Consider the following 115,343-nt stretch of genomic DNA (forward strand, 5'->3'; position numbering starts at 1 on the left):
CGCCAGTCCAGATTACTGATGACGCATCATACCGGGTTACTCCGATGCTTTGGCGGGCACTTGGTATCACACCAAACCTGTAGGTTCGAGGTGGGGCGATCGTAACCCTCCACACAAACCAAATATGCCTGCTGATTTTCGTGGGTCGTTTTGTGGGGTTGATCGGCTACCCAAGCCTAAGCCACTAAAAAAACAAGCATAATATCTGATAAATGGCGGAGAGGGTGGGATTTGAACCCACGATACCCTTGCAGGTATGCCGCATTTCGAGTGCGGTGCATTCGACCACTCTGCCACCTCTCCGCGGGCACGATTTTTTAGGGTCGTGCGCAAAGAGCGAGATGGTTGAGCACATATTAGAGCTGTTGCCTGATCCAGGGTGCCGCAAGTGTGGCTTTCCGTGGCGTTGTTTCGTTAGCTGGCATCAATCGAAGAAAGAATTCAGTAAAGGTATCCTGAAAGATCGCTAGATTCACATCACGGCGCACGCGCGCATATACCATCAAGACATCACCGAAATCGTTCTCGGCCCACCCATAGGTCCACCCTACAATCTTTGCATCTAATTCACTGGCGCATTGCAGAAGCTCGGAATGCATTCGGCTTCTACGCTCAGGGAGCAAGCATGCTTGATGGTCGAAGAAAATTGAAAGAACATGGACGAGTGTCCCTTCAACCTCTGAAAAATCCTCAATAATATTTAAGTGAGAAGCAATATGTGAGCATGAGGCGCAGATCGCCACTCCTGGTCCGGCAATGATATTGCCGACGCCGTCCTGCCGGGATTTTCCGCAGAAACTACATATTACAGCGTTGTCGCCTTGGCCGAAGAGCACGCGGCGGGCAGCCTGAACCCTAGCTTTGAACGAAACTTTCATTTGATTTTCCATAATTTATGGATCCTCCAAACGCCTCAGTATCAACTAGGGGGCGTCTATCGATGGCAGAGAGCCGCGCTTACTCGCCCAGCCGGACCCTCAGCGTTCATAGTATGTTATCCAACGAACTCAACCCAATGATGTGTCTTCAGTAAGATGGTGTAATGCCTTAGTGTCAAATCGAATCGTCGAAACATGCAGAAGAGAACACATGCTCACAGGTGAAATTCGCTCGAAGGTCGATCAGGTCTGGAATGCCTTCTGGGCGGGCGGGATTGCCAATCCGCTGGAGGTAATCGAGCAGATCACTTATCTGCTGTTCATGCGCGGGCTGGATGACATCCAGACGCGGGAAGAGAACAAGGCCAATATGCTGGGCCGCCCCATGGAGCGGGTGATCTTTCCTGATGGCGTTTATCGCACGGTGCGTGACGAAGAGACCGGCGAGGTGAAGGAAGAGATCACCTACGCCATGCTTCGCTGGTCGCGGCTGCGCAATGATGATCCGGCGCGGATGTTCTTCATCATTTCGGACAATGTTTTCCCCTTCCTGCGAGACATGGGTGACAAGGGCACGGCGCATGCCGAGCACATGAAGGGTGCGCGCTTTACCATCCCGACACCGGGCCTCTTGGCCAAGGTGGTGGATATGCTGGCAGAAATTCCGCTGGAGGATCGCGATACCAAGGGCGATCTCTATGAATACATGCTGGGCAAGATTGCCAGTGCAGGCCAGAACGGCCAGTTCCGCACACCGCGCCACATCATCAAGCTGATGGTGGAGCTGACGGCACCGACGGAGAAGGATGTGATCTGCGATCCGGCCAGCGGCACCTGCGGCTTTCTGGTCGCGGCTGGCGAATATCTGCGGGACAACCATCCGAAGCTTTTTCAGGATAAGGCGAGCCGCGAGCATTTCCATAACGGCATGTTTCATGGCTATGATTTCGACCAGACCATGCTGCGCATCGGCTCCATGAATATGCAGCTGCATGGGGTCGAGGGTGCCGATATCCGCTACCGGGACTCGCTTGCGTCGTCGCATGGGGACGATGCCGACAAATATTCGCTGATCCTTGCCAATCCGCCCTTTGCCGGTTCGCTGGATGAGGAAACGGCGTCCGCCGATTTGCGCGCCATCGTCAAGACGAAGAAGACCGAGCTTCTGTTCATGGCGCTGTTCCTGAAGCTGTTGAAGCCGGGCGGACGCGCTGCCGTCATCGTGCCGGATGGCGTGCTGTTCGGCTCCTCCACAGCGCACAAGGCCATTCGCAAGATGCTGGTGGATGACCACAAGCTGGATGCCATCGTTAAACTGCCGTCGGGCGTGTTCAAGCCCTATGCCGGTGTCTCCACCGCCATCATCTTCTTCACCAAAACCAATTCCGGCGGCACTGAGAACGTCTGGTTCTATGATGTGCAGGCCGATGGCATGAGCCTGGATGACAAGCGCCAGATGCTGGTGAGCGAGGATAAATTCGGCCCCGTGCCGAAGGCAGCACTTTCCGCAGAAGAGCACGGCAAGAACAACCTGCCGGATGTGGTGGCGCGCTGGAAGGAGCGAGACGGCGAAGAACTGGCTAACCCGCGCACCGGCCAGAGCTTTACTGTCAGTCGAGATGACATTGCAGCAGCAGATTACGACCTCTCGCTCAACCGCTACAAGGAACTGGTGCACGAAGCCGCAGAGCACCGCCCGCCGAAGGAGATTATTGCAGAACTGCTGGTCCTAGAGGACGAGATTGCCGCCGGGCTGAAAGAGTTGGAGGCGATGCTGTGAGCTGGCAGAATGTCCTGGTCGGTGAGGCTTTTGAATTCGTCCGCAATGGCAAAAACGTAAAGCAAACTAAGGAGCGAGATGGTTTGCCGATCACTCGTATCGAGACAATTGCGGAGCGGCATATCGATCCAGACCGTGTAGGATATGCGGGTCTATCTGAAAGCGGGAATGAGCAGTGGCTGCTGCAATCAGGCGACATCTTGTTTAGCCACATAAATAGCGTTGACCACATAGGCAAATGCGCCATCTATGAAGGTGTTCCTGAAAAGCTAGTGCATGGAATGAACCTTATTGCGCTGCGGCCTAGTAAGCGACTTTTCCCCAAATTCGCCTTTTATGCGCTCAGCCACTCTAGCTTTCGGGCTAAATTCCTGCCCTTCGTCAACAAGGCCGTTAATCAAGCTAGCATTTCCACTACAAACCTCAAGTCTCTCCAAATCCCCCTGCCATCCCTTGATGAGCAGAAGCGGATTGCGGCGATTTTGGACAAGGCCGATGCGCTGCGCGCCAAGCGCCGTCAGGCCATCGCCCTGCTCGACAGCCTCAACCAATCGATCTTTCTTGAGATGTTTGGCGATCCGGTGAGCAATCCGAAGAGTTATCCAAATCTATCCGTTGGACAGGCTTTGGCAGATGGTCATATTCTTGAGATACAAGATGGAAACCATGGAGAACGCCATCCAAAAGTTGCGGACTTTAGCGATGAAGGTATTCCCTTTGTGACCGCTAACTGCTTTCGAAAAGGAACGCTTAACCTCCAGAATGCCTATAGGCTTTCTCCCGTATGGGTAAGCAAACTTCGAGTAGGTTTTGCAAAGTCGGGTGATGTCCTGCTAACCCATAAGGGAACGATCGGTGAGGCAGCAGTTTTGTCGAAAAACACACCGCACGCAATTCTATCTCCTCAGGTTACTTACTATCGGCCAGGTCCTAGTTTGAATTCTAAGTTTCTAAAAGGTGTTTTCACATCACCATCTTTTCAGGCAATATTGTCAAATGCGTCCGAGCAATCGACGAGAGCCTATATCGGAATTACTAAGCAGCTCAGATTGCCGATAATAATTCCCGATGTCGAAGGCCAAACTAAATATGCAGAACGCACTAGTAGCGTTGAGGCCTTAGCGCGAGATTTAAGCCGTATCCACACGCAACAAGATGCTCTCTTCGCCTCCCTCCAACACCGCGCCTTCACCGGACAACTCTGAGGTCGCCCATGTCGAACTTCGCCTTTCTCGCCGCTGAATTTCCCGAAATCTTCGAGAGCGCGAAGAAGGCCGAAGGCTATGCGGCGGGCGATCCGCGCACGGCTGCTTTCTATGCCCGGCGCACGGTGGAGCTGGCGGTGCAATGGGTCTACAAGAACGATGGCGGGCTGTCCTTTCCCTATGATGACAGGATCTCGGCGCTGATCCACGAGCCGAGCTTTCAGCAGCGCGCCGGGCAGGCGATCTTCACCAAGGCGAAGCTCATTATCCGCATCGGCAATCTGGCGGTTCACGAGACCCGTGACACCTCGGCCAAGGATGCCGGTGATACGGTGCGCGAGCTGTTTCACCTCTGTTTCTGGCTGGCCCGCACCTATGCCAAAGCACCGCCGCCGGATGGTTTGAGTTTCGAGCTAGCGCAGCTTCAGCGCAAGGATGATCTCGTCAAGCGCGCCTTTGCGGAGTTGACGCGGCTAAAAGGCGAGATGGAGGCCAAGGACAAGGCTTTTACCGAGCTGTTGCGCGACAAGGGCGATCTGGATGCCGAGCTGAAGGCGGCACGTGCCGAGCGGGATCGTATTCGCCGCGAGAATGAGCAGCGGCCTGACTATCACGACTACTCCGAGGCGCAGACCCGCGATACTTTCATCGACCTTCTTCTGAAGGAAGCAGGCTGGGCGCTGAACGCGGCGCGCGACCGCGAATTTCCTGTTTCCGGCATGCCCAATAATCAGGGCCAGGGTTTTGTCGATTACGTGCTGTGGGGCGATGACGGCAAGCCGCTGGCGCTGGTGGAAGCCAAGCGCACCAAGCGCAGCCCGCGCGAAGGCCAACAGCAGGCCAAGCTTTATGCCGATTGTCTGGAGCAGCAATTCGGCCAGCGCCCGGTTATCTTCTACACCAACGGTTATCAACACTGGCTCTGGGATGATCTTGCCTATCCACCACGCGAGGTTTCCGGCTTCTACAAGAAGGACGAGCTGCAACTGCTGATCCAGCGGCGCAGCACCCGCAAGCCGATGACGGGCGTGGCGATCGACCGCAAGATTGTCGAACGCTACTATCAGGAGCGGGCGATTGCGCGGGTAAAGGAAGCCTTTGAGGCGCGCCAGCAACGCAAGGGCCTGCTGGTGATGGCCACCGGCTCCGGCAAGACCCGCACGGTGATTGCGCTGATTGATGTGCTGATGCGTGCCGGTTGGGTGAAGCGCGTTCTATTCATGGCGGACCGGGTGGCGCTGGTGAACCAGGCGGTGAAAGCCTTCAAGGCGCATTTGCCTGAATCCTCGCCGGTCAATCTGGTGACGGAAAAGACCGGGGAGGGCCGCGTCTTTCTCTCCACCTATCCGACCATGATGAACCTGATCGATGAGCGCAAAGGCGGCACGGCGCGCTTCGGGCCGGGGCATTTCGATCTTGTGGTCATCGACGAGGCGCATCGTTCCGTCTATCAGCGCTACGGTGCCATTTTCGATTACTTCGACAGCCTGTTGGTGGGATTGACCGCGACGCCGCGCGAGGAGATTGACCGCAATACCTATGGCTTGTTCGATCTGGAAGAAGGCGTGCCGACGGATGCCTATTCGCTCGATCAGGCTATTTCCGATGAATGGCTGGTGCCGCCCGTCGCTGTGTCCGTGCCGCTCAAATTCGTGCGGGACGGCATTCGCTATGACGATCTGTCCGCCACGGAACAAGAGCAGTGGGACATGCTGGAATGGGATGACGAAGATGGCGATCCGCCTGACAGCGTCGATGCGCAGGCCGTCAACAAATGGCTGTTCAATGCCGACACCGTCGACAAGGTGCTGGCCCATGTGATGACGGACGGCGTGAAGGTGGCTGGCGGTGACCGCATCGGCAAGACGATCATCTTCGCCAAGAACCAGAAGCATGCAGAGTTCATCGAGCAACGGTTCAACCTTGCCTATCCGCATCTGGAAGCCGGGCATTTCGCCCGCATCATCACCTTCAAGACAGACTATGCGCAGACGCTGATCGACGACTTCTCGAAGAAGGATGGCGCGCCGCATATTGCGATTTCCGTTGACATGCTCGACACCGGCATCGACGTGCCAGAGGTGGTGAACCTCGTTCTTTTCAAGCTGATCCGCTCCAAGACCAAGTTCTGGCAGATCATCGGGCGCGGCACGCGTCTTTGCCCCAACCTGTTTGGGCCGGGCGAAGACAAGGAGTTTTTCCGGGTTTTCGACTATTGCCAGAACCTCGAATTCTTCCGCCAGAACCTGAAGCCTGATGAAGGTTCGACAGCGAAATCGCTCAGCGAGCGGCTTTTCGCCGCCCGCTTCGATCTGGTGCGGGGACTTGACGAGATGGCTGCAGCAGACCGCCCGCCCGGCGTGGCGGAGGATGGCGCTGCATATGATGCAGGGCCGAACGCGCCGCCGACTGAGCAGCAAATCCGCGATGCCGCGCTGGACTTCCTGAAGACCTATGTCGAGACCATGAACCTCGACAATTTCGTTGTTCGAACCAAGCGCCGGCTGGTGGAAAAATACCAAGTGCCGGATGCCTGGGGCACGCTTTCCGATGAGATGCGCGATGAGCTCGTCGAGGAGGTGGCACCCCTTCCCAATGCCATGAAGAGTGAGCCGGAAGAGGCCAAGCGCTTCGACCTGCTGATGTTCAACCTGGAAATCGCCCTCCTGAAGGGCTCCAAACGCTTCGACCGGTTGAAGAAGCAGCTCGTCGATATCGCGTCGGCGCTTGATGAACAGACGGCAATTCCTGTCATTGCAGCTCAGCATGCGCTTATCCTCGACATACTCTCTGATGCCTGGTGGGAAGGTGTCACGGTGCCGCTGCTGGAGCTGGTGCGGCTTCGTCTGCGTGGCCTTGTTCTGCATATCGAAAAGGGCAGGAAGGCGATTGTCTACACCAATTTCGAGGATGAGTTGGGTGTTGCGACAGAGCTCGACTTGCCGCAGGTTGGCGAGGTGGATTTTGCCCGTTTCAAGAAGAAGGCACGGCATTTCCTGCGCGACCACGAGGGCCACATTGCGATCGCCAAGCTACGTCATGGCAAGCCGCTAACCCCCACCGACATTGCCGAACTGCAGCAGATGTTGATAACGGCCGGGATCGGCGATCAGGAACATTTCGACAAGGCGACAGAGCTGGCGCATGGCTTCGGCGCGTTTATCCGATCAATTGTCGGTCTGGATCGCCATGCCGTTGTGGAAGCCTTCGGCGAATTCCTGGCAGAGGGCGCTGCCACCGCCCAGCAGATCGAATTCGTTGATATGGTGATTGAGCATCTGACGGAGAAGGGGACCATGGATCCCGGCATGCTCTACGAGAGCCCCTTCATCGACAAGGCCCCGGAGGGACCGCAGCAGGTCTTTGATTTTGAGAGGACGAAGCGTCTGATCGAGGTGATCAATGGGCTTAATGAAAGTGCAGTGGGATGAGTGAGCCCTCAGTCGATCTCAGCCGCATCGCTCTTCTCGGCATCGACGTGGGCTTCTCGAAATCAAGGGCGACCACTGGCATCGCCTGGAGCAACAACGGCGAGTTTGGAGCAGACAGAACGTATTCGGATTGGGAACGTCGCAGCCAGCACATTCCAGCGTCTACGAAGTTCTCTGTGATAGCCATCGACGGGCCGCTGGTCCCCGTCAGTTACGATGATAGCTTGGACCGTCTCTGCGAACGCCTGTTCATTCGCGGCGCATTCCAGACGCGATGCAAGCCTGGCCTGAGCAATCATGGTTATGGCAGGGATCTGCGTCGAGCTGCTGCGGAAACTGCTAATCAAGTGCTCCATCTTGCAGAACACATTGCAGGCGCATCGAGGGCGATCCGGCAGGACACTTTAATGATTGAAGCATTTCCAAACGCCTTTTTGGGGGTTCTGCTGCCAGAGGCGCGGTTTGCCCTGCCGAAGGCGGGTAAACGCAAGAAATTTGATTGGCTGTATGAGCATGCCGTCGATAGCGGCGTTCTTTCAGACCTGTTTCAAAAGATTGGCTGGCATAATCCTCAGCTGTTGACCGCACTTCTTGGCGAGCGCGACCACGAAAAGCGGGCTGCATGGATCTGCTTACTCACTGCGGGATGCGCCGCAATTGGCGAAGCTGTGGTCGTGGGCGACGATATAGGCGGCTGGTTTTGGCTGCCGCCCCAGGATCAATGGGCTGGATGGGCGCGGGAAGCGCTTGAGAAGAACAGGTTGGCTCTGGCGTAGCGCTATTTGAGGCAGGGGAGCTTGCTGGCCGGCTTGGTGCACCAAAACGATGTATCGCAGTGCAAAGCGCGAGGCGTGCGCCGGTGAATCTCTCTGGCGTTTTACAGCCAGACGTCATCACTGCGTTGCAGAAGTGGTTGACGGCAAACGCGTCGATTTGACGGGATCTCGCAGAAGCCGGGCCAACGTTTTCGGATGCACGCCATATGTGGCAGCGACCTCTGCGACGGACGCCAAGTCTATTTCGATTGCCAAGCGCGCAGCTTCGGTCTGCTCCACTGTCATCGAGCAACGGCGTCCGATGCGAGATCCTCGCGCTCTCGCAGCTTCCATTCCTGCCTTGGTTCGCTCGCTTATGATCGCTCGTTCAAATTCTGCCATTGCTGCCATCATGTGAAAAACCAGCCGCCCGCCCGATGACGATGTGTCGATACTCTCAGTCAAAGACCGGAAGTCACAGCCCCTCTTCGATAGACCGTTCACGGTCTGAATCAGGTCGACAAGAGATCTTCCAAGCCTGTCGAGCCGCCAAACGATGAGCATGTCACCCCGCTTTAGTTTCTTGAGAGCCTTGAGAAGACCAGGACGCTGGAAGTCGGCACCGGATAGTCCGTGATCGGTGCAGATTTCCGAGCATCCTGCCGCCTCCAACGCGGCGATCTGCAGTCCGAGGTTCTGTTCGACCGTTGATACACGGGCATAACCGACCAGCTTCATGTTCATTACCTTCACACGCCGTTTTCTTGCTAAGCGATTGACATAAAGGAACCTTTTCGCTCTGTCGGTCATTAAATGGAGCTTCTCCGGAAGCCCTTGAAACTACAGGATGCTTCCAGATAAGCAGTTACAGCTGACCTCTATCGGACAAAGGTTCCCTTTCGCTCTTGCAGGCACATCTAGGCCCGATTAGCAGTGAGGAGTGCATGGACGTTTCATTGATCATTTTTGCATCAGGCTTTGTGTTCGGTGGCGCTTGCGCGATATTGGCGGCAAATAAAGGCCGCGATCCGATTGGATGGTTCGCGCTCGGCTTCTTCTTCAGCATCATCGCGTTGATCGTAATTGCTGCACTATCGCCTGCAGTGAAATCTGACCGTGTTCTGTCGAAGCGACGCCAGGGAAAGGGCGAATTCGCACCCAATCCCAAAGATCCAGAGCGTCCCTGGCTAGGATGAGACGCTCCGACAATCGTCTGCCTCCGCGATTGGTCAGGTCGGCCTGATGTAATTCGATGCGTGAGATGCCGAACCGCCTGAGAAGAATGTCGCATGTCCTTCCTCTTCGGCCAGCTTCTGGTTTAGCACAGCGACCACGTCACCATAAGTGCGACGCTTATCACGCCACATGGGGTAGAGCTTGCCGCAGAGCCTGCGAAATTCAGGCTCGTATTCGAGAGGGAAGGGGTCCGGATCAAAAGCAAGGCATTCGCACAGCTGGCGCAGGGTCAAACGGCAGCCGTCGTGAACGCCCACGCAGTGGCTGTCACGGATGTAGGCGTAGTAATTGACGCGGTTTCGAAAGAACCGGCGTATATCAGTAAAGTTCATTTTGGTTTCCTTAAATAGCAAAAGGCTGCGACCGCGCTCTCGCGGGACGCTCTATATCTTCGTAGCTGATGGCCGAAACGACTTGCCGAAAGGATATCACCTCGTAATCGTTCCCTATATTTACATACTCTTTGAAAGAAGAAGCTGTAATAGGGAATGATTACATCCCGGCTCGGCGTTTAGTGGCAAGACGTGACTGGAGCGGCACCTGCCTTCCTACGATGGTTCGCGACGTTAATAGAGATCCGCTTCCGGTCTGCGTCCAGAACAGGGGATGCGGACCCGGTGATCTTGACGGTGATATCGATGGCCTCAGCAGATGCCGCGCTACATCTAGCTATTAGCGGGCACAGGTCGCACGGCGCACGATTGACATCGATGGTCTCGGCGATTCCGAAACAGCTGGGGAGAAGATCTGCCTGATCAAGCTTGACGACCGGCCTGACCTCCCAGGCACGATCGTTGGCTGCGATCTTTGCGCGGTGCACAAGCTCTTCGCGATCTTCGTCCGGGGGTGCTAACGCAAGCCCCTGCTCCAGACTCAGATGACGCTTGATGAATACACTGTCGGCGATCTGGTCGGCCAGCGGCCGGTGCTCGTGCCGGATCTCTGACGTCATCAGCTCGCAGAAATCCTCCTGAGGTGGCAAAACGCGGTAGTTCTCCGTCCGGTAGTGAGGAATGTCTGCGACGCTCTTCATGCGAAGCGGGAGCACATCCTCAACGTGCTCGTGAAACAACGCCCACCAGGCCACGCTATTCCTCTTCGATGCATGAAGCTGGTTAGGCAGCATGGTCCAGAAGCGCTTGCGGCGGGACGCGAAGTAAAAGCTGAAGTCGACCAGCAAATCATACGGGACGAAGATTGCGTCGGTCCGGGCGCGTGCACGCCAGAGCGCGGTAAACCAGCGAGCACGCTCGGAAGGAACGCCGGTCTTGGTGCCCGATACCGCTTCAGCGAGCCCCATATCAACGTTGCGGCTCACATACCGCCGGAGCCCAGCGATGTAGTGCTGTCCGAACTGCATTGTAGCCTCCAGGGGAGACATGAAGCGATAGTCAAACCAGCGCTTCATCATCAACTGGCTCTCGTCCTTCCAGTCCGTGGGGTGAAGGACAGTCCGCATTCGAACTATATCCGCAATACGTTTATCAAGCTTTGCCTTATCCATTGGCACAGTTTCTCCTTCGGGCGACCAAAGTCGTCCGGCTAGTGTTCTTCGAGGGTCGGCAAGCGCTTGCTGTTTTGAGTTATAGCAAGATGGCGAAGCGAGCGCATATGATCGCTAAAGAATCTTCAAGCCTCGGCTTGTGCGCACTGACTCGAGGTTTCGCGTAGGAGCGTTCCATTAACCAAAGTGATGCGCTGCACTGTCAGGCAGATGACGCCCGTATGGGGGCTTCTCTGTCAATTTGCGGTATGGGAGGATAGGGCACCCAATCATTGCCGCTACGGAAGGCATCCCCATCGTGCGGCTTGATTTTTTCTAGGACTTCGATGTCCACGATCGAACTGGATCATGATTGACCATCTCCACAACCCTTGGCAGAGGAGGTTCAACGGCACCGGGTGGACGCGAACGAGAGGCGGACGCCCCGGTCTAGATCGTCCACGGAGAGCTTTGGCGCATGGGAGCGTTCGACAGCTGTCAGCTCCTATTCGCAGATCACGTTAATCGCCATGCCCTGGCACACTGATATAGATTGATCTACGCATGTTTCCTGGCGCGACGGCGGATATGTTTTCTCCACTGGCACCCAAGGATCGGTAGCGTCGACTAGCCGGCTCACCAGTGCGGCGGTTGCGAAGTTTGGAAGCCAAGGCTCCGTTGGCTGAAAGGAACCGAGGTGAAAGGCACCTGATGCAACTCAAGCGCGTTGCGTAATCTTTACATCGGCACCAAAAACGCTTGAAATGGGAAAAATCCGCAAGATGATGTAAACATCATGACAAGGTTGGGTCCAAATCGGCAGTGTTTTTGAGCTTAGGGGAAGGATATTCGCAACCTAAGATATATGTCTTTAACAGATTTCGTCGGTCAACCTTGACGGATTCGGTGCTGAGGCAAGGTTTATGTAAACGTCGCGCAAGGCAACGCCATCAACCGTATATTAATCTATCCCAGCCGAGCCACGAGGTCATCAGCGCTGAGATGGGTGTAGCGCTTCAACATCCGGAGCTCCTTGTGTCCAGAGATGCTGCTAACTTCGATGATGTTCAGTCCACGCTCGAAAAGACGGCTGACGCCTTCGTGGCGCAGGTCGTGGAAGCGCAGTGACTTGATACCTGCCCGGATCAACAACCTGCGCCACGCCTGCTCCAGCGCTCCCGGTGTCATCGGAAAAACCTTAGATAGATCTACCACAGCCCGCTCCTTCCACTCCGTCAGTGCATCGAATGCTCTCTGGGATAGCGGCACCTCGCGACTGGATCCGTTCTTAGTCATCGTAAGCGTGATTACCCGGCGATTGTGGGAGATATCAGACCAGCGCAACCCAAGGATTTCACCACGCCGCATCCCTGTCTCGATCGCCAAGATCAGCAGCGTCTTGAAGTATGGCGTCTGCCCGCCGTCGCAGCCATTGAGGAGGCGCTGTTCCTCGGTGCCCGTCAACCGTCTGCTGCGTTCGTTACGAATGACCGGACGGCGCACCAGCTTCACCACATTCTTGGCAAGCGGCAATCCCCAATCGCGGATTGCCACTTCAAGGACATGGCTGAGAATAGCAAGCTCCCGGACAGTGGTAGATGGAGCTACGGCTTGAAGGCGTTCATCCCGGAACGAAGCAATGTCCTGCTGACTCAGTCCGATCAGCGTTCGGTAGGCGAGATCATGACGACGCAGCACGTCAATCCGCTGGATTTCCTGGACGGAGCCGCGCTTCAAAGGAGAGACTTCCCGCTGGTATCGTTCAAGAAGCTGTCCGAGCGTTGTGCTCTCGAGGATCTTCGTGTCCGGCGCCGCACCGAACCGGTCCACCTGCGCTTCGAGATCACGCGCCCACTTTTCAGCTTCGAGCTTCGTGTCAAAGCTCTTGCAGCGTGGCTTCATGCCGCGGCGACGAACCTGTGCTTGCCAGCGTCCTCTGAGTTTTCTGATTGTTGCCATGTGATCTCCAAGCGATGTTGAAGATCATGCGTAGGACGTCCCCGGAGGGGTGCCAAGGATTATCATGGCCGCTGTCAGGTTCACCCAATTTGCGTTCTAACAGCACCATACGAGTTTAAATCTTTACAGGATTTTGGGAACTGTCAGAACCTTGCTGGAGGTAAGCTCTTTTTATGTCAGCTATAGCCTGCGCTCCATATTTGTTGGCTAGGCGGGAAATAAAAGCAGGCTCGATATCCTCGGCAAATGACAAGTGACCAGCTAATCGGCATATGTCTGCGTTTGACAGCACACCCAGCGTCCACCTGTGAACGCCAGCCCTGATGTTTCGTTTTCTCTGCTGACCTAAAGAAACACTCCCGTCATTTGTCAATATTAAACCAGTAACCATGCGTTTATACTTTTTCGTCGCAAGAACGGTCTTGTCATGGTTAATTTTAAGCCGTGGAGACCGAAGATCTTTAACAATACGCTCGAGTGCTTTTGGAACTCCTGTCAGAAAACCAGTTCTTTGCGCTGAGAACGTGATGTCATCTGCGTATCTTGTATAAGTGACCTTCTGAGAGGCACAATACGCTTGCATCGCAATATCAAAATCAAACATAAGAATATTTGACAAAGGCGGCGATGATGGTGCTCCTATAGCCAGTCTTAAGACAGTTGAATGCCGGTTTTTTCTTCTAAACATTATTTTTGAACTTAACTCGACGTCCTCTTCATCGTTAAAAACTTTGTGTCGATGACAATATTCCTGCCAGTCCTCAGCCCGAAGGGATGGAAAAAAGTCTTGAAAATCAAACTTCAAGATCGGACCATTGTGGGAGTGGGCCTGAGCATTCTGCTTTAGGCCGATACCGGGGCGATAAGCCATCGCAGCCGGGTGCACTGGCAGCTTGGAGAGGACAATATCATTCAAGGCTCGCTGCAGGACCTTTAGTTCTCGGGCTGGCTGCGCTATTTCTCGCCGCCCGCCCCGTCGCTTCGCGATACTATAGACTTTGTAGCGGTCGGGGGAGTTGCTTATTATCGCGCGAAGGTCCCTGTCACTTAGGCCTGTAGCGGTCGAGAGAGCTTTTAAAATTTCACTCATCTGACGCTGCCATAGAATTGAGTAATAACACTGTAACGAAGTGGCTCATGGTCTTTCCAGTGTTCGCGGATGGCGAGACGACGGCGGGCCTTGTTCTGCAGGGCCCTGCTTACTTTGGTCGTTATGACAGCAGCGTCAGGAAGTGGGTTTGCAATAAAAAACTCGTCAAGACCCTTTTTTCGTCGGGCGATCCACTCGACAGACTCCGCGCACAGAAGGTATCTCTTCAGATCCGGCGTAGGAACATATACACCGACGATCAGAAGTAGTTCATCTATTTCATTGAACGTGAGTGCGCCGTATTCTTGTATTAAACCGACAATAAGTTTTATGATGTGGCCAGGCCGGTCAATGTTAAAAGTCGTAGGATCCCGCGTCGTAGCCAATCTTAGTTTTAATGGTGCCTGCAGCTGCTCTTTCAGCACGCCGATTTTGATGCCCCCAGGCGCACTCACGTCGCCGACATCAGCATCATCTATTACGAAAATAGACGTATTCCCGTGCTTGCGCTCAAGAAAGCGTAACGGTCCGAGCCTGATGAAAGAGGTTTCCCCCTTGCCCCGCCAGTGTCTGTCTCTAACTACCACAAGCAGCCTTGAAGCAATCTCTTGAATGACGCAAAACGCTCCTAGCTCTGCCATGCTTCCCTCGCTTTCACAAAAAAGCAGGATCAGATCGGAAATCTCCGCCAAATCGGTCTCAAACTGGAGAACGTCCTCATATGAATCAGCGAAAATGTGAAGTTTGGTAATATCCTCCGCTTGGATAATCGCTTTTCCTTTTATTGCAGGGTTATCCAGGATCTTGAGAAAGCCATCTCGTAATGACAGCGCAACTGGCTCATCGATATTGGAATATGGACCTCCGCAAAGGAACACTACTGCAGAAGGAGATTGGACATGGATTTTGTCCACGTCCAATTCCTCTGCAAATAGCAACATAGCTTACCCTTGAAGCCCTGTAAGGTAGGGATTGATTATCGAGCGGAGCGTCCCGAAGGGCGATGTTCAATCACTACCTTACAGGGCACCAAAATTCCGCAATATAATGAGGTCCAGCGAAGCGCTAGACCAAGTGCTAGACAATGCACTCAATACACGTAAGCCAATCGACGATAGCCGGACGAGACAAAATGTCAACTCAGTTTCCCAGCCGTGAACAAGCTAGATCTCGAGGTCACGTCGTTAAACTATCAAACGTATTCGAAGTTCCGGATCGTCACCAAGTCCAAACGGTGTTGAAGATCACGAGTGGGATACCTGTAAACTGGTGCCAAGGCATGTTCGTCCGACCGAAACGACAAGAAGTATTGTCGATTTAGGTTCCTCCAACGATTGCGAGAGTTCGCTGGACATAGGTCCGCACCTCATGCTCAACAAACGTAGTGTTAGGGTCGTGATGGAAAGGAGCTGTGTAACTGTTGATATCATCAAGCTCGTTGTATTGAGATGATAGTGGATGATTGAGATCAGACCGGATTATCCCGATCATCTCACCCAGCCATTTTCCCTCAAGAATTTGGTTCGGAAACCGGTAGCGAATGTATTTTTCAAGCAGTGGGCGCATCACGGTTCGCATATCCCGTGCGTCACCGGCACGGCCTTCGGCGAAATCTTGTAACCTCATATGATCTTGCAAATACCCTTCCTTAACCTCAAGCTCAATGTCCCAAGGCTCTATCGAAGAGCCGGTTGCGCTCGTAGAAAGCTGGAATGGTGTGCACACAGCATTATGAATCATGCCGCGAACTGTATCGAGGAAGAATTTGTCGTGGCTAAGCAAAATGATCTGGGCAGCCCTACCCGGATCGCCCGTTCGCACAATCTCCTTCGCGGTCATCGCTCTCCGGAAGTCGTCGAGGCTGGTAAAAGGATCGTCGAAAACAACGATCCTGTCCCGGATGTCAGGGTCTCGTTTGAGTTGCGATAAGAAGAATGCAAGCGCAAAAGTGCTCTTATCCCCAGCGCTCATCGTAGTGTCGAAACCAGGAGCGCTAGGACTGGACCTAGTCACATCGATGTCACTGGTCTCGAAGCGGAGGCAGTAGGTGGATTGGGGCGTCTTGCCGACATAAGTCTTGCTGCATCGTGCTAGTCTGAAACTCGCACCGAACGAGGTGAGGAACTGATTGATATCGGCTTCATAATCACCGAGAATTTTCTCGTCGTAAGCGTCGAGCGCCGATTTTTTGGTATCCTTTGCCTCAACGAGAGCCTTCTTGTCGCGTAGCAGCTGGTCATAATTAGATGCCAGACCAAGCACGGGTGTCGAGTGCCGCGTTTTGATAGCCAAAAGTTCGGTGAGCGTCGCTTCAGCCCTGCTTTTACTAGATGTGGCATTGGCATCCTTTACAGCTTCGATCAGATGATTTGCCTCGGTCAATGTCGCCATGTTGGCGCTAAGTTCGACGCACGTCGCTAACCAGGTGGCTTGTGCTTCGATGAATGCACCTGACGTCTCCACAGGTTCGAGCGGGGAGGCTGCTTTCCTGTCAAGCATCGCTTTTGCAGATTCGAACAAGGCGCCGATCTCGTTGTTAATGCGGTCCGCAGCTTCAGAAGGCACATAGCCGTGATCGCAATAGGCGCTCCAAAAGGCAGCATCGGCTGAGAGATGAGTATAACTCTGCTCGACCCTGAGCACTGGCGTTGACGACAACGCCTCATCGAGTGCATTCGCCATGTCTGAGATTGCCGCTTTATGCACCGCATAGGCCTCACTGAAATAGCCCTGATAGGCATCTATCAAGCTGTTGCCGGTGAACGGCGTTGCGCAAAAGGGACACATGTCATCAACGACGTGGGTTAAGCCCTTCGACAACCAAGCTTCGCCACCCTCGCGGAAATTATGGTGTGTAAGTTGGCGTTGAACACGTGCCGCTGCATCGGCAGCTATTCCTTCTACTCCTTTTGCTAGTAAATCGAGGAAACCGTCTGGCAAAGTGGGTAGCGCTGGCGCACTTAACAGACTGTGCGACGCAACTTTCGCATCGTCATTGATAGCTCTGAGTGCTTTTGTCGCCCCTTCGATCTTCTCGTCGATATCAGCATCTGCTGGCAGTCTCAAAAAGGCGTCTAACTTCATGCCTACCGGGACATGCTGTTCTATGACCTTTTTCTCAGCTGTGATCTCGGACTGTTTAGCCGTAGCAGCCATGTCGAGCCGGTCGACCTCTTCGGCTAAGGCGACACCTTTCGGGCCGACAACAATTCGATAAAAATTACGACGGTGCTCTACATCGATCTGTTCACCGCCATGGACATTTTCGTTGACGAACTGCTGGTCGAATATGTGAATAGCGACTTGCGTAGTTGTCCACGCGCCACCGGAAAATCGAGCCTGGCCTACATCGAAGATTAATTTGGCTTCTGGCTCCGAAGTTGCCCGGAAAGACTTACGACGCTCAATGATCTGAGGCTCGTTGCGGTGCAAAGAGCGAAGGATCGCGCATAGCGTGGTCTTGCCACGCCCGTTGCCTCCGTAGATGAGTGTGAAGCGACCATATTCGCCACCGCTTACACGCGCTGCTTTGAAACGACCGATATTATTGAGCGCAGTGATTTTCCTCAGAAACACGCACCTAGTCCCCTTCTTGTCCTCAGCGGGACTTGCCCCGCTGAGTTGTCAGATGTGGCATGTAGAGAGATGAGTTGTAAACGCTGCGCGCAGGCTATTTAATAAGAAGTGCCTTAAGTGTGGCCCTGGCCGATACCGGCATTAATCGGTGACATCGAAAAATATCAGAAAATGGAGGAAAAACCTTCAAACCCAAGGTTCGCTATGGCGGAGAGGGTGGGATTTGAACCCACGATACCCTTGCAGGTATGCCGCATTTCGAGTGCGGTGCATTCGACCACTCTGCCACCTCTCCGCGGGCACGATTTTTTAGGGTCGTGCGGGCGTTCTCATAACCAGCAATCTGAATGTGTGCAAGGGCTAAATGCTTGCTATGGCGGCGGTGGGTCAAGTTTTTGATGGATTTGTGAATGGGGTGTTCTGATAGGCGACGTTCGCCTGTCACGTTAAATGAATTCGGAACAAAACTTATCGTCGTGCGGTTTCAATGCTGTTCAATGTGAGGGCGAGATGGGTTTGTCGGGAGAGGTTTTTGAGCAGAGTGTGAGGCGCTTCTGGTCGGTCGAATGTGGATTAAGCCCTGTGGTTAGCACGGCGATCCATGAGGGGCACGGTGTGCGCGATGACCTGCTTCCCATCATGGGTTTATCTTCCGATGAGAGACTGAGGGAAGAAGATCCCTTTACGGCTGACATGATTTCTGGGCTGACCAACCGGATTGTCGTGCATCGATCGCGGTTCGAGCTTGATCTTAATCGGGCGCGAGACCAGGCAATTTATCTGACGCCGGAGCAGGCTTGGGGGCTTAAGGTTTGGCGCGAAAAGCCGACACATGGTTCGATTGAGCAGTCGCTTGCATTCCACGATGATTATTACGCCATGCTGCGACAGATGCTTGAGATTGTCGAGAAACGCCATGGCGCGTTCGTCGTGCTGGATGTTCACAGCTACAATCACAGGCGCGGCGGTGCGGATGCAGAGCCAACGAACCCCCACGATGCTCCCGATATCAATATCGGCACCATCTCCATGGACCGGGCGCGTTGGGCCGATGTGGTCGATACTGTGATAGATCATTTCAGCGCCGCGAAGATTGGCGGACGTCAGCTGGACGTTCGAGAAAATATTGCCTTTCAGGGAAAGGGTGAACAGACCCGTTTCATTCACGAAAATTTCCCGCAAAACGGCTGCGCCCTCGCGATCGAATTCAAGAAAATATTCATGGACGAATGGACGGGACAGCCCCACCCGCAGATTATACGCGACATCAGCAACGCGATGACCGCGCTTGAGGCGAAACTGGAGGATTTGCTGAGGGCGCGGACGTGAATGCAGCTGGGGCAAGACAGCGGGTCGCTACGTCTGATATTCTGGACGAGGTCGTGGCATGTCTCAACGCGGGAAAAGCCATCCGCACGGATATCGGCACCGATGGACGTCTGCATATGGACAGGCCGCTGCCATTCCTTTGCCTGCACCTGACCGCCGGGACCAAAAATCTGGCGGCCAGAGATATCGCGTCGGCCCATGCGTCCTATCTTATTGCGTCCAGCTTGGCCGAAGCGATGCCAATCCTGACGGTTATTGGGGCGGAGATGGAGAAACGGTTCGGGACCTTCATGGTGCTGGATGTGGGCGAATTGGAACACGATATCCTGCTTGCGGACGATTCACCGTTTCTGCCGCATTACGAGGTTGCGGTTTCCTCTACGGCAGAGCCAGTAACGCACGACTCGAAGCGCGTTTTCATCAAGGCTGTTTGTGACGCTGAAATTCGTTTTCGCACCCCACACATCACCCGGCCCGATGACGAGCATGACCCTATCGCCGCATTTAAGAATGCAGGGTTGGATTACCCTGTCATCAGCGTGCGTTTTGCGCCGATCTACCGTCAACCAGAATCGGGAGCGGATTATCCGGGCCTGCGTGAGACGATGATCGCCGATCTTTTCGATGCAGGTCTGCGAGCGTTCGCAGCATTTTCCACGAAGACGCAAGCGCTGACCATTTCCTCGCATCGAGCGCTTGGACGAAAGGCTTTCGTGGATGCGGTGCGCCGAGCGGATCGTTCTATCGACGACATTGCCGCTTCCTTCGATTTTCTGCTCTCGGTCACACCAATCAACGCGCGACAGGCCCTCAAGGATTTCCGTGAGAACGGTTTTGAATACGCTCCGCATTTTCTATACCGCCCGTTGAGCGTCGATGTCGAAGAGCAAAAACGCAAGCTTTATTCGGTGGCCTTCGATCACCTCGAAGATCCCGTTCTCTACAATCTCTACCGCGAGAAGCAGCAGGAGATCGACCTCCAGCTCAGCATGCTGGCGCATCTGCACCGACGCCAGTTTACGGATTTCAGCCGGGCGCTGTATGGTTCTGTCGAACCTCAGCTGCTCTCCTTGGCGCGAGACGTGTTGAAGCGCTGCCCTCGCCCCGGCGATGTCGAAGATATCGCAATGGTGGATTGCTACGAGGTTGTGAAGAGCGCACGGCAGATGGTGGATGACTACCACGCGGAAAATCCGCTTTTCAAAGCGCGCGTCGAGATACGAGACGACCTGCCGCCCGGACTTATGGTGACAGGCGAAAAACTTCTGATTTCCCGCCACACCGTTATGGAGCGGCGTCGTCTGGATGCGCTGTTGCACCATGAAATTGGTGTTCACCTGCTGACCTATTTCAACGGTTCGGCCCAGGGGCTGCGGCTGTTTCGAACGGGGCTGTCAGGCTACGAAGGTGTTCAGGAAGGGCTGGCAGTTATGGCCGAATACCTTGCTGGCGGCATGACGCGCGAGAGATTGCGGCTGATTGCAGCGCGCGTGGTTGGATGCGCCGCCATGTTGGATGGCGCCGGCTTCGTCGAGACCTTCCGCATGATGACACGTGAGCATGGTTTTGAAGAGGCGAATGCCTTCAACATGGTTTTACGGATTTACCGGGGTGGCGGGCTTTCGAAGGACGCGATCTATCTGCGTGGCCTTAGTGAAATACTTGAGCATTTGCGCAAGGGCGGCGCGCTCGATCCGTTCTGGATGGGCAAGATTTCCGCCGCGCATTTTCCTGTCATGCAGGAACTGGCGTTGCGCGGCCTGCTGCATCCGCCCGGCATTCGCCCGGCATTTTTGGCGCCTGCGAAGGCGAGCGAGCGCCTTGAGAAAATACGATCAGGTTTATCGATAGCTGAAATGGCAACTTTATAAGGGAGGGATCTATGCGCCTTGCATTTTTCGTCAATTCAATCGAGGGCGAACAACCCACCTTTGCAACCGGGTTGATGGCGATGGCCGCGCTGAACCGCGGTCACGAGGTTGTCTATCTGACACCCGGTGATTTTACGTTGCGTGCAGACGATACGCTTGTCGTGCATGCGTTGATCATGCCACGCCAGAAATACAAAAAAATCGAAACATTCCACTCAGTGCTTCAGGAAAAGAAACTGGAGCGACAGACGATCGATATCGAGGAGATCGACGCTCTCATGCTGCGCAACGACCCGTCGCTGGACCAGACCGTGCGGCCTTGGGCTGTGCATTCCGGCATCCTGTTCGGGCGGTTGGCGGAGCAGCGTGGCGTGGTCGTGTTGAATGACCCGGAGGGATTGGCACTGGCGCAGAACAAGCTGTACTTCCAGAGCTTCCCGGAAATCGTGCGCCCCACGACCTTGATTTCACGCAACGTCGAAGAAATTCGTGCCTTTGCGGATTCGCACCCCAAAGGCGTCATCGTAAAGCCGTTGCAGGGTTCTGGCGGCAAGAACGTGTTTAAGATCGAGTCCAGCAAGGAAACCAATCTCAACCAGATTTTTGAGGCTGTCAGCATCGAGGGCTACCTGATCGCGCAAGCCTATCTGCCTGCGGCCAAGGGTGGCGATATAAGGTTCTTCATGATGAATGGAGAGCCGCTGATGCGTGATGGACAATATGCGGCACTGCGGCGCGTGCCCGCCAAGGGCGATCTACGCTCCAACATTCATGCCAGCGGCACGGCTGAGACCGTCGAGGTGACGGATGACGTCATAGCTCTGGCGGAAATGATGCGCCCTAAGCTGGTGGAAGATGGCATGTTCCTCGTCGGCCTGGACATCGTCGGTGACAAAATTCTCGAGGTGAACGTGTTCTCACCTGGTGGACTGGCGCATATTCGTGACCTCGCCAAAGTCGATTTTACCGACACTATTATCGAATCCATCGAAAAGAAGGTGTCGATGCAACAGGCGTCTGCGGGTATGCTGAGCAACCGGTTGCTGGCGACACTCTAAAAGGTGATGTCCCGTGGAGGTCTGCCTATTCCACGAAAATCCGCACGCTCGATGCGCGGCCATCGGCGTCGATGACGGTGAGGGTGGAAAAGCCTTGACCTTCTGGCACCCATTCGCTGCTGCGGCGACGGGAGGGTTCTGGCAAAGGTTTGCCATTGGCGAGCCAGTGGAAGGGCGCCCGGCCGCCTTGCAGTTTCAGCACGAGTGGCGAAAGGTTGCCTGTCTGGCCGGTGAGCTCGATGCGTGCACCTTCGGGTGGATAAACGATTTGCGGAGAGGCTTCACGGCGGGATGCTGAGAGGAGACCGGACGAGGTTACGCTGAAGCGGCGCTGGTTGGCGGGCAGGTCTTTGTAGGCGAGGCGAGATGCCCCCGGCGGCGGGGAGGCAAATGGGGTAATGGCGACGCCGGATTTATTGAAGGCCTCAAACAGAATGGGGGCGGCAGAGACATAACCCGCAAGACCGGGGACGGAACCATTATCGGCACGCCCGGCCCAAACGCCGATGACGTAACGCCCATCGAAACCCACCGACCATGCGTCGCGATAGCCATAGGACGTGCCGGTTTTATAAGCGATACCGCGTTTTTTCATGCCGAGCGGCGGCAGGACGCCGGACAGCACATCGGTGATGTTCCAGACAGCCGCTTTCGAAAACAGAGGGTCAGCATCCAGCACCTGCGGTGCACCACGCACGCCATCGCCAAGCTTCACCGGCTGACCGCCACTGGCGAGCGCCGCATAAAGCTGGACGAGATCAACCAGCGACAGACCCGCGCCACCGAGCGCGATGGCAAGCCCCGGCGCTTCGGCTTTTGGGAGCACCATCTGCACCGATGCGCGGCGAAAGCGGACCATCAGCGCTGCGGGACTGACGGCATCCAGCAGGCGTACAGCGGGCACATTGAGTGAGAGTTGCAAGGCCTGGCGAATGCTGACATCGCCCTGATACTGCATGTCGAAATTACGCGGGCGATAACCGGAAAAATCGGCCGGGCGGTCTTCGATGATGCTTTCCTGCGCGATGAGGCCATTTTCGAAGGCAAGGCCATAGATGAAAGGCTTGAGTGTCGAGCCCGGAGACCGCACAGCGCGCGTCATTTCCACCCAGCCACGACGGTTGGTATCGAGGAAATCGGACGAGCCGACTTCGGCCATGATGTCGCCGGTGGTGCTATCCGCCATGACAATGGCGACAGAGACTTTGTCTCCGAGTTTCTGGGCGGACCGACGGGCGAGCTCTTCCAGTTCGCTTTGAATTGAGAGGCGCAGGGTCGAGCGTATCTTGTCCATTTTGGGAAATCTGGCACGCGCCGCTTCCGCCATATGCGGCGCAAAGGACGGGAGGTCCAGACGCTTCAGTGGCACGGCAGCAATCGCGGCGCGGGCCGCCTCCCCCTCACCCACCACGCGGGCGACGGCAAGTCGTTGCAACACACGCTCGCGAGCCATGCGGGCTGCCTCGGGGAAACGATCCGGGCGGCGCTTTTCCGGCAATTGTGGGAGGGACACCAGAAGGGCCGCCTCCCCCGTATCCAGCCGCTTCGGCTCCTTACCGAACCATGCAAGGCTTGCGGCCCTGATACCTTCGAGATTTCCACCATAGGGCGCGATGTTGAGGTAGAGATCGATGATCTCGGCCTTGGTCAATCGCCGCTCGATCTGCCATGCGCGAACCATTTGCAGCAGTTTGGCGCTGAAGGAACGGTCTGTGCGCGGCTCAATCAGGCGTGCGACCTGCATGGAGAGCGTCGATGCACCAGAAACGATGCGGCCATTGGTCAGCAACTGCCCGGCAGCCCTTGCCAGCGCCTGAAAATCGACGCCACCGTGATCGAAAAAGCGCTGGTCCTCATAGGCAACCAGCATGCGCACGAGCTGCGGATCAACATCCGCAGCTGTGGTTTTCAGCCGCCAGCGACCAGACGGCGTCGCGAAGGCGCGAAGCAGTTTGCCATCCGCATCCAGCACTTCCTGCGAGGCGACAGCGGCATTGTGCAGCGGCGGCGGATAGGCGCGGTCCAGTCGGTCGAGCCCGTAGACGGCAGCGCCAGTCAGCACCGCTGATACCACGAAACCGCCTATGAACGCGCGCCACTTGATCATTTTTGCGCTGCGCGAACCTCCATGCGCCCGGTCGCGGTGCGGGCCGAGAACTGCGGACGATACATATCCTCAACCGTCGCAGCCGGATTATCGTAGGTGCCGGGCGTGACCGCACGCACAACATAGGCCAGCGTGATGTCCGAGGCATCTCCGGCGGTACGATCGAATGCTGCCACGAAGCGGTCATAGCGGAATTCGGTATGGGCCGTTTCCGTTTCTGGCAACCAATCGAAATTGGTAAGGGCCGCACTGTTGACGAGGCTTGGATTGTCGATCTCGAAGCCCGAGGGCAAAAGGTCGGTCAGCATGACGCGCGATTGCCAGTCGTGCTTCGGCGTCACGTTAATGACGACGACATAGCGTTCGTTCTGCTGCGTTTCGCTGATATTTACCTCTTCTCCAGCAAGCGAATAATAGGTTTTTTGAATATCGAAGCCATCGCCGCCCGCAGGCAGCGGCTGGGCCGGTGGCGCAACGGTCGTGACGACTGCAGTCACCGCATCTGCGGACGCATTGGTGAGCTTGATGGGCGATTGCAGGAGTTCGTCGCCGGTGAGCGTTTTGCTGTAGCCGCCGTCGATCAACGCACCGTTCACATCGAGCCGCACATCCTTGTCCTCGCCCTGAAGCGCGCGCGCCGCAAGCAGCATCCAGGCCTGTTCCTGCGTGCTGGTATAGGACTTTGCGTCCCATGCCTTGGCAACGGCGCTGGCCAGTTGCGGCACGACGGCGGGAACGGGACGGCTTTCTGCGGCAAGCGCCAACGAGGCCGCACCGTCGCGCAACGCGGAGCCGTAATCCGCACGCGCAAGGCTCACCTTGGTGTTAGCCGAGGCCATGCTGAGCGACGCGCCGAAAACGGATTTCGACCTGACGGCATCGCCATATAGCGAAAGTGCCGACGCAAGTTGCGCCTTCGCCAGCGGTGTCGGGAAATCGTTCAGTGCCGTATCGGCGTAATAACGCAGATCGTTGATGGCAGCCTTGCGATTGCGGGCAAGAACGTAGAGAGAGTATGCGATCTCGTTGCCGCGATCCCTTACATTGGTGTCATAGGCAAGGCCGTTTTGCAGATTGTTGAGCGCCTGCACCATGGCAGTCTCAGGGACATCGTAAGACTGTTCTCGCGCCCGGGTGAGGAAGTCGGTGATGTAGGAATCCAGCCACAGATCACCCTCGCCCGGCCCCCAGAGACCGAAGCTTCCTGACGAAGACTGGAAAGACAGCACGCGATAGATTGCCTCCTGCACGCGCTTGCGAATATCAGGATCGTCGGCACCGCCACGCTGCTTCATCAGTTCCGAGACATAGAGCAAGGGCAGTGCACGGCTGGTGGTCTGCTCGGCGCAGCCATAGGGATACTTGTCCAGCATCATGACCAGTGCGGGCACATCGAAAGCCGGGGAACGGGTGACATTGACGGCAACCGACGAGCCGAGCAGCATGCTTTCCGCCAGCAGGTTTCCGTCCACCGTCAGCGTGCTGTTGGGCGCGATCTTGATGTTGCGGCGGGTCGTGACCGGCAGCACAGCGGGGCGCACCGGAATATTCAACGCCTGCTCCAGCGAAAGCCCGCTGGCATTGGAAAGCTTGATGGAAATAGCGCCATTGCCGGGGTTTTCACCCGTCAGCGGTACGGTGAGCGAGGTTTTACCGCCCTTTTGCAGCGACAGTGTCTGCGACAACTCGCCCTCATCCACCGTGATCGCCATGTTGCTGGCAACGGCAAGCGTGTAATCGCCCGCCTCGCCATCGGTATTGGCGATATCGATGCGCATTTGCGACACATCGCCGGGGCTGAGGAATTTCGGCGCGCTGGCGGTAATGACGACGGGATCACGGATGACGACGTCCGACACGGCATGACCGACGCCCGTCTTCGTCCAGGCAACCGCCATCACACGGGCCGTGCCATTGAATTGCGGGATATCTAAACGCACGGTGGCCTTGCCATCTGCGTCCAGCTCCACCGGTCCTTCGAAGAAAGCGACGAGCTTTTCTGTGGGAGGGCTGCCCTGAAGTGCTGTTTGCCCGCCATCTCCACCGGTTCTGAGACGACCCGTGGCGCCTAGCGAACCATCGATCAGGCGACCGTAGATATCGCGGATTTCCAGACCCAGACGGCGCTGGCCGAAATACCATTCGTCCGGCTTAGGTGGCTCATAACGGGTGAGGTTGAGAATGCCGACATCCACGGCGGCAAGGGTGACATAGGCTTTTTCACCCGCACCGGCGCCGGAGACATGGATGGGGATTTCCAGCGGCTGGCGCGGCAACGTCTGCTTTGGCAGATCGAGCGCGATGCCAAGCTTGCGCTCGCCCGGATCGACCGCTAGCCACTTGATACCGATAGCGCGCATGGGCATGCGGCTTTCCTGTGCATCGCCGGGGCGAAACAACGTGGCGGTGACGTAGGAGCCAGCACCCCAATCCTTGGTGACGGGAATATCGATCTCGCCGCCCTTATCGCCGATCTCGACATTCTGAACCGCGATCAGCTTTTCCGAACCGGAGGCGACCATCAATTGCCCGGAGAAACGGGACGTAACCTGCAATTTTGCTGTGTCGCCTATCTTGTAGCTCTGCTTGTCCAGCGCGATTTCCAGCGCATCGGGCGTTTCGGTGGAGCTTGCCGACACGTACCAGCCAGCGTCGAACTCGACGCTGGAGACCGGACCGTTATTCTCAGGCGATTCCACTTCCAGACGGTAGCGGCCCCAGGAGGCGGGTACGGAAATTTCGCCGCCATTGGCATCGACCGAGATCGTGCCGGTCTCCACTTGCTTGGTGTAGACAACAGGTTCGTAGCGCCACGAGCTGCCCTGGCGGTACCACTGATAATTACGCTCGACCTTGATGAGCTTCCATGTCAGCCCGCTCATGGCCTTTTTCGCGCCATCGGCGCTTAGCCCGATAACGTGAAAGCGACCGATGGAGTTTTCCGCGAGATCACCTGAGAACTGCGGCTTGATGCCGATCATCGCGCTATCGGATTTGACCGGCAGTGTGAGCGACCGCTCAACGGCACGACCGCCCGCCTCACGCATGCGAACAGTGATATCGGCAGACAGGAACTGCGTGGTGGACGGCAGATCGGCCAGCGTGACATTGAACGTGGCCTTGCCGTTTTCATCGAGCACAGGCAGCGCATCCAGCGTCGTACGGCTTTCCTCTTCCGTTTCCTCATCGGCAAGACCGAACATGTACCCTTCGAAGCCGGGATGGGTCCGGGTTGGCTTGAGCGCGATTTCGCCCTCGAGTTCCAGTCCGGCAGCGGGTGCACCGTAGAGATAACGGCCATCGACGTCGATTGCCGTTTCACCGGCGGGATCGATCTCCTTCGCTTTGCTCGTCAGATCGAATTCGGTTCTGTCAGGTACGAAATCATCCACGAGGAAGGATTTTTCGCTGATGGCAGCGGTTTTCGGATCAGTGTAAATGCGCAGCGTCCAGGTGCCGCGCATGGCGTTTTCCTGCAACGGCAGGTCCACTGCATGGCCGCCGAGCGCCTTGCCGTCGCTGACGAAACGTCGGTCCTCGACGCCATCAGGCCGGGAGAAGATGAAGGTCAGTGGCAGGTTCTCCACCGCATTGCCTTCGATATCCCGCGCCAGTGCTGCCGCATGCACGGTTTCACCGGCACGGTAGATGCCACGTTCCGTCCAACTGAACACATCAATCGCACCCGGCGCGGCGCGGCCCGTTACACCACGGTCGGAGAGGTCGAAACCGGCGCGGGTCATATCGAGGAAAACGTAATCCTTCTCGCCATTGCGCGCAGTGATGATGGCAGGCGCCTGCCCTGCCGTCCCGCGCATGAGGCCTGCCGAAAACGTGGCGCGGCCTTCGCCGTCCGTGGTGGCGGTACCGAGGATTTCGTTGTTCTTGGCAAGGAGCTGCAGCGAGACGCCTTTGAGCGGTTTTGCACTACTGAGCGCACGAACGAAGACATTGAGGCCATCGGTCCCGGCATAGGTGGTGATGCCGGTATCGGACACGAGGAACCACTGTGTGGCGCGAGAATCCCAGCTCTCTGCGGCAGTGCCAGGTGGCACGGCGGTCAGCATGTAGATGCCCGGCTTGCGCTCCGGCAACGCCTCATCCACCGGGAAACTGGTGGCGACGTCCTTGTTCAGCTCGCTCTTGATATCGATGGCACCCTGCCAGACGAGCTCACCGATTTCCGTTTCGATGCGCTCTGCACCATAGCCATCCATCTGCGTCAGGAACTGCGAATTGGACAGCAGTGCGGTGATATTGCGGTCGCCGACGCGGTAAAGCTTGAGATCGGCGTGGTCGATATTGACGGATACGAGCGGAATGCCGCGGCGGGCGGTGCCGGGGAGAACGAAATTTTCGCCGGTAAAACGCACCGAGCCGGAACGGTCACGAACATAGATGTCCAGATCGACCTGCTTTTCGAGCGGCTCTTCAACCGAGGAAGGCAGACCTGCGCGCAAGGCGATCTTGTAGCGTTGACCGTGGGTGAGTGCCTCCACGCAAATCTCGCTGCCCTTGGCTTCGATGGCCTTTGGCGGTGCGCCATCCAGTGTGACGAAGGATGTGTAATCGACGCCGTTTTTCACCAGCGGTTCGGAAAACTGAATGCAGGCGCGCGGGCTGACGCTATCGGTATCGACAGTGTTGCCGATGACGCGGAAGCCTTGGCGGGTTCTCAGGTCAGCATAGATGGCACGGGTTTGCGGCACATCGGAGAGCGCAAGGCTCGCCTTATAGGCATTGAGCGCGGCGCGGTAGCTCTGCGTCTTTTCGAATGCCTGCGCCAGCGTGTTCAGCGCGTCGGTGCGGGCAGACAGGGTGCGGCTCAGCGAATAGGCATTGAGTGCGGCGGACGCTGCCTGCCCGCTGATCTGGTAATTGTTCTTGACCTTTGCTGCCGAGCGAGAAAGTTCTGCCCAGACCGCGCCGTCGTCAGGTGCTAGCGCCAACGCCGCCTTGTAACCATCCACGGCCAGTGCGTCATTTCCTACGGCAGATTGCTGGCGGGCAGCGGCAAGAAGATCATCCACCTGCTGGCCGTCACCGGCTGCGGGAAGGTCTAGTGTCAAGCGGCGGGCCTGCTGATAAAGGCTGTCATCCACAAAGGAGAGTTTTTGCGGCGCGCCGATATCCGGCTCGCTGGCGACCTCGACCACCTTACCCGCGACAGCGCCGGGGAACGCATTGAGCTGGTTGAAATCCGACTTGAGGAAACACCACTTCACCTTGGGGTTATAGGTAAAGGCCTTGCAGGATGCGTCGTTGATGCAGATGGTTTCGCATTGCGGCTGGGAGACGTTCTGTTCCGTGCGCAGATCAAAACCGAAATAGTCACCGTTCTGCGTAGTGACGATTTTTCGCGTCATCTCCTGAGCGGACACAGGCTGGACGGCTAAGGTTGCCACGACCAACAACAGGCTTTTCAAAGCAGCGCGCATGGACATCCGTCTCTCCCCCGGTCCGTCTGACCGCGCTGACTTTGCTCGCATTCATGAGGAAAAGTCAATGTGAGACCGATGCCCGCAAACAGGCGGCGTTGTGCAGACGGACGGCTGAGGGGACAAATCCATCAGCTAGGTGATATATTTGCCTTACAAGTTATAACTCACCATTTTCAGCCCCTGTAAGAGGCCAACCGCCTTCAAGTAGCGACGGCGCATTGTTGACATAGGATTCTCATCTCATATATGTATGATGACTTTTTACGAGATATGATAGGAAGAGCCGTGGGCCAGACTGAATATACGAACCGCTTCGCCATCGACCCGAAAACCGCTGCGAAATTTGGCACAGAAGAGCTTCGTGAGAACTTCCTGCTGCCGCCTTTGTTCGTCAACGACACCGTTCAACTGCACTACACCAATTACGATCGTATGATTGTGGGTGGCGCCGTGCCCGTGTCCGTTTCGCTTGAACTCGAGGCCATCAAGCCAACGGGCACGAAGTCCTTTCTCGACCGACGCGAACTGATCGTCGTCAATATTGGCGGCAAGGGCACAGTGACTGTGGATGGCACGGCGTTTGAAACCGGCACGCGCGACATGGTCTATGCAGGCCTTGGTGCGAAAGTTTCCTTCGCGTCCACCGACTCTGGCACGCCTGCCAAATTTTATCTGCTGAGCGCACCTGCGCACGCAGCCTATCCGGCAAAACATATCAGCATCAACGATGCAAAGCGCGTCGATCTCGGTTCGCAGGCGACCAGCAACGAGCGCTCGATCTTCCAGTTCATCCACCCGGAAGGCGTGAAGACTTGCCAGTTGGTGGTGGGCATGACCAGCCTTGCGCCGGGCTCCGTCTGGAACACGATGCCGTGCCACATTCACGACCGCCGTATGGAAGCCTATCTCTATTTCGATCTGCCGGAAACGGCGCGCGTCTTCCATTTTCTCGGTGAGCCGGGCGAAACACGCCATCTGGTGATGAAGAATGAAGAAGCAGCCCTTTCGCCGGGCTGGTCGATCCATTCGGGTGCCGGAACCGCGAATTACTCCTTCATCTGGGCCATGGCCGGAGACAATGTCGACTATACCGATGTAGATCCCGTCACCATGGACGACCTGAAATAAGGACCGCGCAGATGAGTAAAAGCAAAGCATTCGTAAACGCCGAGGACGGCACATGGACGCCGACCGAACCCGGCGTTTCGCGCCGCATCATGGCCTACCTGCCGGAGATGATGATGGTCGAGGTCGTCTTCGAAGACGGTGCCGTCGGCTCCCTCCACTCGCACCCGCACATTCAGGCCAGTTATGTCGCCGAAGGCCGCTTCGAAGTGACGATCGATGGTGTGACGCAGGAGCTTGGCGTTGGCGGCACGTTCATCGTCAAGCCGGACCTCGTGCACGGCGTGAAAGCGCTGGCGAAAGGTCGCCTGATCGATACGTTCACCCCCCACAGGGCTGAATTTCTTTGAAACAATGCGGGTTGGCCCATCAGGCTGACCCCTATTTCACGATGACGACTGAGTGAGGCTTAGCGGGACAGGACGCTATGGTGAGGACTCATTCAAGTCCACGCTATGATTGCTGATACGAGAGCAATTGCAGAGAGATAGTTTGCGGCGAGCCTGTCGTATCTTGTTGCGATGCGTCGCCAGTTTTTGAGCCTGCAGAACAGGCGTTCAATGACATTTCTGCGCCTATAAGCTTTGCGGTCGAGTGGATATGGTTTTTTCCGTGTCGCCGATGATGGGATGACGGCCTTGATCTTATGACCTTTGAGCCATCCGCGCAGGCTATCGGCATCATAGGCCTTGTCGGCGAGAAGGCGTCTGGTCGGGCGCACGGCTTCCAGCAAAGGAATGGCCATCCTGATGTCTGCGATGTTTCCTGGTGTCAGAGCAAACGCGACCGGTCTGCCGCAATGATCGGCCAGACAATGGATTTTGCTTGTTCTTCCTCCGCGTGACGTGCCAATCGCTTGCGCCCACGCCCCCCTTTTGAGCTTTGAGCGGAACGATGCGCCTTGATGTGCGTGCTGTCGATGGACAATTCTTCAGGGACGGGGCCGGTTGCAGCCATCTTTTCAAAGATGCGTTGCCAGATGCGCCGTCGTGCCCAACGGTGATAGCGATTGTAGATGGTTTTGGCAGGCCCGTATTCCGGCGGAACGTCACGCCACCGGCAGCCAATTTTCAGCACATGAAGAATACCGGAAATCACACGTCGGTCATCGACACGGCGAGCACCGGGCTGATTCTTCGGCAGGTACGGCTCAATCGCAGCCCAGGCCTCATCAGAAAGCCAGAAAAGATCGCTCATCATGAACATCCTTGCTTTGAAACTCAAACAAGCAAGAATCATGCAATAAAGACAGTTGTTTGATCAGGTCCTCATCCTAGTCTTCTATCGTCCTCGCTTCCGAAACGAGCATGATCGGCACGCCATCGCGGATCGGATAGGCAAGCCGTGCACTCTCAGAAATCAGCTCTCGTTTTTCCCTGTCATAGGACAGGCGTCCCTTGGTCAACGGGCAGACCAGGAGATCGAGCAGTTTCGGATCGACATTGCTGAGTTTTTCGTCCATCTCGTGGCCCTTACTGCAACAGGGTGCCGGGTTCGCTGCTGCCTTGAGCAAGAACGATTTCCGTGATGGCGATCAGTGTATCGGCGCGTGACTTGAGATCAGGTGCTTCCAGAAGTGCCTGCTTTTCGGCAGGGCCGAAAGGCGACATCATGGAAAGCGAGTTGACGAGAACGCGGTTTCCGGCGCGCTCCACACTTTCCCAGTCCGCTTCCAGCTGATTGGCATCGAGGAAGGACCGAAAGACCCGCAGCAGGTTTTCACGGTCAACGGCATCTTCGTCATATTCGCCAGTCAAGTCCGAAAGGAACGGCGCGTGCTTGAAAGTACGGTACGGCGCGCTGGTCGCGATTTCATCCAGAAGACGGAAACGGCACACACCGCTGAGAGAGACGAGATACCGCCCATCTCCCGTTTCCGAAAAGGACGTGACGCGCCCCAGACAGCCGACCTGACTGAGCGGACCATCACCCTTGCCGTTATCCAAACCCTGCAAGGATGGCTGCACCATTCCGATCATACGATCGCCCGACAACGCTGCATCGAACATGGCAAGATAGCGTGGCTCGAAGATGTTCAGGGGCAATTGCCCTTCCGGCAGAAGAAGGGCGCCCGACAGCGGAAACACAGGGACGACGTCCGGCAGATCGGTGCTCTTGAGATATCGTGCATTTCCGACGTGCATGGGAAGGGTCCTCGCTTCGAGACATAGGCCGCGCCGCCTTGCTCCGTTTAAGGCGCCACAACGCTATAAGTGTGGTCTGCGACCTGACATCGCAAGGCGCGGGTCAGGAAAACAGTATCGATGACAGCTTTCTGCGCGCCGATACCGATGCCGGATCCTTGAAGCCCCAGCTTTCCAGAAACTCGACAAGCTGCTTGCGAGCACCGTCGTCCTCATAGGTACGATCCTTGCGCATCACCGTCAGCAACTGGTCTGCCGCTTCATCGCGACGGCCCTGCGCATTGAGGATTTTGGCAAGCTTCATGCGGGCATCGTGGTTGTCGGGATCGGCTGAAAGTTCGCGTTCCAGCGCTGCCGGATCGCCCAGTTGACGGGCTTCTTCATATTGCGCCAGCTTTTTGGATGCCGCCTGAATGGCCGGATCGGCCAGCAGTTCCTCTGGAACGGAGGCCAAGAGATCGCTGGCCCGCTGATATTCGCCAACGGCAATCATGCATTCGGCAATACCGGCAATAGCCGTGGCATTATCAGGGTCCACCTGCATGACGAAGCCGAAAAGCTGGGCTGCACCCTGATGGTCGCCATCGGCGAAAAGCTGCTTGGCCTCGGCCAGGGCAGCATCGATTTCCGCCTGTGGATCGTTTCCAGCAGGGCCAGCAATCTTGTCGATGAATTCTCGGATCTGGCTTTCAGGCACGGCACCCATGAAGCCATCCACCGGGCGACCATCCTGAAAGGCGACGATAGCCGGGATGGACTGAATGCCGAGCTGGCCGGGAATGGAGGGGTGATCATCGATGTTGAGCTTGACGAGCTTAACGCGACCGCCAGCCTCGTTGACGACCTTTTCCAGCACCGGCGTCAGTTGCTTGCAAGGGCCGCACCATGGCGCCCAGAAATCCACCAGCACCGGCTGGCGGCGGGATTCCTCCATGACGTCCTTGGAGAAATTCGCTGTCGTCGTATCCTTGATATGCGAGGCCGCAGCCGCGGCCTGCGGCGCGCTGCCATAATTGACGGAGCCAGTCATATGTCCGCTGTTGGACGTTCCGTAGGGATTATCGCTCATATAAAGTCTCCGTTCATGTCGCAGCGCAAAGATCGTACTTTATTCGGTGACTTTCAAGACGAGCGGCGTGTGCCCCGTCGCCTCCAGAAACCGAATGAGGTCATCGCGGCCAATCATGGTGGTCGCATCGTTGGAAAGCGGGTGGCCGTTGATCAGATCGTGCTTCATCAACTCGCTGTCGAGAACGAAGGTCACATCGTTACCCAGATCATTGATTGCGCCGAAGACGGTAACGGAGCCGGGAACGACACCCAGATACTCCAGCATCTTTTCAGGCCGACCGAACGAAACGCGACTCGAAGCGTCGATGGTCTTGTGAACCGTTTTCAGGTCCACCACCGCATTCTCCTCCACGGTCAGCACGAAGTATCTGTCCTTCTTGTCCTTCACAAAAAGGTTCTTGGTGTGACCACCGGGAATGCTGTCACGCAGAGATTCGGACTCGGCAACCGTGAAAACCGGCTCGTGCTGCACCGTCTTATGCTGGATGCCAAGGCTATCCAGCAAAGCGAAAAGGTCCTGCGCGGTTTTCGGGGTTTGCTCTGTCATCATCACCTTCTTATGCCGTCGGATTCGGTTTTCTCTGACACTGTCATTAAGCCCTCAAAACAGCTTTTGCAATCACCCAGGGGATTTAGATATTGAAATAATATAATGTTTTCCGTTAGTTGACAGCTTTCTCCAAAATTTCTTACCCTTTTTGTCATTTCCCTGTTGCATTTAAAAAGCGGTTGAGCGATATAGCCCTCGTCGCCGCAACGCAGCGACCCGCGGTTCAGCGATCTACCCCGAACCACGGATTTTGAGCGGGTGTAGCTCAGGGGTAGAGCACAACCTTGCCAAGGTTGGGGTCGAGGGTTCAAATCCCTTCGCCCGCTCCAATTTCCTCTAAATGAGTAAATTGAAACTGAAAATCCAGATACATGGACTTTTCTCTTTGCACTTCAATCATCCTCTGCCGCCTTGTGAAACGCTTCATAGTCTTGGGCGACGTGATTATATTTCACGTCCATTATTGTTGTGGAAACACTGAAGCGTGACGACCGCACCAATGGCGCGATCGTGATCACTTGAGTCACATAATTATTCAGCCAGTCGCTGCTCGGCGAGTTTCACCCAGTAGGAAATGCCGTAGGCCAGGGCTTCATCATTGAAGTCGTAGCTGGGATTGTGCAGGCCCGCACTGTCGCCATTGCCCAGAAAGATAAATGCGCCGGGCCGCTCGTTCAGCATGTAGGAGAAATCTTCCCCGGCCATGGACGGATCGACGTCGGGATCGACGTTCTTGTCGCCCACAACATCTCGGGCGATGCGGATGGCATGTTCGGTTTCATTTCCGTGGTTCACGGTAACAGGGCAGTAGCGCTCATAGATGGCTTCGGCTTCCGCACCATTGGCCTGCGCGATGCCTTCAGCCATCTGCTTGATCCGCGCTTCGGCCATATCGCGCACGTTTTCATCCAGCGTGCGAACCGTTCCTGCAATCACCGCCTCGTTGGGGATGATATTGTGGCTGGAGCCCGCCTGAAAACGGGTGACGGAGACCACGACCGAGCGGATGGGGTCTGCGTTGCGCGATGCGATCATCTGGAGGTTGGTGACGATCTGCGCACCGATGGCAATCGGGTCCACCGTGCGATGCGGCTGCGCGGCGTGGCCGCCCTGCCCTTTCACCACGATAGAGAACTTGTCTGGGGCTGCCATGATGCCGCCTTTGCGGATGGCGAAAGAGCCCAACGGAATACCTGGCATATTGTGCATGCCATAGACTTCATCGATCTTGAACCTGTCCATCAGGCCATCCTGCACCATCGCAAGCGCCCCGGCTCCACCCTCTTCCGCAGGCTGGAAAATCAGCGCGACCGAGCCGGTGAAATTGCGTGTTTCCGCCAGATATTTGGCAGCACCCAGCAACATGGCCATGTGGCCGTCATGACCACAGGCATGCATCTTGCCATCGACTTTAGATGTCCAAGGCTTGCCGGTTTCCTCGACGATCGGCAGCGCATCCATGTCGGAGCGCAGACCGATGGTGCGGCCCTTGCCACGCTGGCCGTGAATGATGCCGACGACGCCGGTACGACCGATGCCGGTCACGATTTCGTCGACGCCGAAGGATTGCAGTTTCTCAGCGACGAATGCAGCAGTGTCGTGCACGTCGTAGAGCAGCTCGGGATTTTCATGGAGATGACGTCGCCACTCGCTGGCCTGCACCTGCAATTCCGCGGCTCTGTTCAATACTGGCATTCATTTATTCCTGATATTCCATTCTCGGCATGGCGAAATGCGCTTTCCCCACGGTGGATATTGCGCCGCATAATTGACGCAATCAATGTACTTTGCCATTGCTAGGCCATATATTGTGAATATTGCAAATCCCGTAACGATGACGGGAATTCGAGGATCCGCCTTGCAATCTACTTCCAGACATGGCCGCGCCGCAGGGCGGCTGGTAAAAACCACTGCTGCAATTCTGGCCGGTGTCCTGACGATGACGTCTGCGGCCTACGCCAACCCAAAGATGGTGATCGATGTCAGAACCGGCAAGGTGATCTCGCATCAGGAGGCGTTTCGCAAGTGGTATCCTGCCTCGCTGACCAAGCTGATGACGGCCTATCTGGCATTCAGCGCGATGAAATCCGGTAAGCTCAGCCCACAGACCGAAGTGGTGATGAGCAAGAAGGCCGCCGATCAGCCTGCCAGCAAGATGTATTTCAAGCCGGGCTCCAAGCTGACGCTGGACAGCGCGCTGAAGCTGTTGCTGATCAAATCCGCAAATGACGTGGCCGTTGCCATTGCCGAGACGGTGGGCGGAACGACAGAAAATTTTGTGGCGCAGATGAATGCGCAGGCAGCGCGTCTGGGCATGACGTCCACCCGCTACGTCAATCCCAACGGCCTGCCCGGCAAGGGTCAGTACACGACCGCGCGCGATCTTGCCGTTCTGGCCCTGCTCCTGAAGCGAGAGTTTCCCGAATATGCGGGCTATTTCTCGCTGGAAGGCGTCAGCACCGGCAAGAAGAACTATGCCAATTACAATATGCTGGTCGGTCGCTTCCAGGGCGCTGATGGCATGAAGACCGGGTTCATCTGCGCCTCCGGCTTCAACCAGGTGTCTTCGGCCTCGCGCAACGGCCGTCAGGTCATCAGCGTCGTGCTGGGCGCCGATAGCCTCGCTGGTCGCACCGATCAATCCGCAGACCTGCTACAGATGGCTTTGACATCCTCGAGCGGACAGGGCGTTTCTCTGGCATCGCTGGCACCTTATGGTGAGACAGCCGATGTCAACGATATCAGCGCCGATATCTGCAACCCGAAGGCCGCAAAGGTTCGCAGCGAAAGCCGCGACGAAGCAGGCCGCATGATCATCAAATCTCCCTATGTGCAGGAAATGACCCGCCCGCCGGTCTACTCCTATGCGGGCCTCATTCCGGGCAGCGAGACGGTGGTCGCCAACAGTGCCAGCACGGCGAGCAAGGGCGCAGATGCGGCCAATGTGCCCATCCCCATTCCGCGCCCGGCCTTCTAAGACTGACCGGACGCAACCCGCCTTATCGATTTTTAGCTTTGGGGCCGCGTCAGCAGCGCGCCCATGATGAGATCGAGGTGTGACTCGATAAAGGACGGGAGTTCCAGATCGCGGCGGTCACCGTGGATCAGGGTCTCCACGGCTATTCCGACGATCGGTGCGAAGACGATCCGTGCGCTCGCTCTCGGGCCTGGAACGAACTCGCCCTGCTTGACGCCTTCGTCGAGCAACTCCTGCAAACGCCCGATAATCGGCTCTATCAGTTCTTCCGTATGCGTATCGATAACATGTGGAAAGCGCGTTCCCTCAGAGATGACGAAGCGCAGCATTTGCCGCAACCGTCGTTCTGTTAGCAGCCGATCATAAAGCTGGAGTATGAAGTTCTTCAGCCGCTCCTCGCTGTTGCCGCTCAACTCTCCCAAATCAGTGAGAAAGGTTTCGAGCGGCGAGGCGATATGGCGTATCATTTCCGCAAAAAGTTCTTCCTTGGTGGGAAAGTAGACATAGACGGTGCCTTTAGTGACCCCGACGCGTTCTGCGATGTCTTCCACGCGTGCCGCCGTGAACCCGTGGTCCACGAACTCTTCAAATGCTGCTTCCAGAATTTGCGTGGGCCGAAGTGCCTTCTGTTCGGCGCGTGTCAGCCGTTTCATAGTGATCCTTAACCATCTGCGCCCGATCAATTCGAGGACACAATAATTTCATTGACTGTCCGGTAAGTCAAATGTATCACGTCTTCATCACGGTTCAAGAGGCAATATATGAGACGGTATGCAACAATCGCCTTTTTCGCGGCAGCACTGCCCGGGCTGGCCGCCTGTTCGCCCGAAAAACAGGCGCAGGAAAAAGCGCCCCGGCATGTCGAGGTGGTGCAGGTCAAATCAGTGGATGTGTCAGACGCAGTCTCGACCACAGGCGAAATCAGCGCGCGCGTTCAATCCGACCTCTCGTTCCGTGTCAGCGGTCAAATCGTGGAGCGACTTGTGGATGTGGGCGACCATGTGACCACGGGCCAGGTTCTGGCACGAATAGACCCGCAGGAACAGAAGGCCGATCTTCAAGTCGCATTGGCCACGCTGCAATCGGCACAGGCCCAGCAGACGCAAGCGCAGCAGGCATTCGACCGGCAACAGAGCCTTTTCAATACTGGTGTAACGACGCGCGCCGCTCTGGACCAGGCGCAGGAAACCCTGCTGACGGGTCAAGGCACCGTGCAGTCCTCGCAAGCGCAGGTCGATACCGCACGCGACGCGCTGGAGCAGACCGAGTTGAAGGCCGATGCCGATGGTATCATCACTGCACGCAGCGCTGAAGTCGGCCAAGTCGCGCAGGCAGCGCAACTGGTGTTCACGCTGGCCCATGATGGTCCGCGTGACGCTGTGATCAATGCCGATGAAACGACCCTTCTGGGCGGTGAAATCGAGAACGATGTCGTCGTCAGAATGCTGTCGGGCGGCGCGCCGATCAAGGCGACATTACGGGAATTGTCCCCTGCTCTCGATACCACCACCGCCACGATCCGTGTCAAGCTGGCGCTGGATGCGACAGCCAATGTGCGGCTCGGCAGCCCGATTGTCGCCACCGCGCATTACAAACCGGTCAAAACCATGCAGCTCCCATGGTCGGCCATTGCATCCGATTCCGGTCAGCCTTCGGTGTGGGTCGTCGATCCCAAAACCAAAGTTGTATCGCTGCGCAAAATCGAAGTCGCTAAATATGCAAATGGGCATTTTTCGGTGAAATCAGGCCTTTCCGAGGGCGAAACGGTCGTCGTCAATGGCACCAAATTTCTAGCCATCGGCGAGACCGTGGCCTATGAAGGAGCCGCTCAATGAGAATTTCCGTGACCTTCGTGACGCTTGCGCTTGCCTCCACCTTTCTCGCATCGTGCCAAAAGGAAGAGGAAGCGCCTGAAAAGCCTCGCCCCGTCCTCTCCATCGTCGTGCAGCCAGCCCCCGCTGCAACATTGACGCTGCCCGGGACTGTCAACGCGCGCATTGAAACCCAATTCGGTTTTCGCGTTCTCGGTCGTATCGTCGCGCGCAATGTGCAGGTCGGCGATATCGTGAAAAAGGGCGATGTGTTGGCTGCAATCGATCCCCTCTCTTTGGAACTGGCCGTCAGAAGCGCGCAGTCGGACCTGTCCAACGCACAGGCCCAGCTTGCAAACGCACAGACAAACGAGCAACGCCAGCAGACATTGTTCGAGCGGCAATCCGCCGCCAAGGCAACGTTCGAGAGCGCGCAACAGGAGCGCGTGACCGCCGAGGCGAACATGAATAAGGCGCAGGCCAATCTGGACAAAGCCAATGAGCAGCTGAGCTATTCACGCCTGCTGACGGAGTTCGACGGTGTCGTGACCAGCACATCCGCCGAGGTCGGGCAGGTCGTTTCGGCTGGCCAGAGCGTCGTCACCGTTGCCCGCCCGGAAGAGCGTGACGCTGTGATCGACGTGCCGGAAGCGGCGGGCTCACTTTTGAAACCCGGCACCGCCTTCGACGTCGCCTTGCAACTTGACCCCACCTATCATGCACAGGGTATGGTGCGCGAAGTTGCCCCCGAAGCGGACGATGCGACCCGCACACTGCGCACGAAGCTGGCCCTGGTAAATCCGCCCGACGCACTACGCCTCGGTGCCGTGATCACTGCCACTGCCACCGCGGACGCTCACCCCGTGATCCGTCTGCCATCATCCGCCATCAAGCGCGAGGGTGACAAGACATCTGTCTGGATCGTGGACGAAAAGGCCGGCAAGGTTTCGGCGCGTGACGTGAAACCCGAGGCGGGCTCCGTGCCCGGCGGCACGATCGTCATATCCACGGGCCTCAATCCCGGTGACCGTGTCGTTGTGGCTGGCGTGCACCAACTTCAGGACGGCCAGGCCGTACGTATCGAGCAGGAGAATGCCCAGTGAAATCGTTCAATCTCTCCGACTGGGCGCTCGATCACCGTTCGCTCGTCTGGTACTTCATGATCATCTTCATCATCGCGGGCACGTTCTCCTACATTAATCTCGGCCGTGAAGAAGATCCCGCATTCACGATCAAGACTATGATCATCAATGCGCAATGGCCCGGCGCGTCTGCCGAAGAGGTGACGAAACAGGTCACTGACCGCATCGAGAAGAAGCTTCAGGAGCTTGACGCGCTGGACTACACTCGCAGCGAAACGCGCGCGGGCCAAACCACCATCTACGTGGAGCTTCTGCCCACGACCAAAGCCAAGGACGTGAACACGAACTGGATTCGCGTCCGCAACATGGTCAACGACATCAAGGGAGACCTTCCCAGCGGTGTCGTCGGGCCGTTCTTCAACGACACATTCGGCGATGTCTATGGCAATATTTACGCCTTCACCTCCGACGGCCTGTCCCAGCGGCAATTGCGCGACCTTGTCGAAAGCGCGCGTGAAAAGCTGCTGACGGTGCCGAATGCCGGCAAGATCGATGTGGTCGGCGCGCAGGACGAAGTCATCTACCTCGAATTCTCCACCCGCAAGATCGCCGCAATGGGCATCGACCGTCAGGCCATCATTGACACCCTGCAGGCGCAGAATGCCGTGACGCAGTCCGGTTTCGTGGAAGCAGGGCCGGAAAGCGTTGCGCTGCGCGTCGGCGGGGCGTTTCTTTCGGAAGAAAGCCTGAAGTCCATCAATCTGCGGGTCAATGACCGTTATTTTCCGCTGACGGATATTGCCACCATCAAGCGCGGCTATGCCGATCCCGCATCATCGCTGTTCCGTTTCAAGGGGCAGCCCGCAATCGGTCTGTCCATCGGCATGACACCGGGCGCCAACCTGTTGACCTTCGGTGAGAATCTTGACGCAGAAATGAAGCGCGTGGTGGCCGATCTTCCCATCGGTGTCACCGTCGATCGCGTTTCAGACCAGCCCGCCGTGGTGGAAGAAGCCGTATCAGGCTTCACGACTGCACTGTTCGAAGCCATCGTCATCGTTCTGGCCATCAGCTTCATCAGTCTGGGCGTTCGTGCAGGCCTCGTGGTCGCCATTTCCATCCCGCTTGTGCTGGCCATCACCTTCGTCTTCATGGAATATTCCGGCATCTCGCTTCAGCGTATTTCGCTTGGCGCGCTCATCATCGCGCTCGGCCTTCTGGTGGACGACGCCATGATTGCGGTGGAAATGATGGTGTCAAGGCTGGAAGCGGGCGACGACCTGCGAAAGGCCGCGACCTATGTCTACACATCGACTGCCTTTCCGATGTTGACGGGGACGCTCGTTACCGTGGCAGGTTTCATACCGATCGGTCTCAACAGCAGTGCGGCGGGTGAGTTTACCTTCACGCTGTTCGTCGTCATTGCCGTCTCGCTGGTCGTTTCGTGGATCGTTGCCGTGGTGTTCACGCCGCTGCTCGGCGTGGTCATTCTGCCCAAGACGATGAAGCAGCATCATGGTGAGAAGGGCCGGTTTGCCAGCGGTTTTGCGTGGTTGCTGCTTCTTGCCATGCGTTGGCGTTGGGTTACCATCGCCTCGACGATCATCATATTCGGCCTGTCGATCGGTGGTCTTGGACTGGTCCAGCAACAATTCTTCCCGGCATCCGACCGCGTCGAACTGATTGTCGACTGGAGCCTGCCGCAGAACAGCACGATTGCTGAGACCAACAAGCAGATGGCCGAATTCGAAAAGGACAAGCTGGTTGGCAACGCCGATATCGACCATTGGTCGACCTATGTCGGTGAGGGCGCGCCCCGCTTCATTCTGTCCTACGACGTCCAGAGCCCGGCACCATGGTTTGGGCAGATGGTGATCGTTGCCAAGGACCTTGAGGCACGAAACAGGCTGCGCGATGACCTTCAAGGTTACCTCGTCAAGACTTACCCTGGCACGGACGCCTTTGTGAAGCTGCTCGATATCGGGCCACCCGTCGGCAAACCCGTTCAGTACCGCATCAGCGGACCCGATGTGCAGGAGGTGCGAAAGCTCGCGCAGCAGTTCGGAACCATCATCAACGGCAATCCGCTGCTTTCCAACATGACCTATGACTGGAACGAGCCGTCCCGCGTCGTAAAGGTGGATGTGCTTCAGGATAAGGCACGGCAGCTTGGCGTTTCCTCGCAGGATATCGCCACGGCTCTGAACGATATCGTGGAAGGGACCACGGTCACGCAAGTTCGCGACGACATCTATCTGATCGATGTCGTCGGTCGTGCCGAAGACATCGAGCGGGGTTCGATAGACACGCTTCGCAACCTCCAGCTTGCGGCGGCAAACGGAAAATCCGTTCCACTATCGGCTGTTGCCAAGTTCAGATACGAGCTGGAACAACCGTTGATCGGTCGCCGTGACCGCATGCCGACGATCATCGTGAAAGCGGCTGTCGTCGGACCAACCCAGCCAGCAACGATCGTCGAGGAACTGAAGCCGCAGGTCGAGAAGTTCAATGCTTCGGTACCCCCCGGCTACAAGGTGGTCATCGGCGGTTCGGTGGAATCGAGTGCCGAAGCGCAAGGCCCGATCGCTGCCGTGGCGCCTATGATGCTGCTCGCCATGGCAACGATCCTGATGTTCCAGTTGCAAAGCTTCAGCCGCCTGTTCCTGGTCTTTGCGGTTGCGCCACTGGCCCTCATCGGTGTCGTTGCAGCACTGCTGCTCAGCAATGCACCCATGGGTTTCGTCGCCATTCTGGGTGTGCTGGCGTTGATCGGCATTCTGATCAGAAACTCTGTGATCCTCGTGGTCCAGATCGAGCATCTGAGAGAGGAAGGTGTCAGCGCATGGCGCGCGGTTATCGAAGCGACCGAGCATCGCATGCGACCCATCATGCTGACAGCCGCCGCCGCAACGCTTGCGCTCATTCCCATCTCACGTGAAGTGTTCTGGGGACCCATGGCCTATGCCATGATGGGTGGCATCGTGGTCGGCACGATCTTGACGTTGCTGTTCCTTCCAGCGCTCTACGTCGCATGGTTCCGAATTCCGCGTGAAGACGATACAAAGCCTGCGCAGGAACCGGCAACGGTTTGATATTGGGAGGGCGTCGCGAACGCCCTCTCCACTTTCACCCATAGAGCAGAGCAACACCGTGGTTCTTTTTTCCCCTTCTATTGCCAGCCCTTCGCGCTGCGTTTTGACCGTCGCAGCAATTGTGATGGCAGTGTCTGGCTGCGTGTCACGCCCGACCACGACCGTTCTGCAACCGGTAACGCTGCGTCAGGGCGCGGGCGAACAGGTCAGCATTCTCGCGGTGACGAACCGTACGTCCGACAGCAAGGATCACTCCTTCGGAAACCGATGGGCAACGGATGTTCACTACGACCGCTTCGTGTTTTCCGTTCCAACGGACCGCGAAGGTGCTGCGATCACCTATCCCTCGGCAAAGCCCGATCCCAAACGGCAATTCATCGTAACGAAGCGCGAAAAACTGTCCCTGGACGCGCTGGTCGAGGATGCAACGCGGGCCGACCGGTTCGATGGGACAGCTTCGATTTTCGTGCATGGATACAATTACTCCTACCAAGAGGCCCTGTTCAGAACCGCCCAGATGTCCGCCGACGCGACCTCCATGAGCCCGCCTGTCATGTTCTCCTGGCCATCGGCTGCCAGCGTTACGGGTTACGTTACGGACAAGGATGCCGTGCTGTATTCCCGCTCACAACTGGATGCGCTGATACAGGCGATGGCCAAGGCGCCGAAGATCAAGCGCATCGTGTTGTTCGGCCATAGCATGGGTGGCTTCCTGTCGATGGAAGTGGCACGGCAGTTGAAACTTCAGCGACGTGACGACGTTCTGGCAAAACTTCAGATCGTGCTTGCCGCACCGGATATTGATGTCGACGTGTTCCAGTCGCAGTTGCGTGACATCGGTCGTCTTCCCAACCCTATCGTTCTCCTGGTTTCCAAAAGCGACAATGCCTTGAGCGTGTCGAGCTTCATTGGCGGTGAGCGACCACGCGTGGGCCTGCTTAATATCGAGGACCCGTTGATCCAGCAGGCTGCAAAACAGGAACGACTTACGGTCATCGATATTTCTTCGCTGCAATCATCCGATGGGTTGGGGCACGACCGCTATGCCTCGCTTGCCCGGTTCTCCGGGGATATGTTGAAAGCGGATGCGAGGATGCGCACGAACGGCAACAATATCGGCGCCTTCGTATTCGATGCCGCCGGTGCCGCCGTCGCAAGCCCGTTCAAACTGGCGAGCCAGATCGCCCGTCAGTGAGCAAGTAGAAAGCATGTCCGGGGCGTCGATCTTGAAGATGTGGTTTGCAATTCAGCGATATCCTGACCGGCAGCATAGATTTGAAACGAAAAAGAGGCCGGGCACTGCCCGACCTCCAAACATTGTTTTTCTGGAAACAGTTACTTACGCATTTCCGACAGTTCCTTGACAATAGCATCAACGACATCAGGGCCGATTTGCTCCTTGTGCTTTTCGTAGACGATCATCGATTTTTCACGAATACGAGCCTGCTCTTCGGGAGACAGCGTGTTGACCTTCAAACCGGCTTCCCTGATCTTTTCGAGTGAGGTCTTGTTCAGTTCCTGAATGACCTTGCGCTCCTCATCGCGCCCGACCACGGCACATTCGCGAAGGGCGGCCTGCTCTTCCGGTGTGTAGCTGTCGAAAATGGCTTTCGAAAAGAGAAGCAGAAACGGAGTGTAGGCGTGATTGGTCTCGGTGATGTACTTCTGCACCTCGAAGAATTTCGACGTATCGATGGTGACGTAGGGGTTTTCCTGAGCATCGATGGCGTTGGTTTCCAGCGCCGAGAAGACTTCACCGAAGGCCATTGGCGTCGGGTTGGCACCGAGATTCTGGAAGGTATCGAGGAAGATGTTGTTCTGCATGACACGAACCTTCATCCCTGAGAAATCTTCCCATTTGGTCACGGGGCGGACCGAGTTGGACAGGTTGCGGAAGCCGTTTTCCCAATAAGCGAGGTTCACGAGCCCGGCTGCTTCCAGCTTCTCGTTCATCATGTCGCCGAACTTGCCGTCGAGGACCTTGTAAGCTTCCTGCGGGGTGGCGAACAGGAACGGCAGGTCGAAGACGCCGAGTGCGGGAATGATGCCGACAAGCGGCGAGGACGAGGTGACGACACCCTCCTGAACACCAGAACGAAGCGCCTGTGTTGCCTGAAGGTCGCCGCCCAGTGCGCCGCCCCAGAATGCGGTGATCTTCAGTTTTTCGCCCGACTTTTCATCCAGGCAGGCCTGCATGGCCTTGATGCCGTTGCCAACCGGGTGGTCGGCATTGATGCCATTGGAAACACGAATGTTGCGGGCGTTGAATTCGGCGAAAGCTGGCATGGCAGCGGATAGGCCGAAGGCGAATGCCGTGGTGGCTAGAAGCAGTTTTCTCATTTTATCCTCCCAGGATGATTGAAAACGACGGTTAAGTGCCGGCTGCTATCGCAGCCAGCGGGCAGGCACGAGCACGATGTCAGGGAATATGACCAGCAGGAACAGCACGATGGTTTGCGCCAGAAGGAACGGCCACACCCCGATGGTGACCTTGCCGAGCGGAATGCGCCCGACGCCACTGACGACATTGAGCACCACGCCGACCGGCGGCGTGATCAAGCCGATACAATTGTTCATGATGAACATGACACCGAAATAGACGGGGTCAATGCCAGCCTGCTTGATGATCGGCATCAGTACCGGCGTCAGAATAAGGATCGTCGGTGTTAGATCCAAAGCCGTGCCGACGACCAGAACGAGGATCATGATCACGAACATCAGCAGCATGGGCCGGTCGATCAGCGGCTCGATATAACCTGCGATCTCTGCGGGAATATTAGCGGCGGTGATAAGCCATGCGGAGACAAGCGCAGCGCACACCAGGAACATTATGACCGAGGTGGTCTTGGCCGCCTGCAAAATGACACGCGGCAGGTCGCGAGGCTTGAGCTCGCGGTAGATGACCATGCCGACGAACATGGCATAGGCGGCAGCAATGACCGCCGCTTCCGTTGGCGTGACGACGCCCGCCTTGATGCCACCGAGAATGATGACAGGCATGCCCAGCGCCCACGCGGCACGACCGGTTGCGTTGAGACGTTCTGACATCGGCGCTTTCGGCAAGGGCTGCACATTGTCCTTGCGAACGACGATCAACCAAGCAACAACCAGCGACAGGCCCATCAGAATGCCGGGCACGATACCCGCCATGAAGAGCTGGGTGATCGACACGTTGGCTGCCACGCCGAAAACGATGAAGGCCATGGACGGCGGAATGACCGGAGCGATGATGCCACCGGCGGCAATCAGACCACCGGCACGCGGCACATTATACCCGGCCTTCGCCATCATCGGCAGCAGGATGGCGGCGAGCGCTGCCGTATCGGCGGCAGCAGAGCCCGAGATGCTGGCCATGATGATGGCAGCCAGAATGGCAACGATGCCGAGGCCACCCCTGATGTGGCCGACGCAAGCGATGGCGAAATCGATGATGCGGCGCGACAGGCCGCCGGAATTCATCAGTTCACCTGCGAGAATGAAGAAGGGAATGGCCAGAAGTGTGAAGGTATCGGCACCCGCAATCATGTTTTGCGCGATGATCTGCGTATTGAACATGCCCATGAACCACATGAGAATGACACCACAGAACATTAGCGCGAAGGCGACGGGCACGCCGATGACCATTGCGCCCAGCAGCGATGCGATAAAGACAAGAAGTGTCATCAGGTCCGCTCCGCCAACTGCTCAAGGGTCAGGTTTTCACCTGCAAAGGCGGATATTTCTTCATCCGTCACGCGTCCTGTGACAAGGCGGATCAAACGTTCCAGTGCAATCAGCACCATGCCCGCGCCCGTAAACAGGCCGATGCCGTAGACCCAGATCATCGACATGCCGGTGACGGGAGCCGCCATGCTGGCATTGATCGGAAACTGCTTCCACGTTCCCCAGAAGAAAATGGCAGAACAGGTGATGATCACCAGATTGGACAGGACCATGCAGATGATGCGGCCACGTCGCGATAGAAACATGACCAGCGTTTCGATGCCGAGATGGCTGTGTTCGCGGAAAGCGACGACGGCGCCGATAAAGGTCAGCCAGACGAAGAAATAGCGCGACATTTCCTCAGAGACATTGAGGCCGGAGTTGAAGCCGTAGCGCATGACGACGTTGACGAAAACCATGATCGCCATGCCAGATAGCAGCAGGATCAGCAGAAGTTCGAGGAAGCGGTAAAACAGATCGATCGCTCTTTGCATGGCTCAGATCTTTCCCAAAAGGCCGCGACCGGCAAGGTTGCGGATCAGCGAACCGACGCCGAACGTCCATTCCGGACAGGCATCCGTTCGCTCGACCCAGTTGACCAGCCGACCCAGTTTGGCCGTGGAGATTTCCACCCGGTCACCGACCTCGTGGGTGAAACCCTCGCCCGCACCGCGACGATCCTTGACCGGGGCGAACATGGTGCCGAGAAACAGGACGGCACCGTCGGGATATTGGTGATTGCGGTTGCGCAGTTGGGCGGCAAGGCTCTCGGGAGAACGGCTGATGGCCTCCATCGGGCTTTCGCCGGTCATTTCGAAACCATCTTCGCCATTGACGCGAAGTGCCACGCGGACGCGGCGCAGGTCGTCCATCGTAAAACCATCGTCGAAGAGGCGGATAAAGGGGCCGATGGAGCAGGACGCATTATTGTCCTTGGCCTTGCCCAGCAACAGTGCCGAACGCCCCTCGACATCGCGCAAGTTGACATCATTGCCGAGGCTGGCACCAACAACCGTACCGTCGGAACGCAGGACGAGCACGACCTCCGGCTCAGGGTTGTTCCATTGCGAAATAGGATGGATGCCGACCAGATCGCCGCATCCGACCGACGACATCGGCTGGGCCTTCGTGAAGATTTCCGCATCGGGACCGATGCCGACTTCGAGATATTGCGACCAGAGACCCATATCCTGCAAAAGCTTTTTCACGGACGCGGCCTGCTCGGAACCGGCAACCAGACCACGCAGACTATCGCCCAGAACGGGAGCGAGCTTAGCGCGAATGTCCTGCGCGCGGCGTGGATCGCCCTTGGCCTGCTCCTCGATCACGCGTTCCAGCATGCTGTCTGCAAAGGTCACGCCTGCGGCCTTCACGGCCTGCAAATCGATCGGCGCCAGAATTCTTCCTGCTTCGCCAGAGAGAAAACTTTCCACATCACCAAGGTCCGCAAGCCCTTGTGTCTGCTTCAAGAGGGAGCCGAGATTTTCGATTTCCAGAAGGGCGGACATGGTGGCAGCAACGCTTGTCAGGTCCAGAACGCGCCCGCCGGAAATCAGCACCGGGCATGGGCCATCGCTGGCATTGGACCAGACGCGCCCGACCAAGAGAGCATTGGCGGCATCCTCGGGCAGAATGGATTCTGCGCGCAATACACGTTCGGAATTCACAGGTTTGTCCTCCACATTTCCGACAGGCTCTGCCCTCCAGCAGTGCTTGCCCTATTGTCAGGATGTCTGACAATGCTCCCTCAAAATCTCTAATATGACTTTTCCATCATGTCCAGCGTGCAAAACTCAGTAAAACCGTATGCAGGCTGTGGAAAAGTTAAGCGTCAGTAAACTTCCATCGTCAGATCGACCCGCCCGGCAGCGCCCATCAGGTGGTGGCGCATGGCCAGGCGCGCCTTGACCGGATCGCGCGTCACGACCGCATCTCGGATCGCCACATGTTCCGCAATGGTGATTTCCACGATCTCTTCGAGAATGGCAGTGGCGCGCGCGGCATTGATTGCCAGACTGATGCGCTCTGCGATAAAGCCGATGAACAGCGGAAAATATTCGTTATGCGTTGCCGCCGCCAGGGCGCGGTGGAAGGCGAGATCGGCGACGATGCCCTCCCCCGTCCACTTCGCAGCACCCGTCATCAGCGCTAGTGCCTCATCCAGCTTCTTCAGATCATCGTCATCGTGGTGAACGGCGGCAAGGCCTGCGGCCTCGATTTCCAGCGGCATGCGCAGCTGGAACAGACTACGAAAGCTCTCGCGGTCATATAGCGCGGTTTGCTCGATTCGGATGGAGCCACGACCCGTGGCCTCGGTCACGAAGGCGCCGATGCCCTGCCGGGTCTCGACCAACCCTTCATTGCGCAACTCTGCAATGGCTTCGCGCACGACAGAGCGACTGACGCCGAACGTCTTGGCAAGGATATGTTCGGTCGGCAGCCGGTCTCCCGGCACGATCCGTCCTTCGGCAATCTCCTTGCCGATATGCCCCGCAATGCGCGCCGGAAGATGTTCGCTACGTTTTAACTGGCCAAAATCCGCCGTCATGCAATCGGTCCGTCCTTTGATGTTGCCAGACTATTCTATGAACTGCGGGTGAAATTCAATTGGCAGCCGGGGTTCATTACCATGGCGGGATCAATGGCCTGTTTCAGCGCGCCCAGAAGTGCGCGGTGGGCGGGTGCCAGCCTTGCCTCGAAATCCGCACGTTTGAGACGACCAATGCCGTGTTCAGCGCTGATGCTGCCGCTGTAGCGATCGACAACCGCATTCACCACGGTTTTGGCCTCATAGATCATCGCGTCGGTCTCCTGCCTGCCAACGCCGCTCGGAGGCAGCACGTTCAGATGCACATTGCCATCCCCCACGTGTCCATAGGACACGCTGAGACACTGCGGCAAAGCCTCTGACACGGCCCGCTCGGCATCAGCCACAAAATCGGCCAGGCGCGACAGCGGTACGGAAATGTCCGTGCGCATATGTGGTCCGCGCTTCGCCTGACCCTCGTTCATGCCTTCGCGAATGAGCCAGAGATTGCGGGCCTGCGCCTGCGAGACGGCAATAACGCCATCCACCACCAACCCGTCCTCCATGACGCCGGTCAGGAACCGTTGCATCAAATCCGGTATATCGACCAGCCCGGAACCGGATATCTCCATCAGCACATAGGCGGGATAGTCACCAGCCATCGGCATGGGCAGATCGGGCAGCGCTTCCTTCGCAAGCGTCAGCGCAACCGGTGGCATGAATTCAAACGCAGACATCAGGTCGCAGCAGTCGCGCCGGGCGCGGCGGTATAGCTTGATGACATCACCGAGCGAGTTTAGGCCCAAAAGAGCCGTCTCGACCTGGTCCGGCAACGGCGTCAGCTTGATCGAGACCGCCGTGATGATGCCAAGCGTTCCCTCGGAGCCGATGAAGATTTGCTTCAGATCGATGCCGCGATTGTCCTTGCGCAGCGTGGAAAGGCCGTTGAAAATCGTGCCATCCGGCAAGACGACTTCCAGACCCAGAACCAGCTCCCGTGTCATGCCATAGCGCAGGACATTGATGCCGCCAGCATTGGTGGCGACGTTGCCGCCGATGCGGCACGACCCCTGTGCACCCAGAGCTAGCGGGAAAAACATGCCCATTTCAGCAATCCGGTCCTTGACCTCGGAGAGGACGCAGCCCGCCTCGACCACCGCCGAAAAATCGTCGGCATCGATATTTCTGATCGTGTTCATACGCTCAAGGCTAAGCACGATTTGCGTTTCGGGTTGATCGGGAATAGCGCCCAGCACGAGGCCGGTATTGCCGCCCTGCGGAATGATCGAAAGCCCCAGCGCCCCGCAGGTGCGGATGGCATCACTGACATCCTGCGTCGAGCGTGGGCGCAGAACGGCAAGGGCATTGCTCGTCACATCGCCATGCCAGTCACGGCAGAAACGTTCCATTTGTGCCGGGTTGGTCAGAACGACATCGTTGCCGAGAGCTGCGATGAGAGATGTCTGCAAATGCGCCGATTTATCCATGACACCAACACTCATCGTCCCACCTTTCGCGCAATCCACCAGCTCATTTTTTGTCTTGATGGATCAAATCTCTGTTTTCAAAATGCCAATATAAGGTTATCAGACAACCTTACAATAGGAATTTTAAGCCGGGTGGCGATGCCTAAAAGCGCGTCACGGCTATGTTGCGGAGGAGAAAAAGCGATGCATATTCTGATTATTGGCGCGGCGGGGATGGTCGGCAGAAAACTGGCGGCGAAGCTCTCCAGCGACGGGCAACTGGGCGGCAAAGCCGTTGAGCGGATGACACTGGTTGACGTCGTTGCGCCAGAGGGACCGCAGGGTTTCACAGGCGTCGTCGATGCAAGAGAGGCCGATCTTTCGGCACCGGGTGAGGCCGAGGCGCTGATTGCGACACGGCCCGACGTTATCTTTCATCTGGCGGCCATCGTCTCTGGCGAAGCGGAGCAGGATTTCGACAAGGGCTACCGCATCAATCTGGATGGCACCCGCTACCTGTTTGACGCCATTCGTCTGGCCCATGGTGAAGATGGCTACAAGCCCCGCGTCGTCTTCACATCGTCCATTGCCGTCTTCGGTGCACCGCTGCCCTATCCCATCGCGGACGATTACCACACGACACCGCTGACCAGTTACGGCACGCAAAAGGCCATCTGCGAACTGCTCCTATCCGACTACAGCCGTCGCGGCTTTTTTGATGGCATTGCCATCCGCTTGCCAACCATCTGCATCCGCCCCGGCAAGCCAAACAAGGCCGCCTCCGGTTTCTTCTCCAACATTTTGCGTGAACCTCTGGTCGGTCAGGAAGCAGTTTTGCCCGTGTCTGAAGACGTGCGCCATTGGCACACATCGCCACGCTCCGCCGTCGGCTTTTTGCTGCACGGCGCGATCATCGATCTTGACAGGGTCGGACCACGCCGGGCGCTCTCCATGCCGGGCCTTAGCGCCACTGTGGGCGAACAAATCGAAGCATTGCGCCGCGTAGGAGGCGAAAAGGCCGTGGCCCTGATCCGCAGGGAGCCGGATGAGATGATCATGAACATGGTGGCTGGCTGGGCACCCGGCTTTGAAGCGACACGCGCAAAGGCACTGGGCTTCACAGCCGAGACCTCCTTCGATGAGATCATTCAGGCGCATATCGAAGATGAACTAGGCGGCCAGCTGTAGAAACAGATTTTCGAAGAATTTTTGACTTGGCGACCGATACTTTCCAATATATGACGAAATTATAGAAGGATATTCCATCAAGTCGCCCGGAAAGAGATAAAACGTCGTGATCCGCTTTAGTCACACCTGTTACAGACCCCTGTGGATTTCACTTGCGATCAGGAGGAGCGTGGCATGACGTCGGAATGTCTCGCTGCCCCACCGCTGACACCTTTGCCGGAATGCACAAACCGTGATTGGGCAAGGCGCGCAATTGGTATTCTCCAGGGTGATGGACGCCGGTCGGCGGACACGCATCTGGTCAAACCGGTGTTCAAAGGCCTGCGTGGCATCTCGATCTATCTGAAGGACGAGTCGACACATCCTACCGGCAGCCTCAAGCACAGGCTGGCGCGCTCCCTGTTTTTGTACGGGATTTGCAACGGCAAGATTGCTCAGGGCACGACGCTGGTCGAGGCATCGTCCGGCTCAACCGCCGTCAGCGAGGCCTACTTCGCCCATCTTCTCGATCTGCCATTCATCGCGGTCATGCCGCATTCCACCAGCCCGCAGAAGGTGGAGGCCATCGAGCGCTTTGGTGGAAAGTGCCATTTCGTGGACAAGCCTTCAGAGGTCTACACCGTGGCGGAACGGCTGGCGGCGGAAGCTGGCGGTCATTATCTCGACCAGTTCACCTATGCCGAACGCGCAACGGACTGGCGCGGCAACAACAATATCGCCGATTCCATCTTCGAGCAGATGAAGAGCGAAGAGCATCCCGAACCCGAATGGGTGGTGATGAATGCCGGCACCGGCGGCACCTCCGCCACCATTGGCCGCTTCATCCGCTACAGAAACCTGCGCACACGACTATGCGTCGTGGATGTCGAACATTCCGCCTTTTACGCGTCCTATATGTCCGGCGACCGCAACGTGACCTGCCCGACACCATCGCGCATCGAAGGCGTGGGCCGACCACGGGTGGAACCGTCTTTCATCCCCGGCGTCATCGACCACATGATCAAGATACCGGACGCGGCCTCCATCGCGGCGATGCACGTTCTCTCCGAAAGACTGTTTCGCCGTGTTGGCGGATCGACCGGCACGAATTTCTTCGGCCTATGCTGGATTGCCGCGGCGATGATGAAGGAGGGCAAAGAGGGCTCTCTGGTTTCGCTTATCTGCGACAGCGGAGACCGTTACGCCGCAACCTATTACAATCCCGACTGGCTGGCCAAGAACGGCATCGACACTACGCCCTATCGCGCCATGCTCGAAACCTTCATCGATAGTGGCGAGTTCAGAGATCTCGGCATAGCCGGATTATCCTGATGCGGGCGGCTGGTAGAGCCGCTTTTCAATCTCAGACCCTTCGGCCATCCGCGCCGAAAATATGCGCGTTGGCCAGATCGAAAGATAGAGACACCTTTTCGCCCATGCGCAACTGTTTCTGCCCTTCCAGCACGACGGTCACGGGTTGGCCGTCAGCGGTATTGGTGTAGATGACCGTCGATCCACCCAGATGTTCCACCAGCTGGATATTGCCCTCCCCCAGACTGGCCAATTGCACATGCGGCTGAATATGCTCCGGGCGGATGCCAAAGGTCAGCGCCTCGCCATTCTCGGCCTCCAGCGGCCTTTCGAGAACGATCTGCTGTCCGGCAATCTCGATGGTGCGGCGGGACGTGTCGGACACCACGAGTTTTGCTGCCAGAAAATTCATTTTCGGTGAGCCGATGAACCCGGCGACGAACTGGTTGGCAGGGTGGTTGTACAGATCGAGCGGACGACCAACCTGCATGATGCGACCTTCGCGCAGCACGACGATCTTGTCGGCCATGGTCATGGCTTCCACCTGATCATGCGTAACATAAATCATGGTGCTGCCAAGTGTCTGATGAAGCTTGGCGATTTCCACGCGCATCTGGACACGCAGCTCGGCATCGAGGTTGGATAGCGGCTCATCGAACAGGAAGATTTTCGGCTCGCGAACGATGGCACGCCCGATGGCCACGCGCTGACGCTGCCCGCCCGACAACGCCTTCGGCTTGCGTTGCAGAAGCGGGCCGATTTGCAGCACATCGGCGGCTTTGGCCACACGCGTCTCTATTTCCGACTTCTTGTAGCCTGCCGTTTCCAGCCCAAATGCGAGGTTCTTGTAGACGCTCATATGCGGATACAATGCGTAGGACTGGAACACCATGGCGATGCCGCGCTTGGAAGCCGCCATTTCATTGACGCGCGCGCCATCGATAATCAGATCACCATCCGATATTTCTTCCAGCCCGGCAATCATCCGCAGCAGGGTGGATTTGCCACAGCCGGAGGGGCCGACGAAGACGGTGAATTCGCCCGGCTCTATCTGCAAGTCGATACCGTGAACCACGGGAAAGGCGCCGAAACGCTTGACGATCTTTTGAAGGGTAATGCTGCTTGCCATAGGTTCCTCCGACGGTCTCAGGGACGCCAGCTGATATATTTCGGATGCCCCTGGGTGATCGGCAGGGCAACGTCCGCATTGATATCGTTGGAATGATAGATTGCCGCGAGAAGCTCCAGCGAACCCCGCGCATCGGCCGTGGTCACCGGTGGCGTATCGCCGTTCTCCAATGCGTGGTAGAATGCCTCCATCTGCCCGTTAAACCTGCGGCCAACAGTTGGCATATCGCTCAGCAGCGCGTCGATCTTCCTGCCGATCTCCTCGCTGGCGGGAATGAAACGCCAGGGTCCATCACCCGGTGAATAGGCCGAATGGTTGCTCTCCATCGTTACATTTTCGAACGACAGCCGCAAACGGCTGATCTCCTCCTGAGACCCCAGCGTCGTCGATACCGCGACCAGCGCGCCGCTCTTCATCAGAAGACTAGCCGAGACGCAGTCTTCCACCTCGATGGGGTTGACGCGTGTTGCGGTGCGGGCAAAGACGCGGTCGATTGGCCCCATCAGATAGGTCAGCATGTCGTGCAGATGGATCGCATGGGTCATCAGCACACCGCCGAGTTCGGTTGCCCAGCGACCACGCCATGGATTGTCGTAATAGGCGGCATCCCGCTTCCAAAGGGTCTCTGCGGTTGCCACGTAAGGCGTGCCAGCCAGACCACTTTCGATGATGCGGCGCGCCTGCTGAACACCGTCGCCGTAGCGATACTGGTAGATCGGCATCAATTTGCCCTTGGCGACCTTTTCGGCTGCAACCACCTCGTCAAGCTCCGACAGGGAACCTGTCAGCGGCTTTTCGCAGACCACGTGCTTTCCGGTCGCTAGCCCCTGAAGAATGAGTCTGGTGTGAATGGCGGGCGGCGTGCAGATATCGATGATGTCGATATCCTCCATCGCCATCAGCTCGTCAGTCGAGGTTAGGCGACGCTCGACGTTGAACTCATCCGCCACCGCCTTCAGGCGCACTTCATCGAGATCGCAAAGGGCCACGACCTCGTATTTGTCTGGATGCATCGCATAGCCTTCTGAGATATGCGAGCTGCCGATGCCGCAACCGATGAGGCCGACCCTGTAGCGTTTAGCCATGGTGATGACCCTCCGCAATCTGCTGAGCTTTGAGTGCAATCTCCATGGCTGCAAAGCAGCGCGCCTGCGGCATGGCCGTCTCGGTGCGGCTGCGGATATCTTCCAGAAGCTGCGGACCATAGGGCAATAGGACATCTGCGCAATCAATGTGCTGCACGCCGTTCTTGTCGGTCAGGAACAGATGATCTTTCCCTTCCCGACCTGCGATATCGACGTATTTCCGAAGCTCTATCGTGCCCTCCGTGCCGGTGATGAACAGGCGTCCGTCACCCCAGGTGGGCAGGCCATCCGGCGTGAACCAGTCGACGCGGATGTAGCCATCCGCTTCCTTGGTCGAGAGGTGAATATCGCCACTGTCCTGCAGGCCGGGCCATTGGGGGTGTGCGCGATTGGACACGGTGGCAGAGCGGATCGTTGCCTCCTGCGCGCCGGTGAAGAACAGGAATTGTTCGCATTGATGCGAAGCAATATCCGTGAGAATGCCGCCGTATCGCTCACGTTTGAAGAACCACTCGGCCCGTGTCGGCGCGCGCAGGCGATGCGGTCCGAGACCCACCGTTGACACCACTTTCCCGATAGCGCCTGCCGCAATGAGTTCTCCCGCCTTGACGGTGGATCGGGTCTCGAAATGCTCCGAATACATGATAGAGAAAATGCGGCCTGTCTCAGCCTGAACCTGCTTTACTTCGGCAAGCTGTTCAAGGCTGATCATGCCCGGCTTGTCGGTCATGACGTCTTTTCCGGCGCGCATAGCTTCGATTGCTATGGCTGAACGATCTCCGGGGACAGCCGCGGTGATGATGAGATCGATGCTGTCGTCTTCCAGGAAGCGCCGCTTGTCATCCACACGCAGGGCCGAGGGAAACGTCTCGCCATAGGCTTTGGAGAGATCGTCCTCCACCGCATGGAAACCGACGAACTCCGCGCCTGCATTCAAAAGGCAGGTCGTCTGTCCGTAGATGTGATTGTGGTTGATACCGATTGTTGCGAAGCGAACGGGTTTCATAGCCATGCCTTGATGTTTCAGCGTTTCATGCCTGTGGTGGCGATGCCTTCGATGAGAAGACGCTGGAAGAAGAGGAAGAAAAGAAAAACGGGAATGAGGGACAGGTTGGACATGGCAAACAACGCCGTCCAGTCCGAACTGCCGGTACTGTCCACGAAAGAGCGAAGCCCCAGCTGCACGGTGTAGGTGTTGATATCGTTGAGATAGATCAGCGGCCCGAAGAAATCGTCCCAGGTCCAGATGAAGGAAAAAATCGCAGCCGTCGCCAGCACCGGCGATGACAGCGGCAGCATGATTTTCCAGTAGATGCGGAAGGGGCTGCACCCGTCCATCACCGCCGCCTCATCCAGTTCGCGGGGAATGCCACGGAAGAACTGCACCATCAGGAAGATGAAGAACGCGTCGGTGGCCAGATATTTGGGCACGATGAGCGGCAGCGAGGTGTTCACCCAGCCCAGCTCCAGAAACAGGATATATTGTGGGATCAGCACCACATGGTAGGGCAGCATCAAGGTGCCCAGCATCAGCGCGAACCAGAAATTGCGACCCCCGAAGCGAAGCCGTGCAAAGGCAAATGCTGCCAGCGAACACCCGACCACATTGCCGATGGTTGCGAGAACCGCGATGAAGAACGAGTTCCAGAAGAACTTTCCAAACGAGACCTGAAGCCCCGTCCAGCCTCTGATATAGCCGCCAAGATCGACCGACGAGGGGATGAGAGACGATGAACCGAACAACTCGTCCTGCGGCCTGAAGGAGCCGGAGATCATCCACAGGATCGGATACATCATGGCGATGGAGGCAGCGATTAGCGCCGCATGCAGCAGGATGGATTTCCATAGAGGGCGCTGAACGGCCTGACTGGGGCGAAGTGAGGTGACGGCATCAGTCATCGTAATGCACCCAATAGCGTGCGCTCAGGAAGGAAAAGGCCGTGAACAGCGAGATGATGACGACCAGTATCCACGCCAGCGCCGAGGCATATCCCATGCGGAAGAAGCCGAACGCCTCCTGATAGAGGTAGAGCGTGTAGAACAGCGTCGAGTTGATCGGCCCACCGGAGCCTTCCGAGATGATGAAGGCAGGCGTGAAAGCCTTGAAGGCATCTATGGTCTGGATGACGGCATTGAAGAAAATGACCGGCGTCAGCAGCGGAAGGGTGATGCGGAAGAACTGCCGCATTTTGCCAGCGCCATCCATCTCAGCTGCCTCATACATGTCCTGCGGTATCTGCCGCAGACCGGCAAGGAAGATGATCATCGGCGAACCGAACTGCCAGATAGACAGTATTACCAATGTGTAGATGGAATAGTTCGGGTTCGATATCCAGCTCGGCCCTTCATAGCCGAAGGCCTGCCAGAGCACCATGTTGACGAGACCATCCGAGGCGAATAGCTGGCGCCACAGAACGGCGATGGCGACGCTCGATCCAAGCAGCGACGGAAGGTAGAACACCGCGCGGTAAAGCGTCAGCCCCTTGATACCGCGATTGAACGCCATCGCCACCATCAAAGCAAAGATCAGCTTCAGCGGCACGGATAGGATGACATAGGTAAACGTCACCTTCATCGCCGCTGCAAACTTGGGATCAGCAGTGGCGATGCGGACATAGTTGGATGCGCCGACCCAGTCTGGCGATTGCAGCAAATCGTAATTGGTGAAGGACAGATAGAGCGACGCCAGCGCGGGACCAAGCGTCAGCCCGAAAAAGCCGATCAGCCAGGGCAGAAGAAAGACATAGGCGTGGACGTTCCGGTCGAACATCTTGCGCAGTGCACCCTGCGGAGGAGGAGCCGTCGAGCGGCCCTCCCCCGTCATCGTGTCGGATCGAAACGCCATGGTTCGTTACTTCCGCTTGATAACTGTTTCCGCTTCGGTCACCAGCTGTTTGCCGCCCTGCTCCGGCGTCATTCTGCCGAAACCAACCTCTTCCGAGGTCCGCTTGAGTACGAAGGCAAACTCACCAGCACCTGGCGGTGGTGATGGTGGCAAGGCTCCGACGCCAGGCGTGATTTCGGCGATATAATCGACCATCGCCTTGCTGACCTCGTTGAGCTTGGGGCTGAGTTGATTGCGCATCGATTCAGACGCCGGAACGCCGCGCTCGACGCCCAGAATGTCAACGCCTTCAGGCACGGCCACGAGGAAGTTGATGAAATCCACCGCCGCCTCAATGCCCGCACTGCCATTGGCGACACTCATCAGCATCGATGGCTTGAGATAATGACCGGACGGACTGTCTGCCGAGACCTTCGGATAGGACGTGATCGAAAGCTTGGCTTTGTTGATGGCCTGATAGCCGACGAACTGGTTGGAGTGGGCAAAAGCGGTCGCAGCCTTGCCCGTGGTCAGCGCGTTGCTTTCGATATTGAGCTGATCGAGCGCCTGAATGTCGGCGGGCACACAGGCCCCGGCCTCACGCATGGCCGCCCACATGGCAAACCACTCACCCGCATCCTTGGCGTCATAACCCAGGCCGCCGCCTTCGGCGAACAGCGATTTGTTCTTCTGGCGCAGCCAGTTCTCAAAGCTCGGCTCGACACCGCTGGCATCGGCTGTTGCATAGTAACCGGGCTTTGGCTTGTTCTTGCCAAACTCGGCTGCGTTCTTGGAGAACTCTTCCCAGCTCTGGCCCGCAGATGGTGCCTTGGCGCCGGTCTTCTCCCAAGCCTTGGCGTCGTAAAACACGGCACTGGAATTCACACCAAGATTGATACCGTAAAGTTTACCGTCCACCCGACCGGAATCGATATTCGGCGTGCCGAAATCCTCGATTTTCAGTGACTTTCCAAGATAGTCATCCAATGGCGCCAGAGCACCGCGGCGGGCATATTCGAAGATGTAGCGATAATCCATCTGGATGAGATCAGGGGCATTGCGACCCGCGACCTGCGTTGCCAGACGCGGCCAGTAATCCGACCAGCCAGCAAATTCCCCCGCGATATCGAGATCAGGCTTGACCTGTTTGAAAGCCGCAATGGCCTTGTTGGTACGATCCGCTCTTTCCTGCGAACCCCACCAGAGCAGGCGAATGCGTGCTGCCTGTGCGAAAGCGGGTCCTCCACCCACTGTCGCCAAAGATAAAGCCGCCAGACCCGCCGAAAGCACGGCACGTCTCTGAAGCATCATGGACATTGGCAACTCCTCCCTAATTGAATGCCAAATTGAATGATGTGGTGAACAGCGCTTGCTGTTTTATAACTATCTGGTTACATGGGAACACTGATCAACACTATTGTCAAGCGGCCAATAACGATGGATGACACCGGCAAAACCGTTTCCGATAAAACGGACGATACGGCCGAAAAAAAGACCAAGCGGACCGTCAGGAAACCTGCGACCCAGCCTCGCAACCCGGAGCGAACCCGCGCCGCGATTCTGGAAGCCGCCCGTCGCGAGGTCGCGGCCAAGGGTCTGGCAGGTGCGCGTATCGATGTCGTGGCAAGACGCGCAGGCACCAACAAGCGCATGATCTATCACTACTTCGGCGACAAGGATGCGCTCTACCTCGCGGTGCTAGAAGATGCCTATCGTCATATTCGCCACGCCGAACACCGGCTGGACCTGACCCGTAAACCACCGGTCGAGGGACTGCGGGAGCTGGCGCTCTTCACATGGCATTATTTTCTCGACCATCCTGAGTTTCTCAGCATCCTCGCAACAGAAAATATCAATCAAGCCAGATACTTGCGTCAATCCACCAGCATTCCTGAAATGCATTCCAATTTCATTTCAGAGCTGAAGGATGTGCTGAAGCGCGGCGAAGCTACGGGTGACTTTCGCGCTGGGCTCGATCCCGTGGACGTTTATCTGACGATCGCCTCGCTCGGCTTCTTCTATCTCTCAAACCGTTTTACGCTATCGACGATCTTTCAGCGCGACCTTGCGGCACCGGCTGAACTGGAACGTTGGGGCCAGCATATCGTCAACACGGTGATTGCTGCATTGCGGCCATTTTGAACGCCTGATCCAATTTGCTGAACAAGATCAATCCTGCGCGTCTTCGCATATGCGAAAGAATGAAGATATGATCGCGCGGCGATCGTTTACGCAGATACATCGCCGTGAATGTGTCAGCGATTTTTTACACCAAAAACTTCTTGACAGAAACCGAGTTTCGACTTCACAAATAACCAAATAGTTACAAATATCGTGACTGAAAAATTGCGCCTGCCGGGAGTCGGGTGCCTGTGGGAGGAAGTTTCATGCAACGCATCGGCGTCATCATGCACGGCATTACTGGCCGCATGGGATATAACCAGCACCTCGTGCGCTCCGTTCTGGCCATTCGCGATCAAGGCGGCGTGACCCTCAAGACGGGCGAAAAGGTCATGCTCGACCCCATTCTGGTTGGCCGAAACGGCGCAAAAATCGAAGAAATCGCCCACAAACACAACGTCGCGCGCTGGACCACCGATATCGATGCTGCCCTGGCAAACCCCGATGACACGCTGTTTTTCGACGCCGGAACCACGCAGATGCGCGGTAGCCTTCTGACCAAGGCCATCAAGGCCGGGAAGAACGTCTATTGCGAAAAGCCGATTTCCGACAACATGGAAGAGGCCCTCGCGGTCGCGCGGCTTGCGGAAAGTTCAGGAGTCAAACACGGCGTGGTGCAGGACAAGCTGTTCCTGCCCGGTCTTCGCAAGCTGGCCATGCTGCGCGACAGCGGGTTTTTCGGCAACATTCTCTCGGTGCGTGGCGAGTTCGGCTATTGGGTATTCGAGGGTGACTGGCAGGCCGCGCAACGCCCGTCATGGAACTACCGCCACAAAGACGGCGGCGGCATCATTCTGGATATGCTTTGCCACTGGCGCTATGTTCTCGACAATCTGTTCGGTGAGGTCAAAGCGGTCAGCTGCCTCGGCACAACGCATATTCCCAAACGATTTGATGAACAGGGTCAGCCCTATGAAGCCGATGCCGATGACGCCGCCTACGCGACATTCGAGCTTGCAGACGGCGTCATTGCCCACATCAACTCATCCTGGGCGGTGCGTGTCCGCCGTGACGATCTGGTGACGTTTCAGGTGGATGGCACCCACGGGTCTGCCGTCGCCGGTCTGACGAAATGCTTCACCCAGCACCGCACCAACACGCCAAAGCCCGTGTGGAACCCCGACCAGCCGCAGACAATCGATTTCTACAAGACCTGGCAGGAAGTGCCCGACAACGTCGTCTACGACAACGGCTTCAAGGCGCAGTGGGAAATGTTCGTCCGGCACCTCGCCAACGACGAGCCGTGGCCCTATGGGCTGATGGAGGGCGTCAAGGGCGTGCAACTGGCAGAGCTTGGCCTGCAATCGTGGAAGGAGCGCCGCTGGCTCGACGTTCCCGCCATCGTCTGAGGAGGCTGAAATGACCGAACTCAACTTGCCTGGCGCTAACCGCTCCATGGAACGCTACACATTGATTGGAACACCCATTCCATTGGAGAAGCGGGCAGCGAGCGATTTTAACCGCATAGCCTTTGCCGCCGCCCATGTGGTGGCCGATCCTTTTGCAGACAACGACCCGTGGCTGACACCGGCCATCGACTGGGAAGGCACCCTTCGCTTCCGACACCGCCTATGGGATTTGGGTCTGGGTGTCGCCGAGGCGATGGACACCGCACAGCGCGGCATGGGGCTGGGCTGGCCGCAAGCGCAGGAACTGATCGCGAGGGCCTTGAAAGAAGCCGCGACCCGCAATGATGCGCTGATCGCCTGCGGCGTCGGCACGGATCATCTGACCGGCACCGGCTATAGTCTCGATCAGATTGTCGATGCCTATCAGGAACAGTTGGATTTCGTGCAGGGCCAAGGTGGCCGGGTCATCCTGATGGCCAGTCGCGCTTTGGCGGCAAGCGCCAGGTCACCGGATGATTATCTGGAAACCTATGCCCGCGTGCTGGCGCAGGCCAATGAGAAGGTCGTCATCCACTGGCTAGGCGAGATGTTCGACCCAGCACTCGAGGGCTATTGGGGCGCGCTTGACCATATGGCGGCGATGGACACCTGCCTGGACATGATCTCAGGGAATGCCGACAAGATTGACGGCATCAAGATTTCTCTTTTGTCGAAAGAAAAGGAAATCGCGATGCGTCGCCGTCTTCCGCCAGGTGTGCGCATGTATACGGGTGACGACTTCAACTATGCGGAGCTGATTGCTGGTGACGAACACGGTCATTCCGATGCCCTGCTTGGCATCTTCGACGCAATCGCACCAGCCGCCTCCAAAGCGCTGAACAGCTTGAAACAGGGTCGCAATACCGAATTCTTCGATATTCTTGAGCCGACTGTCGCCCTTTCTCGCTATATCTTCAAAGCACCGACACGCTTTTACAAGACCGGCGTGGTCTTCTTTGCTTATCTCAACGGCTTGCAGGACCATTTTACGATGGTCGGCGGACAGGAAAGCACGCGCTCGACTCTGCATTTCGCAGAGTTGTTCCGGCTTGCCGATAAGGCAAATGTGCTTGCAGACCCGGATGACGCCACGCGGCGCATGAAAGCATTTCTCAGCGTCAGAGGCGTGCACTGACATGACAGGCGCGCCCATTGTGAGCGTGAAAGACGCGTCTATATTCGAGCGCCGCTTGTCCATGCGCATGCCGTTTCGCTTCGGTGCAGCGACGGTCACGGAAGCCGCGCAAATCTTCGTCCATCTGGTGATCGAGGATGCGCAAGGACGAACCGCCGATGGTTACGCCGCTGAATTGATGGTACCGAAATGGTTCGACAAGAACCCGGCTCTCAGCAATGCCGACAACGAGGATCAGTTGCGCCGCTCGGTCCATATGGCGGTTGCACTTGCCAGACAGGCCAAGCCTGCGACAGCCTTTGGCCTGCATGCCGCGCTGGAGCCGCAACACCATGCGCAGGCAGCCAGCGATGGCTTGAACGGGCTGATCGCCTCCTTCGGGCTGGCGCTGGTGGATCGCGCTATTCTGGATGCATTGTGCCGATTGCACGATCTGACCATCACCCAAGCCGTCAATGCCAATCTTCCCGCAATCGATGCCTCCACTACGCGCGATCTCGATGGCTTCGACACCGCAGGCTTCCTGCGTGATCTGAACCCGCAGCAGACCATTCATCTGCGCCATACGGTCGGTTATATCGATCCTTTGACCCCCGACGAGATAAAGGGGCCGCGCCGGGATGACGGCTTGCCGGAATGCCTGAGTGAGGAAATCCAAGCCTACGGCATCCGCCATTTCAAGCTGAAACTTTCCGGCAAGCCACAAGAGGATGCCCATCGGCTGACACAGATTGCGGCTGTCATTGCGCCCCTGCCGGATTACCGGGTGACGCTGGATGGCAACGAGCAATTTGCCGACGAGGATGCGGTCATCGATCTAATGGACCGTATCGACACCGATCCATCCCTCACACGCCTGCGGCAGAAGCTGCTTTTCGTGGAACAGCCGATCATCCGCACCGCGGCGCTGTCGAAACCCGTCAACAGACTGGCAAAGCGTATCGCGCTCGAAATTGATGAGTCCGATGGCACGCAGGATGCCTTCTTGCAGGCGAAAGAGCAGGCATATCTGGGCGTTTCATCCAAATCCTGCAAAGGCTTCTATCGATCCGTGCTGAATAGAATGCGCGTTGAAAAATGGAATAACAATTCCAACGGCGGTTACTTCATGTCTGCCGAAGATTTGACGACGCAGGCTGGTATGGCCGTGCAACAGGATCTCGCACTCGCCGCCATTCTCGGTCTCGATCACATCGAGCGCAACGGCCACCACTATGTGGATGGCATGCACGGCGCATCAGGACCTGAAAATGCCGAGTGGATGTCCACCCACGGCGATCTCTATAGCAACCATCAGGGTCGTGCCCGCCTGAGAATCGAGAATGGTCAACTGTCGCTGCACACCGTTCTCGCCGCCAAAGGTTTGGGCGTTGAGGAAAGCGCAGCGCGCGCCACGTTCCAGACACTTCGACAAGGGGAGAAGACATGAGCCTTGACGGTCTTTCGATCAATTTCGCCACCATCAAACAGGGTGGATCGTTTGCAACGCTGGTGGATGCCTGTCTTGCTCACGGCATCAAGACGATCTCTCCCTGGCGCGACCAGGTGCATGGTATTGGCCTCTCGGAAGCTGCGCGCATTGTCGAGGAGAACGGCATTCGCTTAAGCGGCCATTGCCGTGGCGGCTTCTTCCCGGCAAGCGATGAACAAGGGCGCCGCAATGCCATCGAAGACAACAAGCGCGCGGTGGATGAAGCAGCCGCCATGAGGGCCGATTGTCTGGCACTGGTTGTGGGTGGTTTGCCGGCTGGCTCGAAAGACATGGCCGGTGCGCGGCAGATGGTGGAGGACGGCATGGCCGAACTGTTGCCCTATGCGCGGCAAATGGGCGTGCCGCTGGCGATTGAACCTCTACACCCTTTTTACGCGGCAGATCGCGCCTGTTTCAACACGCTGAAACAATCGCTCGATCTGTGCGACAGGCTTGGTGCAGGCACAGGCGTTGCTATCGACGTCTACCACGTGTGGTGGGACCCGGACCTTGAAGAGCAGGTTGCAAGGGCTGGGCGAAACGGCCAAATTCTGGCGCATCACATTTGCGACTGGCTGGTGCCGACGAAAGACCCACTCAATGATCGCGGCATGATGGGCGACGGCGTCATCGACCTGAAAGGCTTCCGCCGGATGATCGAAAAGGCGGGATTCTCCGGGCCGCAGGAGGTGGAGATTTTCTCTAACGACTGGAATGGACGGCCCATAGACGAGGTGCTCTCAACGGTCGTGGAGCGCTATAAAATGCTCAATGCCTGACCACATGGTTCAAATGCAAAGGACGCGTACTTGACGCGCCCGTTATGTTTTTTTTGACTGCCAGTCGAACGACTACCGCTCCTTGGTCACCACGTCGAAGCGTGAATACCATGGGCTGACGATCATGCCCTTGACGTCGCTGCGGAATGCGGCCGTATCGACAACTTCGGAGAAGGGCTGGATCGATAGAACGATCTCATCCATATAGGCCTGAATATCCTCATAGGCCTTTGCTTGCTTGGCGGCATCACGCTCGACCAGCGCATCCTCGATCATCTTGTTGAGCTTTTCATCGAAGAAACTCGTGCGCCAGCCCTGATAATTGGTGAGCTTCGCTTCGTCCGCATTGTTTGGATTATAGGCCATCGAACGCAAATTGTTGTCCGGGTGTGGCTGCTGACCACCACCACCGCGACCGACGAGCAGTTCGAACTTGCGTTCGCGCATCGCACCGTAAATCTGGTCACCGGAACCACTGATCAGTTCCGCCTGAATACCGGCCTGCGCCAGTGTGTTCTGGATCGCGGTCGCCGCTTTCATGAACGGGTCTTCGGACAGCACGCGCAGGGTCGTCTTGAACCCATCCGGGTAACCAGCTTCCGCCAGGAGCGCCTTGGCCTTGGGAATATCGAGCTTGAAACCCTGATCCGGCAGGGAGCCCAGGACGCCGGTGCTCACCGGGCGCTGGTGCAGCTTGCCGTAATAAGGCATCACAGCCTTGTCCAGACCCTCGTAGTCGATCAGGTAACGCAGGGCTTCGCGAACTTTCCTGTTGGCGAAACGCTCGTCCTTCATCGATACGCCGAGGTAATAGAAACCGGAGCCGGGCGTCGATTCGATAGTGATTTCCTTGTCTGCCTCCAGCGATTTCAGATCGGGTGCCTGTAGGGAATAGGCGACGTCGATATCGCCCTTTTCCAGCATCAGCCGCTGCGACTGCGATTCCGGCAGATGACGCATGAGCACGCGCTTCATGGCAGGCTTTTCGCCCCAGTAATCGTCATTGCGGGTCAGAATGATGAATTCGTTGGACTTCCACTGACCGAGCTTGAAGGGGCCCGAGCCTGCCGAATTCAGCGTCAGCCACGCGGCGCCGAGGTCTCCATCCTTCTCATGCTCAAGCGCCGTCTTGCTGTCGATGATCGAACCGGGGCCGTTTTGCCCGAGGATCATCAAAAGCAGGTTCGTGTCATCGGGCTTGGGCAGGTTGATGACGAAGGTGTACTCGTCCTTGGCAACGAACAGCTTATCGGCATCCTCGACCTTGTAACCACGGGTCTTGAGAAAAGATGACTGAGCAAGGTTGCGGGACAGAACGCGCTTCAAGCTCCACACGACGTCATTTGCCGTGACCGCATTGCCGGAGGCGAATTTTGCATCCTTGCGCAGGAAGAAGGTGATCGAATTACGGTCTTGCGAGACTTCCCAGCGCTCGGCCAAACGCGGCTGGATGCTGCGGTCCTTATCGGACAGGACGACCAGCGTGTCGTAGACATTGTTCAGCACCTGCACCGTCTCGCGGCCCGTGATGGCTGCGGGGTCGAGCGTCAGAATGTTGCTCATGGTCGTTGCGACGACCAACTGGTCTTTCGGCGTTTCGGCAAAAGCGTTAAGCGGCACGGCACCGATCAGCAATGCACCGAGCGCCACTGTTGCAAAGAACTGTTTCATGTTTTCCTCCCATGGGCCGCTCATCCATGACGGCGTTTAATTTGAGACCAGACCGCGCTCCTCTGCGCGGCGCTGGTCAGAAAAGAAGTCTATGAACGGGCGCAACGAGTGCCCGCCCGATCTGTGCTGTCGCTTCGGCCTCCAGATGAACGCCATCGACCGGCGATGCGGTGGCGACCGTGCCCGCGTCGAAAAATGAGACATCAGCCTCGCGCGCAATTTTCTCGTAGAGCGGCGCGAGACGTTGTGACTCCGCGATCCGGCGCCCGGCAGCGGGTGCGCCCGTAGGCCCGGCCACACAGGACGGCGGGGCCACGATCAACAGCTTCGGCTGGGCAGACCGTGGTTTATAGGGAAATGTCTCCACAATTTGCGCAAGACGCTTCATGCCGGACACTGCCGTTTCCGCCTGCCCACCGTGAACCGGCTTGAGATCGTTGGTGCCCAGCATGATGATGACGAGATCGAGCGGCATGTGGCTGGCCAGCGCCACCTCCAGCGCTTTCGCACCGTTGCGGCAGGCGGGACCGGCGTGATCGTCATAGCAGGTGGTGCGACCACCGAGACCTTCGGCGATGACCTCGACCTTGCCGCCCAGACCGGATTTCAGCACATCCGGCCAGCGAAACTGCGCGGGATGGCGCAACCCGGTGGTGGGATCGGCACCCCAGGTCAGGCTATCGCCGAAAGCGAGAATCGTCTTCATGACCGCCTCATCTTACGCGGTTGTTGTCGATGAAAGTGAAGTCGATGTCTTCACCCAGACCCGGACGGTCGGGGACATGCACGAAACCATCCGCGTCCATCGGGTCGGAAAGCGACTTCAGGTAATCGAAGCCGTCGTCATATTCGAGGAATGGATGCAACAGGCCGCGTTCGTACCAGCGGCAATTCTTGGTGGCGGCCACGACATGCAGGTTCATGGCCGTGTTGCCGTGGACTTCACATTCCACACCGAACGCCTCGGCCAGATGCATCGTCTTCAACGCGGGGGTTATTCCGCCGACATCGTTGACCCCGGTCCTGAGAATATCGCAGGCGCCAGCCTTCAACCATTCGGCGCGATGCCAGTGCTTGCCCGCCGCACTTTCGGGACCGACGACCGGAATATCGAGGTTATCCGCCAGCCACTTGTAGGAGGACATGGATTGCTCATCCATAGGCTCTTCGATCCAATCGAAATCCAGTTTTTCTAGGCCGCGACCGAGCGCAAGAGCGTCCGTGCGGGAATACCAATGGAACGCATCGATCATCAAATGAATATCGGGACCAACAGCTTCACGCACCGCCGCGCAGGCCTTGAGGTCCATCTTGACATCAGGCGCCCAACTGACAGGCGGCATCCACGTGTGGAGCTTGATACCCTTGTAACCGCGCTTTACCAACGTTTGCGCAAAGCGTCCGTAGTCTTCAGGGGTCGCGAGGCCGTTTTCCAGCTCGTCGCCGCACATGATGGAGCCATAGGCCAACACCTTGTCACGGTAACCACCAATCAACTTGTATACAGGTTGGTTGAGCGTGCGTCCGGCCAGATCCCACAGCGCACAGTCAACGACTGCAAGTGTGCGGTCGGTCAATTGCGCCGCAGAGCCCCGCTGCCAGTGGGCCAGATCCTGCCACAGGCGTTCCCGGTCTCGGTGGTCCTGCCCGATCAGAACCTTCTTGACGAATTTATCAATGACGTGGGGACGCACGATCTCCGGCGCCGTAAAGGAATGGCCCTCTTTGCCGTCTTCTGTGCGGATCGTCAAAATGGCCTGCTCGACCTGATGCGCCGGGCCTGGGTGAGCGTGTCCGGCACTGTCTGAGTGGCGACGCGTCGTCGTCTTGAACACCCGCACATCGACGTCGGTAATAATCATATGTCCTCCCAAGCAGCCCGGCGGCCAACAATCTGTAGTTCATCCTATTAGACAGATATCTCCATAATTGTCAAACATGTATGACATGTTGTTTTAACCACGCCAGCCAGACCTCGGCATTTATATTCGTCGAAAGGATCGAATTGGGTTTTCTGCGGTTTTGTATCCGGCGGCAATCGTTTAGAAACAATGCACAATCCCCCAGCAGCAATCTGCGCGAACACAGAGCCTTCCCATGCCTCACCAATCTGTCGGTTATATCTACGCGTTAGCGGCCTTCACCATTTTTGCGGCGCAGGACGGCATTTCCAAGCATCTGGGCTCGGCCTATCCACCCGTCTTCGTGGCCATGGTGCGCTATTGGGCTTTCGCGATTTTCGTCATCATTCTGGCGATGAGATCGCAGGGCGGCATCCGGCAGGCCGCCTCGACGCGTCGTTTCTTTCTCCAGGCAGGCCGAGGCGCGCTTCTCGCCGTTCAGATCGTTATGTCGATCATCTCCTTTTCCATCGTCGGCCTTGCGCACACGCATTCCATTTTCGCCTCGGCACCGCTGCTGGTCGCGGCACTGTCCGTTCCGATCCTCGGAGAACAGGTGGGATGGCGACGCTGGTCCGCCATTCTCGTTGGCTTCGTGGGCGTCCTGATCATTCTCAAGCCGGATGAGAGCGGCTTTGACATGACGCTGATAATCACATTCGCCGCAGCGCTTATGTCGGCGATTTATAGTGTGATGACGCGACTTGCCAGTCGGACCGACCCCGCCATAACCAGCTTCTTCTACACCGGCGTTCCCGGCGCAGTGGTTTTGACACTCATAGGCCCGTTTTACTGGGTAAATATGGCTCCTGCCGATTGGGGCTGGATGTTGGCTCTGTGCATCACTGGCATGAGCGGCCACTACCTGTTGATACGCGCATTCGAGCTTGCGGATGCGGCGTCCGTGCAGCCCTTCTCCTATTACCAGTTGGTTCTGGTCTCCATCGTCGGCGTCACGATCTACGGAGAGGTGTTGAGCGTGCACATGGTGATCGGTGCTGCCATCGTCATTGCAGCCGGTCTCTTCACGATCTGGCGTGAGCGGAGGGCCGCCCGCAAGGCGAGACAATCTACGCCGTAACAGTCTCGATCTTGGACTGCGATGCCGAGCGCAGCAGCATGCCATAGAGATCGCGCGGCTCGTCGGGGTCCGCCAGCAAATCGAGTTCCGCATAGAGACCGGTCGAAGCGAGTTTGGACCTGACATAACGGAGCGCGGAAAAGTCCTCGATGGCAAAACCGACGCTATCGAACAGCGTGATCTGCCGCTCATCTTTGCGCCCCTCGGCGTGGCCCGCGATCACCTCCCAGAGTTCAGTCACCGGGTGATCTGCGGGCAACTGCTGGATCTCACCTTCGATGCGGGTCTGCAGCGGATATTCCACGAAGATTTCGGAGCGCAGCAGAATATCCTTGTGCAGTTCCGTCTTGCCGGGGCAATCACCGCCGATGGCGTTAATGTGAACGCCCGGGCCGACCATGTTGTCACTCAGAATGGTGGCATATTGCTTGTCGGCGGTCACGGTGGTGATAATATCCGCGCCCTCGATCGCATCTTCCGCCGTGTTGCAAACCGTGATCGTAAAGCCGAGGCCTTCGAGATTTCGCTGGCACTTCAGGCTGGCATTTCTGTCCACATCATAGAGCCGCACATGATCGACGGCGAGAATGGCCTTGAAGGCGCGCGCCTGAAATTCGCTTTGCGCGCCATTGCCAATGATGGCCATGGATTTTGCATTTGGGCGCGCGAGGTATTTCGCCGCGAGTGCCGATGTCGCAGCGGTTCTGAGCGCGGTCAGGATCGTCATCTCCGAGAGCAACATCGGATAGCCATTGCCGACATCCGACAGAACGCCAAATGCCGTGACGGTCTGGCGCCCCTCTCTGGTGTTTTTTGGATGACCATTCACATATTTGAAGCCGTAGAGTTGCCCATCACTCGTGGGCATCAATTCGATCACACCGTCCAGCGAGTGAGAAGCGATGCGCGGCGTCTTGTCGAAATGTTCCCAGCGCCGAAAGTCGTCCTCGATTGTTTGGGCAAGCTCCCGCAGAAACGTGTCGATGCCGACGTTCAGAACGAGCTTCATCATATTGTCGACGCTGATAAAGGGAACGATGTTGAGATTGGGTATCGCGGTCATCATGGCATCCTCCCTCAACCGGCTCTCGTCGGTCTGTCCAACACGCGCTTGCCCATCAGGCTTGCAGTGAGGTCCACCATAAGGCGTGCGGTTTTTCCGCGTTCATCGAGAAACGGGTTGAGTTCAACGAGATCGAGGCTGGAGACAAGGCCGCTATCACAGAGCATTTCCATAACAAGATGCGCTTCACGGAAGGTGGCGCCGCCCGGGACCGTGGTGCCGACGGCTGGCGCAATGGCCGGATCGAGGAAATCGACATCGAGGCTGACATGCAGCAATCCGTTGGCGGCAACGACCCTCTCCAGAAAGGCGCGAAGCAAGACGCCGACGCCATGTTCATCGATCATTCGCATGTCGTAGATGGTGACGCCGGTCTCGCTCAAGGCGGCGCTTTCTGCGGGATCGACACTGCGGATGCCGATCATGCAGATATTGGCAGGATCGACCGGGTTCGTCACCGGCGGGAAATAGCCATCGAAGCCGTGGCGACCACTGTAATAGGCGACCGGCGTGCCGTGCAGATTGCCGCTGCGCGTCGTGTCCAGCGTGTGAAAATCGGTGTGCGCATCCAGCCAAAGCACGAAAAGCGGGCGGTTGCGTTCTGCAGCGCGCCTTGCCACACCGGTCACGCTGCCCGCTGAGATAGCATGGTCGCCACCCAAGAAGATCGGCATCGCATTCTCACTCTCGAGATAGGCGACGTCCGCCAGCGCTTCCGTCCATGCGACGGTTTCCGAGAGGTGATGGACGGCGTGGTTGGGGTGCGAAAATTCGCGCATGGGTGCTGGCGTCACATTGCCGATATCGACAACGACATGTTCTAAATCCTCAAGCGAGGTCTTCAGTCCGGCAACGCGAAGGGCACTAGGTCCCATTTCACATCCCAGTTGCCCGGCACCTATTTGCAGCGGAACTCCAATCAGCCTGCATTCCATCCAAATCTCCCTTCGATTTAAGGAAATTCAAACATCTGACGATGGCGAAATGAACGATATATATTGGCAATATAGTCGAAACATTCTACCATTTTGGCTCATGTGATGAGCAAAGCGGCAAATATGGATGATCTGGACAAAAAGTTGGTGACGCTGCTGCGCCACAATGGGCGGCGAAGCATTTCCGATCTTGCGCTAGAAACCGAGACGTCACGTGCCACCGTGCGTGCGCGCATCGAGCGGCTGGAGGCCAACGGCACTATCATCGGCTATACGGTGATCCTGCGCGCAGATGCGGTCGAGGAGGCTGTGCGCGGGATCATGATGATCGAGATCGAAGGCCACGTGACCGACAGGGTCATCAGGGCGCTGGGCGGCTTTCCCGAAATATCGGAGGTCCATTCCACCAACGGGCGGTGGGACCTGATCGTCGAACTCAGCGCCGCGACGCTGAGCGATTTCGATTCCATCCTGCGCCGCATCCGGCTGGTTCCGGGCATCACCGGCAGCGAGACCAGCCTGCTTCTGTCCACGTCACGCTCAACGAGAGCACGACTGTAGCCTCACGCCACGCGCATGCCTTCGCGCCAGACGCCCGCGATAAAGGGCGGCAGTCCTGCCGTTGCCCGCACTCTGACGATATCCGCCCGCCGCCCCACGTCGATGCGGCCACGATCGAAAAGCTTGGCCGCATCCGCAGGGTTGGCGGAGATCAGCCTGATCGCGTGGGGCAGATTGATGATTTGCTTCTCCCACAACAGAAAGGCAGCCTGAACGAGGCTGAACGGCACGTAGTCGGACGATAGGATATCCAGCGCACCCTTTTCCAGTAGTTCGAGCGCCGAAACATTGCCGGAATGCGAACCGCCACGCACCACATTCGGCGCCCCCATCAGCACCTGCAATCCGGCCTCGCGCGAGAGCTGCGCTGCCGATACGGTCGTTGGAAATTCAGCCAGCGAAATTCCAAGCTCAAGGCCTTCTGCGACATGTTCTGCCGTCGCATCGTCGTGGGATGCGATGGATATGTTGGCGTCGTGGCAGCGCTGCGCGATCTCCCGGCGATGCTTTGCCGAATAGGCATCCGATTGCGCGATGCGCCTTTCGCTGAAAGCCGCAAAATCCGCGTCGGACAGCTTCTTCTTGCCCTGATAATAGATGCGATATGCCTCAAGGCTGACGAACTGACGTTGGCCGGGCGCGTGGTCCATCAGCGATGCCAAGCGTACACGATCATTGCCCTTCATCTGGTCGAAATGCTCCACGGCATCGGGCATGGAAACTTCGCAGCGCAGGTGAATGAAGTGTTCGGCCCGCAGCCTGTTTGCCGCTGTTGCCGCAGAAATGGTCTGCGCCATGGCCGACATGTCATCGGAGCCGAGTTCGGTATCGCCATCCATGCCGACGCGAAGCGCATCGAAAACGGTGGTGATGCCTGCGGTGGCAATCTGTCCGTCATGCGCCTGAAGAGCGGCATCGAGGTTCCAGCGCACTTTCGGACGCGGCTGCACATGGGTTTCCAAATGGTCGGTGTGCAGCTCGACACAACCGGGAATGACATAATCGCCGTCGAGATCAGTGCCGGATGGCGAGTGTCCCGATGAGATGTCGGCAATCTTGCCATCACGGACAAGCAAGGTGCCGTGGATGATGTCATCAGCTGTGACGATGGCGCAATTGGTGAAAACGAGTTCTTTTTGCATGGCGATTTCATTCGGGCTGGTGCGCTGGCGCGCGTGAACGTGAGGGAAATTTAAGCGTCGCGCGTCAGATCACGATCCGGCGCAATTGCTGGGAAATAAGGTCCATCACTGTAACCGTGAGAACGATGATAATGATGATGGCCGACGCCTGCGGGTAATAGAAGCCGCGGATCGTTTCGAACAGAACCTGACCAATACCACCAGCACCGATCAATCCAAGCACCGTGGCCGAGCGAACGTTCGATTCCAGCCGGTAGAGCGAGAATGAAATCCACAGCGGCAGGACCTGCGGTATTACCCCGAACACGACCTGCTGGATGCGCGACGCTCCCGTGGTTTTGATGGCCTCCACTGGGCGCGGATCGATGGCTTCCACGGCTTCGGAAAACAGCTTGGCCAGAATGCCCGTGGTGTGGATGAACAGCGCCATCACGCCCGCAAAAGGGCCCAGCCCAACGGCAACGACGAACAGCACCGCAAAGACGACCTCATGGATGGCGCGAAACATGTCCATCAGTCGGCGCACCGGCTGGTTGACCCACCATGGCGCCATGTTATGCGCCGACAAAATGCCGAACGGGATCGACAGAAGAACAGCGAGAAAGGTGCCCCAGACCGCGATCTGCACCGTGACGACCATCTCTTCGAGATAATATTGCCACGTGGTGAAATCGGGCTTGAGGAAATCCTTGGCGTAGGTGGCCATGTTGCCACTGTCGCTGAACAGATAGGTCCAGCGTTCCATCTCTGCAGGTCCCCAACTGACGGCAAGTGCTGCCAACAATGCGAGCAGAAGCAAGCCGTTGCGCAAACCGCCGGGCTGTTTGAAAGCGGCGGACGGGATCGCCTTATCGTGCAGAGATGTGTCGCTCATGGTCATCGTTCCGTGCTGAAGCAGGTGGGCCTACGGGCCCACCCCCCAGAGAGATTGCAGTTTTAGGATCAGGTCTTGGAAGCGGTTGCGAGTTCGGCTTCGAACTTGCTCTTCTGCTCGGTCAGATCCTTGATCTTGGCGGTTTTTTCTTCAGCGGACAGCTTAGTATCTGCCTGCGCCTGCGCGATGGACTTCGACAGTTCCATGACCCGGATCGGCAGAAGCTGCTTGTCGGTGGATGCACGGAACGGTGCCCATTTCAGACCGGCGAGGATTTTCTTTTCCGCTGCGATATCACCCGTGGACTTGTCTGTGCCGTAGGTTAGGAAGAATTCGCGCAGTTTCTCCTTCGTCGCATCCGGCAGATCCTTTCGCCAGACGATAGGGTCGGACGGAATGAGCGGCGAACGCCAGACTTCGCGGATGTTGGCGAAGGCATCGGGCTTGTTCTGCTTGATCAGCGCCATGTTCTCGGTGTTGTTGGCGGCAGCATCGAGCTGCTTGTTCGCCACGCCCATGGCATTGGTTTCATGGTTGGCGTTGGTAACGTTCTTGAAGCAGGTCTTCGGATCGATACCACGGGCGCCGAACACGAATGTCATCGGCACGAGATAGCCGGATGTGGAATTCGGATCGCCGAGGCCGAAGTTGATCGACTTGTCGCATTTGAGAACGTCATCGACGGTCTGGATCGGCGAGTCCTTGGGAACGATGATGACGGACCAGTAGCCTGGCTCGCCAGCAACGGGTACGCTCTGCACGAAGACTTCGCCATCGGCGCGATCAACGGCTTCCATGGCGGATTTGTTGCCGTACCAGGCAAGCTGCACCTTGTTGAAGCGCATGCCTTCGATGATGCCGGCATAATCGGATGCGAAGAACGCCTTCACATCCAGACCCGTCTTTTTCGTCATGTCGGCCAGAAGCGGTTCCCAGTTGGTTTTCAGGTTCTGCTGGGACTCTGTGGAAATGATGCCGAAGTTCAGTGTGTCCTGTGCCAGTGCGGCAGTCGTCATCGTCAAGGCGACAGACATCGCCGCCATGCTTTTCAGTATCGCGTTCATGGAAGTCTCCGATATCAAAGGGGAAGTCAGGCGGTCGTGAGGACCGGCTGACGGTTGGGCAGTCCCGTGGTCACCACGGGACCAGATTGCTCCGCCGAGGCATCCGGCAGGACCAGTTCTTCCGATGCAGAGCCATAGAGCTCGGCGAGGAATGCGTTGGAGAGCGATGTCGAAGGGCCATCGAAGACAATGGCACCATTGCGCATCGCAATGGTGCGCTTGCAGTAGCGACGGGCGTATTCGACCTGATGCAGCGAGACGAGAACGGTGATTCTATCCTGCGCATTGATATCGGCCAGCACATCCATCACCCGGCGCGCAGACGATGGGTCGAGCGCAGAAATAGGCTCGTCCGCAATCAGTATTTCAGCGCCCTGCACCAGCGTGCGGGCAATGGCAGCGCGCTGCTGCTGCCCGCCCGACAGCGTAGAGGAACGCTGCACCGCGACCTGCGGAATGCCGACACGCGCTAGGGCTGCCCGCGCCGCAGCCTTTTCACCTGCATTGAACAGACCAAGCGTTCCACGCCAGCGGGGCACTCGACCGAGAAGCCCGATCAGGACATTGGTCAAAACAGACAGACGACCGACGAGGTTGAACTGCTGGAACAGCACGGAGACCGCCCCGCGCTTCACGTAACCGGTGAGGCGACCGCCTTTTTGCGAAACGGTGTCGAGGATTTCGACCCGTCCTTTCTGCCCGTCGCCGGTCTCAAGGCCCGCAATGTGGCGGATTAGCGTGCTCTTGCCGGAGCCGGATGCGCCGATCAGCGCCACCATCTCGCCGCGCTCAAGCGTCATGCTCACATTGTCCAGTGCGCGTGTATTTCCGTATTTTTTCGACAGATTTGACACGGTGATCGCAGTCATTGCTAGCTCCTTGTGCCGGTCATTTCGAAGGACATTGGACGGCTTTCGATGATCGTACGGTGACAGTTGCATGAAGTTTTTATGTCAGCCGCCGTAGCGACCGAGAAAATCTGCGGCAGAGAGCGCGCGGAAGTCGTGAAGTGCTTCAAACAGCGCGTCATGCGACCAATCCCACCAGGCAAGCCTGTCCATTCTTTCACCGATGGAGCCTTCGAAACGTTGCCGAATGAGGCGCGCAGGCACACCACCGATGACCGTATAGGGCGCGACATCGCGAGAGACCACGGCACCGGCACCGATGACAGCGCCGTTGCCGACCTGCACACCCGGAAGCAGCGTTGCACCGTGACCGATCCAGACATCGTGCCCGATCACGACACGGCGGGCGCGACGGGCCGCGAAAAATTCGGCCTCATCTTCAACACCTTCCCAATAGTCACCGGCGCGGTAGGTGAAGTGGTGCATGCTGGCGCGGTCCATGGGGTGGTTGGTGGCGTTGATGCGCACGCTGGCCGCGATATTCGCAAACTTGCCGATGGTCGTGCACCACACCTGCCCGCCGCGCTCGATGTAGGAATAATCGCCCATCTCTGTCTCAGAGATATGGCAGCCCGCAGCGATTTCCGTGTAGCGGCCCAGCACGCAGTCCTTGACCTGCGCAGTTGGATCGATGAGTGGCGCCAAAGACAGTTTGGTCATGCTGCCGCCCTTCGTGCTGAAAAGTCCGAGACATCGAGAATGCGTGTCGCCACCGCATCCCGCACCGGCAGATCGTGGAAAATGCCAAGAATTGCCGTGCCGCCCGCGAGTTTTTCCTGGATCATGGAAACGACCACATCGCGGTTCTCTGCGTCGAGAGATGCTGTCGGCTCGTCCAGCAGAAGGATTGGATGATCGGTAATGAAGCCACGAGCGATGTTGACGCGCTGCTTCTCGCCGCCAGAAAAAGTAGCCGGTGGCAGACCGAACAGGGTCTGCGGCAAATTGAGACGGGAAAGCAGCGCGCTGGCCCGTTCAATCGCCTCTTCCCGCGTAACACCCCTTGCCGTCAGCGGTTCAGCGACGATTTCCAGAGCGGATACACGCGGCACGGCCCGCAGAAACTGGCTGACATAACCAACGCTTTTGCGGCGCAGTTCCAGCACGAGCCGGGGGTCTCCGCTGCCCAAATCCTGCATCGTGCCGGTGGACGTTTCGCGAACCAGAATATGGCCCTGGTCGATGGCATAATTTCCGTAGACCATCCGCAGGATAGACGATTTGCCGACCCCCGAAGGGCCGCCAAGCACGACACATTCGCCGTGCTGAAGCTCGAAATTCACATTGCGCACGACAGGCAAAACGATACCATCGCGCAGGTGCATGGTGAAGGATTTGGCGACGTTGGCAACAGACAGAACGACGTCTTGCACCTGTGTTGCGTTTGCGTGATGAGATGTCATGTCAGCTCTCCGGTATCGATGCGACAAGAAGCTGGGTGTAGGGGTGTTGCGGATCGTCCAGAACCCGGTCCGTCAGCCCCTGCTCCACGATGCGACCGCTCTTCATGACGATCATGCGTTGCGACAGCAGCCGGGCGACTGCCAGATCGTGGGTGACGATAACAACGGACAGTCCGAGGTCATTGACGAGACCGCGCAGAAGGTCCAGCACACGGGCCTGAACGGAAACATCCAGACCACCCGTCGGCTCGTCCATGAAAATCAGCCGGGGATGGGTGACGAGATTGCGGGCGATCTGAAGGCGCTGACGCATGCCGCCGGAAAACGCCACCGGCTGGTCGTCGATGCGGTCTGCGGCGATTTCGACGCGGGACAGCCACTCGGTGGCGGTGCGGCGAATATCGCCGTAGTGGCGCTCACCCACCGCCATCAGCCGTTCACCGACATTGGCACCTGCTGACACCCGCATCCGCAGGCCATCGGCTGGGTTCTGGTGAACAAAGCCCCAATCGGTCCGTGCCAGAAACCGGCGTTCGGCCTCGGACAGGTCTTGCAGGTCGGGAAAACGCCCGTCGCGCATGCGGTACCGGATGCTGCCGGAGGAGCGTTCCAATCTCGCCGAAATGCAGTTGAGCAACGTGGTTTTGCCGGAGCCGGATTCACCGACGATCGCAACGACTTCGCCCGGCCAGACATCGAAGGAAATGTCCGTGCAGCCGATGAAGTTGCCGTAGCGCCGCTCAAGATTGCGGATGGAAAGGATCGGGTCTGTCATGGATGATCTCCCGAAGCCACCTGGGGCAAGCCTGGACCGCGATGGCCGTCCATCTGGCGCGTTTCACAATGGTCAGTATCGGAGCAGACAAACATCCGCCCGCCGCGATCATCCGTCACGACTTCGTCCAGATAGACGCCCTTGGCATTGCAGAGCGCGCAGGACGAGGTGAACCTCTGAACAGCGAAAGGATGATCCTCGAAGTCCAGACTGACGACTTCGGTGAACGGCGGCAGGGCATAGATGCGCTTTTCGCGACCGGCACCGAAGAGTTGAAGCGCGGGAGAATTGTTCATCTTGGGATTATCGAATTTGGGAATGGGCGATGGGTCCATGACGTAGCGACCCTCGACCTTGACCGGATAGGCATAGGTGGTGGCGATATGCCCGTGCTGGGCGATGTCTTCATAGAGCTTCACGTGAATGAGGCCATATTCCTCCAGCCCGTGCATCACCCGCGTTTCCGTTTCCCGCGGCTCCAGAAACCGCAGCGGCTCTGGAATAGGGACCTGATAGACAATGGTCTGCCCGGCCTTCAACGGCGTTTCGGGAATGCGGTGACGGGTTTGGATGACCGTCGCTTCCGTCGTCTTCGTCGTGGTGGCAACACCCGCCGTCTTTGCGAAGAAGGCGCGAATGGACACGGCATTGGTGGTGTCGTCGGCGCCCTGATCGATAACCTTCAGCACATCGTCTAGCCCCAGAATGGCGGCAGTGACCTGCACGCCACCGGTGCCCCAGCCATAGGGCATCGGCATTTCACGCGAGGCGAAAGGCACCTGATAACCGGGAATGCAGATCGCCTTGAGAATGGCACGGCGGATCATGCGCTTGGTCTGTTCGTCCAGATAGGCAAAATTGTAAGCTGGCAGGTTCATTCCGCAGCCTCCTTGTTTTGCATGGCGTCTTCGTTTTCACGGCGAAGCATGCGCAGCAGACCGAGTTCGGCCTGGAAGTCCACGTAATGGGGCAGTTTCAGGTGCTCCACGAAGCCGGTCGCCTCGACGTTGTCACAGTGGGCAAGCACGAATTCCTCGTCCTGCGCGGGTGCATTGCGCTGCTCCTGAAATTCATCGGCGCGCAGTGCACGGTCGACAAGGCTCATCGCCATCGCCTTTCGTTCGGACTGACCGAACACCAGCCCGTAGCCGCGCGTAAACCGTGGACCGTCCTCGCCCTGACCCTTGAACTGCGACACCATCTGGCATTCGGTAACCCTGATGGAGCCGACCGAGACGGCAAAGCCAAGCTCCGGGATATCGATTTCCAGTTCCACCATGCCGATGCGGACTTCGCCGACGAAGGGATGGGTTCGGCCATAACCACGCTGGGTGGAATAGGCCAGCGACAGTAGAAATCCCTCGTCGCCACGCGCCAGCGCTTGCAATCTGCGATCCCGCTCGACAGGAAACGCCGTCGGGTCTCGCGTCAGATCTCCGGGTTCCTTGTCCGAGGGACGGTCAGGCTCGATCAGGCCCTCGTCATCCAGAATGTCGGTCACTCTCGGGAAGACACTTCCGCCATTGATCGGGCGTCGGACGGGTTGCTCCACGGGCACATCACCGGCCATGTCGGGGTCGATTAGCCTGTGGGTATAATCGAATGTCGGACCCAGCAACTGGCCGCCGGGAATATCCTTATAGGTGGCCGAAACACGCCGTTCCACCTGCATCACGTCGGTGGCAACCGGTCTCGAACATCCAAAACGCGGCAATGTCGTTCTGTAGGCGCGCAGCAGGAATATCGCTTCGATGAGGTCGCCGCGAGACTGGCGCACGCACATCGCCGCCAGTTGCGGATCGTAAAGCGACCCTTCCGCCATGACCCTGTCGACAGCGAGCGACAATTGACCGGCAATCTGGTCCAGTGTCAGCGCAGGAACATCGCGATCTCCACGCCGCCGGTCTGCCAACAGCTTGTGTGCCTTGTCGATAGCCGCTTCGCCACCTTTTACCGCAACATACATGGCTTACATCTCCCTGATACGGGTCGTGCGCGGCAAGGCAATCGCCTCGCTGGCACAGACGAGAATGACATCGAAGCCGAGCGGATAGGTCGCGGTATTGGCCTGCATTGCAGCGGCAAATCCGTCCGGCAGACCTGTGGGGCACACAGTGCAGGTTGTCTCGATACCCGGTCCGGTCAGCTCAAGCGGCGCACCACCGGTGAGTGATGCAACCGACAGGATGAGCGTGGCAGAACGATCGGGATATTCCGATGTGCCACGTGCGAAGGCTTGCCATTGCGAGGTCTCGGTCGTTTCGGAAAGCACGAGGAAAGTGGCCGTCTCCGGCTTTTCGCAGATCGGCGCGCCGCTGTGAAAGGTCAGCCATGTCGCAGCCGGTCGCATGCCTTCGGCAGCTTCGAACCACACCGGCGTGTCGTAATCGCACAGCGTCAGAAGGATGGAAGAGGCGGCGGCGCACAGCGGAGCCGGGCCGCATGCCCGCCGACCCAGATCCGCCACGGTGCCGGGCGTCGAGAAAGCGTGCATAATGGAATGGAAAACATCCTGCGATGCAAAGACCGGATCGGCAAAGCCACCGTCGAAATTGACTGCGCTCATCAATCTTCTCCTCTCGCAACGGTAAAGAAGTCGACCTTCGTCGCTTCCGTTTCCTCGGCAAGACGGCGCCTTTCAGCCTCCTTCAGGACGAGTGCGGGACCGACGATGTCGGCATCGATCCGGGCGGCCCAGTCGGGCTGTTGGCGCAGGGCATCGAGATGCGCGACCATGCTGGCCTTTTGCTTGTCGCGCCCCAGAACGACGGAGTGCCCAACCTCGCCCGTGTCCAGTTTCACCGTGGCGCGGGTAACGCTGGCTTCGCCGAGATTGAAGGCGCCACCGCCACCACCCACCCTGCCCCGCACCATGACGGTGCCGATCTCTGGGCCGCGAACGGGTGTGGCGGGGGCCGCGCTCTGACTGATCGTGGTGTAATGCTGCGTCAGAAACTCTGCTGGAGCGCCACTCAGAATGTCCAGCGCCTGCTTCCTGTCGAATGTGTAAGTCGTCATATCGTCTTCGCTTCGTTATTTGTCTAATTGTATAGACAACCATTCTTATCTGACTTATACACCGAAATAAGTGACGCTAGAATGACAATGGGACGACAGGGCAAAAAATGAATGCACATGAGGACGGGATTTCCCTGTGGCGGCGAGTGGCAGATGGTATCCGAAGCGCTATCGCGGAGGGCACGATCACTGATCGCTTGCCCCCAGAAACCGAGTTGGCAGTGGAATTCGGAGTCAACAGACACACGGTAAGACGCGCGATCTCAGTGCTCTCCGCTGATGGTTTGCTGCGCGCGGAGCGTGGTCGCGGCACTTTCGTCAATGCGGTTCAGACACGGATTGTGTACCCCATCGGCGCGCGGGCAAGGTTTTCCGAAAACATTGCCCGCCAGTCTCTCGAACCATCTGGCCGTCTTATTCATGCGGAAATCGTGGCCGCCGACACGTCGCAGGCTAAGCTCCTGTCCTGCGCAACCGGCTCGCCCCTGCACCGGCTGGAACATCTGGCGGTGGCGGATGGCGTCCCCGTCTCACGCTCCGTCTCGCTGTTTTCCGCCACCCGCTTTCCCGGCATCATCACGGCCTATGCCGACACCGGGTCCATCACCAAGGCATTGCAACGCGAAGGCTTGGAAGATTATCGCCGCAAGGAGACGCGGTTGACGGCGGAACGGGTGTCGTCTCGCGATACGGAACTGCTGAATTGCGCGCCTGACAGCATCGTTCTGGTCAGCAAGGCAATCGACACCGATGTGGAACTCAATCCAATCCAGAGCATCGTGACCCGTTTTCTCGCAGATCGCATGGAGCTGGTGTTTTCTAATACTCCTTGACGATCGCAATCAACACAATGTGACCGATACCAAAACCGCACCTGAGCGCCGGAAAAGTATAATACTGAACGCCTGATATGGCTCAGCACTTTTGTGTCAGCCACAGCCAACCTCCATGCAATGCAGCAGAAATTGTCCGATTTTGCTGCATTGCAGGATAAATCTTGTGCCTCCAGCGTCAGCATATTGATGAAACAAAGTGGCACTGACACCTTTCCATCAGTGGTATGGTCAAAAAAGTATCAGCAATTTCTCCGCCGTGATGTGGAATGCAACTGCTGAAGTCCCGATGCTTCCTCCGACGCGAAGGTAGTTGGGAGGAGCCAATTGCCAACCTTAACGGGCTGTCGCGTTAGGGAGAGGATATTCATGCAACCCGATCTGGAACTGGTCCATATCCGCAAGGGCGAATCGTTCGCAGCGTGGACGCATGGCTACCCGTTCCGTACGGTCCGCTGGCATTATCACCCCGAATATGAAATTCATCTCGTCGTTGCGACCTCTGGCACATTTTACCTTGGCGACTTCGTCGGCACCTTCAGCCCCGGTCAGCTGATTATGACGGGACCGAACCTCCCGCAGAACTGGATCAGCGATATCGAGGTCGGTGAGATCGTCCCGGCCCGCTCGCTCGTCATCCAATTTCCCGAAGCCTTCATTGAGGATGCCAGCGCGTCCATGCCGGAAATGGATGCCGTGCGTCCCCTGCTGGACCGCAGCCGTCGTGGGCTGCTCTTTGATGATGCGACAAGCATGGCAGTAAGACCGCTCATCGAAAAACTACTCGAAGCGCAGGGTCTAAAGAGACTGGCACTGTTCTGGGACATTCTCGCCCTTCTCGTGGATGCCGATTACGAGGTGCTTGCCAGCCTCAGCTTCCAGCTCGACCTGACCGGCACCGAAGATAGCGGCATCAATCGCGCTTTGTCGCATCTGCGTGAAAACCTGACGGATCAGGTCGAAGAGGGTGAACTGGCGGCAATGGTGGGCCAGAGCCCGAGCGCATTTTCGCGTGCCTTCAAAAGACACACCGGCACGACGCTTGTTCGTTACCGCAACCAGCTGCGCATCGATCTGGCCTGCAAGATGCTGCTGGCCGATCTGGAGGTCAATGTCGCAGAGATCTGCTACGACGTCGGCTTTTCCAACCTATCCAATTTCAACCGGCATTTCCTCAAACTAAAGGGAATGTCCCCATCCCAGTTCCGCTCGAAATTCACGGCGCAGAAAGCGTTCATGATGGCGGACTGATCGAGCCTACCAGACGAAATCAACCCCATTCGGGCGGCGAGATGCTGTCCGGAAACGAGCAGGTATTGCCTGCATTCATCCATAAGGGAGGAACCTAGATGAAAAAGATGCTTCTTTCGGCCACCGCCGCACTCGCTCTGTTCGTCACGCCAGCACTTGCGCAGGAAAAGCTCAAGATCGGCATGACCTTTCAAGAATTGAACAACCCGTACTTCGTGTCCATGCAGGAAGCTTTGAAAGAAGCCGCAGCCTCCATCGGTGCAGAAGTGATCGTGACCGATGCGGCGCATGACGTTGCAAAGCAGGTTTCCGACGTTGAGGACATGTTGCAGCAGAAGATCGACATTCTTCTGCTGAACCCGACCGACTCAGCCGGTATTGAGGCCGCCGTGCATGCCGCAAAGGCCGCAGGCGTCATCGTCGTTGCCATCGACGCCAATGCCAACGGCCCGGTCGATACCTTCGTCGGTTCCAAGAACCGCGATGCCGGTTACCAGTCCTGCAAACATCTGGGCGATGCGCTGGGCGGCAAGGGTGAAGTCGCCATTCTTGATGGCATTCCTGTCGTTCCTATCCTGCAACGCGTCGAAGGTTGCAAGGCAGCCCTCGGTGAATTCTCCGACATCAAACTCGTCGACACACAGAATGGTCGTCAGGACCGCTCCGTAGCGCTGGGTGTCGTTGAAAACATGATCCAGTCGCATCCCAACCTGGCGGGTATCTTCTCTGTCAATGACGGTGGTGCCATGGGAGCACTCGCAGCTATTCAGGGTTCGGGCCGCGATATCAAGCTGACGTCCGTCGATGGTGCACCGGAAGCGGTGAAGGCGATTGCCGACGGCACCAACTTCATTGAAACGACAGCGCAGTTCCCACGCGATCAGGTTCGCGTCGGTCTTGCGATGGCGCTTGCCCAGAAGTGGGGCGCCGTTGTCGTGCCGAAGGAAGTTCCGATCGACGTGCGCGTCGTCGACAGCAAGAACGCCGCTGACTTCAGCTGGTAATCCACACCTCCCAAGCCCGCGCCCACAGCAATGTGGGTGCGGGACCTTTCCAACCTTAAAGGAGGGCAAGATGCTTGAGCTGAAAAACATCAGAAAGAGCTTTGGCCAGATCGAAGTCCTGCAAGGCGTCGATCTGCAGGCGCGCCCGGGAGAGGTTCACGCGCTCCTGGGGGAAAATGGTGCAGGCAAGTCGACCCTGATGAAAATCCTGTGCGGCATCATCAAGCCGACGGACGGGGAAATCCTGATCGATGGAAAAGAACATCGCTTTGCCAATTACGATGAGGCCATTGCCGCCGGTATCGGCATCGTCTTTCAGGAATTCAGTCTGATTCCGTATCTCGACGCCGTCGAGAACATGTTTCTTGCTAGAGAACTACGCGGATCGTTCGGGCTACTGAACAGGAAAGCCATGCGCCTTCGTGCCGCAGAGATCATGCGCCAGCTGGCCATCGACGTGCCGCTTGACGTGCCGGTTCACCGACTGTCGGTTGCCGAACAACAGTTCGTGGAAATTGCCAAGGCGCTGTCGCTGAACGCCCGTATTCTGGTTCTGGATGAGCCGACCGCGACGTTGACCCCGTCAGAGACGGAACATCTGTTCAACGTCATGCGGCAGTTGCGCAAACAAGGTGTGGCGATCATCTTCATTTCACACCATCTGGAAGAAATCTTCGAGATTTGCGACCGTATCACCGTTCTGCGGGACGGTGAGTTCATCGCATCCTGCCTTGTCTCCGAAGTCGATAATGATCGGCTCGTCGAGATGATGGTCGGACGCCGGATCGAAAACAATTTTCCACCCAAGAAAACCCCTGATAGCGCCGCACCGCTGGTCATCGAAGTCGATGAGCTGCAACTCAAAAAGGGCGGACCGATCTCGCGCTTTTTCCTCAGGAAAGGCGAAATTCTGGGTTTCGCCGGACTGGTCGGCTCTGGCCGCACGGAGACCGTTCTGGCCATGCTGGGCGCGCATCCAGCCGCCCGACGCAAGGTGAAAATGGACGGCGTCGAGAAACGTTTTTCCGGGCCGGATGATGGACTGATCAACGGCGTCGGTCTGCTGCCGGAAAGCCGCAAGGACGAAGGTCTGATCACCAGTTTCTCGATTTTGCAGAACATCTCGCTCAACAATTACCGCAAATATCGCAAGAACCACTGGTTCATCGATCTCAAGAAAGAGCTTGCCCACACGCAGACAGCGATGGATCAGGTGCGCGTGAAAGCGCCGGGACCGCATGCCCGTGTCGACACGCTGTCGGGCGGCAACCAGCAGAAAGTGGTGATTGCCCGTTGGCTGAACCACGACATGCGCGTGCTGATATTCGATGAGCCCACCCGTGGCATCGACGTCGGAGCCAAGGCGGAAATCTACGCCTTGATGCGCCAGTTCACCGAGCAGGGCTACTCGATCATCATGATTTCATCCGAACTGCCCGAGGTCATCGGCATGTCCGATCGGGTCTGCGTCTTCCGCTCCGGCGGTATCGTTGCGACCGTCGAAGGCGACCTTGTGAATTCCGAAACAATAATGACCCACGCGACCACCGGGAGAGTTGAACATGTTGCCTGATGCAAACACGGACACAGCAACGAGATCCAACGGCCTGAACCTTGGCCGGTTGCTGCAAACACCGCTGGCATTGCCGCTGGTGGGCCTCATCGTCGTGTCCATCATCATGGGCCTTGCGAGCGATAACTTCTTCACCTTGAACAACATCATGAACGTGCTGCGTCAGGTGTCCATCGTCGGCATTCTGGCCGTCGGCATGACCTTCGTGATCCTGACCGGCGGTATCGATCTTTCGGTTGGCGCGGTCATGGCGCTGGTCGGCACGCTGTGCGCGGGCATGATGGTGAAGATGGGCATTCCCGCCGTGGCCGCACTGGGGATAGGCCTCTTCATCGGTATTGGCATCGGGCTGTTGAACGGCGCACTGGTGGCCTGGGGCAAGATGCCCGCCATCATCGTCACGCTGGCAACCATGGGTATGGCACGCGGCCTCGGCCTTATCTATTCGGGCGGCTACCCGATCAGCGGCATACCGAGCTGGATTTCCTGGTTCGGCGTTGGTCGTCTCGGCTTCGTGCCGGTCCCCGTCATCATCATGATCGTTACCTACGCGCTTGCCTGGGTTCTTTTGCAGCGCACCGCCTTCGGGCGCCACGTCTATGCACTCGGCGGAAACGAAACTGCGGCACGCCTTTCCGGCGTCAAGACGCAGCGGGTCAAGCTTGCCGTCTATGGCATCGCCGGTTTCACCTCGGCCTTGGCGGCTGTGATCCTGATTGGCCGGTTGATGAGTGGCCAGCCCAATGCCGGTGTTGGCTTCGAACTAGACGCCATCGCCGCCGTGGTCCTCGGCGGCACCGCCATCGCCGGTGGCAGAGGCCTCATTCTGGGCACGCTGATCGGAGCGATCCTGCTCGGCATCCTTAACAACGGCCTCAACCTCATGGGCATCAATCCGTATCTGCAGGATGTGATCAAAGGCGCGATCATTCTGCTGGCCATCTATATCGGGCGTGAATGGCGCTGAGCCGGCCCGACCTCTTTTCGAAACAGGAGAATATCATGTCTTTATCACTGCAAGGCAAAATCGCTGTCATCACCGGAGCGGCCTCAGGAATTGGTCTCGCCACGACAGAAGCATTGCTGGAACAGGGTGCCACCGTCGTCATGGTGGACTGGAACGAGAAGGCTCTGAACGAGCTTGCCGGAAAGCTGGGCGACAAGGCGATACCGCAGGTCACCAACCTTCTAGACGCAGACAGCTGCAACGCGATGGTGCCGGAAATCCTGCAAAAAGTCGATCATATCGACATTCTCTATTGCAACGCCGGTACCTATATCGGCGGCGACCTGACGGAAACGACGCCCGAGGCCATCGACAAGATGCTGAACCTTAACGTCAACGCCGTAATGAAGAACGTCCATTCCGTCGTGCCCCATATGAGCGAACGCAAGACCGGCGACATCATCGTCACCTGCTCCATCGCTGGCCATTACCCGACCTACTGGGAGCCAGTCTACGCGGCTTCGAAATGGGCCGTGACCTGCTTCGTGCAGACGATGCGTCGCCAGATGATCCCGCACGGCGTGCGCGTCGGTCAGGTTTCTCCAGGCCCGGTCGTCTCCGCACTTCTAGCCGATTGGCCCGAGGAAAACCTGCGCAAGGCCAAGGAAGCAGGCGCATTGATCGATCCGAGTGAAGTCGCTGATGCCATCGTCTACATGTTGACACGCAAGCGCACGGTCACGATCCGCGACATGCTGGTCTTGCCGACCAGCTTCGACCGCGTTTAAATCAGCCAAACAGGAGATCATCGCAATGGCCAAATATCTGATCGGCGTCGACGTAGGAACCGGCTCTGCACGGGCGGGTGTCTTCGATACGTCGGGCGGGCTTTTGGCCACTGCGAAACGCGCAATAGCCCTTCACCGCGAAGACGGCGGCATCGTCGAGCAGTCGAGCGAGCAGGTCTGGCAAGCCGTATGCGAGGCGGTGAAGGAAAGCGTTGAAAAGGCGAAGATCGATCCCGCTGCGGTCGCTGGCATCGGCTTTGACGCGACATGCTCCCTCGTCGTTCGCGGTCCTGGTGATGAAACGCTGGCGGTGAGCGACGCTGTCCACCCCGAACGGGACATTATCGTCTGGATGGACCACCGCGCCGTCGAACAGGCCGAGCGCATCAATGCCGGAGATCACGATGTCCTGAAATATGTCGGTGGCCGTATCTCACCGGAAATGCAGACCCCGAAATTACTTTGGCTGAAGGAAAATAGGCCCGAAACCTATGCGAAGGCCGAGCATTTCTTCGATCTGGCGGATTTCCTCACATGGAAAGCAAGCGGCGCACTGGACCGCTCGAGCTGCACGGTGACGTGCAAATGGACCTATCTGGCCCATGAAGCACGATGGGACGGCGACTATTTCCGCCAGATCGGCCTTGGCGACCTCGCCGACCAGGGCTTTGCTCGTATCGGCCAGAGTGTGGTGGAGCCCGGAACCTCGCTTGGTAACGGTCTGACCGCTGCGGCGGCACAGGCCATGGGGCTGCCAGCGGGAATTGCCGTTGCCGCAGGCCTCATCGATGCCCATGCAGGCGGTGTCGGCACCGTTGCCGCCGGGGGTGATGCACGCAACTGCCTCGGTTACGTCTTCGGCACCTCGTCTTGCACCATGACCACGACGGACAAGCCAGTCTTCGTGCCGGGTGTCTGGGGGCCATATTATTCGGCGATGGTTCCGGGCGCATGGCTGAACGAAGGCGGCCAATCGGCAGCCGGTGCTGCCATCGATCAGCTCGTGCAATTGCATCCCTCCACCGCGCAGGTAAGCCAGCTTGCAGACAGCAGCGGCAAATCGCTGCCGCAGTGGTTGGCCGACAGGGCACTGGAACTTGCCGGGACACCGGCACAGGCCGTTCGCCTCGCAGACCAGCTTCACGTCGTGCCGGAATTTCTCGGAAATCGCGCGCCATTTGCTGATCCGCACGCGCGTGCGGTGGTCATGGGACAGGGCATGGAGAGTGGAGCGGACTCGCTCGTCGCCCTCTATGTCGCAGGGATTTGCAGCCTTGGCTACGGCCTGCGGCAGATCATCGAAACACAGGCCAAGCACGGCGCGCCGATTTCAACGATCAGCGTCAGTGGTGGCGCCGGGGCGCATCCGCTGACGCGTCAGTTGCTGGCGGATACGACGGGCTATCCCGTCGAAGTCACGGAATGCGAAGAGCCGGTTCTACTCGGCTCTGCCATCCTGGGCGCCGTTGCTGCTAAACTGCACGACAATCTGCAAGGCGCCATGGCGACCATGTCGCGTGTGGAGATGCGCTGCGATCCTGATGAAGCGGTGCGCGCGCTGCACGACATAAGATACACCGCCTTTATCGCGTTGCAGAACACGGCACGAGACATCCGCAAATCGATGGACGACGTCTTGCACCAGTCCCGTGCCTGATCGTCGTCTGTCACCCGCAATCATTCCATTTTCTGGCCGGTGTGCCATAGTTTCGAGGTCATCATGCAGTTCTCAGGAAAATCCGTCATCATCACCGGCGCGGGCAAAGGCATCGGGCGCGCCTGCGCGCTTGTGATGGCAGAACGCGGTGCTGAGGTTATCGCGCTCAGCCGCACCCAGTCCGATCTCGATGCTTTGAAAGCCGAAATCGGAGGACGCTCGATCCGCGTCGACCTCTCGGATTCCGCAAATGCGCGCGCCGCGATGCGCGAGGCAGGCACCTGTAATTTTCTGATCAACAGCGCTGGCACGAACGTGCTTGAAAGCGTTCTGGATATGACCGAAGACGGCTATGAAACCGTTATGGGCATTAACCTCCGCGCAGCCCTGATCACCTCTCAGGAATTTGCCCGCGCCCGTATTGCCGCAGGTGGTGGCGGTGCCATCGTCAACATCACATCCATTGCCGGTCATCGCGGATTTCAGGATCATCTCTGCTATGCGGCATCCAAGGCAGGTCTTGAGGGAGCGACCCGTGTTCTGGCCAAGGAACTGGGCCCCCACGGCATTCGCGTCAACGCCGTCGCGCCGACGATCACCCTTACAGAACTTGCCGCCGAAGCCTGGAGTGACGCTGAAAAAAGTGCGCCGATGATGGTTCGCCATCCCCTCAACCGCTTTGCCGAAGCCGAGGAAGTCGCCCAGAGCATTGCGCTTCTTCTGTCCGACGACAGCCGGATGATTTCCGGCGCGGTGCTGCCGGTCGATGGCGGATTTCTGGCGGTCTAAGGCGCACGACATGGTGCCCCACTGGCACTTTACCTTCGATGCCGAGGGGAACTGATCGGACGATCGCTTGTTAGCGGGGGGAGCCATTCCCGCCCTCAACACGATTGGAACCACCATGTCCGACACACAGCACCCCATGCCACCCTTCGCCGAACAGCAGCAGGAGCCACCTGGAAAGACCGCGCAGATGCGCCCGGTACCCGACCACGGGGAGACATCCTATCGCGGAAACGGCAGGCTGGAGGGCAAGGTGGCGCTGATCACCGGTGCCGACTCCGGCATCGGCAAGGCAGTTGCCATCGCCTTTGCGCGCGAAGGCGCCAACATTCTCATCTCCTATCTCAACGAAGACGAGGATGCGCAGGACACGGCCAAGTGGGTCGAGGAAGCCGGTCGCAAGGCCATCCTCGTTCCCGGCGACATCAAGTCTGAGGCGCATTGCAAATCGCTCGTGTCGCAAACCGTCGAAAAGCTGGGTGCAATCGATATTCTGGTGAACAACGCCGCGTTCCAGCGAACCTATGCGGCGATCGAGGACATCAGCGCAGAGGAGTGGGACGAGACCTTCCGCACCAACATCTACGCACCGTTTTTCCTGTCCAAGGCTGCCGTGCCGTTGATGAAACCCGGTAGCGCGATTATCAACACGACATCGATCCAGTCGAGACAGCCTTCTCCCGCGTTGCTGGCCTATGCCTCGACCAAGGGTGCCATCTCCAACTTCACGGCGGGTCTGGCAGAAATGGTTGCCGACAAGGGCATTCGCGTGAATGCGGTGGCGCCCGGCCCCATCTGGACACCGCTGATTCCCTCTACCATGCCCGCAGAAAAGGCAGCGAAATTCGGCGAGGGCACATTGATTGGGCGTGCCGGACAACCGGCAGAGCTGGCAGGAGCCTATGTCCTGCTTGCCTCGGATCTGGGCAGTTACATGACCGGCGCCGTTGTTCCGGTTACGGGCGGCGAGATTATGATCTGACGCAATAGCGTAACCACAGGGGGCACGTTCTATCGGCGCCGTGCCTTCCTGTTTTCATTTTCTGGCCCACATCAGGACCTCTTTCAAAGCGTAAGGAAGCATGCGACGTTCGTGTCATCGAATGAGAGAGAATGACATGACAGATGCGCCTCAGCCTCCGAAAATCAACCGTGGCAGTCTTCAGGAACTGATCGGCGGCTTGAGCGACGGCATCATTCTGGTGGAGCAGGACGGCAGCATTGCCTGGGCCAACCAGTCGGCCCTCGATATGCATCGTATCTCCAGCGTCGATGATCTGGGTGGCGACGCAAAGGGATATCGCCGCGGGTTCACCCTGCGCTATCGCAACAACCACCCCCTAGAGGAAGGCCAATATCCGATAGAGCGCTTGCTTGCGGGCGAGACGATCGACGATGTCACCGTTGAGATTTCGCCCGCCGATGATCTCGATCTCGTCTGGGTGCACACGGTGCGCAGCATGATTATTTCGGATGCGGGCGAAAAGGCCGATGTACTGGCGCTCATTTTGCGGGATGAAACGCCCCGTTTCGAGGCTGAAGAACGCTTTGAGCGCTCCTTCAACGCCAATCCGGCGCCGGGCCTGATTTGCCGGATAGACGACCAGCGCTTCATCCGCGTCAATCAGGGCTTTCTAGAAATGACTGGCTTCATGAAGGAAGACATCATCGGAAAGACCGTTGAAGCCGTGGGGCTGTTTTCCAATTGCGACACCGGTGAGGATGCCTTGTTGAAGCTTGGGGATGGCCGGGTTATCAGGCACCGCGAAGCCCTGGTTCCCTTACCCGATGGCGGAGACCGGCTGGTAATTGTGGCGGGCGAACCGATTTCGGTCGTGGAAGAGCCCTGCATGCTGTTCACATTTGCTGATCTGGATGCACGCCGGAAAGCGCAAAATGCGCTGCGCCAGAGTGAGGAACGCTTCTCCAAATCCTTCCGGCTGTCACCTGCACCCGCTGCCGTTTCCCGCCTTGATGACTTCGTCTTCACGGAAGCCAACGACGCGTTTTTGCAAATCTCCGGATATGCATCGACGGAAGTCATCGGCAGGACCGCGAGCGACCTCCGTTTGTGGGACGATATCCCGGCACGCCGCGCCTTGGAGCAAAAACTGCGTGACAATACGTTCATCCGCAACGAGTCCATGCGGATGAAGCAGAAGGATGGAGGCATGGCCGATTGTCTCGTTTCCGCAGAACGTGTGGAAATCAACGACGAGCTATGCGTCATCTGGGCGCTGCAGGATGTGACGGAGCGCAAGCGAAGCGAGGCACAGCTGGTGGAGGCCATCGAAAGCGTCATGGCCGACACCTCCTGGTTCAGCCGATCCATCGTTGACCGGTTGGCCACTCTGAAACAGACATCGACTGCGGCACCAACCGCGCAACTGATGGAACTGAGCGACCGCGAACGGGAAATCCTCGGCCTCATCTGCAACGGCCAAAGCGATGCCGATATGGGCGAGACGTTGCACCTGTCCAAAAACACCATCCGAAACCACATCGCGTCTCTCTATGGCAAAATCGGTGTCAATCGCCGAGCAGCGGCGGTGATCTGGGCGCGAGAGCGTGGTTTCACGGGCGTCAGCGATGCCAAATCCAAAAGCCGCGCAAAAACGAAGAAATAATCCAAAAAGCGTGAAAAAGGTTATTTCCTACTAGACTGACTAGTATTTTCCAATCTGCAAATGCTTCTCGGGACGGCGTATTTCCTATGACATGACACTGGCATCCGCTGGCGTCATCGTAGCAAACGCTTTGTATCGAAAGGATTTATCATGGATAAGAACCGGATCGAAGGTGCCGCTAAGGAACTCAAGGGCACAATCAAGGAAGCAGCCGGCAAGTTGACCGGCAACGGGAAGCTGGAAGCAGAAGGCAAGGCCGACAAGGTCGCGGGCAATGCCCAGAGCGCGGTTGGCAAGGGCAAGGATGCCGTCAGGGATGCCCTGAAATAAGCTTTGATCCCAGCGCTCGGGCTCGCGGTAGCGCGGGCCAGAGCCCATCGAAGGTAAAACCACGATGTTCTTTTCGCTTCAATCCACCCCTGCGGTCGCTTCTCCCACACACTGCGCGACCGATGCCACTCTAAGGTGCCTGCTCGCTTATGGCGTTGGCCTTGAGGATTGCCGGATCAGTGTCGAGTTTTCAGACTGCGGCGTGATCCTCACGGGCCGCGCACCTTCCAAGGCGGCGGTCAGGACGGCGGTGAATATTGTCGCGGACTTCACATCGAGACCGGTGCACTCCTGCATTCAGGTTAAAGCACCAAAGTGATCATGCACCCCTTATCAGGCTCTTAAGAGAGCAAATGACAATCGAGTTGAAATACACACGTTAGGAATTCACGATGAAAAAGACACTTATTCTCGCAATCGCCAGCACCCTTGCGCTCACCTCCGCCGCCTCTGCTGCAAACCACAGCAAAAAGCGCGCGCCAGAACAGGTCGCGACTCAGCCGAAAGAACGGTTGGGAACATTGTCCTGTGAGGTTGCAGGCGGCATCGGATTGCTGATCGGCTCCAGCAAGGCTGTGACTTGCCAGTTCAAGCAGCGCACCGGCAAGGTCGAACGCTACACCGGCACCATCGGCAAGCTCGGTATCGACGTTGGCATCACGGGCAAGTCCTATCTCAGCTGGATCGTGGTCAATACGGCGCCAACCACCGTGGGTGAAGGTAGCCTTGCAGGCACCTATGTCGGCGCTTCCGCTGGCGCCTCGGTGGGCATCGGTCTCGGCGCAAACGCTCTCGTGGGCGGCAATTCCAAGAATTTCGGCCTTCAGCCATTGAGTGCTGAAGCCGGTACCGGCCTCAACGTCGCCGCTGGCGTATCCCGCCTTCAGCTGCGTAGCATGAAATAAAAAACGGGAGCGCACGACGGATGTTGTGCGCTCCCTCTCGTTTTACGATCAGATCGTCGTGGCGTTACATCTCGACCTTGGCGTTCTCACCCATATCAGGGCGAGTATTGCTGACGGCGGCAGCGGCCATCTTGATGTAGCTGATGACGGTGCCGGGGCTATCCCAGTATTCGGCAAAGGACGGCGTCACCTTCAGGATGCGGATAGACGGATCGTCGGCATCATCCCACCAAGCCTTTGCAGGCGTCGCCCAGAGATCGCGAATTTTTTCGCGGTCGTTCTGAACTTCAGCAACGCCTGATATCGATACGTATTTCTGGCCCTTGGAATCGGCGAAGGCGAGGCAGACATTGGGGTATCGCGAGACTTCTTCGTCCTTATGGCTTGCCACATCGGTGAGGAAATAGAACGCGTTTTCGAGCTGCTCGGCATAGGCCGACATGGGGCGGGCGCGCAAATCTGCACCCGTTTGCGTGGTCAGCATGCAGAACCCGATTTTCTCGGCGAGTTCCCACACCTTGGTAATGTCATTTTTCGTATCAGCCATTCGTCGTCTCCTGTGTTGTGTGCAGCAAACGGTGAGGACAGAGCAACGTTCCACAAACTCCGCTACGACACTCAAACGACTACGCGACCTCCTGACGCTGCGGCACGTCGGTCCGTACCGGCAGTTCCAGCTTTCCGAGCGCGCTCCTGTGTAGAAGTTTGGCAAGCCAGTCCACGAAAACGCGGACCTTGTTCGTAACGTGCCTCGTTTGCGGATAGACGATGTAGACCGGCATCGGCTCGCGGTTCCATTCCGGCAACACACGCACAAGCTCGCCCCTCGCCATTTCTTCCCTGATCATGAAGGGTGCAAGCTGCGCGACGCCCATGCCAGCCAGTGCTGCATTCTGAAAGGTCCGGCTGTCATTGGCGGAGACGATGTAGCGCGGCGTGACCTCAACTGAACGTAAGCCATTATCGAAAGGCATCGTCATAACCTGGCCGGACGTCGCGTTGAGATATCCCACGGCAAAATGGTCTTTTTCCAAATCCTCAGGCTGCTGAGGCATTCCGAAACGCGCGATGTATTCAGGCGACGCACAGGTGATGAACTCCAGATCTGCGACCTTGCGAGCGATGAGCGACTGGTCACGCGGCGTGCCGACGCGCAGGGCGCAATCGACGTTTTCAACAATGTAGTCCACCAACCGGTCGCCGACACCGAGATCGAGACGGATTTGCGGATATTGCTGATAGAATTCGCAGAGATTGGGGATGATGATATTATCTGCAAACGCCCCGGCCATTTCCACCCGCAATTTTCCCGAGGGCTGCGTGTTGGTGTTGGAGAGGCTGCCGTCCAACTCATCGATCTCGGATAGTATCTGCACAGCGCGTTCGTAATAGAGCGCGCCATCTGTCGTGAGCATGACCCGGCGTGTCGTACGGTTGAGCAGGGTCGTGCGCAAGTGCGCTTCCAACCCCTGCACCATATTGGTTACGGTGGTCTTCGGCATTTCCAACGCGTTCGCAGCACGCGTGAAATTTCCCGTTTCCACCACGCGTGCAAAGACGCGCATTGCAGCCAGTTGGTCCATCATAGCTCCTCTTGAGTCATTGTCCGTATTTTTGGAACAGTGTTTCCGATTTTAGCAACTTGTGTAATCTATCTCGAACAATAATATCTACATTAGAAATCACCGCAAGGGGTGGCTATCAATGGTCATCAAGGGAAACGAGATGACCAGCCAATGGCACGCGATCGAATGTAGCGGCGCCACGCGCCCGCCGCTTTCGGTCCGCGTTTATAAGAAGGAAAGCAAAGACCGGACACCGCCCCTTGTGCTCTACTTACGTGGTGGCTCGTTTCTGGAACAGGGCGGTAAGTGCCCAGAATTGCCGGTTGCGCAAGCGTTGGCAGAGAGCGGCGCAGTCGTCATCGAAGCGGATTACAGCACGTCGTCCTGCAACGAGTTTCCGGCTGTGATCGATTGTGCGTTTGAAGCGCTGGACTGTCTGAGCCGTAGCCGCAAACACTATGGTGGCGCCAAATCGCTGCTGTTCGTGGCCGGTGAAGAAGCAGGCGGCAATGTTGCAGCCGGTCTGGCGCTGAAAGCACGGGACCGGATGCCGGGAAAACTGGCAGGGCAAATCTTGCTCTCGCCGATGATCGATCCGCTGATGGCGTCCACGTCCTTTCGGGATGCAGACAAGATCGGCATGCGCCAGCGCTGGGCGGAAGGCTGGAGCCATTATCTGGCAAAGGCCTGCGGGTTTGCCCACCCCTACGCTGCGCCCTGCCTGTGCACACGGCTCAACCGTGTGGCACCGGCGTTGATATTCACTGCCGAGGACGATCCTCTGCGCGACGAGACCGTCAATTATGCCGGTCGTCTGAGTGACGCAGGGGTGAAGGTTCGGCAGCATGTTTTCCCTGCTGGTTCCGGCTGGACAGGGCTTTACCGCGGCGAGGGTGGCAAATGGCTGTCGGCTGTTTGCACCGAGTTTGCGGGTTTTGTTCAAGACCTGAAGCATTAGCATTATTCGAGACCAAAATCGGCTCTGATCAGAGCCAGGAGAGAAACCCATGACGCTGAACAAAAAGCGCCGGGCCCTTGCGGGCGCCGGTATAGGCCTTGCTGTGTCCGTTGCTGCGGCAGCATTTCTGTTCGATCTTCCTATGACCACAGGTGCTGTCGCCGCATCCGGTCCTGCGGAAACACCTGCCATTCCGGTCACAGTCGCCGTCGTCGAAAGCCGTGACGTGACCCATTGGGAGCAGTTTTCCGGGCGATTGGAAGCGGTCGAGCGGGTACAGATACGCTCGCGTGTTGCGGGTCAGATTCAGTCCGTTCACTTCCGTGAAGGTGCGCTGGTAAAGGCCGGAGACGCGCTTTTCACCATTGATCCAGCGCCCTATCAGGCCATCGTATCGGGTGCGGAAGCGCAGGTCGCTTCTGCCGAAGCCAAGGTCGGTCTTGCCCGAACGGAACTGGAGCGCGGACGCAGAATGTCCGATAACCGCACCATTTCGCAAAGCGATCTCGACCAGCGGCAGAGCAATCTGGCAGATGCCGAAGCCCAGGCACGGGCAGCACGCGCAGCGCTGACGACTGCTCAACTCGACCTCAGCTACACCGAACTTCGGGCTCCGGTCTCCGGCCGCGTCGGCAAGCTGGAAATCACCGTTGGCAACCTCGTTGCCGCAGGCTCCACATCACCTGCGCTGACAACACTGGTTTCGGTCGATCCGATCTATGCCAGCTTCAACGCCAGCGAAGAGATGGTCGCAAAGGCACTGTCGCAGCTTCCCGTCTCGGACGGCGCGCTTCAGGCTCTGGAGCAAATCCCCGTCGAAGTCGGTACTCTGGCCGATGAAGGCACGCCGATCAAGGGCACCTTGCATCTCATCGACAATCAGGTCGATAGCGCAAGCGGCACGATCGGGGTGCGGGCTGTGTTCGCCAATACGGATGGGCATCTGATTCCTGGCCAGTTCGTGCGGGTTCGCATGGGTGAGCCGAAGTCTGAAAACCGCATCGTCATCACCGATCGCGCCATCGGCACCGATCAGGACAAGAAATTCGTCTTCGTCGTGGATGGCGAGAACAAGGTGAACTATCGGCAGATCAAGCCGGGTTCTGCGACCGATGGCCTGCGCATCGTCGAAAGCGGACTTGCCGCCGGAGACAAGATCGTCGTCAACGGCCTTCAGCGTATTCGTCCCGGTGCAATCGTTGCGCCGCAGGTGGAAGACAAAGTCGCAGCCTCGCAATAACCCATAAGGGCGGAGCGACACACGGTCCGCCACCCTATTCACTGACAGGAAGAGACCGCCGGAGGCCAATGGCCGCCGTGGCGATTTTCCACACCCAAAATTCACCCGGAGAGGGGTTAATTCATGAACATCTCCAGATTTTTTGTGGACCGGCCAGTCTTTGCTGGCGTGCTATCGGTCCTCATCGTCGTCGCTGGTCTCATCGGCATGCGCGCATTGCCGATTTCGGAATATCCCGACGTCGTGCCACCATCCATCGTCGTGCGCGCCACTTATCCCGGCGCGAACCCAAAGGTCATTGCCGAAACGGTGGCGACACCGCTGGAAGAGCAGATCAACGGCGTCGAAGACATGCTCTATATGTCCAGCCAGGCAACGTCCGATGGTGTCATGACGCTGACGGTAACGTTCAAGCTGGGCACGGACCCGGACAAGGCCCAGCAGTTGGTGCAGAACCGTGTCTCGCAGGCCGAGCCGCGTTTGCCAGCAGAAGTCAGAAGCCTTGGCGTTTCCACCGTCAAAAGCTCGCCCGACCTGATGATGGTCGTCCATTTGGTCTCGCCTGGCAATCAATACGACCTGACGTACCTGCGCAACTATGCCGTCCTCAACATCAAGGACCGTCTGGCGCGGATCGAAGGTGTGGGGCAAGTGCAAATCTTCGGCGCTGGCGATTACTCCATGCGCGTCTGGATCGATCCACAGAAAGCAGCCGAACACAATCTGGCGGCCAGCGATATCAGCAACGCCATCCGCGAACAGAACGTGCAGGCCGCAGCCGGCACCATCGGTGCATCTCCCAGCCTGACGGGCGTCGATCTTCAGCTCAACGTCAATGCTCAGGGCCGCCTCTCAACGCCGGAGGAATTCGGCAACATCATCGTCAAAAGCGGGACAAACGGCGAAATCACGCGCCTGCGGGATGTTGCTCGCGTCGAGCTCGGTGCTGCGGATTACGCGCTGCGTTCGCTTCTGGACGGTGAATCTGCCGTCGCCATTCCGGTCTTCCAGGCCCCTGGCTCAAACGCCATCACCATTTCCGACCAGGTCTCTGCCACCATGCAGGACTTGCAGAAGGCGATGCCGCAGGGCGTGAAATACGAGATCGTCTATGACACCACGCAGTTCGTGCGTGCCTCCATCGACAAGGTCATCGATACGCTGCTGGAAGCCATCGCACTCGTCGTTATCGTCGTCATCCTGTTTCTCCAGACATGGCGCGCCTCAATCATCCCGCTGATTGCCGTGCCGGTATCGATCATCGGCACCTTCGCGGTGATGTATGTCTTCGGCTTCTCGATCAACGCGCTCAGCCTCTTCGGACTGGTGCTGGCCATCGGTATCGTCGTGGATGATGCCATCGTGGTGGTGGAAAACGTCGAGCGAAACATCGAGAACGGATTGTCTCCACGTGACGCAACCTACCGCGCCATGAAGGAAGTGTCCGGCCCGATCATCGCCATCGCGTTGGTGCTGGTCGCCGTTTTCGTCCCGCTCGCCTTCATCTCGGGCCTGTCGGGCCAGTTCTACCGCCAGTTCGCGCTGACGATTGCAATCTCGACGGTCATTTCGGCCATCAACTCGTTGACACTGTCCCCAGCCTTGGCAGCACTGCTGCTGAAAGGCCACGACGCGCCGAAGGATTGGTTGACGCGTGGCATGGACAAGGTGTTTGGCGGCTTCTTCCGTGGCTTCAACCGCGCTTTTGGTGCAGCCTCGAACGGTTATGGCAAAAGTGTCGGCGGATTGCTGAACCGCAAGAGCATCGTCATGATCGTCTATATGGTTCTCGCAGGTGCGACCTACGGCATGTTCAATTCCGTACCGGGTGGTTTCGTGCCCGCACAGGACAAGCAGTATCTGATCGGCTTTGCGCAGTTGCCGGATGCCGCCAGTCTCGACCGCACGGAAGACGTCATCAAGCGCATGAGCGATATCGCCATGAAGCAGCCGGGCGTGGAACATGCGATTGCGTTTCCGGGCCTCTCCATCAACGGCTTCACGAACAGTTCCAATGCGGGTGTCGTCTTCGTGGCGCTCAGCCCCTTCGAAGAACGCACGACACCGGAGCTCTCCGGCGGTGCCATTGCCATGGCGCTCAACCAGAAATTCGGTGCCGTTCAGGATGCCTTTATCGCCATGTTCCCGCCGCCGCCGGTTAACGGTCTCGGCACCACGGGCGGCTTCAAGATGCAGATCGAGGACCGGGCTGGCTTCGGCTATCAGGCTTTGGATGATGTGAATAAGGCATTCCTCGCCAAGGCCTATCAGGCACCTGAACTGGCAGGCCTGTTCTCCAGCTTCCAGATCAACGTGCCGCAGCTCTACGCCGATCTTGATCGCGCCAAGGCAGAACAGCTCGGTGTTTCCGTCACTGATGTCTTCGAGACGCTACAAATCTATCTCGGCTCTCTTTACGTCAATGACTTCAACGCCTTCGGTCGTACCTACAGTGTGCGAGTGCAGGCGGACGCGAAGTTCCGTTCGCAGGCAGACGATATCGGTCAGTTGAAGGTACGCTCGGCGAACGGCCAGATGATACCGCTTTCGGCACTTCTGAAGGTGGATGCCACGACGGGACCGGAACGCACCACGCGTTACAACGGCTTCTTAGCCGCCGATATCAATGGTGGTCCGGCTCCGAGCTTCTCATCGGGCGAGGCACAGGCCGCCATAGAACGCATTGCTGCCGAAACGCTGCCATCCGGTATTGCTTACGAGTGGACGGATCTGACCTATCAGCAAATCCTGGCTGGAAGCTCGGGTTTCCTCGTCTTCCCGCTGGCCTTGCTGCTGGTCTATCTGGTGCTGGCGGCACAATATGAAAGTCTCACGCTGCCGCTGGCCATCATCATGATCGTTCCCATGGGCGTGCTTGCTGCCATGACCGGCGTGTGGTTGACAGGAGGTGACAACAACATCTTCACCCAGATAGGCCTCATCGTCCTAGTCGGTCTCTCGGCGAAAAACGCGATCCTGATCGTGGAATTCGCCCGGGAACTGGAGTTCGAAGGTCGCTCTCCCGTTGCCGCCGCCATCGAAGCCAGCCGTTTGCGTCTGCGCCCGATCCTCATGACATCACTCGCCTTCATCATGGGCGTGGTGCCGCTGGTGATCTCTACGGGTGCGGGTGCAGAAATGCGCTCGGCCATGGGTGTGGCGGTCTTCTCCGGCATGATCGGCGTCACGATCTTCGGTATCTTCATGACGCCGGTGTTCTACGTGCTCGTGCGCAAACTCTCGGGCAACCGCCCGCTGATCCAGCATAAGGAAGAGCCTGCGAACACCGACTACAAGATGGAAAAGGCAGGCTGACCCAGGACGCAACTTGCCAAAAAGAAGGCCGCGAGCTATCTCGCGGCCTTCTTTGTTCGTCAAACAGAATGAGCGTTTTGCAGATCAACCGTTTGAGCCAGTCAGGCGGGCTTTCATGGCGCGAACAATATCAACGCTGGTCCGCTTCATCCCCGAGATCGAAAACCCGTAGTCCTTAACAGCCGTATTTCCGTCTGGAATGCTGATGGAGCAGGAGGAGTGAACCTCTTTCACATCCAGTTGGGCTAGCAATGCATCGACCGTATCGAGATTGACGCCGGACCCGGGCATGATGGAAATCCGCCCAGCCGCGATTTCAACCGACGCCTTGAGGTCGGTTAGGCCATCGATTGCAGAACGCGCACGTCCCGATGTCAGGATACGCTCGAAGCCACAGGCCACGGCGATCTCTATGGCCTCGGATAGATCGGGCACGAGATCGAAGGCGCGGTGCAGGGTTCTGGGGACAGAACCGACAGCGTCTGACAATCGCATCATTGCCTCGGCATCCAGTTGCCCATCAGTCCGACTTACGCCGAACACGACGCCTGACAGACCGCAGGAGGCGGCGAAGAGGATGTCGTCTTCCATAACGGCAAGTTCGTCTGCACTATAAACGAAGTCTCCGACGCGTGGCCTGATCATGGCATAGCAGGGAACGGAAGATCGCCCCGCGAGGCTCATCAGACCGGGAGACGGCGTCAGGCCGCCAACCGCGAGCGCGCTGCACAGTTCGATGCGATCAGCGCCGCCTTCAATGGCAGCCTGAAGGCCATCGACATCATCGACACACACTTCCAGCAAGATGTCCGCACGGCTCATATGATGACGTTGCCACCTGCGTCGAAACGGTGGATGGCCGTTCCGGTGTGCGATGCATAGACAATATCGTCCGGCGCATAGGCATGCTCACCGAACAACCGCACGGTCAAAAGCCCGACCTTTTCGCTTTCCAGATAGACAATCGTGTCGGCGCCAAGATGCTCCACATGCACCACCTTGCCCGCCCATGTGCCGGTATCGCGGGACAGCGAAATATGTTCGGGGCGGATGCCGAGTGTCTTGTATCCGCTCTCGCCAAGGCGACCCGCATCGATGAAGTTCATCTGCGGCGAGCCTATGAAGCCTGCGACGAACAGATTGGCCGGCTTGTTGTAAAGCTCCATCGGCGAGCCCACCTGCTCGATACGGCCTGCATTGAGAACCACGATCTTGTCGGCCAGCGTCATCGCTTCGACCTGATCATGCGTGACGTAGATCATCGTCGCCTTCAGGCGGCGATGCAGCCGGGCGATTTCAAGGCGGGTCTGCACCCGAAGGGCCGCATCGAGATTGGATAGCGGTTCATCGAACAGGAACAGTGTCGGCTCCCGAACGATTGCACGCCCGATGGCGACACGCTGGCGCTGACCGCCGGAAAGCTCGGCCGGGCGGCGTTCCAGATAGGGCTCGAGCGATAGCAGCGACGAGGCCTTTGCAACCCGCGTATCGATTTCGGTTTTAGGCGTTCCCGCCTGCTTGAGGCCAAGCCCCATATTGTCCTTGACCGTCAGATGCGGATAGAGCGCATAGGACTGAAACACCATGGCAATGCCGCGCTTGGCAGGCGGGACCGCCGAGACTTCACGACCGTCGATGATGATCTCGCCGGAGCTGATATCCTCAAGCCCGGCTATGGTGCGCAGAAGCGTTGACTTTCCGCAACCGGACGGGCCAACGAAAATCACGAACTCGCCGTCCTTGACCTCCAGATCGATACCTTTCAGCACATCGACGGTTCCGAAGGATTTGTCAACGGATTTCAGTGTCAGATTACCCAAACGAAGTCTCCAATATCAAAGATCGACCATGCGGCCAGTGCGTGCGCTCTCATCTGCCGCAAGGCAAATGCGAAGGGACTGCACGGCATCGGTCATGTGTCGGTCGAGGTCGATGTCTTCAAGAATGGCTTTGAGCACATAGGCCTGCTCACGGTCGCACAGCTCCTGATGACCGGGCTCACCGGCCATTTGCAGAAACTGGTCCGGCTCGAGGAACTGGCCATCCGCGCCCGTCTGCGCCTTGTGCAGACAGATCGTCGAGGTCTTGGTGTGCGTGTCGATGTCGTCGGATTTCGCGTTCGGGTCCATGACGATGGAGACGCTGCCTTTGGGTGACATCACATCCTTCACGAAGAAGGCTGTCTCCGAAATCATCGGTCCCCACCCGGCCTCGTACCAGCCGATGGAGCCATCGTCGAACATGACCTGCAGATGGCCGTAATTATACATGTCCGGCGCGATCTCATCCGACAGGCGCAGGCCCATGCCGCGGACCGACACCGGCTTGGCATCGGTGATCTGGCACATCACGTCGACGTAATGGACGCCACAATCGACGATCGGCGGCGTGGTTTGCATCAGCGCCTTGTGCGTCGCCCATGTCTTGCCGGAGGATTGCTGGTTGAGGTTCATGCGAAAGACGTAGGGACCGCCAAGCTCGCGGGCAAGCGAGATCAGCTTCATCCATGAGGGATGATGGCGCAGGATATAGCCGACCACCAGCTTGCGGCCATTGGCGCGGGCGCAGGCCACCACGCGTTCGGCATCTGCCACCGTTGTCGCCAGCGGCTTTTCCACGAAGACATGGCAACCGGCCTCCATCGCCTTGATCGCAAAGGCCGCATGGCTGTCGGAATAGGTATTGATCGAGCAAAGATCAGGCTTCAACTCTGCCAGAGCGTCATCGAAAGAAGGCAGAACGCTATGGTTCGAAAGCGGTGCTGGCAGGTCAGGGGTCGAGCGATTGACGAGACCGACGATCTCGAAGCCCGGATTTGCGGCATAGGCCAGCGCATGGCTCAGCCCCATATTGCCGAGGCCAGCGACCAGAACCTTCAGGGGTTGCGCACTCATTTGACCGCTCCTGCCGTGATGCCACGGATCAATTGTCGCGAGAAGATCGTGTAAAGAACAAGCACCGGAGCGATGGCCAGCGACAGTGCTGCCAGCACCGCGTTCCAATTCGTCACGAACTGGCCGATGAATATCTGCGCACCGAGAGTAATGGTTTTTGTAGCTTCGCTAGGCGCCAGAATGAGCGGAAACCAAAGGTCATTCCAGATAGGGATCATGGTGAAAACCGCAACAGTCGCCATAGAAGGACGGATGAGCGGGAGAACCAGCCGGAAGAATATCTTGTATTCTGAGAGACCGTCGATACGCCCGGCGTTCTTGAGATCATCGGAAACCGTGCGCATGAATTCCGATAGAATGAAAATCGCCAGTGGCAGACCCTGCGCGGTGTAGACCAGTATCAGCGCAGTCCTTGTATTGACGAGCCCCGTCGCCACCATGCCCTGGAGAATGCCGATCGTGCCGAGGCGAATGGGGATCATGATGCCGAGGGCCATATAAAGCCCTAGCAGCGTATTGCCGCGAAAACGGTATTCGGACAAGGCAAATGCCGCCATGGCCCCGAACAGCAACACCAGCGCAATGGAAACGATCGTCACGATCAGCGAATTCTGCATATAGTGCACGAAATCGCTTTGCCCGAGAACCGTGACATAGCCGATAATATCGAAGGTTGAAGGCAATGGCGGCTGCATCGGATCGCGGAAAATCGCATTTCGCGACTTGAACGAATTCATGATGGTCAGCACGACCGGGAACAGTGAAATCGCGGTGTAGGCCAAAAGGACTGCGTGGGCGGACGCCGTGCGGGCCAGTGAGGAGCGTGCTTTCGACATCTCTTTCTCCTCAGAACTGATAACGGCGCATACGGCGCTGAATGGTGAAGAGATAGAAGCTGACACCGGCCAGAATGATGAGGAACATCACGGTCGCGATGGCCGCCCCCATGGATCGATCACCGAGTTGGAGCTGGAAACCGAAGAAGGTGCGGTAGAGCAGCGTGCCCAGAATATCGGTGGAGCCATCAGGCCCGGCCAGTGCCCCCTGCACGGTGTAGATCAGATCGAAGGCATTGAAGTTGCCGACAAATGTCAGGATGGAGATGATGCCGATTGCGGGCAGGATCAGCGGAAGTTTGATTTTCCAGAACTGGCTCCAGCCGGTGATGCCATCCATCTCGGCAGCCTCGATCACCTCGTCAGGAATGTTGAGAAGGGCTGCATAGATCAGCATCATCGGGATGCCGACATATTGCCAGACGGAGATTAGCGACACTGCAATCAACGCGGAATTAGGTCGTCCCAGCCATGGCGCAAACAGAAACTTGAGATGCACGATATCGAGCAGCGTCGGCGCGATGCCCCACAGAGGCGACAGGATCAGCTTCCAGATGAAGCCAACGATAACGAAGGACAGCAGCGTCGGCAGGAAGATGGCGGTGCGGTAAAACGCCGAAAAACGAAGCTTGGGCAAAGACAAGAGCGCCGCCAGCGCAACGCCGATCGGGTTTTGCACGAGCATATGGATGATGAAAAAGTAGATGTTGTTGACCAGCGCATTCCAGAAACTGACGGACCATCGATCCTCCAGAAACAACGCCCTGAAATTATCGAGACCGACGAAAACGCGCTGTCCGTCGATTTCGCGGAAGAAGGAGAGCCACAGGGTGCTGCCCAGTGGCAGGATCATGACGGCGGTATAGACCAGAAACGCCGGTAGCATGAAGACGATGATGTGCCACCGAAACGGCCGCCGGATCGATCTTTGGTCGCTTGAAGTCACATCGGGGTTCATGGGGTCGGTCCGGGGTGTTGGGAAAAACAAGATCGCTGATCTGCGCAAACGGTACGCCGCACGTGTCAGATAGCAAACGTCCGCAAGGCGTGGCATGGCGGTGTTTAGACCGCCATGCTCTACGCGATGCGTTACTTCGCAGGCTTGTACCAGCCGTTGAGACCCTTTTGTAGCTTTTCAGCTGCCACTTTGGGCGTGTCCGTTCCGTTGATCACGTTTGCGGATTCGACCCAGGTCTCGTTTTCAAGATTGGGCGTGCCGCGCGACAGGATCTGGTAGGTCGAGCGGATCGTCGGCTTGCACTTTTCGCGCCATGATACGAATTCCTGTGCCAGCGGATCGGCCATCTTTACCGCCGTCTTGTTCAGGCTGAAGAAGCCCGGCAATGCGTTGGCGTAGAGATCGGCAAATTCTGCCGACGAAACCCAGGTCAGGAACTTAGCGGCTTCCGCAGCGTGTTTCGATTTCGCGTTTACGCCCATGCCGATGTCGGTGTGGTCAGAGATGTAGCAAGCATCGCCTTCCTTTTCGACCGGAGGCGGGAAAGCGCCCATCTTGAACTGAGCCTGCGTGTTGAAGCCGGATATTTCCCAGGAACCTGCCGGATAGATCGCAGCGCGACCAAGCGTGAACAGGTTCTGGCTATCAGGATAGGTCTGCGCTTCGAAACCGTCGCCAAGGTAGTCCTTCCACTTCGCCAGCACTTCGTAAGGCTTGACCCAGTCAGCATCCGTCAGCTTCTGCTCGCCCTTGATCAAAGCCAGACGGCCTTCTTCACCCTTCCAATAGTTGGGACCGATGTTCTGGTAGCCCATTGTTGCGGCTTCCCAGAGGTCTTTGGTGCCCATGGCCATCGGCACATAGGTGCCGTCCGCCTTGATCTTGTCGAGCGCGGCAAAGAACTCGGCCTGTGTCTTCGGAACCTCAATCTTCAGAGCGTCGAAAGCGTCCTTATTGTAAATGAAGCCGTGGATGACCGAAGCCATCGGTACGCAGAATGTGGATGCGCCATCGTCCGTGGACCATGCGGATTTCGCGACATCCGAAAAGTTTTCCATGCCGGGGTTCTTGGTCAGATCACCGAGATAACCCTTCTTGAACAGCTCAAGCGAGGCGTCGAACGGGCGGCAAGTGATGAGATCGCCAGCGGAACCGGATTCCAGCTTGGCATTGAGCGCAGCATTATACTCCGTTGGCGCCATAGGCTGGAAGTTCAGCTTGATGCCGGGGTTCTTGGTTTCGAATGCTGGAATTAGCTTGTCTTTCCAGATCGCCAGATCGTCGTTACGCCAGCTTTCGATGGTCAGCGTCACATCGGCGGCGGATGCGATGCCGGAATAGCTTACAAGACTTGCGCCCAGCAGCAGTGCCTTGGTGAGATTACGGGTCATTTTCTTATTCTCCCTCTTGGTGTCACGCCGCAACGACGTGCATCACTTGTGATTTTCCCAGTTTATCCGCCGATCGATTGAAGCGCGCGCCTGACATTGTGGCCGCTTTCCTCCAATATGCTTTCAGCTGAATTCTTGTCTTTTGCACCTGCCGCCAGCAGGATCGCGATCTTGACCGAACCGGACGCCTTTTCCACCAATCTTCCGGCCTCTTCGACCTCGATCCCGGCAATGCCGGACACGATACGGGCAGCGCGCGCAACGAGCTTGATATTATCGGCACACAGATTGACCATATAGCCATCATGAACATGCCCGAGGTGGATCGCCATCAGAGTCGAGAACATATTGAGCGCGATCTTCTGCGCCGTCCCGGCACCCATGCGCGTTGAACCGGACACGAATTCCGGCGGCGTTTGCAGCAGGATCGAAACATCTGCACCGTTAAAGAGTTTCGCCTGCGGATTGTTGGCGATGGCCACGACCTTGGCCCCCCTTGCCCGCGCGACGTCGGCAACAGCCAAAGCATAGGGCGTGGAGCCGCTGGCCGAGATGGTGACGACGCAATCGTCTTCACCGATGGCACCTTCGGCATCGATCCTCGCCTGCTCGACATCATCTTCGGGGCCGCCGGGCATATCGGACAAATTGCTCGTTCCACCCGCAAACAGGATTGCGATCTGGTCACGACCGATGCCGTAGGTTCCCGGCAACTCGAGAGCGTCGGCCATCGCCATCAGACCGGAACTTCCAGCACCCGCATAGACGAGGCGGCGCCCGCTAGCGATAGCATCGGCGGCGATCTTTGAAGCTGCGGCAATGGCTTCAAGCGAAGCATCGACCGCCCTTGCGGCATCTTGCTGACCGGCACTGAGAAGCGCCAGGACGTCACTCGGCACCATCGTGTCGAGGCCCTTCGCCTTCTCGTGCAAACCTTCGGTGCCGCCTGCGTTCATTCAAAAACTCCCTCGGGCGAATTTAATGCCAAAAAAATACCAATTGTCCAGCAACTTTTAACAAGAGGTTTATTTCTGGCAGCTGAAATTCGTTTTCTCGTCGTCAATACAATGAATTTGCTCGATAATTTTTAATGGTTTTGAATTTTCACTTTGCCCCTTGGAAATTGGTATTTTTTTGGTATCTTCTTTCCAGGAGACAATTTCATGCAGCGATATCTGGTGGGAGTCGATGGCGGCGGCACGAGTTGCAGGGCAGCCGTTGCAGATGTGAACGGCCAGATACTGGGCCGTGGCAAAAGCGGTGCGTCCAACATCATGAGCGCGCCCGATCAGGCGATCCTCAACATTACCGAGGCGACGCAGGCTGCTTTTGCGGATGCTGGCCTTGATCCCAATCATTTGAGATATGCATGTGCCTATCTCGGACTTGCCGGCAACAACGTCGAAAACACCGTCGCTTATGTCCTGCCACGCCTGCCATTTGCACAGTCGACCATCGAATCCGACGGACTGATTGCGCTTCAGGGCGCACTTGGCGATGGCAACGGCGCGATCGCCATCCTCGGCACCGGAACAATTTATATTGCCCGCACGGGCACGGAAATCCACTCCATCGGCGGCTGGGGTTATCATCTGGGCGATCTGGGAAGCGGGGCGCGGTTGGGCCAACTGGCCTTGCAACACAGTCTGCTTGCTTATGATGGTATTACTCCCAGCACACCGATGACTCACGACCTTCTCGATGAGTTCGACGGCGTTCCACAAAAGATGGTGGCATTCTCGCAAGCCGCAAAGCCGGGTGATTTCGGTCGTTACGCGCCTCGCGTCTTTGAATTTGCCACAAATGGTGACGAGGCCGCACTTTCGATACTGCATCAATCAGCTGCATCTATCGATGTGGCCCTGGATCGAGTGGCAGAGATAACGAATGGTGGCAGGCTTTGTCTGCTGGGTGGCCTGTCGGGCCTCTATGCCGCCTATCTTTCCGCACGACACCGGCAACGTTTGGTCGCACCCGCAAGTGACGCACTAACAGGTGCGATAGCACTGGCAAAGAGTGCCTTCGCCGACCATCAGCGAGGTGCAGCATGATAGCGGCACTTTCGGAATTCCTGTCCCCTGACGATCTGCAAACAAGCGGATCGGGACCGCTTTACCTCAGACTGCGTCACTCGCTGGAAGATGCCATTCTCTCCGGCAAGCTGGGCCACGGGCAAGCGCTACCGCCGGAGCGCGATCTGGCAGAGTTCGCCAATGTCAGCCGTGTCACCGTGCGCAAGGCGGTGGATGATCTGGTGAAGGACGGCTTGTTGTCCCGTCGTCATGGCTCCGGCACATTCGTCATGAAACCGGTGTCGAAGCTTCAGCAACCGCTGTCCAGACTGACCTCGTTTACGGAAGATATGGTCCGTCGTGGTTATGTCACGCGCTCCGAGTGGCTGGGTCGCGGCCTTTTCCACCCGTCGTCTGATGAAATGATGATGCTGGGCCTGAAGGTGGACATGATGGTGGCGCGGCTGGAGCGGCTGCGTATTGCCAACGAGTTACCGCTCGCCATCGAACGCGCCAGCCTCGCCTCCGATATCTTGCCCGATCCGCATGCCGTCGACGCTTCTCTCTACGCCGAACTTCACCGCACGGGGTTCAAGCCAGTTCGCGCCGTACAGCGTATCTCTGCCTGTAATGTTGCCCGCGAGGATGCGGCTCTGCTTGCGGTCCCGGAGGGATCGGCAGGTCTGGCCATAGAGCGGATTTCCTATCTCGCTTCCGGGCGTGTGGTGGAACTGACGCGCTCGCTTTATCGCGGCGATGCCTATGATTTTGTAGCTGAAATGACCCTGACGGATGGCTGATGTGCCGCCTGACACGACATTGAAAGAGAATGCCATGCCAACGCATATGCGCCAAGAAATAGATGAAATTCCCGAAGCCGCTGCTCGACTGCTCAGCATATCGGACGCATCGCTGAAAGCTGCGGGCAAAGCCCTGCGGGAGCGTGACCCGGCATTTCTCATCACCATTGCCCGCGGCTCTTCCGATCACGCGGCGCATTTTCTCAAATATGCCATCGAGCAACAGGCGGGCCGGGCCGTCGCCTCGATCGGGCCGTCGCTGGCCTCGATCTATGGCAAGACGCTGAAGCTGGATCAAGCCGCAGCGATTTCGATTTCGCAGTCTGGCAAAAGCCCTGACATCGTCGCGCTTGCCCAGTCTGCTGCCAGTGCCGGTGCATTGACGATTTCGCTCACCAACACGCAGCCATCGCCGCTCTCCGATGCATCCGCTCATGCTGTCGATATCAGTGCGGGCCCTGAACTGGCGGTCGCTGCCACGAAATCCTTCTTCAACTCCGTGCTCGCTGGCCTTGCCATTCTGGCCGAATGGACGGCGGATGAGAGCTTGCAGCGCTCCATCCAGCAATTGCCGGAGATATTGACACAAGCGGTTGCGCTCGATTGGAGCGATCTGGCGGCGGAGCTTGGCGAGGCGGAATCGCTCTATATGCTGGGGCGTGGGCCATCGCTTGCCATAGCCAGCGAGGCTGCTTTGAAATTCAAGGAAACATCGGAAATGCACGCGGAAGCCTATTCCAGTGCAGAGGTGCATCACGGACCCGTCGCGCTGGTGGATCGTCGCTTCCCAATCATCACCTTTGCGGCGCGTGATGCAGCACTTTCGTCGGTGCTTGCGACGGCTGACAGTCTCGCCGAACAGGGCGCGCTTGCTTTCATCACGGCAGATGGTGGTGCGCATGCACGTCGCCTGCCCTTCGTGGAAACCGGCCATCCCTTTACCGATGCGCTGGCCCTGATCATCCCCTTTTATGGTTTCGTCGAGAGTTGGTCACGTGCAAAAGGTCTCAACCCGGATGCGCCTGCGGCCCTCAAAAAAGTCACGGAGACACACTGACAATGGTGACAGCACTGACCCATGCCAGAATATTCGACGGCGAGCGCTGGCATGACAATAGCGCCCTGCTGATCGATGGTTCCAAGGTTGCTGGCATCGCGGCGAAAGACGACGTCGCGCCCGGCACAGAGTTGGTCGATTGCGCCAATGCGATCATCGTCCCCGGCTTCATAGATCTCCAAGTGAATGGCGGCGGCGGGGTCATGCTCAATGATGACAGGTCTGTCGATGGCATCGCCAAGATTTGCGCGGCCCATGCCAGGTTCGGCACCACAGGTTTGTTGCCGACGCTGATCACCGATACGCCGGAGATCACCGCATCCGCCATCGAAGCTGGCCTTGAAGCGCAGCAGGCACGCGTTCCCGGCCTCCTCGGCCTGCATCTGGAGGGCCCTCACCTTTCGCTCGCCCGCAAAGGCACGCACCATCCCGCCTTGATCCGCCCTATGGAAAATGGGGATCTCGAACGTATTCTCGCCGTCGCCAACCGGTTCGAAACGCTGATGATCACGGTGGCACCCGAAAACGCGACGCTGGAACAAGTGAAAGCACTTGCCGAGGCTGGCTTTGTCGTCAGTCTAGGCCATACCGATGCTCCCTATGAAACGGCAAGAGCCTATGCCGAAGCAGGTGCGCGGGTCGTCACACACCTGTTCAATGCCATGAGCCCGCTGGAAAACCGCTCACCCGGACTGGTTGGCACAGCGCTTGATCTCGGCCAGCTCTCGAGCGGCATCATTGCGGACGGTTTCCATGTCCATCCCGCATCCATGGGCGCTGCCATCCGTGCCAAGCGTGGACCGGGCCGGATTTTCATCGTTACCGATGCCATGTCGACGATCGGGACCGATCTTGACGGCTTGACGCTGAACGGGAGGCAGATTTACCGCAAGGACGGACGTTTGACGCTGGCTGATGGTACGCTTGCCGGTGCCGATATCGACATGTTGTCGTCGGTACTTTTCGTTCACAGAACACTTGGTATCGATTTCGAGGAGGCCGTGAGGATGGCAAGCCTCTACCCAGCGCAGGCAGTGGGAATTGCGAGCCGCAAAGGCTTGCTGACATCGGGATATGACGCCGACTTCGTCGTTCTCGATACTGATTTTCAAATGAAAAGCACATGGATTGGCGGCGAACGCGTCTTTGAAGCATAGGTACGGCTTAAACGCGCCTGGCTATGGTTCCAGAAACGAAAAAGCCTGCCGCGGGAGGAGGTGCGGCAGGCTTTTCGAAAAGAACCGAACAGCAGTTGGGAGGAGGAGTGCTGCTGTTCCGACAGACGTCCCTGGGAGGAGGAGTGGGCCGTCTGAATTCGAAGCTCTGCGGGAGGAGGTGCATCGCTTCGATGAGTTCAATGTACCTTTTTTTACCGCCCAATAAACAGACGACATTGCAGCGCAGCCATGCAAAAACGTTATATCACTGCATCGCCACCGCACCTGCGAGGCAGAAACGAAAACGCCCGCTTCATCAGCGGGCGTAAAACAGGCCAATCAGTCAGATAGGGCGATTAGCGACCGACGGATGCGCGGGCGACAGTCTGAATATCAGAGCGGGAGATGCCGAGGTCCTGCAGTTCGCGAGAGCTCATACGACCCAGTTCGGTTACGGTCTGACGGTACTTGCGCCAATTGTTGAAAGAGCGTGCTACGTTCATGATGATCCCCTTTCGTGAGGTCCCTTGACGCCAGCAACCTTGCTTTGGTTCCAACGTCGTTTCGATGGTTGATATATAGCGCACAGGTCCTTTGACGATAAGACACAAGGCGTCAGGGCCGCCATGCGACAGGCGCATAGGTCTGAAAAGAGACATGCGCGGGACTTTTCCACCCTTCCGAGTTCAGTTCGCACAATCTGATGTTATCATACATCTTATACTTTAAGATATGTTGACATGGGCTGATTTCGTCCATACCAATAGTATCTAGTCGAAGGAGGATCGGCTGATCTTTACACAATCACAGTAACGCTTCCGGCGAGATCGCCGTGGAGACGTCGCCTATTGGACTGTTGCAACGACAGCGGATGGACATCCGCGTTCTGGGGAGAAGAATCATGTCGTATCTCACAAAATTATGGGCAGGCGCCGCCTTCGTCACGATGCTGACGATGGGCGCTGTATCGGCACAGACCGTGCTCAAATCATCTGACACCCATCCAGACGGCTATCCGACTGTCGAAGGCGTCAAATACTTCGGCGAACTGGTCAAGGAACGCACGGCTGGCCGCTATGCCGTCGAGATTTACCACTCAGCGCAATTGGGCGAGGAGAAAGACACCATCGAGCAGGTTCGCTCCGGCGTGATCGAACTCAACCGCGTTTCCATGGCGCCGTTCAACGGCACCGTAAAGGAAACGGTCATACCTGCTCTGCCCTATATTTTCCGTTCTGAAGATCACATGCACAAGGTCATGGACGGCCCAATCGGCGATCAGATCAAGGCAGCTTTCGAGCCTGCCGGTCTCGTAGCCCTCGCCTTCTACGACGCGGGATCACGCTCGTTCTACAATTCCAAAAAGCCGATCAAGACGGTCGCCGATATCAAGGGCATGAAATTTCGCGTGATCCAGTCGGATATTTTCGTCGACATGACTTCTGCACTGGGCGCGAACGCGACGCCGATGCCTTACGGTGAGGTTTACTCGTCCGTCGAGACGGGCGTTATCGATGGCGCAGAAAACAACTTTCCAAGCTACGATACGGCCAAGCATTTCGAGGTCGCCAAGTATTACTCTCTGGACGAGCACACGATCCTTCCCGAAGTCTTCGTGATGAACAAGGTCGCCTTTGATAAGCTGACCCCGGAAGATCAGGCGATTTTCCGTCAGGCAGCTAAGGATAGCGTCGCCAAGCAGCGCGAATTGTGGTCGGCCAGAACGTCGCAGTCACGTGCGGCTGTCGAAAAGGCCGGGGCCACCATCAACGAGGTCGAGAAGCAGGGCTTCATCGACGCGATGAAACCTGTTTACGACAAGCACATCAAAGACGAGGTCTTGAAAAAGCTCGTTGCCGACGTGCAGGCCACGCAATAATCGCAATTACCCCACCCCTCGGCTCGCAAAGCCGAGGGGTGTTTTCGTTTCATTCAACCACAACCATAGGCTCTAGGTCCGACCTTCCGTTCATCGGAGGTCAGGAGGCGAAAATCCATGTCGATCCCAATGAAAACGGGTCTGCCTATTCTGACGAAACTCAACACGGCGGTTCTCTACGTTGCCGGGGTCGGTCTCGTAGCCATGACGGCGATCGTCGCCTGGCAGGTCTTTTGTCGCTACATCCTCAACGACTCTCCCAGCTGGACCGAGCCGGGCGCCGTCATTTTGATGAGCTGGTTCATCTTTCTGGGTGCCGCCGTCGGCGTGCGTGAAAACAACCACATGGGCTTCGACGTCCTTCTTTACGTGCTGCCGCCATCCGGCAAGAAATGGCTGCGGATGATTTCCGATCTCGTCATTTTCGTCTTCGGGATCGGCATGATCTGGTACGGCGCCAATCTGGTGGGCTTGACGGCGAATACGACGATGCCGGCACTGGGCATATCCGGCGCCTGGGATTACGTGCCGCTAGTCGGAGGCGGCATTCTGATCACGCTCTTTGCTCTAGAGCGCATCATCGCGCGAGCGATAGGCGCGCCCATCGATGACGTTCTGGATGACATGGCACCCACTGAAATCGCCGTCGAGCTTGAGAATATCGAGGATGTCCGCCGGGACGCGGCCAGCCTGAGCACCAAAAACCCATCCAACATCGTGAAGGGGGAATAACACGATGGAACTCTGGATTCTGTTCGGCAGCTTCACGCTGCTGATGTTGATCGGCACGCCCATCGCCTTTTGTCTGGGCATTTCCAGTCTGGCAACGGTCATCTATATGGGTCTGCCGCCGCTCGTCGTTTTTCAGCGCATGAACTCCGGCATGAGCGTGTTTTCCATGCTTGCCATTCCCTTCTTCATCTATTCCGGCGACCTCATGGTGCGCGGCGGTATTGCGGGGCGTATCGT

Annotated in this window: 102 protein-coding genes and 3 tRNA genes (2 of these 105 running past the window's edge); 48 read left to right on the forward strand and 57 right to left on the reverse strand. The window is 57.5% G+C overall.

The genetic code is table 11. The features are described from left to right. On the forward strand, positions 1-83 hold the 3' portion of the coding sequence (locus HRR99_RS18085) for a P-loop ATPase, Sll1717 family (RefSeq protein WP_233124178.1). It extends 1,546 nt beyond the left edge of the window; the window shows 83 of its 1,629 coding nt (coding positions 1,547-1,629); its start codon lies off the left edge, out of view; its stop codon occupies positions 81-83. Positions 84-213: 130 nt separating this feature from the next. Here HRR99_RS18085 and HRR99_RS18090 read toward each other — a convergent pair. Next, positions 214-303: transfer RNA gene (locus tag HRR99_RS18090), tRNA-Ser, on the reverse strand. Between the two features lie 53 nt (positions 304-356). After that, positions 357-890 carry a ClpX C4-type zinc finger protein gene (locus tag HRR99_RS18095; RefSeq protein ID WP_233124180.1) on the reverse strand — a complete coding sequence of 178 codons (534 nt, stop codon included), beginning with the start codon at positions 888-890 and terminating at the stop codon, positions 357-359. 199 nt (positions 891-1,089) lie between these two features. Here HRR99_RS18095 and HRR99_RS18100 point away from each other — a divergent pair, with 199 nt between their 5' ends. The 4 genes from HRR99_RS18100 to HRR99_RS18115 are packed head-to-tail and all read left to right on the forward strand — an operon-like array spanning position 1,090 to position 8,070. Beyond that, complete coding sequence (locus tag HRR99_RS18100; protein ID WP_233124182.1) at positions 1,090-2,658, forward strand: type I restriction-modification system subunit M; 1,569 nt, start codon at positions 1,090-1,092, stop codon at positions 2,656-2,658. Then, positions 2,655-3,863 (forward strand): restriction endonuclease subunit S, encoded by a 1,209-nt coding sequence (locus tag HRR99_RS18105; protein WP_233124183.1) that lies wholly within the window; start codon positions 2,655-2,657, stop codon positions 3,861-3,863. Before HRR99_RS18100 ends, HRR99_RS18105 begins: the two co-directional genes overlap by 4 nt. Positions 3,864-3,871: 8 nt before the next feature. Beyond that, positions 3,872-7,294 (forward strand): DEAD/DEAH box helicase family protein, encoded by a 3,423-nt coding sequence (locus HRR99_RS18110; RefSeq protein ID WP_233124185.1) that lies wholly within the window; start codon positions 3,872-3,874, stop codon positions 7,292-7,294. Further along, positions 7,291-8,070, forward strand: coding sequence for a DUF429 domain-containing protein (locus tag HRR99_RS18115; protein WP_233124187.1), 780 nt, complete (start codon positions 7,291-7,293; stop codon positions 8,068-8,070). The genes HRR99_RS18110 and HRR99_RS18115 overlap by 4 nt, the downstream gene beginning before the upstream one ends. Before the next feature lie 117 nt (positions 8,071-8,187). Here HRR99_RS18115 and HRR99_RS18120 read toward each other — a convergent pair whose 3' ends face one another. After that, a complete protein-coding gene (locus HRR99_RS18120) occupies positions 8,188-8,787 on the reverse strand; it encodes a recombinase family protein (protein ID WP_233124963.1) in 600 nt (199 codons plus the stop codon). A 206-nt stretch (positions 8,788-8,993) separates the two neighbouring features. Between HRR99_RS18120 and HRR99_RS18125 the strand changes: the two genes are divergently transcribed. Next, entirely contained in the window at positions 8,994-9,245 is a 252-nt protein-coding gene (locus tag HRR99_RS18125; protein WP_174034573.1) for a hypothetical protein, read from the forward strand. Between the two features lie 33 nt (positions 9,246-9,278). On the opposite strand, the gene HRR99_RS18130 is transcribed toward HRR99_RS18125, so the two are convergent. The 7 genes from HRR99_RS18130 to HRR99_RS18160 form a co-directional block, all read right to left on the reverse strand. After that, the gene (locus tag HRR99_RS18130; protein ID WP_233124189.1) at positions 9,279-9,617 is read right to left on the reverse strand and encodes a hypothetical protein; all 339 of its coding nucleotides are present in this window, start codon (positions 9,615-9,617) and stop codon (positions 9,279-9,281) included. Positions 9,618-9,796: 179 nt separating this feature from the next. Next, positions 9,797-10,789, reverse strand: a complete 993-nt coding sequence (locus HRR99_RS18135; protein ID WP_233124191.1) for a hypothetical protein — start codon at positions 10,787-10,789, stop codon at positions 9,797-9,799. A gap of 945 nt (positions 10,790-11,734) precedes the next feature. Next, positions 11,735-12,727 (reverse strand): site-specific integrase, encoded by a 993-nt coding sequence (locus HRR99_RS18140; protein WP_233124192.1) that lies wholly within the window; start codon positions 12,725-12,727, stop codon positions 11,735-11,737. A 115-nt stretch (positions 12,728-12,842) separates the two neighbouring features. Continuing rightward, on the reverse strand, positions 12,843-13,817 hold the full coding sequence (locus tag HRR99_RS18145; protein ID WP_233124194.1) for a retron St85 family RNA-directed DNA polymerase: 975 nt from the start codon (positions 13,815-13,817) through the stop codon (positions 12,843-12,845). Further along, positions 13,814-14,758 carry a retron St85 family effector protein gene (locus HRR99_RS18150; RefSeq protein WP_233124196.1) on the reverse strand — a complete coding sequence of 315 codons (945 nt, stop codon included), beginning with the start codon at positions 14,756-14,758 and terminating at the stop codon, positions 13,814-13,816. The genes HRR99_RS18145 and HRR99_RS18150 overlap by 4 nt, the downstream gene beginning before the upstream one ends. A 376-nt stretch (positions 14,759-15,134) precedes the next feature. Continuing rightward, positions 15,135-17,393, reverse strand: coding sequence for an AAA family ATPase (locus HRR99_RS18155; RefSeq protein WP_233124198.1), 2,259 nt, complete (start codon positions 17,391-17,393; stop codon positions 15,135-15,137). A 205-nt stretch (positions 17,394-17,598) separates the two neighbouring features. Continuing rightward, positions 17,599-17,688, reverse strand: a tRNA-Ser gene (locus HRR99_RS18160). Positions 17,689-17,903: 215 nt separating this feature from the next. Here HRR99_RS18160 and HRR99_RS18165 point away from each other — a divergent pair. The 3 genes from HRR99_RS18165 to HRR99_RS18175 are packed head-to-tail and all read left to right on the forward strand — an operon-like array spanning position 17,904 to position 21,651. Continuing rightward, positions 17,904-18,722: an N-formylglutamate amidohydrolase gene (locus tag HRR99_RS18165; RefSeq protein ID WP_233124964.1), complete on the forward strand. Its 819-nt coding sequence runs from the start codon at positions 17,904-17,906 to the stop codon at positions 18,720-18,722. Continuing rightward, positions 18,719-20,593 (forward strand): flavohemoglobin expression-modulating QEGLA motif protein, encoded by a 1,875-nt coding sequence (locus tag HRR99_RS18170; RefSeq protein WP_233124200.1) that lies wholly within the window; start codon positions 18,719-18,721, stop codon positions 20,591-20,593. The genes HRR99_RS18165 and HRR99_RS18170 overlap by 4 nt, the downstream gene beginning before the upstream one ends. A gap of 11 nt (positions 20,594-20,604) precedes the next feature. Further along, entirely contained in the window at positions 20,605-21,651 is a 1,047-nt protein-coding gene (locus HRR99_RS18175; protein ID WP_233124202.1) for a glutathione synthase, read from the forward strand. A 25-nt stretch (positions 21,652-21,676) separates the two neighbouring features. On the opposite strand, the gene pbpC is transcribed toward HRR99_RS18175, so the two are convergent. Together pbpC and HRR99_RS18185 are read right to left on the reverse strand one after the other, a co-directional pair. Beyond that, positions 21,677-23,758: a penicillin-binding protein 1C gene (gene pbpC, locus HRR99_RS18180; RefSeq protein ID WP_233124203.1), complete on the reverse strand. Its 2,082-nt coding sequence runs from the start codon at positions 23,756-23,758 to the stop codon at positions 21,677-21,679. Next, on the reverse strand, positions 23,755-29,202 hold the full coding sequence (locus HRR99_RS18185; RefSeq protein WP_233124205.1) for an alpha-2-macroglobulin family protein: 5,448 nt from the start codon (positions 29,200-29,202) through the stop codon (positions 23,755-23,757). The genes pbpC and HRR99_RS18185 overlap by 4 nt, the downstream gene beginning before the upstream one ends. A 267-nt stretch (positions 29,203-29,469) precedes the next feature. On the opposite strand from HRR99_RS18185, the gene kduI reads away from it, so the two are divergent. Both kduI and HRR99_RS18195 read left to right on the forward strand, forming a co-directional pair. Continuing rightward, positions 29,470-30,327, forward strand: coding sequence for a 5-dehydro-4-deoxy-D-glucuronate isomerase (gene kduI / locus HRR99_RS18190; protein ID WP_422387345.1), 858 nt, complete (start codon positions 29,470-29,472; stop codon positions 30,325-30,327). An 11-nt stretch (positions 30,328-30,338) separates the two neighbouring features. Beyond that, positions 30,339-30,674 carry a cupin domain-containing protein gene (locus tag HRR99_RS18195; protein ID WP_233124209.1) on the forward strand — a complete coding sequence of 112 codons (336 nt, stop codon included), beginning with the start codon at positions 30,339-30,341 and terminating at the stop codon, positions 30,672-30,674. Positions 30,675-30,766: 92 nt separating this feature from the next. Here the strand turns inward: HRR99_RS18195 and HRR99_RS18200 are convergent. The 5 genes from HRR99_RS18200 to HRR99_RS18220 all read right to left on the reverse strand — a co-directional run bounded on the left by HRR99_RS18200 (position 30,767) and on the right by HRR99_RS18220 (position 34,086). Then, positions 30,767-31,521 (reverse strand): IS5 family transposase gene (locus tag HRR99_RS18200; RefSeq protein ID WP_233121932.1). Its coding sequence is split into 2 segments (ribosomal slippage): positions 30,767-31,191 and positions 31,191-31,521, totalling 756 coding nucleotides; the frame shifts between segments, so codons are not numbered across the junction. 76 nt (positions 31,522-31,597) lie between these two features. Beyond that, positions 31,598-31,786 (reverse strand): Trm112 family protein, encoded by a 189-nt coding sequence (locus HRR99_RS18205; RefSeq protein ID WP_111841137.1) that lies wholly within the window; start codon positions 31,784-31,786, stop codon positions 31,598-31,600. 10 nt (positions 31,787-31,796) lie between these two features. Next, the gene (locus HRR99_RS18210) at positions 31,797-32,468 is read right to left on the reverse strand and encodes an LON peptidase substrate-binding domain-containing protein (protein WP_233124211.1); all 672 of its coding nucleotides are present in this window, start codon (positions 32,466-32,468) and stop codon (positions 31,797-31,799) included. 103 nt (positions 32,469-32,571) lie between these two features. Beyond that, entirely contained in the window at positions 32,572-33,537 is a 966-nt protein-coding gene (gene trxA / locus HRR99_RS18215; protein ID WP_233124212.1) for a thioredoxin, read from the reverse strand. Positions 33,538-33,576: 39 nt separating this feature from the next. After that, positions 33,577-34,086, reverse strand: a complete 510-nt coding sequence (locus HRR99_RS18220; protein WP_233124214.1) for a prolyl-tRNA synthetase associated domain-containing protein — start codon at positions 34,084-34,086, stop codon at positions 33,577-33,579. A 257-nt stretch (positions 34,087-34,343) separates the two neighbouring features. On the opposite strand from HRR99_RS18220, the gene HRR99_RS18225 reads away from it, so the two are divergent. Then, positions 34,344-34,418 (forward strand) — tRNA-Gly (locus HRR99_RS18225). A gap of 202 nt (positions 34,419-34,620) precedes the next feature. On the opposite strand, the gene HRR99_RS18230 is transcribed toward HRR99_RS18225, so the two are convergent. Then, positions 34,621-35,784 carry a M20 aminoacylase family protein gene (locus HRR99_RS18230; RefSeq protein WP_233124215.1) on the reverse strand — a complete coding sequence of 388 codons (1,164 nt, stop codon included), beginning with the start codon at positions 35,782-35,784 and terminating at the stop codon, positions 34,621-34,623. 244 nt (positions 35,785-36,028) lie between these two features. Here HRR99_RS18230 and HRR99_RS18235 point away from each other — a divergent pair, with 244 nt between their 5' ends. Beyond that, positions 36,029-37,066 carry a D-alanyl-D-alanine carboxypeptidase family protein gene (locus tag HRR99_RS18235; RefSeq protein WP_233124965.1) on the forward strand — a complete coding sequence of 346 codons (1,038 nt, stop codon included), beginning with the start codon at positions 36,029-36,031 and terminating at the stop codon, positions 37,064-37,066. A gap of 32 nt (positions 37,067-37,098) precedes the next feature. Here the strand turns inward: HRR99_RS18235 and HRR99_RS18240 are convergent, their stop codons facing one another. Next, on the reverse strand, positions 37,099-37,719 hold the full coding sequence (locus HRR99_RS18240) for a TetR/AcrR family transcriptional regulator (RefSeq protein WP_112498166.1): 621 nt from the start codon (positions 37,717-37,719) through the stop codon (positions 37,099-37,101). Between the two features lie 108 nt (positions 37,720-37,827). Between HRR99_RS18240 and HRR99_RS18245 the strand changes: the two genes are divergently transcribed. From HRR99_RS18245 to HRR99_RS18260, 4 genes are all read left to right on the forward strand, one after another. Beyond that, positions 37,828-38,901: an efflux RND transporter periplasmic adaptor subunit gene (locus tag HRR99_RS18245; protein ID WP_112498165.1), complete on the forward strand. Its 1,074-nt coding sequence runs from the start codon at positions 37,828-37,830 to the stop codon at positions 38,899-38,901. Next, positions 38,898-39,980, forward strand: coding sequence for an efflux RND transporter periplasmic adaptor subunit (locus HRR99_RS18250; protein ID WP_233124217.1), 1,083 nt, complete (start codon positions 38,898-38,900; stop codon positions 39,978-39,980). The genes HRR99_RS18245 and HRR99_RS18250 overlap by 4 nt, the downstream gene beginning before the upstream one ends. Then, positions 39,977-43,051, forward strand: a complete 3,075-nt coding sequence (locus tag HRR99_RS18255) for an efflux RND transporter permease subunit (protein ID WP_233124219.1) — start codon at positions 39,977-39,979, stop codon at positions 43,049-43,051. The genes HRR99_RS18250 and HRR99_RS18255 overlap by 4 nt, the downstream gene beginning before the upstream one ends. A 124-nt stretch (positions 43,052-43,175) precedes the next feature. Continuing rightward, positions 43,176-44,246, forward strand: coding sequence for an alpha/beta hydrolase (locus HRR99_RS18260; RefSeq protein WP_233124220.1), 1,071 nt, complete (start codon positions 43,176-43,178; stop codon positions 44,244-44,246). A gap of 140 nt (positions 44,247-44,386) precedes the next feature. On the opposite strand, the gene HRR99_RS18265 is transcribed toward HRR99_RS18260, so the two are convergent. The 6 genes from HRR99_RS18265 to HRR99_RS18290 all read right to left on the reverse strand — a co-directional run bounded on the left by HRR99_RS18265 (position 44,387) and on the right by HRR99_RS18290 (position 50,782). After that, complete coding sequence (locus HRR99_RS18265) at positions 44,387-45,391, reverse strand: TRAP transporter substrate-binding protein (RefSeq protein WP_233124222.1); 1,005 nt, start codon at positions 45,389-45,391, stop codon at positions 44,387-44,389. Between the two features lie 45 nt (positions 45,392-45,436). Continuing rightward, positions 45,437-46,714 carry a TRAP transporter large permease gene (locus tag HRR99_RS18270; protein ID WP_111841128.1) on the reverse strand — a complete coding sequence of 426 codons (1,278 nt, stop codon included), beginning with the start codon at positions 46,712-46,714 and terminating at the stop codon, positions 45,437-45,439. Continuing rightward, complete coding sequence (locus HRR99_RS18275) at positions 46,714-47,247, reverse strand: TRAP transporter small permease (RefSeq protein ID WP_112498162.1); 534 nt, start codon at positions 47,245-47,247, stop codon at positions 46,714-46,716. The genes HRR99_RS18270 and HRR99_RS18275 overlap by 1 nt, the downstream gene beginning before the upstream one ends. A 3-nt stretch (positions 47,248-47,250) precedes the next feature. Continuing rightward, complete coding sequence (locus tag HRR99_RS18280) at positions 47,251-48,420, reverse strand: fumarylacetoacetate hydrolase family protein (RefSeq protein ID WP_233124223.1); 1,170 nt, start codon at positions 48,418-48,420, stop codon at positions 47,251-47,253. 164 nt (positions 48,421-48,584) lie between these two features. Next, positions 48,585-49,301, reverse strand: a complete 717-nt coding sequence (locus HRR99_RS18285; protein ID WP_233124225.1) for a FadR/GntR family transcriptional regulator — start codon at positions 49,299-49,301, stop codon at positions 48,585-48,587. Between the two features lie 35 nt (positions 49,302-49,336). Then, positions 49,337-50,782, reverse strand: coding sequence for an FAD-binding oxidoreductase (locus tag HRR99_RS18290; RefSeq protein WP_233124226.1), 1,446 nt, complete (start codon positions 50,780-50,782; stop codon positions 49,337-49,339). Positions 50,783-50,950: 168 nt separating this feature from the next. Between HRR99_RS18290 and denD the strand changes: the two genes are divergently transcribed. Both denD and HRR99_RS18300 read left to right on the forward strand, forming a co-directional pair. Next, positions 50,951-51,934: a D-erythronate dehydrogenase gene (gene denD / locus HRR99_RS18295; RefSeq protein WP_233124228.1), complete on the forward strand. Its 984-nt coding sequence runs from the start codon at positions 50,951-50,953 to the stop codon at positions 51,932-51,934. 174 nt (positions 51,935-52,108) lie between these two features. Beyond that, positions 52,109-53,245, forward strand: a complete 1,137-nt coding sequence (locus HRR99_RS18300) for a PLP-dependent cysteine synthase family protein (protein WP_233124230.1) — start codon at positions 52,109-52,111, stop codon at positions 53,243-53,245. 31 nt (positions 53,246-53,276) lie between these two features. On the opposite strand, the gene HRR99_RS18305 is transcribed toward HRR99_RS18300, so the two are convergent. From HRR99_RS18305 to HRR99_RS18330, 6 genes are all read right to left on the reverse strand, one after another. After that, a complete protein-coding gene (locus tag HRR99_RS18305) occupies positions 53,277-54,353 on the reverse strand; it encodes an ABC transporter ATP-binding protein (protein ID WP_233124232.1) in 1,077 nt (358 codons plus the stop codon). A gap of 17 nt (positions 54,354-54,370) precedes the next feature. Continuing rightward, a complete protein-coding gene (locus HRR99_RS18310; RefSeq protein ID WP_233124233.1) occupies positions 54,371-55,438 on the reverse strand; it encodes a Gfo/Idh/MocA family protein in 1,068 nt (355 codons plus the stop codon). Next, positions 55,431-56,444, reverse strand: a complete 1,014-nt coding sequence (locus tag HRR99_RS18315) for a Gfo/Idh/MocA family protein (RefSeq protein ID WP_233124966.1) — start codon at positions 56,442-56,444, stop codon at positions 55,431-55,433. Before HRR99_RS18315 ends, HRR99_RS18310 begins: the two co-directional genes overlap by 8 nt. Positions 56,445-56,461: 17 nt before the next feature. Then, positions 56,462-57,337 (reverse strand): carbohydrate ABC transporter permease, encoded by an 876-nt coding sequence (locus HRR99_RS18320; RefSeq protein ID WP_233124234.1) that lies wholly within the window; start codon positions 57,335-57,337, stop codon positions 56,462-56,464. After that, a complete protein-coding gene (locus HRR99_RS18325; RefSeq protein WP_422387365.1) occupies positions 57,330-58,208 on the reverse strand; it encodes a carbohydrate ABC transporter permease in 879 nt (292 codons plus the stop codon). The genes HRR99_RS18320 and HRR99_RS18325 overlap by 8 nt, the downstream gene beginning before the upstream one ends. A gap of 81 nt (positions 58,209-58,289) precedes the next feature. Beyond that, positions 58,290-59,579 (reverse strand): ABC transporter substrate-binding protein, encoded by a 1,290-nt coding sequence (locus HRR99_RS18330; RefSeq protein WP_233124235.1) that lies wholly within the window; start codon positions 59,577-59,579, stop codon positions 58,290-58,292. 120 nt (positions 59,580-59,699) lie between these two features. Here HRR99_RS18330 and HRR99_RS18335 point away from each other — a divergent pair, with 120 nt between their 5' ends. The 5 genes from HRR99_RS18335 (at position 59,700) to HRR99_RS18355 (ending at position 65,216) form a co-directional block, all read left to right on the forward strand. Further along, positions 59,700-60,404 (forward strand): TetR/AcrR family transcriptional regulator, encoded by a 705-nt coding sequence (locus tag HRR99_RS18335; protein WP_233124236.1) that lies wholly within the window; start codon positions 59,700-59,702, stop codon positions 60,402-60,404. A gap of 245 nt (positions 60,405-60,649) precedes the next feature. Next, positions 60,650-61,792 carry a Gfo/Idh/MocA family protein gene (locus HRR99_RS18340; protein WP_233124237.1) on the forward strand — a complete coding sequence of 381 codons (1,143 nt, stop codon included), beginning with the start codon at positions 60,650-60,652 and terminating at the stop codon, positions 61,790-61,792. A gap of 10 nt (positions 61,793-61,802) precedes the next feature. Further along, positions 61,803-62,966, forward strand: coding sequence for a dihydrodipicolinate synthase family protein (locus HRR99_RS18345; RefSeq protein ID WP_233124238.1), 1,164 nt, complete (start codon positions 61,803-61,805; stop codon positions 62,964-62,966). A gap of 1 nt (position 62,967) precedes the next feature. Next, the gene (locus HRR99_RS18350; RefSeq protein ID WP_233124239.1) at positions 62,968-64,395 is read left to right on the forward strand and encodes an enolase-like domain-containing protein; all 1,428 of its coding nucleotides are present in this window, start codon (positions 62,968-62,970) and stop codon (positions 64,393-64,395) included. Continuing rightward, on the forward strand, positions 64,392-65,216 hold the full coding sequence (locus HRR99_RS18355; protein ID WP_233124240.1) for a sugar phosphate isomerase/epimerase family protein: 825 nt from the start codon (positions 64,392-64,394) through the stop codon (positions 65,214-65,216). Before HRR99_RS18350 ends, HRR99_RS18355 begins: the two co-directional genes overlap by 4 nt. 72 nt (positions 65,217-65,288) lie before the next feature. On the opposite strand, the gene HRR99_RS18360 is transcribed toward HRR99_RS18355, so the two are convergent. From HRR99_RS18360 to HRR99_RS18370, 3 genes are all read right to left on the reverse strand, one after another. Beyond that, positions 65,289-66,887 (reverse strand): ABC transporter substrate-binding protein, encoded by a 1,599-nt coding sequence (locus tag HRR99_RS18360; RefSeq protein ID WP_233124241.1) that lies wholly within the window; start codon positions 66,885-66,887, stop codon positions 65,289-65,291. Positions 66,888-66,963: 76 nt separating this feature from the next. Continuing rightward, positions 66,964-67,593, reverse strand: coding sequence for an SGNH/GDSL hydrolase family protein (locus tag HRR99_RS18365; RefSeq protein ID WP_233124242.1), 630 nt, complete (start codon positions 67,591-67,593; stop codon positions 66,964-66,966). 7 nt (positions 67,594-67,600) lie between these two features. Then, entirely contained in the window at positions 67,601-68,749 is a 1,149-nt protein-coding gene (locus HRR99_RS18370) for a mandelate racemase family protein (protein WP_233124244.1), read from the reverse strand. A 235-nt stretch (positions 68,750-68,984) separates the two neighbouring features. On the opposite strand from HRR99_RS18370, the gene HRR99_RS18375 reads away from it, so the two are divergent. After that, positions 68,985-69,869 carry a DMT family transporter gene (locus HRR99_RS18375; RefSeq protein ID WP_233124246.1) on the forward strand — a complete coding sequence of 295 codons (885 nt, stop codon included), beginning with the start codon at positions 68,985-68,987 and terminating at the stop codon, positions 69,867-69,869. Here the strand turns inward: HRR99_RS18375 and HRR99_RS18380 are convergent. Both HRR99_RS18380 and rocF read right to left on the reverse strand, forming a co-directional pair. Next, the gene (locus tag HRR99_RS18380; protein WP_233124968.1) at positions 69,859-70,932 is read right to left on the reverse strand and encodes an ornithine cyclodeaminase; all 1,074 of its coding nucleotides are present in this window, start codon (positions 70,930-70,932) and stop codon (positions 69,859-69,861) included. The genes HRR99_RS18375 and HRR99_RS18380 overlap by 11 nt on opposite strands. A gap of 14 nt (positions 70,933-70,946) precedes the next feature. Then, positions 70,947-71,867, reverse strand: coding sequence for an arginase (rocF, locus tag HRR99_RS18385; protein ID WP_233124247.1), 921 nt, complete (start codon positions 71,865-71,867; stop codon positions 70,947-70,949). A gap of 123 nt (positions 71,868-71,990) precedes the next feature. Here rocF and HRR99_RS18390 point away from each other — a divergent pair, with 123 nt between their 5' ends. Then, positions 71,991-72,428, forward strand: a complete 438-nt coding sequence (locus tag HRR99_RS18390; protein ID WP_233124969.1) for an Lrp/AsnC family transcriptional regulator — start codon at positions 71,991-71,993, stop codon at positions 72,426-72,428. Between the two features lie 2 nt (positions 72,429-72,430). Here HRR99_RS18390 and HRR99_RS18395 read toward each other — a convergent pair whose 3' ends face one another. The 11 genes from HRR99_RS18395 to phnG form a co-directional block, all read right to left on the reverse strand. Further along, positions 72,431-73,570 carry an alpha-D-ribose 1-methylphosphonate 5-triphosphate diphosphatase gene (locus HRR99_RS18395; RefSeq protein ID WP_233124249.1) on the reverse strand — a complete coding sequence of 380 codons (1,140 nt, stop codon included), beginning with the start codon at positions 73,568-73,570 and terminating at the stop codon, positions 72,431-72,433. 64 nt (positions 73,571-73,634) lie between these two features. After that, complete coding sequence (gene phnE / locus HRR99_RS18400; protein ID WP_233124251.1) at positions 73,635-74,444, reverse strand: phosphonate ABC transporter, permease protein PhnE; 810 nt, start codon at positions 74,442-74,444, stop codon at positions 73,635-73,637. Between the two features lie 68 nt (positions 74,445-74,512). After that, the gene (phnD, locus tag HRR99_RS18405) at positions 74,513-75,508 is read right to left on the reverse strand and encodes a phosphonate ABC transporter substrate-binding protein (RefSeq protein WP_233124253.1); all 996 of its coding nucleotides are present in this window, start codon (positions 75,506-75,508) and stop codon (positions 74,513-74,515) included. A gap of 26 nt (positions 75,509-75,534) precedes the next feature. Continuing rightward, positions 75,535-76,377: a phosphonate ABC transporter ATP-binding protein gene (gene phnC / locus HRR99_RS18410; RefSeq protein ID WP_233124255.1), complete on the reverse strand. Its 843-nt coding sequence runs from the start codon at positions 76,375-76,377 to the stop codon at positions 75,535-75,537. Between the two features lie 84 nt (positions 76,378-76,461). Next, positions 76,462-77,076 carry a DapH/DapD/GlmU-related protein gene (locus tag HRR99_RS18415; protein WP_233124256.1) on the reverse strand — a complete coding sequence of 205 codons (615 nt, stop codon included), beginning with the start codon at positions 77,074-77,076 and terminating at the stop codon, positions 76,462-76,464. Continuing rightward, entirely contained in the window at positions 77,073-77,819 is a 747-nt protein-coding gene (phnL, locus tag HRR99_RS18420) for a phosphonate C-P lyase system protein PhnL (RefSeq protein ID WP_233124258.1), read from the reverse strand. Before phnL ends, HRR99_RS18415 begins: the two co-directional genes overlap by 4 nt. 1 nt (position 77,820) lies before the next feature. Further along, positions 77,821-78,594, reverse strand: a complete 774-nt coding sequence (phnK, locus tag HRR99_RS18425) for a phosphonate C-P lyase system protein PhnK (protein ID WP_233124260.1) — start codon at positions 78,592-78,594, stop codon at positions 77,821-77,823. Continuing rightward, positions 78,591-79,472: an alpha-D-ribose 1-methylphosphonate 5-phosphate C-P-lyase PhnJ gene (locus tag HRR99_RS18430; protein ID WP_233124262.1), complete on the reverse strand. Its 882-nt coding sequence runs from the start codon at positions 79,470-79,472 to the stop codon at positions 78,591-78,593. Before HRR99_RS18430 ends, phnK begins: the two co-directional genes overlap by 4 nt. After that, positions 79,469-80,560: a carbon-phosphorus lyase complex subunit gene (locus tag HRR99_RS18435; protein WP_233124263.1), complete on the reverse strand. Its 1,092-nt coding sequence runs from the start codon at positions 80,558-80,560 to the stop codon at positions 79,469-79,471. Before HRR99_RS18435 ends, HRR99_RS18430 begins: the two co-directional genes overlap by 4 nt. Before the next feature lie 3 nt (positions 80,561-80,563). Then, positions 80,564-81,160: a phosphonate C-P lyase system protein PhnH gene (phnH, locus tag HRR99_RS18440; protein ID WP_233124265.1), complete on the reverse strand. Its 597-nt coding sequence runs from the start codon at positions 81,158-81,160 to the stop codon at positions 80,564-80,566. Next, positions 81,160-81,612 carry a phosphonate C-P lyase system protein PhnG gene (gene phnG, locus HRR99_RS18445; RefSeq protein ID WP_233124267.1) on the reverse strand — a complete coding sequence of 151 codons (453 nt, stop codon included), beginning with the start codon at positions 81,610-81,612 and terminating at the stop codon, positions 81,160-81,162. Before phnG ends, phnH begins: the two co-directional genes overlap by 1 nt. A 107-nt stretch (positions 81,613-81,719) precedes the next feature. Here phnG and phnF point away from each other — a divergent pair, with 107 nt between their 5' ends. The 12 genes from phnF (at position 81,720) to HRR99_RS18505 (ending at position 94,312) form a co-directional block, all read left to right on the forward strand. Then, positions 81,720-82,445, forward strand: coding sequence for a phosphonate metabolism transcriptional regulator PhnF (gene phnF, locus HRR99_RS18450; RefSeq protein WP_233124269.1), 726 nt, complete (start codon positions 81,720-81,722; stop codon positions 82,443-82,445). Positions 82,446-82,814: 369 nt separating this feature from the next. Beyond that, the gene (locus HRR99_RS18455) at positions 82,815-83,696 is read left to right on the forward strand and encodes an AraC family transcriptional regulator (protein ID WP_233124270.1); all 882 of its coding nucleotides are present in this window, start codon (positions 82,815-82,817) and stop codon (positions 83,694-83,696) included. Between the two features lie 98 nt (positions 83,697-83,794). After that, positions 83,795-84,700 carry an ABC transporter substrate-binding protein gene (locus tag HRR99_RS18460; protein ID WP_233124272.1) on the forward strand — a complete coding sequence of 302 codons (906 nt, stop codon included), beginning with the start codon at positions 83,795-83,797 and terminating at the stop codon, positions 84,698-84,700. 70 nt (positions 84,701-84,770) lie between these two features. Then, positions 84,771-86,273: a sugar ABC transporter ATP-binding protein gene (locus HRR99_RS18465; protein ID WP_233124274.1), complete on the forward strand. Its 1,503-nt coding sequence runs from the start codon at positions 84,771-84,773 to the stop codon at positions 86,271-86,273. Then, on the forward strand, positions 86,263-87,240 hold the full coding sequence (locus tag HRR99_RS18470) for an ABC transporter permease (RefSeq protein ID WP_111838860.1): 978 nt from the start codon (positions 86,263-86,265) through the stop codon (positions 87,238-87,240). Before HRR99_RS18465 ends, HRR99_RS18470 begins: the two co-directional genes overlap by 11 nt. A gap of 35 nt (positions 87,241-87,275) precedes the next feature. Further along, positions 87,276-88,007, forward strand: a complete 732-nt coding sequence (locus HRR99_RS18475; RefSeq protein ID WP_233124275.1) for an SDR family oxidoreductase — start codon at positions 87,276-87,278, stop codon at positions 88,005-88,007. Between the two features lie 25 nt (positions 88,008-88,032). Then, positions 88,033-89,664, forward strand: a complete 1,632-nt coding sequence (locus HRR99_RS18480; RefSeq protein WP_233124277.1) for an FGGY-family carbohydrate kinase — start codon at positions 88,033-88,035, stop codon at positions 89,662-89,664. Between the two features lie 63 nt (positions 89,665-89,727). Further along, on the forward strand, positions 89,728-90,453 hold the full coding sequence (locus HRR99_RS18485; protein ID WP_233124278.1) for an SDR family oxidoreductase: 726 nt from the start codon (positions 89,728-89,730) through the stop codon (positions 90,451-90,453). Positions 90,454-90,568: 115 nt separating this feature from the next. Further along, positions 90,569-91,432: an SDR family oxidoreductase gene (locus tag HRR99_RS18490; protein ID WP_233124280.1), complete on the forward strand. Its 864-nt coding sequence runs from the start codon at positions 90,569-90,571 to the stop codon at positions 91,430-91,432. A 136-nt stretch (positions 91,433-91,568) separates the two neighbouring features. Continuing rightward, positions 91,569-93,077, forward strand: a complete 1,509-nt coding sequence (locus HRR99_RS18495; RefSeq protein WP_233124281.1) for a helix-turn-helix transcriptional regulator — start codon at positions 91,569-91,571, stop codon at positions 93,075-93,077. A gap of 150 nt (positions 93,078-93,227) precedes the next feature. Next, positions 93,228-93,407: a CsbD family protein gene (locus HRR99_RS18500; protein ID WP_233124283.1), complete on the forward strand. Its 180-nt coding sequence runs from the start codon at positions 93,228-93,230 to the stop codon at positions 93,405-93,407. A 392-nt stretch (positions 93,408-93,799) separates the two neighbouring features. Then, complete coding sequence (locus tag HRR99_RS18505) at positions 93,800-94,312, forward strand: DUF992 domain-containing protein (RefSeq protein WP_112498125.1); 513 nt, start codon at positions 93,800-93,802, stop codon at positions 94,310-94,312. A 64-nt stretch (positions 94,313-94,376) separates the two neighbouring features. On the opposite strand, the gene HRR99_RS18510 is transcribed toward HRR99_RS18505, so the two are convergent. Together HRR99_RS18510 and HRR99_RS18515 are read right to left on the reverse strand one after the other, a co-directional pair. Next, the gene (locus HRR99_RS18510) at positions 94,377-94,859 is read right to left on the reverse strand and encodes a pyridoxamine 5'-phosphate oxidase family protein (RefSeq protein WP_233124285.1); all 483 of its coding nucleotides are present in this window, start codon (positions 94,857-94,859) and stop codon (positions 94,377-94,379) included. Positions 94,860-94,938: 79 nt separating this feature from the next. Next, entirely contained in the window at positions 94,939-95,895 is a 957-nt protein-coding gene (locus HRR99_RS18515; protein WP_233124286.1) for a LysR family transcriptional regulator, read from the reverse strand. Between the two features lie 142 nt (positions 95,896-96,037). On the opposite strand from HRR99_RS18515, the gene HRR99_RS18520 reads away from it, so the two are divergent. The 3 genes from HRR99_RS18520 to HRR99_RS18530 all read left to right on the forward strand — a co-directional run bounded on the left by HRR99_RS18520 (position 96,038) and on the right by HRR99_RS18530 (position 101,390). Continuing rightward, positions 96,038-96,835, forward strand: a complete 798-nt coding sequence (locus HRR99_RS18520) for an alpha/beta hydrolase fold domain-containing protein (protein WP_233124970.1) — start codon at positions 96,038-96,040, stop codon at positions 96,833-96,835. A 49-nt stretch (positions 96,836-96,884) separates the two neighbouring features. After that, positions 96,885-98,075, forward strand: a complete 1,191-nt coding sequence (locus HRR99_RS18525) for an efflux RND transporter periplasmic adaptor subunit (protein WP_233124288.1) — start codon at positions 96,885-96,887, stop codon at positions 98,073-98,075. Positions 98,076-98,198: 123 nt separating this feature from the next. Then, positions 98,199-101,390 carry an efflux RND transporter permease subunit gene (locus tag HRR99_RS18530; protein ID WP_233124290.1) on the forward strand — a complete coding sequence of 1,064 codons (3,192 nt, stop codon included), beginning with the start codon at positions 98,199-98,201 and terminating at the stop codon, positions 101,388-101,390. An 84-nt stretch (positions 101,391-101,474) separates the two neighbouring features. Here HRR99_RS18530 and HRR99_RS18535 read toward each other — a convergent pair whose 3' ends face one another. From HRR99_RS18535 to HRR99_RS18565, 7 genes are all read right to left on the reverse strand, one after another. Next, positions 101,475-102,212, reverse strand: a complete 738-nt coding sequence (locus tag HRR99_RS18535) for a copper homeostasis protein CutC (protein WP_233124291.1) — start codon at positions 102,210-102,212, stop codon at positions 101,475-101,477. Continuing rightward, positions 102,209-103,210, reverse strand: a complete 1,002-nt coding sequence (locus tag HRR99_RS18540) for an ABC transporter ATP-binding protein (protein ID WP_233124293.1) — start codon at positions 103,208-103,210, stop codon at positions 102,209-102,211. The genes HRR99_RS18535 and HRR99_RS18540 overlap by 4 nt, the downstream gene beginning before the upstream one ends. 15 nt (positions 103,211-103,225) lie before the next feature. Then, complete coding sequence (locus HRR99_RS18545; RefSeq protein WP_233124295.1) at positions 103,226-104,284, reverse strand: Gfo/Idh/MocA family protein; 1,059 nt, start codon at positions 104,282-104,284, stop codon at positions 103,226-103,228. Further along, the gene (locus tag HRR99_RS18550) at positions 104,281-105,120 is read right to left on the reverse strand and encodes a carbohydrate ABC transporter permease (protein ID WP_233124297.1); all 840 of its coding nucleotides are present in this window, start codon (positions 105,118-105,120) and stop codon (positions 104,281-104,283) included. The genes HRR99_RS18545 and HRR99_RS18550 overlap by 4 nt, the downstream gene beginning before the upstream one ends. Before the next feature lie 10 nt (positions 105,121-105,130). After that, positions 105,131-106,078, reverse strand: coding sequence for a carbohydrate ABC transporter permease (locus tag HRR99_RS18555; protein ID WP_233124298.1), 948 nt, complete (start codon positions 106,076-106,078; stop codon positions 105,131-105,133). A 131-nt stretch (positions 106,079-106,209) separates the two neighbouring features. Next, positions 106,210-107,469, reverse strand: coding sequence for an ABC transporter substrate-binding protein (locus HRR99_RS18560; RefSeq protein ID WP_233124300.1), 1,260 nt, complete (start codon positions 107,467-107,469; stop codon positions 106,210-106,212). A 62-nt stretch (positions 107,470-107,531) separates the two neighbouring features. Beyond that, positions 107,532-108,425: an N-acetylmuramic acid 6-phosphate etherase gene (locus tag HRR99_RS18565; protein ID WP_233124302.1), complete on the reverse strand. Its 894-nt coding sequence runs from the start codon at positions 108,423-108,425 to the stop codon at positions 107,532-107,534. 207 nt (positions 108,426-108,632) lie between these two features. Here HRR99_RS18565 and HRR99_RS18570 point away from each other — a divergent pair, with 207 nt between their 5' ends. The 4 genes from HRR99_RS18570 to nagA are packed head-to-tail and all read left to right on the forward strand — an operon-like array spanning position 108,633 to position 112,495. Beyond that, a complete protein-coding gene (locus HRR99_RS18570) occupies positions 108,633-109,520 on the forward strand; it encodes a glucosamine kinase nucleotide-binding domain-containing protein (RefSeq protein WP_233124304.1) in 888 nt (295 codons plus the stop codon). Then, complete coding sequence (locus HRR99_RS18575) at positions 109,517-110,281, forward strand: GntR family transcriptional regulator (protein ID WP_233124305.1); 765 nt, start codon at positions 109,517-109,519, stop codon at positions 110,279-110,281. Before HRR99_RS18570 ends, HRR99_RS18575 begins: the two co-directional genes overlap by 4 nt. Before the next feature lie 34 nt (positions 110,282-110,315). Further along, a complete protein-coding gene (locus HRR99_RS18580; RefSeq protein WP_233124306.1) occupies positions 110,316-111,338 on the forward strand; it encodes an SIS domain-containing protein in 1,023 nt (340 codons plus the stop codon). Next, entirely contained in the window at positions 111,335-112,495 is a 1,161-nt protein-coding gene (gene nagA, locus HRR99_RS18585) for an N-acetylglucosamine-6-phosphate deacetylase (protein ID WP_422387366.1), read from the forward strand. The genes HRR99_RS18580 and nagA overlap by 4 nt, the downstream gene beginning before the upstream one ends. Before the next feature lie 356 nt (positions 112,496-112,851). Here nagA and HRR99_RS18590 read toward each other — a convergent pair whose 3' ends face one another. Beyond that, on the reverse strand, positions 112,852-112,998 hold the full coding sequence (locus HRR99_RS18590; protein ID WP_111838902.1) for a DUF1127 domain-containing protein: 147 nt from the start codon (positions 112,996-112,998) through the stop codon (positions 112,852-112,854). A gap of 398 nt (positions 112,999-113,396) precedes the next feature. On the opposite strand from HRR99_RS18590, the gene HRR99_RS18595 reads away from it, so the two are divergent. From HRR99_RS18595 to HRR99_RS18605, 3 genes are all read left to right on the forward strand, one after another. Next, positions 113,397-114,374, forward strand: coding sequence for a TRAP transporter substrate-binding protein (locus HRR99_RS18595; RefSeq protein WP_422387346.1), 978 nt, complete (start codon positions 113,397-113,399; stop codon positions 114,372-114,374). Between the two features lie 129 nt (positions 114,375-114,503). Continuing rightward, on the forward strand, positions 114,504-115,106 hold the full coding sequence (locus tag HRR99_RS18600; protein ID WP_422387367.1) for a TRAP transporter small permease: 603 nt from the start codon (positions 114,504-114,506) through the stop codon (positions 115,104-115,106). A gap of 4 nt (positions 115,107-115,110) precedes the next feature. Further along, positions 115,111-115,343: the 5' end (the start) of a TRAP transporter large permease gene (locus HRR99_RS18605; RefSeq protein WP_112498109.1), read on the forward strand. 1,048 nt of this gene lie beyond the right edge of the window; 233 of the gene's 1,281 nt are visible here — the first part of the coding sequence; the start codon lies at positions 115,111-115,113; its stop codon lies beyond the right edge, outside the window.

Origin of the sequence: Agrobacterium vaccinii, from assembly GCF_021310995.1 — a bacterium.
Classification (GTDB): Bacteria; Pseudomonadota; Alphaproteobacteria; order Rhizobiales; family Rhizobiaceae; genus Agrobacterium; species Agrobacterium vaccinii.

Excerpts from the sequence above, each read along its gene's own strand:
- HRR99_RS18095 (WP_233124180.1), bottom strand. The coding sequence starts at position 890 with ATGGAAAATCAAATGAAAGTTTCGTTCAAAGCTAGGGTTCAGGCTGCC.
- HRR99_RS18100 (WP_233124182.1), top strand. The coding sequence starts at position 1,090 with ATGCTCACAGGTGAAATTCGCTCGAAGGTCGATCAGGTCTGGAATGCC.
- HRR99_RS18110 (WP_233124185.1), top strand. The coding sequence starts at position 3,872 with ATGTCGAACTTCGCCTTTCTCGCCGCTGAATTTCCCGAAATCTTCGAG.
- HRR99_RS18115 (WP_233124187.1), top strand. The coding sequence starts at position 7,291 with ATGAGTGAGCCCTCAGTCGATCTCAGCCGCATCGCTCTTCTCGGCATC.
- HRR99_RS18120 (WP_233124963.1), bottom strand. The coding sequence starts at position 8,787 with ATGAAGCTGGTCGGTTATGCCCGTGTATCAACGGTCGAACAGAACCTC.
- HRR99_RS18125 (WP_174034573.1), top strand. The coding sequence starts at position 8,994 with ATGGACGTTTCATTGATCATTTTTGCATCAGGCTTTGTGTTCGGTGGC.
- HRR99_RS18130 (WP_233124189.1), bottom strand. The coding sequence starts at position 9,617 with ATGAACTTTACTGATATACGCCGGTTCTTTCGAAACCGCGTCAATTAC.
- HRR99_RS18135 (WP_233124191.1), bottom strand. The coding sequence starts at position 10,789 with ATGGATAAGGCAAAGCTTGATAAACGTATTGCGGATATAGTTCGAATG.
- HRR99_RS18140 (WP_233124192.1), bottom strand. The coding sequence starts at position 12,727 with ATGGCAACAATCAGAAAACTCAGAGGACGCTGGCAAGCACAGGTTCGT.
- HRR99_RS18145 (WP_233124194.1), bottom strand. The coding sequence starts at position 13,817 with ATGAGTGAAATTTTAAAAGCTCTCTCGACCGCTACAGGCCTAAGTGAC.
- HRR99_RS18150 (WP_233124196.1), bottom strand. The coding sequence starts at position 14,758 with ATGTTGCTATTTGCAGAGGAATTGGACGTGGACAAAATCCATGTCCAA.
- HRR99_RS18165 (WP_233124964.1), top strand. The coding sequence starts at position 17,904 with ATGGGTTTGTCGGGAGAGGTTTTTGAGCAGAGTGTGAGGCGCTTCTGG.
- HRR99_RS18175 (WP_233124202.1), top strand. The coding sequence starts at position 20,605 with ATGCGCCTTGCATTTTTCGTCAATTCAATCGAGGGCGAACAACCCACC.
- pbpC (WP_233124203.1), bottom strand. The coding sequence starts at position 23,758 with ATGATCAAGTGGCGCGCGTTCATAGGCGGTTTCGTGGTATCAGCGGTG.
- HRR99_RS18185 (WP_233124205.1), bottom strand. The coding sequence starts at position 29,202 with ATGTCCATGCGCGCTGCTTTGAAAAGCCTGTTGTTGGTCGTGGCAACC.
- kduI (WP_422387345.1), top strand. The coding sequence starts at position 29,470 with ATGATAGGAAGAGCCGTGGGCCAGACTGAATATACGAACCGCTTCGCC.
- HRR99_RS18195 (WP_233124209.1), top strand. The coding sequence starts at position 30,339 with ATGAGTAAAAGCAAAGCATTCGTAAACGCCGAGGACGGCACATGGACG.
- HRR99_RS18205 (WP_111841137.1), bottom strand. The coding sequence starts at position 31,786 with ATGGACGAAAAACTCAGCAATGTCGATCCGAAACTGCTCGATCTCCTG.
- HRR99_RS18210 (WP_233124211.1), bottom strand. The coding sequence starts at position 32,468 with ATGCACGTCGGAAATGCACGATATCTCAAGAGCACCGATCTGCCGGAC.
- trxA (WP_233124212.1), bottom strand. The coding sequence starts at position 33,537 with ATGAGCGATAATCCCTACGGAACGTCCAACAGCGGACATATGACTGGC.
- HRR99_RS18220 (WP_233124214.1), bottom strand. The coding sequence starts at position 34,086 with ATGACAGAGCAAACCCCGAAAACCGCGCAGGACCTTTTCGCTTTGCTG.
- HRR99_RS18230 (WP_233124215.1), bottom strand. The coding sequence starts at position 35,784 with ATGCCAGTATTGAACAGAGCCGCGGAATTGCAGGTGCAGGCCAGCGAG.
- HRR99_RS18235 (WP_233124965.1), top strand. The coding sequence starts at position 36,029 with ATGACGTCTGCGGCCTACGCCAACCCAAAGATGGTGATCGATGTCAGA.
- HRR99_RS18240 (WP_112498166.1), bottom strand. The coding sequence starts at position 37,719 with ATGAAACGGCTGACACGCGCCGAACAGAAGGCACTTCGGCCCACGCAA.
- HRR99_RS18245 (WP_112498165.1), top strand. The coding sequence starts at position 37,828 with ATGAGACGGTATGCAACAATCGCCTTTTTCGCGGCAGCACTGCCCGGG.
- HRR99_RS18250 (WP_233124217.1), top strand. The coding sequence starts at position 38,898 with ATGAGAATTTCCGTGACCTTCGTGACGCTTGCGCTTGCCTCCACCTTT.
- HRR99_RS18260 (WP_233124220.1), top strand. The coding sequence starts at position 43,176 with ATGGCAGTGTCTGGCTGCGTGTCACGCCCGACCACGACCGTTCTGCAA.
- HRR99_RS18265 (WP_233124222.1), bottom strand. The coding sequence starts at position 45,391 with ATGAGAAAACTGCTTCTAGCCACCACGGCATTCGCCTTCGGCCTATCC.
- HRR99_RS18270 (WP_111841128.1), bottom strand. The coding sequence starts at position 46,714 with ATGACACTTCTTGTCTTTATCGCATCGCTGCTGGGCGCAATGGTCATC.
- HRR99_RS18275 (WP_112498162.1), bottom strand. The coding sequence starts at position 47,247 with ATGCAAAGAGCGATCGATCTGTTTTACCGCTTCCTCGAACTTCTGCTG.
- HRR99_RS18285 (WP_233124225.1), bottom strand. The coding sequence starts at position 49,301 with ATGACGGCGGATTTTGGCCAGTTAAAACGTAGCGAACATCTTCCGGCG.
- HRR99_RS18290 (WP_233124226.1), bottom strand. The coding sequence starts at position 50,782 with ATGAGTGTTGGTGTCATGGATAAATCGGCGCATTTGCAGACATCTCTC.
- denD (WP_233124228.1), top strand. The coding sequence starts at position 50,951 with ATGCATATTCTGATTATTGGCGCGGCGGGGATGGTCGGCAGAAAACTG.
- HRR99_RS18300 (WP_233124230.1), top strand. The coding sequence starts at position 52,109 with ATGACGTCGGAATGTCTCGCTGCCCCACCGCTGACACCTTTGCCGGAA.
- HRR99_RS18305 (WP_233124232.1), bottom strand. The coding sequence starts at position 54,353 with ATGGCAAGCAGCATTACCCTTCAAAAGATCGTCAAGCGTTTCGGCGCC.
- HRR99_RS18310 (WP_233124233.1), bottom strand. The coding sequence starts at position 55,438 with ATGGCTAAACGCTACAGGGTCGGCCTCATCGGTTGCGGCATCGGCAGC.
- HRR99_RS18315 (WP_233124966.1), bottom strand. The coding sequence starts at position 56,444 with ATGAAACCCGTTCGCTTCGCAACAATCGGTATCAACCACAATCACATC.
- HRR99_RS18320 (WP_233124234.1), bottom strand. The coding sequence starts at position 57,337 with ATGACTGATGCCGTCACCTCACTTCGCCCCAGTCAGGCCGTTCAGCGC.
- HRR99_RS18325 (WP_422387365.1), bottom strand. The coding sequence starts at position 58,208 with ATGTTCGACCGGAACGTCCACGCCTATGTCTTTCTTCTGCCCTGGCTG.
- HRR99_RS18330 (WP_233124235.1), bottom strand. The coding sequence starts at position 59,579 with ATGTCCATGATGCTTCAGAGACGTGCCGTGCTTTCGGCGGGTCTGGCG.
- HRR99_RS18335 (WP_233124236.1), top strand. The coding sequence starts at position 59,700 with ATGGATGACACCGGCAAAACCGTTTCCGATAAAACGGACGATACGGCC.
- HRR99_RS18340 (WP_233124237.1), top strand. The coding sequence starts at position 60,650 with ATGCAACGCATCGGCGTCATCATGCACGGCATTACTGGCCGCATGGGA.
- HRR99_RS18345 (WP_233124238.1), top strand. The coding sequence starts at position 61,803 with ATGACCGAACTCAACTTGCCTGGCGCTAACCGCTCCATGGAACGCTAC.
- HRR99_RS18350 (WP_233124239.1), top strand. The coding sequence starts at position 62,968 with ATGACAGGCGCGCCCATTGTGAGCGTGAAAGACGCGTCTATATTCGAG.
- HRR99_RS18355 (WP_233124240.1), top strand. The coding sequence starts at position 64,392 with ATGAGCCTTGACGGTCTTTCGATCAATTTCGCCACCATCAAACAGGGT.
- HRR99_RS18360 (WP_233124241.1), bottom strand. The coding sequence starts at position 66,887 with ATGAAACAGTTCTTTGCAACAGTGGCGCTCGGTGCATTGCTGATCGGT.
- HRR99_RS18365 (WP_233124242.1), bottom strand. The coding sequence starts at position 67,593 with ATGAAGACGATTCTCGCTTTCGGCGATAGCCTGACCTGGGGTGCCGAT.
- HRR99_RS18370 (WP_233124244.1), bottom strand. The coding sequence starts at position 68,749 with ATGATTATTACCGACGTCGATGTGCGGGTGTTCAAGACGACGACGCGT.
- HRR99_RS18375 (WP_233124246.1), top strand. The coding sequence starts at position 68,985 with ATGCCTCACCAATCTGTCGGTTATATCTACGCGTTAGCGGCCTTCACC.
- HRR99_RS18380 (WP_233124968.1), bottom strand. The coding sequence starts at position 70,932 with ATGACCGCGATACCCAATCTCAACATCGTTCCCTTTATCAGCGTCGAC.
- rocF (WP_233124247.1), bottom strand. The coding sequence starts at position 71,867 with ATGGAATGCAGGCTGATTGGAGTTCCGCTGCAAATAGGTGCCGGGCAA.
- HRR99_RS18390 (WP_233124969.1), top strand. The coding sequence starts at position 71,991 with ATGGATGATCTGGACAAAAAGTTGGTGACGCTGCTGCGCCACAATGGG.
- HRR99_RS18395 (WP_233124249.1), bottom strand. The coding sequence starts at position 73,570 with ATGCAAAAAGAACTCGTTTTCACCAATTGCGCCATCGTCACAGCTGAT.
- phnE (WP_233124251.1), bottom strand. The coding sequence starts at position 74,444 with ATGAGCGACACATCTCTGCACGATAAGGCGATCCCGTCCGCCGCTTTC.
- phnD (WP_233124253.1), bottom strand. The coding sequence starts at position 75,508 with ATGAACGCGATACTGAAAAGCATGGCGGCGATGTCTGTCGCCTTGACG.
- phnC (WP_233124255.1), bottom strand. The coding sequence starts at position 76,377 with ATGACTGCGATCACCGTGTCAAATCTGTCGAAAAAATACGGAAATACA.
- HRR99_RS18415 (WP_233124256.1), bottom strand. The coding sequence starts at position 77,076 with ATGACCAAACTGTCTTTGGCGCCACTCATCGATCCAACTGCGCAGGTC.
- phnL (WP_233124258.1), bottom strand. The coding sequence starts at position 77,819 with ATGACATCTCATCACGCAAACGCAACACAGGTGCAAGACGTCGTTCTG.
- phnK (WP_233124260.1), bottom strand. The coding sequence starts at position 78,594 with ATGACAGACCCGATCCTTTCCATCCGCAATCTTGAGCGGCGCTACGGC.
- HRR99_RS18430 (WP_233124262.1), bottom strand. The coding sequence starts at position 79,472 with ATGAACCTGCCAGCTTACAATTTTGCCTATCTGGACGAACAGACCAAG.
- HRR99_RS18435 (WP_233124263.1), bottom strand. The coding sequence starts at position 80,560 with ATGTATGTTGCGGTAAAAGGTGGCGAAGCGGCTATCGACAAGGCACAC.
- phnH (WP_233124265.1), bottom strand. The coding sequence starts at position 81,160 with ATGAGCGCAGTCAATTTCGACGGTGGCTTTGCCGATCCGGTCTTTGCA.
- phnG (WP_233124267.1), bottom strand. The coding sequence starts at position 81,612 with ATGACGACTTACACATTCGACAGGAAGCAGGCGCTGGACATTCTGAGT.
- phnF (WP_233124269.1), top strand. The coding sequence starts at position 81,720 with ATGAATGCACATGAGGACGGGATTTCCCTGTGGCGGCGAGTGGCAGAT.
- HRR99_RS18455 (WP_233124270.1), top strand. The coding sequence starts at position 82,815 with ATGCAACCCGATCTGGAACTGGTCCATATCCGCAAGGGCGAATCGTTC.
- HRR99_RS18460 (WP_233124272.1), top strand. The coding sequence starts at position 83,795 with ATGAAAAAGATGCTTCTTTCGGCCACCGCCGCACTCGCTCTGTTCGTC.
- HRR99_RS18465 (WP_233124274.1), top strand. The coding sequence starts at position 84,771 with ATGCTTGAGCTGAAAAACATCAGAAAGAGCTTTGGCCAGATCGAAGTC.
- HRR99_RS18470 (WP_111838860.1), top strand. The coding sequence starts at position 86,263 with ATGTTGCCTGATGCAAACACGGACACAGCAACGAGATCCAACGGCCTG.
- HRR99_RS18475 (WP_233124275.1), top strand. The coding sequence starts at position 87,276 with ATGTCTTTATCACTGCAAGGCAAAATCGCTGTCATCACCGGAGCGGCC.
- HRR99_RS18480 (WP_233124277.1), top strand. The coding sequence starts at position 88,033 with ATGGCCAAATATCTGATCGGCGTCGACGTAGGAACCGGCTCTGCACGG.
- HRR99_RS18485 (WP_233124278.1), top strand. The coding sequence starts at position 89,728 with ATGCAGTTCTCAGGAAAATCCGTCATCATCACCGGCGCGGGCAAAGGC.
- HRR99_RS18490 (WP_233124280.1), top strand. The coding sequence starts at position 90,569 with ATGTCCGACACACAGCACCCCATGCCACCCTTCGCCGAACAGCAGCAG.
- HRR99_RS18495 (WP_233124281.1), top strand. The coding sequence starts at position 91,569 with ATGACAGATGCGCCTCAGCCTCCGAAAATCAACCGTGGCAGTCTTCAG.
- HRR99_RS18500 (WP_233124283.1), top strand. The coding sequence starts at position 93,228 with ATGGATAAGAACCGGATCGAAGGTGCCGCTAAGGAACTCAAGGGCACA.
- HRR99_RS18505 (WP_112498125.1), top strand. The coding sequence starts at position 93,800 with ATGAAAAAGACACTTATTCTCGCAATCGCCAGCACCCTTGCGCTCACC.
- HRR99_RS18510 (WP_233124285.1), bottom strand. The coding sequence starts at position 94,859 with ATGGCTGATACGAAAAATGACATTACCAAGGTGTGGGAACTCGCCGAG.
- HRR99_RS18515 (WP_233124286.1), bottom strand. The coding sequence starts at position 95,895 with ATGGACCAACTGGCTGCAATGCGCGTCTTTGCACGCGTGGTGGAAACG.
- HRR99_RS18520 (WP_233124970.1), top strand. The coding sequence starts at position 96,038 with ATGACCAGCCAATGGCACGCGATCGAATGTAGCGGCGCCACGCGCCCG.
- HRR99_RS18525 (WP_233124288.1), top strand. The coding sequence starts at position 96,885 with ATGACGCTGAACAAAAAGCGCCGGGCCCTTGCGGGCGCCGGTATAGGC.
- HRR99_RS18530 (WP_233124290.1), top strand. The coding sequence starts at position 98,199 with ATGAACATCTCCAGATTTTTTGTGGACCGGCCAGTCTTTGCTGGCGTG.
- HRR99_RS18535 (WP_233124291.1), bottom strand. The coding sequence starts at position 102,212 with ATGAGCCGTGCGGACATCTTGCTGGAAGTGTGTGTCGATGATGTCGAT.
- HRR99_RS18545 (WP_233124295.1), bottom strand. The coding sequence starts at position 104,284 with ATGAGTGCGCAACCCCTGAAGGTTCTGGTCGCTGGCCTCGGCAATATG.
- HRR99_RS18550 (WP_233124297.1), bottom strand. The coding sequence starts at position 105,120 with ATGTCGAAAGCACGCTCCTCACTGGCCCGCACGGCGTCCGCCCACGCA.
- HRR99_RS18555 (WP_233124298.1), bottom strand. The coding sequence starts at position 106,078 with ATGAACCCCGATGTGACTTCAAGCGACCAAAGATCGATCCGGCGGCCG.
- HRR99_RS18560 (WP_233124300.1), bottom strand. The coding sequence starts at position 107,469 with ATGACCCGTAATCTCACCAAGGCACTGCTGCTGGGCGCAAGTCTTGTA.
- HRR99_RS18565 (WP_233124302.1), bottom strand. The coding sequence starts at position 108,425 with ATGAACGCAGGCGGCACCGAAGGTTTGCACGAGAAGGCGAAGGGCCTC.
- HRR99_RS18570 (WP_233124304.1), top strand. The coding sequence starts at position 108,633 with ATGCAGCGATATCTGGTGGGAGTCGATGGCGGCGGCACGAGTTGCAGG.
- HRR99_RS18575 (WP_233124305.1), top strand. The coding sequence starts at position 109,517 with ATGATAGCGGCACTTTCGGAATTCCTGTCCCCTGACGATCTGCAAACA.
- HRR99_RS18580 (WP_233124306.1), top strand. The coding sequence starts at position 110,316 with ATGCCAACGCATATGCGCCAAGAAATAGATGAAATTCCCGAAGCCGCT.
- HRR99_RS18590 (WP_111838902.1), bottom strand. The coding sequence starts at position 112,998 with ATGAACGTAGCACGCTCTTTCAACAATTGGCGCAAGTACCGTCAGACC.
- HRR99_RS18595 (WP_422387346.1), top strand. The coding sequence starts at position 113,397 with ATGTCGTATCTCACAAAATTATGGGCAGGCGCCGCCTTCGTCACGATG.
- HRR99_RS18600 (WP_422387367.1), top strand. The coding sequence starts at position 114,504 with ATGAAAACGGGTCTGCCTATTCTGACGAAACTCAACACGGCGGTTCTC.